The sequence below is a fragment of the Corynebacterium sp. TAE3-ERU2 genome, from assembly GCF_019209955.1.
Lineage (GTDB): Bacteria > Actinomycetota > Actinomycetes > Mycobacteriales > Mycobacteriaceae > Corynebacterium > Corynebacterium megadyptis.
Genome location: NZ_JAHUTL010000004.1, coordinates 1 through 115,343 on the forward strand (window position 1 = coordinate 1; position 115,343 = coordinate 115,343).

Genomic DNA, 115,343 nt, shown 5'->3' on the forward strand with positions numbered 1-115,343 from the left:
CATGCGACCAAACAAACCCCAATCACAAGGGCACCTGATCCACACACAACCAAACACGCACACCACAACAAAAGCAGCACACATCAACAAAACAAAGCTGGCACACTATCGAGTTCTCAAACAACACTCACTGCTGCTCGAACGGAAGCTTTTCGCTCGTCCGTGCCGCAGCGACTCGATAAACACTACACAGCACTCTATAACAACACAAACCCGCAGGTCACTAACTGTTTTTCTGATGTTCATAACCATGCAACGTGGCTCTTATGCGGCCGCGCCCCACCTAGGCCGTCCGTAGCCGCCACCGAGCACGCGCCCGGGCCACACCCAAGCACGCACCCAAGCACCCGCCCGAGCACACACTCAGGGAGAAGTACCTAGCCCGTACTAGCGATACACCCCGCACCGTATGGGGGTCTGTGTTCCACGGAGGAAGATGTTGATCATCGCCACGACTAGGGCCACCATGAGGATCACCAGGCTGAGCACCATGTCGATACCGTAGAACTCGGCGATCTGCATACCGGAGCTGGCGAGGATCGCAGTCCCTGGAATTCCAAAGATCGCCACTTTGTTGTCGAAGGTATAGAGCGCGAGGTAGACGAGCATGAAGGCCAATGCCCGCAGCGCGAGGGTGGGATAGCTCATGACGGAGGTGTCATAGCCAATAAGAGCGGCAAGCAGCTTCGAGCACCCTGCGGCTATAAACGCATAGAGCACCATGGCGCTCAGGCAGGTGCCGAACCACTGTTTTCGCGTGAGCCCGAAGCTCCGCCACGTTCCGAGGGAACCGGGCTCTTGGGCAACAATCAACCCTCCGAGGCTGAGCACGAGCGCGACCATTCCCATCAGCGGCTGCGGTTCCGTCCACTCCCATGCCTGCGAGCCTAGGGCGATAATCTGGGCGATCACGAAGAAGACAAGCAGTGGCGGGAGTATCAGCTGCACCGGCAACGGCAGGCCCTTGCAGGCCCGCATGAGCACCAGGGTGGGGCGAGTGGCCCATACCTTGGGTTCCATCGCCCGCGCCAATTCCGGTCGATCGTGCGCGCGTTGGAACCACAGCGCTTCGAGGACATAGATGGCGGTAGCACAGAGGCCCAGCCCGAGAAAACCATTCCACCACCAGCGCGGATTCTCGGCGAATAATGCCCCGGCCACGATGATGCAGGCTGGTAGCTGCGTCAGGACCGCCAGTATCAAGGCTCCGGCGAGCAGGCGCATTCTTCCCGCGTGATTAACTCCCAAAGCCCACGCTCCGAACACCACTTTGTTGCGGAGACCGGCATAAGCGGCGAGCACGAGGAGCGCACTCATCACCGCTTGCGCTGGTGGAACCATGAAGTAGCTGATCAAACCCACAAGGCCCAAGCCCAGCATGGCGAGAATATCGATCCACTTCGCGTTCATGCGCACGCTGGAACGCAGCGGGCGCGCAAATTCTGTGGCTGTCATGTCTGCCTCCTTATATACGTGGCGGTGGAGTGAAGTTAGTGGGTGGAACTGGGGGTTTCTGTCAGCGCCTGGAACACATCGGCCAAGCTCGGAGTATCGATGCGCACGCTGTGCCCCTGTAGCTCCGCTGCCTCCACAGCTGCGGCGGGGACCATGAAGCGGCTATGGGTGCGGCCATCGCGGCGGCTGAGAATTTCGGAACTCAGCGCCTGCACAAGGCCCTCACTATCGGCCCGCGGGACGGTGACAAAGCGGTAGGCATCGTCGATATCTTCGACGGGAAGTTGCCCCACAAATTCACCCGTGGGGGAGAGCACGAGCACTTCATCGATCACGAGGGCGAGCTCTTCGAGCTGATGCGTGGCCATCACGATGGTGCGCGGGTGGAGTTGCTGCTCCTCACGCAATAGGGAGTAGAAGAGTTCGCGGTTCTGGGCGTCGAGGCCCAAATAGGGTTCATCCAGCAAGGTCAGCTCGGCGCGCGCACAGAGCCCGACGATGGCGCCCACCATGGAGCGCTGGCCCCGGGAGAGATCCGCATAGGATGCGTGTGGCGCGAGCCCGAACTGCGCGGTCATCTCTGTGGCCCGAGCTGAATCGAAACGCGGGTAGCGGCGAGCAGCGAGGTCGAGAATCGTGCTCACGCTCCACGGCCCGGGGTAGGGGTTATCGATTCCGGCATAGACGCAGCGATCCATCACGGCGGAATTATCGAAGGGCGCACTATCGAAGACGCTCAGCTCACCTGCGCTGGCTTTGTTTTGGCCCGCGAGGATGGTGAGCAGCGTGGACTTACCGGTGCCGTTGCGCCCGAGCAGACCATAAAGCGAACCGGCCTGCAGATCGATGCTCACGCCGCGGAGCACGGTGTGCGAGCCATAGGACTTAGACAGGTTGTGTGTATGGACGATGCTCATTGGTAGAGGCCTCTACTTTCTGCAACTCGATCAATCAGGGTGTGCAATTCAGCGCGGGCGATACCCAGCTTGACGGCTTCATCAATAAGTGGCGCGAGAAAACTCGCGGCAAATTCCTCGCGCCGCCTAGCGAGGATCAGCTCTCGGGCGTCGTCCGTCACGAACATCCCGATGCCGCGACGCTTCTCGAGAACGCGGATATCGACAAGCAATGTCAGCCCCTTTCGGGCAGTTGCCGGATTAATGGAATGAAATTCCGCTAACTCATTGGTGGACGGGGCACGCTCCCCGGGAGCGAGGGAGCCCTCCACAATGGAATCCTCAACGAGGGTGGCAATCTGCCGGAAGAGGGGAGCAGTGGCTTCATCCATGCCTCCTCCTTCTCACACACGCGCCCTTCGGGGCGGAGGCTTGTCGACGCCACCCCGCAGGCTCATTGGTTGGTTACTGGTGTAACTAACCATATAACTAACCAACCCAGATGACAAGGGCTACCGACATACGCAACTGGACGCAGCTCATCGCGACCGACCACCCTGCCGCCGCACAAGCCCACCCGAAGTGCTGGTCACAGAAAGATTGGGGGGAGGAGACGATGTGCCTTTTCGACGCGAGGGGTGCACATAGGGCACACTATAAGGCACACGGAGGGTACATCTTTACCCCCGTTTTTATACAGATGATTATTAATGAGAAACGGATGACAACCATTAGCCATGTTGCCTCGTACACAGGTATTTGTAGACACTTCCTACCTTCTAGCCAGCTTTTATAACTCATGGGAAACAGGGGCCCGCGCCCAGTTAGAGATTGATCTTCCCGAGGTGGTAGCGGTCCTGGGTCAGATGATCCAGGACCAGCTGGGCCAGCCGATTCACCGCCAGCTGTGGTACGACGGGCTCCCCGATTCCGGCCCCCACCGCTATCAACGAGCCTTGCGCACCTGCGATGGCGTGCTGCTCCGCGCCGGCCAGCTCATCGAATGGGGCGAGCGCCGCACCCAAAAGGCCGTGGACACCCGCCTCGTCGCGGACATGGTTCTCGCCGGAGTGCGCGGCACCTGTACGGACATGGTGCTGGTCTCCGGCGATGCGGATATGATCCCAGGCGTCCAAGAGGCCTCGATGGCGGGCGTGCGGGTACACCTCTACGGCTTCGGCTGGGACTCCATGTCCTCCGCACTGCGCCACGCCTGCGATACCACCACTATTTTGGATCCCCGCGAGGATTTCGCGGAGTGCATGCAATTGCAGGTCCTAGAAGGCCCGCTGCCCCCGCAGGTTCGCCCCAAGCCCATCGGCGATGCCGAGCCCTTGGACGATACCTCGCCCTGCTCGGTGCCGGGCACCACGCTCAGCCATGGCAACCGCGCACAGCCGCGCCCCTCGTCCCCCTGTGACTCCTCCTCCGCGACGGACAGCTCCGAGCAGCCCCCAGCCGCCGGCGAGAGCACGAGCGAGAGTGCAGCAACGCCGGGGGACACCTCGGCCGAGAAACAGGACACACCCGAAAGCCCAGCACCTCCCGAACAGCCGGCAGCCTCCGAGAACTCTGCGGACTCCGGCGAGCACCAGCGCAACCGCAGCGATTCGCCGCTGCTGACCCGCCCGGGCGAGCCCGCCGAAACCGATGATGACCGCCCCTATTCCGGCACGGAGTCCACCGAATCGGAGCAGGCCGCCACATCCACCACGGAACCGTGCGCCGATGCGCCCGCCACGCTCTCCACCCCGAGTGCCGCAGCGGGGCTCACCCCAGCACACCTCTCGGGGGATACCCCAGAGCCCGTGCCGCAACCTACCCCGGCAGATATCGCCCAGAATCAGCAGCAGCCAGCTGCCGAGAAGCAGGAGCCGGAGAGCAGCCCAGCCCCACAGTCCGAGGCGGCAAGGGAGAGCTCCACCGGCACGGAGAATCGCCGGAGCGCGGCGTCGACAAGCGGCCCCGTGCCGAAGCCCACGCCGAAACCGACGCCCAAGCCCTCCATGATGGCGCGCCGTCGCAAGCTACGCTCGCGCTATGTGCCCCTGCCGAATGAGGTATGGGCCTCTGCGGGATTCCAAACCCCCTTCGATGTGGGCCAGCAATACGCCTCGTGGTGGTTCGATAATGCCGCCTCCTCCGAGCAGCGTGACCAAGCCCATATGCTCTCCGGCGGTGGCCTGCCCCCGGAGATTGATCGGCCGCTGCTGCAATTCGCCTGCGAAACCCTGCATGAATACACGCTCACTGAATCGCAGCGCGTCAGTCTGCGCGATGGTTTCCACTCGGGTATTCGCGGCGTGCTCATCAATTTGAGCGGACGCGACTTCTAGCACCGGCTGTGGGCGCCCACGCGCCGCAGAGACATACACGAGCCGCCACCGGATCCCGCGCAGGGGATCAATGGTGGCGGCTCGTGCTGTGCACCTAGGTGTGGCGCTATCACTGCAGCTAGCGGTCGGAATCCTGCTCAGAATCCGTCGCGGCGTTCTCGGGTGCAACCTCTTCGGCATCCTCGGGCTCGCTACCGCGGGAGAGCTCGGCGGGAGCATCCTGGGCGGCGCTCAGCTCGCCCTGCATCTCGGAACGAATCTTCTCCAGCCGCGACTGGGCGGCCATATCGCGGCCGGCGGCCTGAATCTCCTGCATCTGGGTATTCACGGTGTTCACCGTGAGTTCCTGCGCCCCGAGCGCGGTGGCGTAGCGGCTCTCGATCTTCTCGCGCACGCTATCGAGGGTGGGCACGGAATCGTCCTGGGAGAACTGCCCCATGGAGTCCATGGCCTTGGCATTCGTCTCTTGCATCTCCACATGCTCGGCTTGGCTGCGCAGCTGGGTCAGCTCACTGAGCTGCTCCTGCAGGCGCGCCTCCGACTGCTTCGCGGTGGCCTTGGCCTGGTCTGCCGCCTGCACCGCCTGCTCGTATTGGTTGCGCACATCCTCGATCTGGTTCTCTACCGCCACCAGCTGGCTCACGATCACCTCGGCGGTGGCGTCATATTCCGCCCCAGCCCGCTCATCGCCCTGAGCGCGGGCGTTATCAGCGGCCCGCACCGCGGTGCGCGACTGCTCATCGAGTTTCTTTTGGTCCTCCACGAGGCGGTTGAGCTTCATCTCCAACTGGCGCTGCTGGCCAATGATGGAGGCCGCATGCTCGGCGATCTCGCGATGCTGCTTCTTCGCCGCCTCCTCAGCCTGATTGATCTGCACCTGCGGATCGGCGTTCTCATCGATCGCATTGTCGAAGGAGGCCATGAGGTACTTCCAGCCCTTGCTCAGTGGATTAGCCATCTAGATCAGTGTCCTTACCTTTTTCTGCTTGGTGGCGGTCACGAGAGACGGCAGCGCACGCTGTGCCTGCGCAACCGCAGTTGTAGCTTCAGTGTAGAGAAAATCCCCACGGTCCGAGCGCTCCACGGCGCCCAGAAGGTGGGGAGGGGGCGCGCATCACCCAGAGCACCAGAGTGCGCTGGATGGCTGCGCCGCATAGTCAGGCTTAGCCCTGCTCGTTCTGCGCCTGCTCGACCTGCTTGCGCACCTCGTCCATGTCCAGCCCCTTCACCTGGGTGATGAGGTCCTCCAGCGCGGCGGGCGGCAGGGCGCCGGCCTCGCGATAGACCAGAATGCCATCGCGGAAAATCATCAAGGTCGGGATGGACTGAATCTCTAGTGCAGCGGCAAGGCCCTGATTGTTCTCGGTATCCAGGGTGCCGAACGTGGCGTCCGTGTGTTCCTCGGAGGCCTTCTCAAAGGTGGGTTTGAAGGCGCGGCAGGGGCCACACCATGCGGCCCAGCAATCCACGAGCACAATGCCCTCGCCGGTAACCGTGTCCTGGAAGTTGTTCTCATTCAATTCGATGGTTGCCATGGTGGCCAATCTCCTTCATTATCTTTTGGTGTACGTAGACCGTGGTTTCAAGGCTACATGGGGGTGCAACGCCGCCGGAGCGGGGTTCATTCCGCAGTGTGGTCCTGCACCCTCTCACGAGCCCATAGCGCGCAGCTGACGTGGGCCACACGCGGACACTGGGGTGGCTGCGGCACGCGGGATCGGGGAGGGGTTAGTATCGGTTAATGTACGCCGCGCCAGGCGGGCCCCGAGCGGGGCCGCCCTGCGGCGCCAGAGAGCCGTACCGCACGTATGACCAGCCGCGGCGCATGCAGACGCCGCGCGATGATTTGCTAAGGAATTGAGAGTAAACATGGGCATGAAGAACTACAAGGTTAAGGGCATGACCTGCGAGCACTGCGCCAAGGCAGTGGAGCAGGAGCTGGAGTTTGTTGCCGGCACCCAGGGTGTCGATGTTGATGTTGAGCGGGGCATTGTCCGCGTCACCGGCCATGGCTTCACCGATGAGGGTGTGACCGCCGCGATCGAAGAGGCCGGCTACGAGGTTGTCGTCGAGGACTAGTCTCGGCTCCGCCACTCATCTCGTGCAGGTGAGTGGTCTTTTTCACTCACCTCTATACCCCCTAGGGGTATGGAGGTAGCATGGGGCCCACGAGGGAAGAGAAGGAGAATATATGCAGGACAGCACCGCATTGGAGCATGTCGATCTAGGAGTAACGGGCATGACCTGCACGTCCTGCTCCTCGCGGGTGGAGCGCAAGCTGAACAAGCTCGAGGGCACGCAGGCGACGGTGAATTTCGCCACCGAGACCGCCCGCATCGCCTTCGACCCGGCGCTGCATTCCACCGCGGACTTTCTCGACGTGGTGCGCACCACCGGCTATGACGCCTTCATCATGAGCGACTCCACCGCCGCGCCTGTCGACGCCGCCACACCGCCAACGGAGGCGGCCGCGGACGCCCCCGCGCGGGCGGAACAGGAGCACGCCCGCTATCAAGCAGAGCTGAAGCAGCGGGTGATCGTCTCCGCGTTATTGGCGCTGCCGGTGATGCTGCTGTCCATGGTGCCGGCCCTGCAATTCCAGTACTGGCAGTGGGCCGCGCTCACCCTTGCCGCCCCGGTGTATGTGTGGGGCGGCTGGCCCTTCCATCGCGCCTGCGTGCGGAATGCGCGCCACGGCGCCTTCACCATGGACACGCTCATCTCCATGGGCACGACGGCGGCGTTCCTCTGGTCGCTGTACTCCCTTTTCCTCGGCTCGGCAGGGCAGCCAGGAATGCACATGCATATGAGCCTCTCCGCGCACGCCGCCGCGGGCATGGATCAGATTTATCTGGAAACCGCCTCCATGGTGATCGTGTTTTTGCTGCTCGGGCGCTGGTTCGAGGAGCGGGCGAAGGGACGCAGCTCCCAGGCGCTTACGGAATTGCTCAACCTGGGCGCGCGAGAAGCCGCGGTGCTGCGCGATGGGCGAGAAGTGCGCATTCCCAGCGCCCAAGTGGCGGTGGGCGATCACTGCGTCGTGCGCCCCGGGGAGAAGATCCCCACCGATGGGCGGGTGATCGAGGGGCATTCCGCGGTGGATGAATCCATGCTCACCGGCGAGTCCATGCCCATCGAGGTCGATCCCGGCGCGACGGTCACCGGCGCCACTCTCAATACCACGGGCCGGCTGATCGTGGAGGCCACCCGGGTGGGCGCGGATACCACCTTGGCCCAGATCGGCCGGCTGGTCAGCGACGCCCAGGCCCGCAAGGCGCCTGTGCAGCGGCTGGTGGATCGGATCTCCCAGGTATTTGTGCCCGTGGTGATCGCCATAGCGCTGCTCACCCTCGGCGCCCACCTGCTGCTGCAGGATGGCTCCGTGGCCGATGCCTTCGCGGCTGCGGTAGCGGTGCTCATCATCGCCTGCCCCTGCGCGCTGGGGCTAGCTACTCCGACGGCATTGCTCGTGGGCACGGGCAGAGGCGCCCGGCTGGGCATCCTGATTAAGGGCCCCGAAGTGCTGGAATCCACCCGCCACGCCGATACCATTGTGCTGGATAAAACGGGCACGATCACCACGGGGCAGATGTCCATCAGCGCCCTTTACGCCACGGGGGTCTCGGAGGAGGAGCTTATGGCCCGTGCCGCGGCGGCGGAGTCGGGCAGCGAGCACCCGGTGGGGCGCGCGATCTGCCGTGCCGCCGCCGAACGCGGGATCACCGTGCCTGCCGCCAGCGAGTTTCTCGCCACCGCGGGGCAGGGGGTTAGCGCCGTGGTGGAGGGGCAGCGGGTGAGCGTCGTCAAGCCAGGAGCAGCGGACCTCCCCGAGGTGGTGAGCGAACTGCGCGAGACCGGCGCCACCGTGGTGTTGGTGCGCGTCGACGAGGCACCTGTGGGCGTGATCGCCGTATCCGATGCGCCCCGCGAGGAGGCCGCTGCCGCCATCAGTCAGCTCCAGGACTTAGGGCTGCAGCCGTGGATACTCAGCGGCGATAACCAGCAGGCGGCGCGGCATGTGGCCCGCCAGGTGGGCATCGCGGAGGAGAACGTGATCGCCGAGGTGCTGCCGGAGGATAAGGTGCGCCACGTCGCGGCGCTCGCCGAGCAAGGGCGCACCGTGGCGATGGTCGGCGATGGGATCAATGACGCCGCCGCCCTCACCGAGGCAGATCTCGGCATCGCCATGGGCGGGGGCACGGATGTGGCCATCGAGGCCGCCGATATCACCCTCATGCACTCGGATCTGCGGGCCACCGTTGATGCGTTACAGCTATCGCGAGCGACGCTGCGGGTGATCCAAGGCAACCTGTTCTGGGCGTTTATCTACAACATCGTGCTCATCCCCGTGGCCGCCCTGGGCCTGTTGAATCCGATGCTCGCGGGATTGGCCATGAGCCTGTCGAGTGTATTTGTGGTGACTAACTCGCTGCGGCTGCGGCGATTCCGCTCGAGCTTCCTCACCCCCGCCGCGGCGACCACGAAGTCGCGAGACTAGGCTCACCTACCTCCGAGTCGTTGCTGTGGGTGGCGCACTACTTCTGGGCTGATGTCGATTTTGTAGACTGTTCGACAACCGAGAAACTGCACCGGAGTTCCTCATCAGCCTTGTCACCGGTTTTATATGCGGTCGCGTGCCGCAGGAGCAGACCGCCGAGACAGTGTGTGCTGTGTAACTTCCGGAAACGACAACGAGGACACACAGTGACTACCGACAACGCCTATTTCGGCCGCATGGGCCACCGGCCCACCACCCGCTCGGATCAGCTGGTACAGGAGATCGCGCGCTATATTCTGAAGACTGGGCTGGTCAATGGCGATCCCATTCCGCCCGAGCCGGAGCTCCAGCGCATTCTTGGCTGTTCCCGCAACTCCATTCGCGAGGCCATCAAGGTGATGGAGGCCGTGGGCATGGTGGAGGTGCGCCGCGGCACCGGCACCTTCGTCGCGGGCAATCCTCTGGCCCCGCTGACTCCGGCGCTGATCTTCCAGGGCATGCTCTCGCTCAATTCCGGCGGCAACGAGGCCAAGGACATCATCACGCTGCGCCGCGGCCTCGAGGTGGCCTTCCTGCCCATCGTGATGAATTATGTGGCCGAGGACGACGCCGCGAAGCAGACGCTGATCGCGCAATTGCAGGACACCGTGGAGGAGATGGCCGCGGCCGAGCGCGCCGGCTCTTCCACCGTGGAGTTGGATTATCGCTTCCACAACCAGCTCTTCGCCCCGCTGCGTTCGCGCACGCTGAAGCAGCTGAACGACGCCATCTTGAATGTGTATTTCTCGCTGCTGGAGGCGGTAGCCGAGCGCTTCGGCGAGCACCCCGTGTTCGAGTCGGATCCCAGCAGCCAGCCGCTCGCCACCGCCCACCAAGGCATCGTGGATGCCATCGCCGAGGGCAATGGCGAGGAGGCCGTGGAGCGGCTGCTCAACCACTATCAGCCGCTGTCGGAAGCCATCGATAGTGTGATTGCCGCCCGCGAAGAACGCTAGGCGGCACCGCCCGCGTTTAGGCGCGGGCCAAGTCCTTGAAGCGCGAGTAATGCAGCTGGTGGGCGACCTCGACGGTGCCGATGGGGCCACCACGGTGCTTCGCCAGGATGATATCTGCCTCGCCGGCGCGCACATCCTCGAGGTCCTGGGAGTCGGGGCGATAGAGCAGCATCACCATATCGGCGTCCTGCTCCAAGGAGCCGGACTCACGCAGATCCGCCAGCTGGGGGCGCTTATCCGTGCGCGACTCGGGGCCACGGTTGAGCTGGGCCACCGCCACCAGCGGCACCTCTAGCTCCTTGGCCAACAATTTGAGCTGGCGGGAGAATTCGGACACCTCTTGCTGGCGGGACTCCACCTTCTTGCCGGAGCTCATCAGCTGCAGGTAGTCCACCACGATCAATTGCAGATCATGCTTGTCCTTGAGCTGGCGGGCCTTCGAGCGGATCTCCATCATCGTCAGGTTCGGGGAGTCATCGATAAACAGCGGTGCCTCGCTGAGTTCCCCGGCCCGCTGCGCGATACGCGCCCAGTCATCATCGGACATGGTGCCCGAGCGCATATCGGAGAGCTTCACCTCCGCCTCGGCAGAGAGCAGACGCATGACGATCTCGGACTTGGACATCTCGAGCGAGAAGAGCACCGAGGCCATATTGTGCTTGATCGAACAGGAGCGCATGAAGTCTAGGGCGATGGTGGATTTACCCACACCAGGTCGGGCCGCCACAATGATCATCTGGCCGGCGTGCAAGCCATTGGTGATGCGGTCGAGATCAATAAACCCGGTGGGCACGCCGGTGGACAGCCCGCCGTTTTGGGCGATCTCATCCAGCTCATCCATCACCGGCTGCAGCAGATCATCCAGCACCGCATAATCGGTGACGGTCTTCTTCTGCGCGATCTGGAATACCTCTTGCTGCGCCAGATCGATCATGACCTCGATCTCGGTATCGCCGGCCGCCTCATAGCCCAGCTGGACGATGCGCGTACCCGCCGAGACCAAACGGCGCAGCACGGCCTTCTCAGAGACGATCTCCGCGTAGTAGGGGGCGTTGGCAGGGGTGGGCACCACCTCGGCCAGGGTGACCAGATAGGAGGGGCCTCCGGCCCGCTCCAGATCGCCGTGGCGGTGCAATCGATCGCGGACGATGAAGGTGTCGATCTGCTTATTGTCCGCGTAGAGATCCAAAATGGCGCGATAGATCAGTTGATGCTGCGGCGCATAGAAGTCCTCGGGGTTGAGCTCCTCGACGATATCGGTGACCACCGTCGGCGCAATGAGCATCGCCCCCAACACGCCCTGCTCCGCCTCGCGGTCATGCGGCAGTTGCCGGGCATAGTCCCGCGGGGTGGCGTCGTCGACACGCCCCCGGCCCGCACTGCGCTGCGGGGCGAATCGACCCTGGTTGGGGCCGGCGTGGTTATAGCTGGGGGCGGAGTCATCGAAGCTACTGGGCGCAAACTCGGGCGCCGGGGGAAAATCACTGATGGCCTCGGCGGGAAAACCCTCCGGCCGATCCGGACTGGGGGAGTAGCTGGCATCCTGCCCGCCTCCGCCCTCGGCGGGATCCGGCGGGAAGGCGTTGTCATCAAAGTTCGCGCTACCTGCCACGTCTCTCAGCTCCTTCGCTGTCGCCAATACTCAGCCTGGACACACCCGCGGTGCGGGAGATGCCAGACCTCGATTCTATCCACCCCTGAGCGTGCCGTCGGAGCTAGGGCACAGGAGCCCGCTCCACGCCACGAGGGGAACAGTACGCGCAGCGCTCGGCATGCTCCACACCAAGGGCCGCGCCTGTGCATAACTCCGCGCGTTCTGGCCTGCGGGGGAGAGATTCTTCACACTCTGCGGAGTAGTTATGCACAGGGTGCTGTGGATAACTCTGTGTACGCGAGGTAAATAGCAGCTAAAACTCCTGCTCACCTGCCGCTTAGGTGGTGTTTACCTGCGGTTTTATATATCTGTGCAGCTCAGATGGTATTTCGCTAGTGACACTCAGTTTCGACGTCACCGGATCGTCACCTTCACACCCGCCGAGCACCCCCTCTCGAAGGACCAGTCGCCCCCGCTCCCAGAGCCATATGCATCACTCATACACACGCTATGCACAGCACGATCGCACTTGTCCACAGACGTGGCTGTGGATTGTGCATAACTCTGCCGATGGGCGCACACCACGCACGCATCGGGGTCGATAGATCTCCCCACACCAGCGCGCCCTAGAGAGGCACGCTGGGCGAGAGATGCACCACAGCCCTTTGCCATGCGCGCTTCCGGCTAAGCCAGCCGCACCGGCCCCGCAGCGCCCTTGTGAGCCCCACTCTGCCCCGAGACACACCAAGGGCCCCTAGCGGGGAGTGTGTCCCCACCAGAGGCCCTGGTGCGCTGTTGTCGTTGGGGTCTCCTCTATGCGTGAGACCCGCCGTCTAGTGCGCGTAGATTACGCGGCGACGACCTTGAAGTTCACCTTTGCACTGATGTCATCGTGCAGCTGAGCAATCACCTGGTAGCCGCCGGTGCTCTTGACGAGACCCTTCGGCACGGTGATGGTCTGCTTCTCGATCTTGGGGCCGCCAGCGGCCTCGATCGCCTTAACGATGTCGCCAGCCTGGACAGAGCCGAAGAGCTTGCCCTTGCTGGAGGTACGCATGGTCACAGTGATGTTGTCAAGGGCCTCGATCTGCTCCTTGACCTCGCGTGCATGATCCAGGCTCTGGATCTGGCGCTCGGAGCGCACACGCTTGATGTCTTCGATCTGCTTCTCTGCACCACGGGTTGCCACAATGGCCATACCGCGGGGAAGCAGGTAGTTACGTCCGTAGCCGTCCTTCACCTCGACGATGTCACCGGGGACACCGAGGTTCTCTACGGCAGCCGTAAGGATCAGCTTCATGATCCCTGCCTTTCGCTTATGAAAAGAATGAAAAGTGGTTGTGTATTCGCATTAGGTCCCGATGCCCGCGTGCGGGCGCATCGGACTCGCCGATCAGAATGGCGGGTCGTCATCATCGCCCTGGAACCCACCCGCAGGGGGTGCCGAGTTCCACGGATCATCGTTCTGGACGTCGTTCTGCGACTGTTGCTGATAGCCACCAAAACCACCTTGGCTTTGACCGCGGTTTCCACCGCCTTGGCCGCCACCAAATCCGCCCTGGCCACCGCCAGAGTTAGCGCCACCAAAGCCACCGCCTTGGCCGCCTTGACCACCCTGGCCGCGCTGCACGCGGTTCACAGAGGCCGTAGCGTACTTCAGCGAGGGGCCCACCTCATCGACTTCGACTTCGAAGACGGTGCGGCGCTCTCCCTCGCGGGTGTCGAAGGTGCGCTGGCGGAGCCGACCATTAACGATCACGCGCATACCTTTAGTCAGCGACTCGGCGACGTTCTCCGCCGCCTGGCGCCACACATTGCACTGCAAGAACAGCGCCTCGCCGTCCTCCCACTGTCCGGTCTGCGAGTTATAGCGTCGCGGAGTGGAGGCCACACGGAAGTTAGCCACTGCGGCACCCGAGGGGGTAAAACGCAGTTCGGGGTCGGCAACGAGGTTGCCAACAATCGTGATCGGGGTATCGCCTTGTGCCATGGTCTCAGGACTCCTTAGGAGCTCGTTGGTTGGTGTTACTACCAGTGTTCCTGATTAGCGATCGGTGCGCAGCACCTTGGTGCGCAGAACCGTGTCGCTGAGGTTCAGCTTGCGGTCGAGCTCGACGACAGTCTCCGACTCACAGGTCAGGTTAAGGACCACGTAGATGCCCTCTTCCTTCTTGTTGATCGGATAAGCCAGACGACGCTTCGGGCGAATGTCCACCTTGTCAACGGTGCCGTTTTCCTTGCGAACAGTCTCAAGGAACTTATCTAGGGACGGGGCTACGGTGCGTTCATCCTGCGAGGGATCGAGAATGATCATGAGTTCGTATTGACGCACGGACCTCATCACCTCCTATGGTCTAGTAATTGTGGTTCGGCCGCGCCCATCGTGGACGTGGCAGGAGGGTCGTTGCGTCAAGCAACCTTTTCAAGGTACACCATCTACCTGCTCTCTTTCAATTGCCTACCCCGCGGCGGCGGTCGCTTATCGACGCCCACTCGCCGCCCACTAACCCTGTCGGGCAGCTGCGGCTCAGTTCATGGCGGCATCACCAATGAATCCGGTTGCCATAAACACGGCGAAGATGAGGGGGACGAGGAGCACGAAGAAGAAGGCGCCGATAATCCAGGAGACCACGGCTTTGTTGCTCTTGCCATAGGACTTGGCCGCGTAGCCGCCGCCGAAGCAGCAAGCGCCGATGAACACGCTCGCCATCGTGAGGATCATGATGGTGGTGGAACTCATGGTTCTTAGCTTAGCTGCCAGATGCACGAATCCCCGCTCCCAGGTGCAGTGTGGCTGCGCATGTGGGGGAGCGGGGATTCGATAAGGCGAGCAGGCGTCGCTGAGCGCGGTGCTAGCCCGGCAGCAAATCACCCAAGTTCGGGAGTGCGGGCTGCGCCGGTTGCGCCGGCTCCGCTGGGGGAGCCGGGGCCGGCAGCGGCACATCCGGGATCTCCGGCAGTTCCGGCTCGGCGGGCTCAGCAGGCTCGGAGGTCTCCGTCGGCTCGGTGGTGGTGGGCTCGGGCGGCGCCACCGGGGTGGCGGGCGCCGGCGGTGCGGGCGGCGCCACATAGCCCAGGTTGGAGGTCGGAACCGGGAAGCTCTCGTAGTCGGCATTGGCCAGCGCGGCATCCATGGTGGACTTCCAGATATCGCTGGGCAGGCCCGAGCCCCAGATCTTGCCGCCATAAAGGTTCAGCAGCGGCTGGCCATCATCGGTGCCCACCCACACGGCGGTGGAGAGCTGCGGGGTGGCGCCGATCATCCACGCATCCTTGTTCTGGCCCGTATCGCCCAGCTGGGCGGTACCGGTCTTGGCGGCGGACTCACGGCCATTCAGGGCGTGGCCGCGGGAGTAGGCGGCGATCGGCTTCATCGCATGGATCACCGAGTTCGCCACTTCCTCGTCCACGATGCGCTCGCTTTCACCCTCGTGCTCGTAGAGCACCTCGCCATCATTGGTCACAACCTTCTGCACGAAGTGCGTCTTGTTGTACACGCCCTCATTGGCGAGGGTGGCCAAGGCGACAGCCAAGTCGAAGGGGCGGGACTGGTATTGGCCCAGAACCACACCCAGCTGGGTATGGCCATTCTCTTCCTTCAGGGTGTGCGGCAGCCCCGGCAGGGACTCCGCCACGCCCAAGCGGTGCGCCATGGCGGCGGTGTCATCGGGGCCATTCTTCAGATCATCCTGGAGGCGGATGAAGGAGGTATTCAGCGACTGCTTCAGCGCCTGGGCGATGGTACAGGTACCGCAGCTTTGCCCCTCAGAGTTGGTCACCGTGACATCACCGGTCTGTACTGGGGCGGAGCTGTAGTACTGGGAGAGCGGAATGCCCTGCTCCAAGGCCGCCGCGAGAGCGAAGATCTTGAAGGTCGAACCGGTCTGCAGCGGGGCAATGGCATAGTCCCAGCCGGCCGGGTCCTCGCCGCCATAGTAGGCGGAGACACCACCGGTCTTGGGGTTAATGGAGACCACTGCGGTGCGCAGGTTCTCCGGCTCGCCCTGCATGTTGTTCTCCACCGCCGCCTGGGCTGCATTCTGCGCATCGGTATCGATGGTGGTGGTCACCCGCAGGCCGCGGGTCTGCACATCCTGCTCGCTGATGCCCACGCCTTGGAGCTCGGCGAGCACGCGATCCTTAATCAAACCATTGGTGCCGGTGGCCTCGGTATTGGACTGCACGGTGGCGGGGTCAATCACCTCGGGGAAGCGCGCCTCCGCGCGGGCCCCGGGGCTCATGGCACCGATCTCGACCATGCCATCCATCACATAGTTCCAGCGCTGCTCCGCCTCGGCCCGGTTATTCCAGGGATCGAGGGTGGAGGGGCGCTGAATGGCGGCGGCCAAGAGCGCGGACTCTTCGGGGGTAAGGTCCGTGAAGTCCTTGGCGAAATAGGCCTGGGAGGCCGCGGCCACACCATAGGCATTGCGGCCCAAGTAGATGGTGTTCAGATAAGACTCCAACACCTGCTCCTTGGACCACTCATTGGCCATCTTGGCGGAGTAGACGAGCTCCTTGAGCTTGCGCTCATAGGAGCGCTCATTTCCCACCACGGCGATCTTCACATACTGCTGCGTGATGGTGGAGCCGCCGCCCTTGGAGCCGTCACCGGTGAGCTGGCCGATAATCGCGCGACCGAAGCCGGTAATGGAAAAGCCGGGATTGGTATAAAACTCGCGATCCTCGGCGGCCAGAGTGGCGTCCTTCATGGACTCCGGAATCTCCGAGAGCGGCACCACCACACGGTTACCCTCCGGGGGCACGATGCGCGCTAGCTGCGTCTCATCATCCCCGGCATAAATCTCCGTCACCTGCTTATTCACAAGCTGGTCGGCCTTCGGAACATCCACAAGCAGATAGGCGATCATGAATGCCACGAAGGGAGCGAGGATAATCAACACCACTGCGATGAGGATCGAGCGCCAGACCCACGGGTTACGGGTCTTCTCCTCGCTCTCTTCTACGGTCACGGTGTGTTCAGTCACGACTGTTGCTTCCAATCTCCATGGGTGAAATTGCGGCGTTCGGGCGAGCGACGGCCGGCGACCTGCCCAAACAAACTAACTAATCGGTTAAGCATAGCGGGTACGAGGGGAAACAACCATTGTCGCCAACAGGTGATTCCAATGACAATCAGGACAGACCTCCACGCGGTGGACGTCGAAAAGCTTGCCAGCGGAGACTAACTGCGCGATCTCTTCCTCGCTGCGGGCGGAACCGGCTGCCCGGCCCACCTCATCGCCATAAATCCACAGCACGTCCCGCATGTTCTGCGAGGAACATACCGGGCAGTCCCGCGCTGAGGGCGAGCCATGAAACTCGGCCGCCGTTCGCAGCAAGAAATCGCACTCGCAGATCTCCGCGCGCGTGACCACCCCTTGGCTATACAGGCGCAAGGTGTGGCGGCGATGCCACTCGTGACTCACGATATTGCGATATTCAACCACGCGGCCAGTCTAGCTATCCCCGCGGCAGCGGCGCCCACGGCGATAATACTGTGTCTGTGCTCACAACTTAATCGGTTCACTGCGGTTCTGTATCGATTGAGCGCCTGCACTCGGCCAAAAACGCGGGCTAGATTCTGAGGAATCACGATTGTTGCGCGTCCCAGGAGTGAGCCCCACGACTGCGGACGTGCTCGCCCGCCGCGGTGCGCGCCCCCACCCGTGGGAGGTGTCGCGGCGGTACAAGTTTGTTTGAAGGAGTTTGCCCATGAGCGGAGAAATCCGTGTTGCCATCGTTGGAGTTGGTAACTGCGCCACCTCGCTGATCGAAGGCGTCGAGTTTTATAAGGACGCCCGCGATAGCGATGACGTTCCCGGCCTGATGCACGTGCGCTTCGGCGACTATCACGTCAAGGACGTCACATTCGCCGCAGCCTTCGACGTGGATGCCGCCAAGGTGGGGCTCGATCTCTCCGAGGCCACCCGCGCATCCGAGAACTGCACCATCCAGATTGCGCAGCTGCCGCATCTCGGCGTGACGGTCCAGCGCGGCCCCACCCACGACGGCCTCGGCCGCTACTATCAGCAGACCATCACCGAGTCCGAAGAGGAGCCGGTGGATGTGGTGCAGGCCCTCAAGGACGCCCAGGTGGATGTGGTGGTCAGTTATCTGCCCGTGGGTAGCGAGGAGGCCGATAAGTTCTACGCCCAGGCCGCGATCGACGCCGGCTGCGCCTTCGTCAACGCCCTGCCGGTGTTCATCGCCTCCGATCCCGAGTGGGCCGAGAAGTTCCGCGCCGCCGGGGTGCCGATCGTCGGCGATGACATCAAGTCCCAGGTGGGCGCGACCATCACCCACCGCGTGATGGCCAAGCTCTTCGAGGACCGCGGCGTGCGCCTCGAGCGCACCATGCAGCTCAATGTCGGCGGCAATATGGACTTCAAGAACATGCTCGAGCGCGAGCGCCTGGAGTCCAAGAAGATCTCCAAGACCCAGGCCGTCACCTCCAACCTGAAGACCTCCCCCTTGGCGGGCAAGGTGGATGATCGCAATGTGCACATCGGCCCCTCCGACTATGTGGGCTGGCTGGATGACCGCAAATGGGCCTATGTGCGCCTCGAGGGCAAGGCCTTCGGCGAGGTGCCGCTGAACCTCGAGTACAAGCTCGAGGTGTGGGACTCCCCGAACTCCGCGGGCATTATTATTGACGCCCTGCGCGCGGCGAAGATTGCCCTCGACCGCGGCATTGGCGGCCCGATCGACGCCGCCTCCTCCTATCTGATGAAGTCCCCGCCGCAGCAGCTCGGCGACGACGAGGCCCGCGCCCGTCTCGAACGCTTCATCGCCGGCGACTAAATCCCACCCCAGGGCGCATACGCAGCGCTCGGGTGGCCACGGCCACGGACATTTTCCACGCGGTGATGTCCGTGGCCGCACTGTATTCTCCTGTCTTCCACGGACAGACACCTACCCCCAAAGAGCACACCCACCTGCTGAAATACTTTTCCACCTAAACAATTTTTAGGACAGTACTGTTTCGCGCCATAGAATATGGACTATGAACGCGCAACCTTATTTTGAACTCGCCCGGAATGCACGGCCCGCGCTCACGCAGCTCTACGTCACCTATTTCCGGCTTGCAGAGCGCTCCGATCTCACCGGACCGCAGCTAACCATCCTGTCTCGCCTGAAGTCCGATGGAGCGGCGCGTATCAGCGAACTAGCCAAGCGCGAGGGCATTCGCATGCCCACCGCCTCTAATGCCTTGCACCAGCTCGAATCCCGCGGCCTGGTGGAGCGCGTCCGCGACAATAATGACCGCCGCGGCGTACGCGTGCAGCTGACCGAGCAGGGCGCTGTGGAACTCGAGCGCGTCGGCGAGGAACGTATCGCCCAGCTGGCTGATATGTTTAGCACCCTCGAGGATGAGGAGATCGCCGCCATCGAAGAGATCGTGCCGATTATCAATCGCCTCGCCGAGCGCTATACCGCCCAAACCCGCAACGGCGATAAATAACTAGCCTCGGGGCGTGCCCGCCCCCGTTCCTTTGTCCGCCCAGATGAAAGTTGAGCGCATGAGCAGCGCTCGGCCCCGCCCTCGCCGCTCATGCAGAGACACTTATGTCCGATTCTCGCCTCCGCGTATTGATAGCGTGGCAGCCCGACGCCGCCAATAGCGAAATTCTCGATGCCGTCGCATGGCTGCACCGCTCTGGGCCCATCACCGTCCGCGCCATCCTGGCCTTTACCCGCCCCTGGCCCCAAACCTCCCTATCCAAACTGGGAGGAAAGTATAAGAAGTGGTTGAAGAAGCAGGAGGAGGCCAGTCGCGACGTGGTGACCGCCGCGCTGCTCGACGCCGGTGTGGACGCAGACTGCTTCGATAGCAAGCTCGCCGTCTTCGCCGATGGCTCCTCCGAGCCGCATCTGCTCACCCAGGCCGCCGAGGACTTCCACGCCGATATCATCCTGCTGGGCCCCGCCCAGGCCGCCCCCAAGGGCCGCTATTTGGCCGGCACCACCGCCGATGCGCTGCTGCACGCCTCCCCCTATCCCTTGGGTTTGATCCCGCGCGAGGTGAAGCTGGGCAAGAAGGGCGTGAACCGGGTCTCCTGCGCGCTCACCGAAGAGGCCGGCAGCGCCGCCGTCTTCGACCATGCCGCCGCAGTGGCCGAGACCTACTCCGTGCCGCTGCGGATCGTGGCCTTCGTGCCCGATCGCGTGGGCAATGCGCTGAAGTCCACGAATAGCAAGCTCGAGTCTGTGCTGGCTGATGACGCCCGGGAACATGCGCTGGCCAATCTTGATCGGGCGCGAGATAGCGTCGTCAAGCATCGGCCCGAGCTGCAGGTGGAAACGGAATTAGCTACCGGCAGCGGCTGGTCCGAGGCCATGGACGCGGTGAAGTGGAAGAAATCAGATCTGCTCGTGGTGGGCTCGGAAGATAGCAACCCCATCGCGCGGGTATTCATGGGCTCCCACACCTCGGCCGTGCTCAAACACGCGCGGGTGCCGGTGATGATCTACCCGACCACAACCTCAACCCGCCCCTCAAGGGGCACAGACTACGCATAGGAGACACGCACATATGCGCACAGCACTCATAACCGGCGCCAGTGGGGGAGTGGGGCGCGAGATCGCCGAGCAGCTTATCGACGCCGGCTGGGTGGTCTATGCCAGCTATCGCAGCGAGTCACCCGCCACGGACAAGACCCGGGCTGCCGTCTCTCAGGCCACCTGGTTCCGCCTCGATTTCGCCTCCCCCGAGCCTGATCTCTCGGCGGTGCCCGCTATCCCTAGCCTCGATGCGCTCATCCACTGCGCCGGATACTGCCAGCTCAACCGCATCGAGGAGGCCAGCAGCCAGGAATGGCAGGATTCTTTTAACGTCAATCTGCACGGCCCCGTAGCGCTGACGAATCGGCTGCTTCCTGCGCTGCGCGCCGCCCAGGGCACCATGGTGTATCTCAACTCGGGGGCCGGTTTCCGGGTCAAGCCCGAATGGGGCAGCTATGCCGCCGCCAAGTTCGCGGCCCGCGCCTGGTGCGATGGGCTGCGCGAGGAGGAGCCCGGCATCCGCGTCTCCTCGATCCACCCGGGCCGCATCGATACTCGGATGCAGCGCAACATCGTGGCCTATGAGGGCGGTGACTATGATCCGCACCAGTTCCTGACCGCGGAGACTGTGGCGCGCGCGGTGGTGCAGGTGATTACCACGCCGATGGACGCGCAACCCACTGAGCTGGTGCTACGCCCCCGCCCTCACTAGCACCGCAGCGCCACATGCTGGGGCCTACCCACGATGCGGGGCGGCGAGTAGGGTGGCGAAGAAAGGGCTGGATACATAGCCCGATGAATCGCGACGAGGCAGAGCTATAGGGGTGAGAAGCCATGCAATCCGAGTCTGAGGACGATCCGCGCCCGCCGCGGCCGGAGTCTGCGGCCGGCCCCACGCCCGCCGCCGGCCTGCCCGAGGGACAGTATTTCGATCCCACCGTGGATCGGGTCTCCACCACGCCCCGCGGCCCCTCCCGCGAGGAATTCGAGCGCGACCCGCTGGCGTGGTTCGAGCACAGCCGCCGCTCCTCGCGCAGAGCCATCGCCTATGCGCTGGTGATACCCCTGCTCACCGTCCTCACCGGGCTGGTGATCGCGCTCATCTCCCGCGCCCAAGGCGGGCCGATCTGCGAGGCTGGGCTCTCGACATGGATCTGCAGCCGCGGCTACGAGATTCTGTTCTCGCTGGTGCCCCTCGGCGTGGCCCTAGCCGGCACCTTCGGCGCTTTTTGGATCACCTATCGCACCTGGGCCCGCTATGGGGCGTGGCGGCCGTGGCTCGCCATCATCTGGGTGCTCATCCCCGCCTCCTTGGCGTGGATGACGGGCTTCGGCTGGATGTTCGTTAACGGTCACCACTAGCGGCGGCAGCGATCTCGGCGCAGCCCGCATCGCCGCAATGCCCCACGGAATCCGCGCAGTCCGCACACATGAGCGTCTGCTTGCGGCAGGCCTGGTTGCGGCAGTTGTGGAAGTCATTCGTGGCCGCACCACAGTGGGCGCAATGCCCCAGCTGGGTGAACTCGCCGCCCTCAAACTCCATGTGCATGCGCTTATCAAAGACGTAGAGCGAGCCTTCCCAGAGCCCGGCATTACCGTATTTCTCGCCATAGCGGACGATGCCGCCATCGATCTGATAGACCTCCTCGAAGCCCCGGTTTTTCATCAGGCTGGACAGCACCTCGCAGCGGATACCGCCGGTGCAATAGGACACCACCGGCTTGTCCTTCATCCAGTCATATTTGCCGGACTCGAGCTCCGCAATGAAGTCGTGGGTGGTGGAGACATCCGGCACCACGGCGTTTTTGAACTTGCCGATCTGCGCCTCCATGGCATTGCGCCCGTCGAAGAACACCACCTCCTCGCCGCGCCGCTCCACCAGCTCATTGACTTCCTCGGGCTTGAGGTGCACGCCGCCGCCGATCACGCCCTCGTCATTCACCTTCAGCTCGCCTGGCGCGCCGAAGGACACGATCTCATCGCGGACCTTCACGGAGAGCTTCGGGAAATCCTCGGCCCCGCCCTCGGACCATTTGAACTCCATGGGCTTGAAGTATTCGCGGGTTTTACGGGCATATTTCTTGCAGGCATCCATCGGCCCACCGACGGTGCCGTTGATGCCGTGCTCGGAGATCAGAATGCGGCCGCGCAGCCCGAGGGACTCGCAGAGGTCGCGCTGCCACAGCATCACGGCCTTGGGATCGGCGATGGGCTGGAACTTGTAGTAGAGCAGGATCTTCGAGAGCATATGTTGATCCTATTCCGGCGCGGCGGCCAGTTCCTAACCACCGCGGCGGGCAGCGCAACAGGGCGGGGCAGCGGTGAACGGTGTTCTAGAATGAGGGGCTATGGAACCTTTTGATATCAATGCCGGTCGTTTCTATCTGCGGGCCCTGCACAACCAAACCACCCTCGATGATGGCCCCACGCTGCGCTCGATCACGCCCACCCCAGCGATTCAGTCCAATGATGATGCTGAGGATGGCTGGATGAATAATACCTGCTATAGCTGGGCGGTATGCGAACAAACCTCCTCGGATCTTTTGGCCTTGGTCACCTATGAACCGGCCAGCGATACCGTGACCTCCTACCCGGCTGGAGAGGCAGACACGGTATGGGATCATAACCGCGAGCTCGAGCCCATCACCTTGGGCCAGGCGGCCGCCACAGGCGAAAAGGCGGTGCGGGCGCACATCTAGCGCCACGATCACCGCCTTCTGCGTATTCGGTGTTACTTCCGGAAGAGCAGCTTCTTCTGATACACCGGATCGGAGGTCACCTGGATATCCAGGTTGCGGAAGATCCCCTCATCCACCGAGCCGAGAATGGTGGTGGTGTGCACGTCGAGGCCACGCAGGTTGTGCAGCTCCTCGAGGGCGCGGCGGGCATTGGGGTCATGATCCGCCGAAACGCTCAGGGCGATGAGCACCTCATCGGTGTGCAGCCGTGGGTTGCTGCTGCCCAGCTGCTCGATCTTGAGGGTCTGGATGGGCGTGATGGAGCTGGGCGCCAACAGGTCCACATCCGGCTCGATACCAGCCAGATACTTCAGCGCGTTGAGCAGCATGGCCGCCGAGCAGCCGAGCAAAGCGGAGGTTTTGCCGGTGATGATCTCGCCATCATTGAGCTTGATGGCGCTGCCGGGCTGGCCGGTCTCCTCGGCGATGGCGCGCGCCGGCTCGATCACGGGGCGATCAGTTTCGTGAATGCCCTGCTTGCCCATGAGTAGGCGAATGCGGCCGGATTCCAGCGGTGCCTTCTGGTTCTTCTTCTCCTCCACCAGCGCCTTGTAGTAGCGCCGGATGATCTCCTGCTTAGCGGCCTCGCGGCACACCTCATCATCGCTGATGCAATTACCCACCATGTTCACGCCCATGTCGGTGGGGGACTCATAGGGCGAATGCCCGGAAATCTTCTCCAGCAGGTGCTTGAGCAGTGGGAATACTTCCACATCGCGGTTATAGTTCACCGCTTGGCTGCCATAGGCCGCCAGGTGGAAGGGGTCGATCATGTTCACATCGTCCAGATCGGCGGTGGCGGCCTCATAGGCGGCGTTCACCGGGTGATCCAGCGGGATATTCCAGATGGGGAAGGTCTCGAACTTGGCATAGCCCACATCAATGCCGCGCACGTGCTCGTGATAGATCTGCGAGAGGCAGGTAGCCAGCTTGCCCGAACCGGGGCCGGGCGCGGTGACGATAATGAGATCGCGGCTGGTCTCGGCGTACTCATTGCGGCCGAGGCCATTCTCGGAGACGATGTGTTCGGTATCGGCGGGGTAGCCCTCGATCACGAAGTGGCGGGTGACCTTCAGGCCTAGGCGGGTGAGCTTGTCCTGGAAGGCGGTGGCATGCTTATTGCCCTCCTCGCACTGGGTCATCACCACGTTATCCACGAGGAAGCCGCGCGCGCGGAAGACATCCACTAGGCGCAGCACATCATCCTCATAAGAAATGCCAAGGTCGGCGCGCATTTTACCGCGTTCCAGATCCTTGGCGTTGATGCAGACCATGATCTCGACATCGTCCTTGATGTTCTCGAGCATCGCGATCTTATTGTCGGGGGTAAAGCCCGGCAGCACACGGGAGGCGTGCATATCGTCGAAGAGTTTGCCTCCCATCTCCAGGTAGAGGCGTCCGCCGAGACTCTCCCGGCGCTCCTTAATGTGCTCAGATTGCATCTGGATATACGCGGATCGGTCGAAGCCAATGGCGGGTGAAAGCATAGAGCAACCTCACTTGAGATAAGAGCGTAAAGGGGGCGACAACTGACGTAGTGGCAGCGGTCGGAGTGAGGCCCTGTGGCGGCCTGCATTCTCTCTCACGGCCGCCGCTACGGTTACCCTGAGATACTACCGCCGTTGCGGAACAATTGCATAAAACAGCAGTAAACCCGCTGGTAAAGGCATAGTTTAATTTCTGTTTGTCGATAGTTTTTAGTCTCGAATATAGGCCTCTAGGCGATCACAGGCGGCCACCACATCGGCGGTATCGCAGGCATAGCTCAGCCGAATCCAGCGGTGCCCGTGCACGGCGTCGAAGTCCACCCCGGGCGCCACCGCCACTCCCGTGGCGTCGAGTAGCTCATGGGCGAAGCGGAAGGAGTCCTCGGTGATCGAGGAGACATCCACATAACAGTAGAAGGCGCCATCCGCGGGCACGATATTCTTCAAGCCCAGCGCGGGCAGTCGCTCCATGAGGATCTCCCGATTGCGGGCATAGCGCTGCACATGCGCGTCGAGTTCCTCCAGGGCGGCGTCGTCAAACGCGCGCAGGGCGGCCTGCTGCGAGATCGCCGGCGGGCAGACCGTGAAATTGGCGTGAAGGCGATCGAGCACCCCCACCAGCTCCGGCGGCACGATGAGCCATCCGACCCGCCAGCCGGTCATGGAGAAATACTTACTCACACTGCCCACAATGACCGCCCGTTCAGAAAACTCGGCGGCGCTGCGGCACTCGGCACCATAGCTGATGCCGTGGTAGATCTCGTCGGAGATCAGTACCACGCCGTGCGTATCGCACCACTGCGCTAGACGACGCAACTCTGCCGGATCGATCACCGTGCCACTGGGGTTGGAGGGCGAGGTCACAATCACCGCCCGCGGCAGCCGCGGCAGGGCCTGCAGATCCTCAACGCGCAGCTGAAAGGCGTGCTCGGCATCGCTAACGTCGATCTCCACCATGCACACCCCGAGCGCGGAGAGCACATTGCGATAGGCGGGATAGCCCGGGCGGGCCAGCACCACCTCATCGCCGGGGTCGCAGACGGCGAGAAAGAGCGAGGTGAACCCGCCCGAGGAGCCGGTGGTGATGAGAATACGTTCCGGATCCACCTGCACCGCATAGCGGCGCTGATAGTAGGCGGCGATCGCCTCCTTGAGCTCCGGCGTGCCGCTGGCGGCCGTGTAGCCGAGGATGTCCTGACGCACCGCCGACTCGGCCTGCTCCAGCACGGGGCTGGGCGCAGGGGTGGAGGGCTGACCCACGCATAAAAGCAGCGCATCGCCATGTGTCTGGCGGCGCTGCAGGGCGCGGGCGAGAATATCCATCACGATAAACGGTGCCACCTCGCCGCGCTGGGAAAGATGCATCGGCGCTGCGGTGGGGGAGGAGTCGGTAGAACGCGAAGCTGCTGACATGCCCTTTAGTATGGCCCATGCGCTCCATCCGGCGCCTCCTGCCGCGCGGAGGCCACTGTGCGGCAGGGAGCGGCCTAGACTAGAACACCATGCCCGAAGGTCATGTGATTCACCGTCTCGCCCGTCAGCTCAACCAGCATTTTGCCGAGCGGAGAGTGCAGGTCAGCTCGCCCCAGGGGCGCTTTGCCGCCGCCGCGGCGCAGCTCGACGGCCACCGCTTCGAGCGCGCGGATGCCTGGGGAAAACACCTCTTCATCCACATCGACGCCCCGCAGCCGGACTCGATCGTGCATATTCACCTCGGGCTCATCGGTAAGTTCCACTTCGAATCCCCCGAGGCTGATTGGGGACAGATTCGGCTGCGCATCGCGCACGAGGAGATCGCCGCCACGCTCCGCGGCCCCCAGTGGTGCCGGCTCATCACCGCCGAGGAGCAGGCCGCGGCGATTGCCCGGCTGGGGGCCGATCCCTTGCGCGCGGACTCCGATTGGGAGGAACTTGCGGGCCGCGTCGCCCGCTCGCGCCGCAGTATCGCCTCGCTGCTAATGGACCAGAAATACTATGCCGGGGTGGGCAATATCTACCGCGCCGAGGTGCTCTTCCGGCAGGGAATCGACCCCTTTACCCCGGGCCGCGAGCTCACGGCGGCGCAGCGGGAGGCCATTGCGCAGGATCTCTGCCAGCTGATGCGCGATGGGGAAGAGAAGGGCTGGATCGACACCGTGCTGCCCGCCCACACCCCCGAGGCCATGCGGCGGCCGGCACGGGAGGATGCGCACGGCGGCGAGGTCTATGTCTACCGTCGCGCCGATCAGGATTGTCTGGTGTGCGGCGGGCCCGTGGCGAGCCGACCCGTAGAGGGGCGCAATCTATTTTGGTGCCCCTCCTGCCAGAGCTGAACAGCGGCGCGGCTGAGTAATTCTACGCTCCCGTAGGGTAGGGGAGCAATGCAGGTCACCCCATAAAGAGGGGCGAAAAACGGCGGCGGTGTCGGTACGGCAGATTCCGCTACGCTGGGGGATGACAGGGCTACCTACTCGCGTCACTCCATTCACCGTCGAGCCCCAGAGGGAGGGTGTCAGATGAAGAAATTGATGAATGATCCCCATGATTATGTCGCCGAGTCCATCGCCGGATTCGCCGCAGCACACTCCGAGCACGTGCAGATGCACACCGAGCCGTTATTTGTGTCCCGCTCCGCTGCCACGCGCAAGGAGGAGGGCAAGGTCGGGCTGATCTCCGGTGGCGGCTCGGGGCATGAGCCGCTCCACGCCGGATTCGTGGGCACCGGCATGCTGGATGCCGCCGTGCCCGGCGCGGTATTTACCTCGCCCACACCGGATCCCATCCAGGCCGCCACCGTGGAAGCCAACCGCGGGGCAGGTGTGGTGTATTTGGTGAAGAACTACACCGGCGATGTGCTCAATTTCGATACCGCCGCCGAGCTCGCAGAGCTGGACGATATCGAGGTGCGGCAGGTGCTGATTAATGATGACGTCGCGGTGGAGGATTCGCTCTACACCGCTGGTCGACGCGGTGTGGCCGGCACCCTGCTAGTAGAAAAGATCACCGGCGCCGCCGCCGAGCGCGGCGATAGCTTGGACGAGGTGGTCGCCGTGGCCGAAACCTGCGTGGACCAGGTGCGCTCCATGGGCGTGGCCCTGAGCCCCTGCCACGTCCCGCATGCCGATCAGCCCTCCTTCGAGCTGGCCGAGGGCGATGTGGAACTCGGCGTGGGCATTCACGGCGAGCCCGGCCGCCGCACCACCACCTTCGGCAGCGCCGATGAACTCACCGACGCGGTGCTGGATCCGATCCTCGCCGATCTCTCCCTCGCCGCCGGCGAGAAGGTGATTGCACTGGTCAACGGCATGGGTGGCACGCCCCTCTCGGAGCTGTATATTGTCTACCGCCGTCTCGCAGAACGACTTACTGAACAGGACGTCACTATTTCGCGCTCGCTCGTAGGCAACTACGTCACCAGCCTCGATATGCAGGGCTTTTCCATCTCGCTCATGCGTGTTGATGACGAGCTATTGGCGCTCTACGACGCCCCCGCCCACACCCCCGCTTTTACTCACTAAGGAGGCTTGAGAATAATGGCTGAACTCTCTCTCGATTGGGCTCTCGCGTGGATCGACCGCTGCGTGGCCGAGGCCGCCGCTCACCGCGTGGAACTGACCGATCTCGACCGCGCCATCGGTGACGCCGATCATGGCGAAAACCTCGACCGTGGCTTCGGCGCGGTATCCGCCACGCTGAAGCAATCCACCCCGGACACCCCTGCCGCGGTATTCAAGACGGTGGCCGCCACGCTGATCTCGACCGTGGGTGGTGCCTCGGGCCCGCTGCTCGGCACCGCCTTCATGCGCTTGGCCAAGGTGGCACCGGAGCAGATTGACGCCACCGCCGTGGCCGAGATGTATGAGGCCGCCGTCGCCGGTATCCAGGCCCGCGGCAAGGCCGAGGAAGGGGAGAAGACCATGGTGGATGCGTGGGCCCCGGCTGCGGCCGCCGCGCGGGCCGCCGCCACTGAGGGCGCCGATGCCGCCGCCGCACTGCAGGCTGCCGCCGATGCGGCCGCGCAGGGCGCAGAGGCCACGATCCCCATGAAGGCCACCAAGGGCCGCGCCTCCTATCTGGGGGAGCGCTCCGAGGGGCACAAGGATCCCGGCGCCACCTCCTCGGCCTACTTCCTCGCTGCGGCCGCCGCAGCCGCACAGGAAGGCAAATAACTCATGGCCGTCGGTCTTGTTTTTGTCTCACATTCGGCCCAGCTGGCCGAGGGGCTGCGCGATCTCGCGCGGCAGATGGCCTCCGAGGTGGATATCCGCGCCGCGGGCGGCACCGCCGATGGGGGCATTGGCACCTCCTATGACCGCATCGAGTCGGCCGTCACCCAGCTGCGCGACGCCGACCGCGAGGTGCTGATCCTCACGGATCTCGGCTCGGCCACTATGACCGTAGAGATGCTGCTCGAATTCCATGAGGACGAGCCCATCTGCTTCGTGGATGCACCCTTGGTGGAGGGCGGTATCGCGGCTGCCGTGGCCGCTCAACAAGGCGTGGATCTACGCGGGGTGATGGCGGCGGCCCGCAACGCCATCTATGGCTTCCGCACCCCCGCCCAGCAGGACACGGCGGCACCCGGGCCGGAGGCGACTACCGATAGCACCGCCGGCTATAGCCGCACGGCTGTTGTGGCCGACGAGGTCGGGCTGCACGCCCGCCCCGCGGCACTCATCGCCGAGATGGCCGCCACGGCCGAGGGCGAGGTAGCGATCAACGACGCCGATGCCGCCTCAGCGCTCATGGTGATGGGACTGGGGATCGCCCAGGGAGAGACAGTCACCATCAGTGGCGAGGACAGGGATTCCGCGGTGATTGATCGCATCGCCGAGGCCATCGCGGCGGGCCTCGATTAGGCGCGTAAACCCTGGAATACGTAGCTCAACGCCATATCGGCGGCGTCCTCGGGCTCGCCCTCATAGCAGGCCGCGGTGGTCACGCAGCTGGTGATAATGAGCTCCGCGATCACGCCCGGCTCCAGCGCGGCGCTGAGGCGCTGGGCGGCGCGGACGGCGTCGATATGCGTGATGAATTCCTGACGTAGCTGCTGCCGCACCTGCCGCAGGGGAGCACCCAGCTCCTCGGAGCCGCTGGCCGCGACGGCGAGCCGGAGACTGCCGTGATCCTCGGCGAGGGCCACGGTGAGTTCCCACACCATGTTCTTGAGAATGTCCAAGCCATCATCCTCGCCCTCCTTGGCGAGGGTGATAATGCTGGCGCAAGTATGCTGGGCGCGCTCGGCCACAGCGGCGATGAGCTCGCCCTTGGATGCCACGTGGTGATACACCGCGGACTTGGTGATGTTCAGTGCATGCGAGATCTGACTGATGGATGTCTCCGCAATACCGCGTTGGTGAAACTGCTCCTCAGCGGCGCTAATGATATCCGCGCGGCTATTGCCGGGTCGTCCCCTCCGGCGTGGCTTCTCGCTCACCTGCTCCCTCTCTTTTCCTCGGCTCGCGCTCGGACGCGACCTAAAGCTGAGTGCCTAATAGTACAACACTGCGCCTGAGAGCAGCACCGCCCCAGCTAGCACGGTTAGTGGACCCAGCAGCCGAGGCTCGCCACCACCGCATCGGGGCTGCCGAGGCGCGATCCGAGGGCGTAGAGCAGCATGAGGCTGAGCATAAAGAGCAGGCACAACGCCAGAGCGAGGCGCTGCACTATCGGCGGCGACACCGTGGCCAACCAGGCCCCGAGGGCAGCGCCCAGGGTGTTATAGAGCAGATCATCGATATCGCTATAGCCTAAGCGGAAGACATACTGGGCGAGCTCAATGCCCAGGCTCAGCGCGAGGCTAAGGAGCGTGGCCGTGCGCACCGGATGGGCGCGGCCGCGCAGCAATAGCACCAGCACGAAGCCGAGCGGGGCGAAAAGCGCCACATTGCCCGCCACGTTGAGGAGCGAGGCCACGACGGACTGGGCATTCCAGAAATCATCCAGCGGCATGAGCTCCACGCCGCGATGGCGGTGCGCCTCGCGCCGCCACAGGTGACCGATAACAAAGACGCTTTTCAATAAGGTTGCAGCGGCAATCGTGACCAGCTGGCAGATGAGCGCAGCCCACACGAGCCCAGGGCGGGGGCCACTGGGACGTGCGGGCTGGACGGCCTGGGCCCCCTGAGCGCTCGATTCAGAGGCTGTCATAGGGGGCCTTCCTGGGTGTCCGCGTCAGAGATACACCCAGCGTAGTTCACAGGCGGGGTTATTTGACCACGAGGTTGATCATCTTGCCCGGGATGACGATCTGCTTCACCACAGTCTTTCCCTCAATATGGGCGGCCACCTTCTCATCGGCTACGGCCAACTCCACGAGGGCCTCGCGATCGGCGTCCACCGGGGCCTGGATGCGGCCGCGAACCTTGCCGTTGACCTGCACCGGCAGCTCCACGGTATCGTCCTTCAGCCAGGCCTCATCCCAGGTGGGGAAGGGCTCATAGGTGATGCTCTCCTCGTGGCCCAGGATGCTCCACAGCTCCTCTGCGATATGCGGGGCGATCGGGGCGAGCATAGACACCGCCGGCTCCACGGCTGCCCGCGGGGTGGCAGTAGAGGAGTAGTGCTTGGTCAGGAAGTTCACGTACTCGATGAGCTTCGCCACCACGGTGTTCATGCGCAGGTTCTCATAGTCCTCACGCACGCCCGCCACCGTGCGGTGCAGGGCCTTGAGGGTGGCGTCGTCAAGCTCCTGCTCGGAGACGCTGCACTCACCCGTGGATTCCTCCACCACCAGCCGCCACAGGCGCTGCAGGAAGCGGTGGGCGCCGACAACATCCTTCGTGGCCCAGGGGCGAGACGTATCCAGCGGGCCCATGGACATCTCGTAGACGCGCAAGGTATCGGCGCCGTACTCATCGCACATATCGTCTGGGGAGACGGAGTTCTTCAGGGACTTGCCCATCTTGCCGTACTCCTGGGTCACCTTCTCGCCCTGGTAGAAGAACTCGCCATCCTTCTCCTCCACCTCATCGGCGGGCACGTACACGCCACGGGAATCGGTGTAGGCATAGGCCTGAATATAGCCCTGGTTATAGAGGCGGTGATAGGGCTCGCAGGAACTCACATAACCGAGATCGAAGAGCACCTTATGCCAGAAGCGGGAATAGAGCAGGTGCAGCACGGCGTGCTCGACGCCGCCCACATAGAGATCCACGCCGCCGCCCGGGGCGCCCTCGCGGGGGCCAGTCCAGTAGCGCTCGTTCTCAATATTGCAGAACTGCTCCTCGTTCTTCGGATCGATATAGCGCAGCTGGTACCAGGAGGAACCGGCCCACTGGGGCATCACATTGGTATCGCGGGTGTAGGTCTGCAGGCCATCGCCCAGATCCAACTCCACATTCACCCAGTCGGTGGCCTTCGCCAGCGGCGGGTGCGGGGAGGAATCGGCATCGTCCGGGTCAAAGGACACCGGCTTATAGTCCTCCACCTCCGGCAGCTCGATGGGCAGCATCTCCTCCGGCAGGGCGTGGGCCACACCCTGATCGTCATAGACGATGGGGAAAGGCTCGCCCCAGTAACGCTGGCGGGCAAAGAGCCAGTCGCGCAGCTTGTACTGGATCTTCTCGCGGCCATAGCCATTCTGCTCCAGCCAGACGATCGTGGTGGCCACGGCCTCTTCCTTGCCCAGGCCGTTGATGTCCAAGCCTTCCTCATTGGCGGAATTCACCGCAATGCCCGGCTCAGTGAAGGCGGCAGTGGAGATATCGCCACCGGCGACCACCTCCCGAATGGGCAGCCCGAAGGCCTGGGCGAATTCATAGTCGCGGTCATCGTGCGCCGGAACGGACATGATGGCCCCGGTGCCATAGCCGGTGAGCACATAATCACCAATAAACACCGGAATCTCTTCACCGGAGACCGGGTTCACGGCCTGCACGCCCAAGTACACACCGGTCTTATCCTTGTTCTCCTGGCGCTCCAGATCCGACTTGGCGGCAATCGAGGAGCGATAGGCGGCCACGGCCTCGGCCGGGCTGGCGGCACCAAAGGTCCAGCGCTCGTCCACGCCCTCATAGCTGGCGGGCGCATGGGTGAGCAGTTCATCCACCAGCTCGTGCTCGGGGGCGAGCACCATATAGCTGGCGCCGAAGAGGGTATCCGGGCGGGTAGTAAAGACAGTGATAGTGTGGCCGGCGGCTCGGAAGTCCACCTCGGCACCGCGGGAGCGGCCGATCCAGTTGCGCTGCATGGACTTCACCTTCTCCGGCCAGTCCAGCAGATCCAGATCATCGATCAAGCGATCCGAATAGGCAGTAATACGCATCATCCACTGCTGCAGATTCTTGCGGAACACGGGGAAGTTGCCGCGCTCCGAGCGGCCCTCGGCGGTGACCTCCTCATTGGCCAGCACCGTACCCAAACCAGGGCACCAATTGACCGTGGAGTTCGAGCGATAGACCAAACGGAACTCGTCGATCACCTCGGCGCGCTCGACATCATTCAACTCCGCAAAGGGGCGCCCATAGCGCTCGGGGGTAGCGATCTCGCCGGACTCGAGCAAAGGAATCAGCTCGTCGATACGGCGCGCCTTATTGCTGCGCTCATCAAACCAGGAATCGTAGATCGTGAGGAAGATCCACTGGGTCCAGCGGTAGAAGTCCGTATCCGTGGTAGCGAAGCTGCGGCGCGTATCGTGCCCCAGGCCGAGCCGGCCGATCTGACGGGACATGTTCTTAATATTGGCCTCGGTGGTCGTACGCGGGTGCGTCCCGGTTTGCACCGCATACTGCTCGGCCGGCAGGCCGAAGGCATCATAACCAAAGGCGTGCAGCACATTCTTGCCCAGCTTGCGATGAAAACGAGCAAAAGCATCGGTGGCGATATAGCCCAGCGGGTGGCCCACATGCACGCCCACGCCCGAGGGGTAGGGGAACATGTCCTGCACAAAGAGCTTGTCCTCCGGAAGGCTCTGGCCACCCTCCTCGGCCAACTCGCCTACGGGGTTCGGCGCATTGAAGGTGCCGTGATCGGCCCAGTACTTCTGCCACTTGCTTTCAATGTCGGCCGCCAGGCCGGCACGGTATCTATATGCGGGTACGTCGCTCGGGTTAGTCATGCGTCATAGTGTAGCCGGTGCGACTCGCCGCTTTCGCACGAGCATCCACGCGGAGTGTGCCTGCGGGTCGGGGGCGGCGCGCGGCGAATGTTTCACGTGAAACATTGCCTGCGGAATGCCGTCTGCTTATTTACTGACCGCAGATACACTAAACCGCCCAGAACCTGTCCGAATGGACGGTCTGGGCGGCGTGCGAGTGTGCTATTAAGCGTCCTCTAGTTCAGTTTTCTTCTCTGCGCCACGACCGCCGGAGAGCTTATTCACGATCATGGCGATGGCACCATCGCCGGTGACATTACATGCAGTACCGAAGGAGTCGATGGCGATATAGGCCGCGATCATCAGCGCCACCTGATCATCGGTGAAGCCGAGCATGGAGCTCAGCAGGGTGGAGGCGGCCATGATGGCGCCACCAGGCACGCCGGGTGCGGCAATCATGGTGATACCCAGCATGAGGACGAAGCCGAAGGCGAGTGCGGGGCTGACCGGAGTGCCCGCCATAAACATGATGGCGAAGGCGAAGAGCGAGATCTTCATCATCGAGCCCGAGAGGTGAATGGTGGCGCAGAGCGGCACCACGAAGCCAGCCACATTGGCGGAGACACCATTCTTCTGCGCACAGGAGTAGGTGACAGGGATGGTGGCGGCCGAGGAGGAGGTGCCCAACGCGGTGAAATATGCAGGCAGCATGGTCTTCCACGCACGCAGCGGGTTACGGCCAGCGATAGCGCCCGCGATAAGGAATTGCACCAGCAACAACACCAAAGTGGCCACGATCGCCAGGATGAGCACCACGGCAAACATCGTCATGGTCTTTTGCATATTCCCGTTCTTACCCATGGAGAGGAACATGCCGAAGATGAAGATGGGTAGCAGCGGAATCACGAACTTACGAATGGTGAGCTGCACAATCTCCTCCACCTCCTTGGCCAGCGTATAGGCGGTATCCGCCTTGACCACCGTCATGCCGATGCCGAAGATGAAGGCCAGCAATAGCGCCGTCATGATATTCATCAAGGGCGGCATTTCTACCTCGAAATAGGGGGTGAGGGCGCCGGCATCAATGTCCACGGCATCGCCGAGCGCCTCGGAGGAGAGGAGCGAGGGATAGAGCCCGCGGCTCAGCCCATAGGCGGCAAAGCCGGAGAGCACCGTCGATGCATAGGCGATGGCGGTGGTGACGAGAAGCCATTTGCCCGCGCCGCGTCCGATGCCCGCAATGGCGGGGGCGATGAGCGCGAAGATGAGGATGGGGATGAAGAAGCCGAGGAAGTTTCCGAAGAGCCCATTGAAGGTGACGAAGATGCGTGCCAGCCAATCGGGGAGCACGAGGCTCAGAGCGCTACCGAGGACGATCGCGACGATGATCCACATCAGCAGCGAGCCGAGGAAGCCTCCTTTCTTTTTCTCCGGGGCGGCCATCGTGGCCTGTCCAGTGTTCATGAGAATCCACTTTCGTTTTCGTAACGTGACGTTATTTCACTAACCTGATAGCCGGCGGAACTCCGTTGTGGGGGTTTCTCTACATCTGAGCTATTCCCGCTGGTCAGAGCGGTGCGATAGGGCGCTGTGAGGCCAGCACACCACGCCAGGACGGGAGCTAGTCCAGATACCAAGAAACCACGGGTCCACACAAAGAAGACGCCTGTGCGTAGGCCTCAATCTACCGCACACGAGGCGTCCCACCACCCTTACTCCCCGATCTGCGGTTAGGAGCTAGCCGACGCGCGCCCAGGAGGGGAGGGGAGTGCTCCACCGTGGCGGCGAAGGCGTGCCGTCGAGCTTTTCGCGCCCTCGCCACCCATGGCTTAGAGTGTCATTCATGGCTGTCCTCGGCATCATTTTGCTCATTCTCACCCTTGCCCTTCTCATCCTCGGCGCCCTGGCATGGACACAGCACCTGCCCGGCAATGGCATCATCGGCATCCGCGTCCCCGAGGTCCGCACCTCGCGCGAGATGTGGAACGCCGCACACAAGGTGGCCGGCCCCGTATGGCTGGTCGCGGGCCTCGCCATGGGCATTGGCGCCCTGCTCGCCTTTTCCGCCGCCGGCTGGATGTGGCTTCTCGTTCTCGCCGCCGTCGTGGCCAGTGTCACCCTCCTAGGCATCGGTGCCGCCCTCGGCGCCAAAGCAGTGGCCATTATCGACGCCAACCGCAAGATTTCCGACGCCGCTGCCGCCCAGGCGGGCGACTCGGAATCCCAGGCTCCGCAGCCCGAGGTGGACGTCGATAAGCTGCGCTCGGCGCTGCGCCGCTCGCAGAATCAGGATGAGACCTAAAGGTCAGCGTCTATAGTTCATTCAATCGTGTACTATCGGGGGCATGAGCTTCCAAGAAACACATAATGACGCGCTGAAGCGCGTGGGCACAGCGCTCGCCAGTGATACTCGGCGAGCGCTTCTTCTTGCCATGATGGATGGCGTCCACTATCCCGCCGAGCTTGCCGAGCGGCTGGGAACGGGACGCTCCAATGTCTCTAATCACCTCACCTGCCTGAGCGATTGTGGGGTCATTCGCGCCCAGCACGAAGGCCGCAAGGTGCGTTATGAGATCAGCAGCCCGCAATTGCAGCACGCTCTACTCGAACTCTCGCAGGTGGTACTCACCGTGCAGGAGAGCGAGAGCTGCTTGGTAGACATGGGGGCTAGCCATGAGTAGCGCATGTTGTTCCTGCGAATCCGGCGAAGTACGGGAGACGACCGAAGGCCCCTGGTACCGCGATCGTCAGATTCAATTAGCCCTTGGCTCGGGAATCGCCATGATCCTTGGCTTCCTGGTGCACCCCTGGTTCTACTATCTCGGCATCGCCTTGGGCGGAGCCACCTTCGTGCCCGGGGCGCTCAGGACCTTCGTTAAGAACCGCGGCCGCGCCCGGCTAGGCGTCGCGCTATTGATGACGATCTCCGCCATCGGCGCCATTCTCCTCGGCTTCCCCGGCGAAGCGGCCACCCTCGCCTTCCTCTATTCCCTCGTTGAGTCCATCGAGGATCGCTCCCTGGATAAAGCGCGGGATGATCTGGAGTCGATCGATAAACTCCTGCCCGAGACCGTGGAGACCCTCGAGCGCGGGCGCGTGCCCGTCCGCGAACTCGGCGTGGGCGAAATGTTTCACGTGAAACCTGGGCAGCGCGTGCCCACCGATGGCATGGTCCGCACCGGCCGCTCGCACATGGATGTCTCCGCCATTACCGGCGAGCCCATGCCCGTGATGGCTGGGGTAGGGGAGGAGGTCATTGCCGGCTCGATCGCCCTCGATGGCTCCCTCGAAGTGGAGGCCACCTCCCCTGGCGCGAAGAATACGCTGTCCAGCATCGTGGAACTGACCACTACCGCTCAGGACCGCAAGGGTGCCGCGGGCCGACTTGCCGACCGTATCGCCGGCGTGCTCGTGCCTGGCGTGCTGCTTCTTGCGCTCGCCACGGGCGTTATTGGCAGCATCCTCGGCGACCCGGGGCTCTGGATCCCCCGCGCCCTCACGGTGCTCGTCGCAGCCTCGCCCTGCGCCCTCGCGATCTGCGTGCCCATCACCATTTTGGCCGCACTCGGCCGCGCCAGCCGCATGGGCTGCGCGGTGCGCGATGCCGCCACCGTCGAAAGATTCCACGGCATTACCACCGTCGCCTTCGATAAAACCGGAACTCTCACCCAGGGCCGCCCCCAGGTGGTGCATATCGACGCCGCCCCCGGTACGGAATCCCAGCAGGTACTCGCTATCGCCGCCGCGATTGAGCACCACAGCGAGCACCCCTTGGCCCGGGCCATCGTGCAGGCGGCCGCGCAGCAGGGGATCAGCCCCGCCACGGCCACCGATGTGCGCGAGACCCCGGGAGAGGGCCTGCGTGGCATCGTCGAAGGCGCGGAGATCTCCGTGGGCCGTGCCCGCGATGTCACCGCCACCATCGGCGGCGCCAGCGTGGTGGAGGTACGCCGCGAGGGAGAGCGCCTCGGCATTATCGAGCTCGCTGATTCCCTGCGGGAGGAGGCACCGGAGGCCATCCGGGCCCTCGAGGCGCAGGGCCTGCGCACGGTGATGCTCAGTGGCGACCGCCAGGAGGCGGCCGAAGCCATTGCCCACTCGGCGGGTATCGCCGATGTGCGCGGCGATCTCAGCCCCTCCGATAAGCATGCTGCGGTGGATTCGCGGCGCTGGATGATGGTGGGCGATGGCATCAATGATGCACCGGCCCTTGCGGCCGCGCGCATTGGCATCGCCATGGGTGCCACGGGCACCGATATTGCCCGCCGGAGCGCCGATATCACCTTCGTCGGCCATAGCCTGACGCTGCTTCCCCCGGCGCTGCGGCACCTCGCCCGCGCTCACCGCATCATGATCACCAACCTGGCCCTGGCGCTGGCTATTGTGGTGGCCTTGCCGCCGCTGGCAATCACCGGCGTTCTGGGCCTGGCGGAGGTAGTGACCATCCACGAGGCGGCCGAGGTACTCATTATTCTCAATGGTGTACGCGCCGGACTCCTGCCGCGATCGGAACGCTCTTAGCGGCTCTACCCCCATCTAGCACCCATCTTCCTAGCGGCAGAGAGACTACTGCTAAAGTAGCTGCCATGTTGTTGCACGAATTCACTTCCAGCACCCACTCGTGGTGGTGGCGCGCCAGCTAGGGCGAGCCACGAATTCGGCATTCCAACGTCTTTTCACTAGGCTCGCTCGCTCCCCGGCGCGGCGAGCCTTTTTTGTTGCCTGAGAGGGCGCGGGCTCGACGCACTGGGGGAGGTGGCCCCACCGATCAACCCAGGCTTCAGAAGAAAAGAGCACGATGACACTCACCACCCCGCCGCACTATGAGCCCGCAGTGCTGCGCCGCCCAGTGCGCTATCACCGCGATGCCTCCGAGGTATATCGCGCCCTCTGTCTCGATGGCACGAACACCCCAGCGGACTCGGTTCTGCTGGAATCGGTCGATATTGAGTCCAAGCGCGGCGTGAAGTCCCTTGCCATCCTCAGCGCCTCGCTGCGGCTGACCTGTACCGGCCATGATGTCCAGGTGGACATCCTCAGCGCCTCTGGTGAGCCCTTGGCGGAGCTGCTGGCGACCCGCCTGGCCGAGTATCGTCTCCCGGGCGATCGCCTCCGCTTCCATTTCCCGCCCTCGACGGCGATGGACGAGAAGGAGCGCCTCCTCGCCCCGAGCACGGTGCTGCCCCTGCGGCTGCTGCAGCAGGAGTCCGGCTTCCACGATGGCCTCTTGCCCTTCCTCGCGGGCGGCTTCGCCTTCGACTACCTTGCCACCTTCGAGGAGCTTCCCGAGGTGGAGGAGGGGCCCAATACCTACCCGGACTATCAGTTCATCCTCGCCGAGACGCTGCTGGACATCGACCACCGCTCCGGCGAGGCCTCGCTCGCACGGGTGAGTACCCTCGCCTCCTCCCGCGAGGCAGACACCGCGGAGCTCGAGCGCATTTCGGCGCTTATCGACGCCCACTCCGCGCCCGCCAGCCCCGCCGCCGCGGAGGACGCAGCCGATGTTTCACGTGAAACATTGCACGCGGAGATCAACTTCAGCGATGAGCAATTCCGCGATGTCGTGCGCACGCTCAAGGGCAATATCTACGACGGCGATATCTACCAGGTGGTGCCCGCCCGTACCTTCAGTGTGGAGTGCCCCGATGCCTTCGCCGCCTATCGCCAGCTCCGCGTGTCCAATCCCAGCCCCTATATGTTCTATATCCACGGCGCCGCGGCCGCGGGCGCGGAGGATGGGGCAGGGGAGAGCACCTATGAACTCTTCGGCGCATCGCCGGAGTCCAACCTCAAGTACACCGCCGAGAGTCGGACGCTGCAGATCTATCCCGCGGCGGGCACGCAGCCACGCGGGCTCAATCCCGATGGCAGCCTGAATCGGGAGCTCGATACCCGCAATGAGCTTCTGCTCCGCACCGATAACAAGGAAACGGCCGAACATGCGATGCTCGTGGATCTTGCGCGCAATGATCTCGCCCGCGTGGCAGTGCCGGGGACCCGGGCGGTGGATCGGCTCATGCAGGTGGATCGCTACTCCCGGGTGATGCACTTGGTCAGTATCGTCAGCGCCACTCTGGCCGAGGACTTCGATCCGCTGGACGCCTACCGCGCCTGCATGAATATGGGCACGCTCACCGGCGCCCCAAAGATTAAGGCGGTGGAGCTCTTGCGGAAGGCAGAGAGGATCCGCCGCGGCAGCTATGGCGGCGCCGTGGGCTATTTGGCGGGCAATGGCGATATGGATAATTGCATTGTTATCCGTTCCGCCTTCGTCCGCCACGGCCGCGCCCATGTGCAGGCCGGTGCCGGCGTCGTCCGCGACTCGGTGCCGCAATCCGAAGCCGATGAAACCGTACACAAGGCCTATGCGGTGCTGGACGCCATCGCGGCTGCCGCAGCACAGGAATTGAAGGTGGAACGAGCATGAGCCACATTGTTGTCATCGATAATTTCGACTCTTTCGTCTACAACCTGGTGGACGCCATTGCCGCCACCGAGCACCGCATCACGGTGGTGCGCAATACCACCCCCGTCGCCGAGGTTCAGGCTCTGCAGCCGGATCTGCTCGTGCTCTCGCCCGGCCCCAGCTATCCTGCCGAGGCGGGCACCATGATGCAGCTCATCGCCGCCGAACTCGGCTCCACGCCCATGCTCGGCATCTGCCTCGGCTTCCAGGCGCTCATCGAGCACTGTGGGGGAGTGGTGGCCCCCTGCGGGCCCGTGCATGGCCGCATGAGCGACATGGTGCTGAGCGAGGCGGGAGCGCGCTCCCCACTCTTCGCCGGCTTGAGCGTAGACCCGCATCCGGACCGCAGCACCGGCGCCGGCGACCACGTACCGGTCGCGCGTTATCACTCACTCGGCTGCGTCGATGCCCCCGAACGCATCGAGAGTCTCGGCACCTGCCCCTCAGACAGCGGGGACGTCATCATGGCCGGCATTATCCGCGACACGGCGGGGCAGACCGACGCCATCGGCCTGCAATTCCACCCCGAGTCCATCCTCAGCCCCTCCGGGCCGCACATCATTCAGCGCGCCATCGACATCTTGCTCCCATAATGGAGGGCAGCACCCCCTGTCCTCCCCGCACTGTTTCACGTGAAACGAAAGGCACCCATCATGGCTAACCCGGCCGCAGTCGAACTTCTCAAAACCTATCTGGATAATCCTCACCCCACCGTGGAGGAGGCCCGCGCGGTCTTCGAGCCGCTCACCGTGGGCGACTACGATGACGTCCATATGGCCGCGCTCTTGGTGGCCATCCGCACCCGTGGCGAGACCTTTGAGGATATTGCCGGCGCAGCCCAGGCGTTCCTCGCCGCCGCCCGCCCCTTCCCGCTCACCGGCGCGGGCCTTCTGGACACCGCCGGCACCGGTGGTGATGGCAAGAACACCATTAATATCTCCACCGCCGCCTCTGTGGTGTGTGCAGCGGGCGGCTGCGGCGTCGTCAAGTGCGGCAACCGCTCGGTGAGCTCGAAGTCCGGCTCCGCCGATGTGCTGGAAGCGCTCAATATTCCGGTACAACAAGACGTCGATAGCGCCGTGCGCTGCTATGAGAAGTCGAAGTTCACCTTCCTCTTCGCACCGGCCTATCACCCCGCTGTCGCGCACGTGCAGCCCGTGCGGAAGGCACTGGGCATTCCCACCCTCTTCAATATTCTCGGCCCCCTGCTCTCCCCGGCACGCCCCGAGCTGCAGATCATGGGTATCGCACAACCACGCCTGGGCGAGACCATCGCCCGCGTCATGCGCGAACTGGGCCGTAATCGCGCCCTGGTGGTGCATGGCAGCGGCACCGATGAGCTCGCGGTGCACGGGCCCACGGATTTCTGGGAGCTCAAGGACGGCGAGATCTCCCACTATCGCCTCACCCCAGAAGAGATGGGTATTGCCACCCACGAGCTCTCCGAGATTACGGGCGGCGACGCTGCGGAGAATGCTGAGATGCTGCGCGCCGTGTTCGCCGGTACCGCACCGGCGGCCCATGTGGATGCCGTCGCAGTCAATGCCGGCGCCATGTTCTATCTCCACGGCGAAGCCGAGAGCATCGCGGCGGGAACCGCCCGCGCCAAGGAGGTCATCTCGAGCGGCGCCGTCCAGGACTGGCTCGCCACCTATGAAGGGAGTGATCATGACGACCAGTAATTCCTCCTCGCTGCCCACGATCTTGGAAGAGATCGTCAGCGCCCGCCGGGGCCACCTCGCGGATATCCGCGCCCGCATCGGCGGGGTAGAGGCGGCGTCTCTTCCCACCTCGCAGCGTTCGCTCTATGAGGCATTGCAGGGTTCGCACCGCTTTATTCTCGAGTGCAAGTCCTCATCGCCCTCCTTGGGCCTGATTCGCGAGTCCTATCATCCCGCCGATATCGCACGGATCTACTCGCGCTATGCCGCGGCGATCTCCGTGCTCTGCGAGCCCGATCGCTTCGGCGGCGACTATGACCACCTCGCCACCGTGGCCTCCAGCACCCACCTTCCCGTGCTGTGCAAGGATTTCATCATCGATGAAGTGCAGGTGCTGGCCGCCCGCTATTTCGGAGCCGACGCCATCCTGCTCATGCTCTCTGTGCTTGACGACGCCGAGTACCGGCAGCTCTCCTCGCTGGCCGAGCAGCTCGGCCTCGATGTGCTCACCGAGGTGCTCGACGAGGAAGAGATGGCCCGCGCCACCGCCTTGGGCGCCCGCATCATTGGGGTGAACCACCGCAACCTTCATGATCTCAGCATCGATCTCTCTCGCTCGACGGAATTGGCGCCTCTGGCCCCCGCAGATGCGGTGCTGCTCGCCGAGTCGGGCATTAAGGACCATGTCACCGTGGAGAAACTCGGTGGGGTGGTCAATGGCTTCCTGGTGGGCTCGCAACTCACCTCCCAGCCCGATATCGACGCGGCCGCCCGCGCCCTCATCTACGGCGAGAACAAGGTCTGCGGGCTGAGCTCGCCGGCGGCCGCCCAAGCGGCCTGCGCAGCCGGCGCCGTCTACGGCGGGCTGATCTTCGAGCACGCCTCGCCCCGCTATGTTTCACGTGAAACATCCGCAGCCATTATGGCCGCGGAGCCCGGCCTGCGCTATGTGGCGGTCTCGCGGCAACGCTCCGGCTATCGCGACTATGCCGATAGTGGCGTCTACGCCGTGCAGATTCATGCACCGCTCTCCGATACCTGGGAGGGGGAGAAGCAGTTGATCTCCGCCGTGCGCGCTGAAGTCGGCCCCGAGGTCCAGGTGTGGCGGGCTATCTCTATGAGCTCCGAGCATGGGGCACGCATGGCCGAGGCGCACGCCAGTGGGGGACTGGTGGACAAGCTCGTGCTGGACAATGGCGAAGGAGGCACCGGCGAGAGCTTCGACTGGGCGAATATCCCCGATAGCGTCAAAGACCGCGCCCTCATCGCCGGAGGCGTATCTCCGGAGAATATTGACCAGGCGTTGCGCACCGGCTGCGTCGGCGTCGATCTCAATAGCGGCGTGGAGTATGGCTCCGCGGCCGGGGAAACGTGGCAGTATCAAAAGAATAGTGCCGCCATCCGCAGCGCCTTCGCCGCCATCAAGGCCTTCCACTTTGCCCCTCCCGCCCCGCAAGGCGAGGCCGCAGAGAACCCCGATATCAAGTAACAAGGACACGATCAACGATGACAGAGACCACCCAGCACACAGAGCGGGAAACCATCCTTCCCGCCTATTTCGGAGAGTTCGGCGGGCAATATGTCCCGGAACTGCTTATTCCCGCCCTCGATCAGCTCGAGAAGGCCTTCGTGGACGCCATGGAGGATCCGGCATTCATGGAGGAGCTCGCGACCTATTTCCGCGATTATCTCGGCCGGCCGACGCCGATTACCGAATGCTCCAACCTGCCCCTCGAGGGACAGGGCAAGGGCCATGCGCGTATCTTCCTCAAGCGCGAGGATTTGGTGCACGGCGGCGCCCATAAAACCAACCAGGTGATCGGGCAGGCTCTGCTGGCCAAGCGCATGGGCAAGCACCGCGTGATCGCCGAGACCGGTGCCGGCCAGCACGGCACCGCCACCGCTCTCGCCTGCGCCCTGCTAGACCTCGAGTGCGTGATCTATATGGGCGCTAAGGACGTGGAGCGCCAGCAGCCGAATGTCTACCGGATGGAAATGATGGGCGCCAAGGTGGTGAGTGTGAACGCTGGTTCCGGCACCTTGAAGGACGCCGTGAACGAGGCGCTGCGCGATTGGACGGAATCCTTCGAGGACACCCACTATCTGCTCGGCACCGCTGCCGGCCCGCACCCCTTCCCGACGATCGTCCGCGAGTTCCACCGCGTGATCTCCACCGAGGCTAAGAAGCAGATGCAGGAACGCATCGGCGGGCTGCCGGATGTGGTGACGGCCTGCGTGGGCGGCGGCTCCAATGCCATTGGCATCTTCGCCGACTTCATCGAGGAGGACTCGGTGGAGCTGGTGGGCACCGAGCCCGCCGGCTTCGGTCTGGATTCCGGCAAGAGCGGCGCGCCTATCAACGCTGGTCGCATCGGTATCCTCCACGGCGCTAAGTCCTATCTCATGCGCACCGCTGAGGGACAGGTGGAGGAGTCCTACTCCATCTCTGCCGGCTTGGACTATCCAGGCGTCGGCCCCCAGCACGCCCACCTATCCCATTCCGGTCGCGCCACCTATGTGGGCATCACCGATGCCGAGGCACTGGAAGCCTTCCAGCTGCTGACCCGCTATGAGGGCATTCTGCCGGCGCTGGAATCCTCCCATGCTCTGGCCTATGCCCTGAAACGCGCTCAGCTCGCCCAGGAGCAGGATGAAGAGATCACCATTCTGGTATCGCTCTCCGGCCGCGGCGATAAGGATATTGACTATGTGCGCCGCACCTTGGCCGAGCACCCCGAGTACACCCTGAAGGAGAACTAAGCATGTCCCGCTATGACGATCTCTTCGCCAGCTTGGATGAACGGCGCGAGGGTGCCTTCGTCCCCTTCATCATGCTTGGCGATCCCGACCCCGATACCAATGTGGAGCTCATTACCACCCTCATCGAGAATGGCGCCGACGCTCTTGAGCTGGGCGTACCCTTCTCCGATCCGGTAGCAGATGGCCCCACCATCCAGGCCGCGGATATTCGCGCTTTCGACGCCGGCATGGACTTCGCCGCCTCCCTCGATATCATCCGCCGCATCCGCGCCCGCTATCCCGAGATCCCCATGGGCCTGCTCTGCTATGGCAACGTGGCCTTTTCACTGGGGCTGGATAATTTCTACTCCCAGATTCACGAGGCAGGCGCCGATTCCGTGCTCATTCCGGATATCCCGGTGCGCGAATCCGCCCCCTTCCTCGCCGCCGCCGAGCAGCACCACGTGGATCCCGTCTTCATCGCACCGCCGAATGTGAATGAGGAGACCCTGGAACGGGTCGCGGCCGTGTCCAAGGGCTATATCTACACCGTCTCCCGCCTCGGCGTAACGGGTGCTGAGTCCGAATCTCAAACCGGGGGCCTGCCGGAGATCGTAAAGAATATTCAGCGCTTCGGCGGCGCCCCCTCGCTCCTGGGATTTGGTATCTCCACCCCAGAGCACGTCTCCGACGCCATAACTGCCGGTGCCGCCGGGGCGATCACCGGCTCCGCCATCGCGGCCATCATCGAGAAGTACTGCGAGGGCGAGCACCCCGAGCCGCGCCGCGTCACCGATCTCGAGGCGCTGCAGAAGGAACTCGCCGAGTTTGTCTCCCGCATGAAGGCGGCGACCGTCAAGAAATCCTAAGCCGCTCACGCTAGGGGAGAGGGGAGTGCGACGGCGCTCCCCTCTAGCTCTTTTCGGCCCCGAGGGGCTATAATTGGGGCATACTACGCACAGGGGCACTATTCATAACGTGACAAAACTCCTAGGCTGCGAAATAGTCTACGGATACCCCCTAGGGCAGCTACTCCCCACGGTTGCATCCCTCATCTATCTGTGCACCCAATAGTAGGCACACCCAAAGACTGATTGGTCCAATCCGCTGTGTGCAGGGGTTTTATTTTCTTGGCTCTCCCCACTACCATCGAGCAGCCCACTCACCACACAGCAACCCCCATGCTTAAGGTGCCAGCACTAAGCTGAGGGCTATGCGCTCGAGATTCACTCTGCGACCACCAGACCCCTTGATCGTCCTCATTCTGTGCGCGGTCATTGTGGCGATTATCCTACCCGCACGCGGCTGGTTTGCCGATGCCTTTTCCGTGGCCACTCAGCTCGCCATCGCTCTGCTGTTCTACCTCTACGGTGCGCGGCTCTCACCGCGCGAAGCCCTGGCTGGGTTGAAGCACTGGCGGCTGCACCTGACGATCCTCGCCTTTACCTTCGTGGCCTTTCCCCTCATCGGAATCGCCCTCACTCCGCTCAAGGCGATACTCTCCACCGGGCTCTATCTGGGCATCGTCTATCTCACGCTCACGCCCTCTACGGTGCAGTCCTCGGTGGCCTTTACCTCTATTGCCCGCGGCAATGTCGCAGGCGCGATCGTCAGCGCCTCGCTATCTAATCTGCTGGGCGTAGTCCTCACCCCGCTTTTGGTCATGCTCATCATGGCCCAGGGGACAGGTATCACCGTGGGGCCAGAGGTATTCATCAAGATCGCCGTGCAATTGCTTCTGCCCTTTGTGGCGGGGCAGCTCACTCGGCGCTGGACCGGCCGCTGGGCGGCCGCCACAGGCACCAAAATCGTCGACCGCGGCTCCATCACCATGGTGGTGTACTCGGCCTTCTCCGCGGGCATGGTCGCGGGTATCTGGGACACCGTGAAGGTGGGGGAGATCCTCTTCCTCATTGGCTTCTCCATCGTGCTGGTGGCCTTCATGCTGTGGCTCACCCGCTGGGTCGCCGCGCGCCTCGGCTTTGATCGCCAGGATCAGATTGCCATTCAGTTCTGCGGCACCAAGAAGTCCCTTGCCACGGGCCTGCCCATGGGCGCTGTGATCTTTGGCCCCGTAGAAGTAAGCTTGCTCATCGTTCCGCTCATGATCTTCCATCAGGTGCAGCTCATGATGTGCTCGTGGCTTGCCGCCCGCTATGCCCGCTCGCAGCAGGGTAAGAGCGCCGAGAGCACTCAGCGGCACAGCAGCTAAGAACTCCGTCCGCACACCCGTACCGAGGAGGTTTCCACCCCATGTCCCATCCGCAGAGCCCGCAGCCGAGCGGCAGCGACGCCCAGATGCTCTACGTGCGCATCAGCATGGCCATCGAGGCCCATGCGATCACCCATGTCGCGGAACTGGAGGAGATCGACGCCCAGCAGTGCCGTATGCTGCGTGTCCTCGAGCTCAAGGGCCCGGCGGATAGCTCGCACCGCACCCACGAGATCACCGGCTTCGCCGTACTCACCGCCGCGGGCAGCTTCGCTCTCGAGGGCATGGACGCCCCGCCGAACCCGGTGGTGCCGCACCCGAATCTCTATGGCAGCTTCGACGACATCGTCGCCAGCCCGCTCACTGCCGCCGAGTTCGAGGAGTATTGGTCCCAGCGCTCATCCTCGTAGCCATGTAACGACCACGCGGCCACGAGAAAAGCCCGGATGTTTCACGTGAAACATCCGGGCCTTCTTTTAGTTCTCTTCGTACTCCGTGGTGAAGGTACTAAATACCGACATCGGGAAATTCTGGCGTTTGAGAATATCGCCCCAGACATCCACCAAGCGCCCCGCAGTGATATCGGAGGGGAGTGCGGGTGCCACAAACCAGTGGCCGAGCTGAATCTCCTTGTCGAGCTCCCCGGGTTCCCATACCTTGTGTCCGGCGAAAAAGCGCACGCTCTCTACATAGGGCTCGAAGGCCTCCGGCGGATGCTGCAGATTGAGCACCACGATGCGATTGCTGAGCACATCCCAGAAATCGCCCTTCTCGGCCTCCATACCCGGCCGCAGTACGGCCACGGCCAGGGCCCCTTCCGGGCTGGTCGCCCCGCCCACATAGAACACTGGGGGAGTGCTCAGTAGATCGGACCACTCCGGCAGCACATTAGCCACCGCCATCTCGGAGGGCATCGTCACGCTAAGCGCCATGGTGCGTTGCTCGGAGTGTTCGATCACGAGCAGGGCATCGCGCTTATGCGGCCCGAACTCCGATTCGTGATCTTGCACCAGCACGGTGCCCACCTCAATGGGATTGCGTTCCATAGCGCTGAAGAGATTATCTCCGAAATACTGTTCCATGGCGGTGTGTCCTTTAGTTCTGTTCCTGCCACCACGAGCGTAGTGCCGCGATGGCATCCTCGCGCTCCATGGGGCCCTGATCCAAGCGAAGCTCCTTCAAGTATGACCACGCACGGCCCACCTCGGGTCCGGGCGGTAGCTCGAGAATCTCCATGATGTCATTGCCGTTGAGATCCGGGCGGACGGCCGCGAGGTTTTCCTTCTCGGCGAGATCGGCGATGCGCTGTTCAAGCTCATCATAGGCCCGCTTGAGCCGCTGGGATTTGCGCTTATTGCGGGTGGTGCAATCCGAGCGCACCAGCTTATTCAGCCGCGGCAGCAGCTCGCCAGCGTCATTGGCATAGCGGCGCACCCCGGAGTCCGACCACGGCGCATCGCTGTAGCCATAGAAGCGCATATGCAAAAACACCAGCTGCGACACGTCCTTGACCACCTGCTTGGGGTACTTCAGGGCGCGCAGGCGCTGGCGCACCATCTTCGCTCCCACGACCTCGTGCTGGTGGAAGCTCACGGCGCCGCCCTCGTGGAACTCGCGGGTCGCAGGCTTACCGATATCGTGCATGAGCGCCGCCCAGCGCAGCACCAGATCGGGGCCGTCCTCGCCCTCGTGCTCGGTGGCATTGCGCAGCACCCGCTTCGAATGGACGTAGACGTCCTTGTGCTGTTTGTGCTCGTCCTGGGTGAGCCGCAGCGCGGGAACCTCGGGAAGTACATGATCGGCCAGTCCGGTCTCGACCATCACGTCGATACCGGTCCACGGGGCGCGGCCGAGCATGAGTTTGCTCATCTCCATCTGCACCCGCTCGGCGGTGATGCGGGTAATTTCGCCGCTCATCTCCTCCATGGCCTGGCGAACTCGCGGTGCCACGGCGCACTCCAGCTGGGAGACGAAACGGGCGGCGCGCAGCATGCGCAGCGGATCATCGTGGAAGGACTGTTCCGGGGTGGCTGGGGTATCGAGCAGCCCCGCCTGGAGGTCGCTCAACCCTTCCATCGGGTCATGCAGCTCGACATCGCCTTCGGGGGTGATGCGCACCGCCATGGCATTGACCTTAAAGTCGCGGCGCACCAAATCGCCCTCGAGGCTATCGCCGAAGCGCACCTCGGGGTTGCGGGAACTGCCATCGTAGGTATCACTACGGAAGGTGGTGATCTCGATCTGCGCCTCGTCTTTTTCCGCAGACACGGTGCCGAATTCGATACCGGTGTCCCACACGGCTGGGGCATAGGACTGCAGTATCTGCATGATCAGCTCCGGGCGCGCCGAGGTGGTGAAGTCATAGTCCTTGCCACCGCGGTCGAGAAAAGCGTCACGAACACTGCCGCCCACGAGGTAGAGCGGGTGCTGGTGAGCGTCGAAAAGCGCTGCAAGATCTGCGAATCTGTGGCCAATCTCGCGCAGCCGAGTAAATCCCGGCAGTGCATCGGACATGAGTCTCCTCCGATTCCTTGCACAGTGCGGTGACCCCCTCCTGGCGTCACCGTATATGTGTGATGAGTCTACTCGTGATGTCGAAGTACCAACCGGCGGCTGGTCACGATACGATCAAGGGAATGAGTACCACGAGCAGCAACGCCGAAAATTCGGCGCAGCGAACAAGCGAGTCTAGCAGCACTGCAGGCTCCGGTTCCAGCGGAAACACGAGCCCCAGCACGACGAGGGGCCGGTCTCGTGGTGCCTCCACCCGCCGATCGCGGCGCCGCACCCACACCCCAGCGCACACCCCGCCCCCTGCCGATGCAGGTAGCGAGGGACACTCCGAGGCCTCCAACTCCTCGCGTTCCGGCTCCTCGCGCTCGGGTTCTTCGCGCTCCACGTCGGAGGGCGGTCGGCGGCGCCGGCGGCGACGCGGCGGCCGTGGGGGACGGCAGAATGCCCCCCGCACCACCCGCCCCGACAGCTCGGAGAAGGAGAATGAGACCTCCACCCGGTCCGGCGAGGGCTCCTCGCGGCGGCGGCGCGGCAACGCCACCAAGCGCGGGGGACGCGGCGGCGGGGCACAACGCTCCGGCGCGCAGGGGCAGAAGAAGCAGAAGCGGGGCAAAAACCAGCGCTCCCAGAATGCGCAACGCCCCCGCCGCGGCGATAAGGGCCGGGGCGGACAGCGGTCCATGCCTACCTCTATTGAAACCTCGGCGGGAGGCTTGGTGGCCTCCGGCCTGGCGGAGGCAGTGGATGAGAACGGCGGCGTGGATCTGTCCCGTATCTATGTGGCGTTGATTGGCCGCGTGGATCGCCGCGGCCGCCTATTGTGGTCGATGCCGAAGGGCCATGTGGAAAATGGCGAGGCCCATACGGCCACCGCGGAACGCGAGGTGTGGGAGGAAACCGGCATCAAGGGCGAGGTCCTGGGCGAGCTCGGCGTGATTGATTATTGGTTTGTCTCCGATGGCACGCGCATCCATAAGACGGTGCATCATCATCTTTTGGCCTATGTGGATGGGGATTTAAACGATGATGACCCCGAGGTCACCGAGGTATCGTGGGTACCAGCGAATTCTCTGATCGAGCGCCTGGCCTATGCCGATGAGCGCAAGTTGGCGCGCACGGCTCATTCTCTGATGCGGGAATGCGCGGTGCGTGTGCACGCCGAGGGAAGGACAACACCACGGTGAGTCGTACGCGTCGTCTAGCCGCGTCTGTGGTGGTAGCAGCGGTGGCCGCCACGACGTCGCCCGTCCTTGCCCCGCAGGCTGCGGCATTTCCGGTGGTGCTCGACCCGAGCGATCCCCAGGTAGCGCAACAATGGGTCAATCCCTATATTCGCGCCGAGGATAAGGCCTCGCCGTTGCGGGTGGAGATCTCCCCGCTGGAGCAGTCGCATTGGGATCCCACGCGCCCTTTTCGGGTGCGGGTGGGCATCACTAATACTGCGGATACCCCGATTTCGGATGTCTCGCTCACGCTCTATCGAGGGGACGCCACGACTGACCCCGAGCATGCCGCCACCATGATGACGGTAGGGCTCGAGGCCTATCCTTATTCCCTCACTGGGGAGGAGGATCTGCGCATCGAGGCCGGCGAGAAGCGCGAGCTCACACTCACCGTCACCCCGGGCGCCACCGCGGATCGGATCCGCCCCGGCGTCTATCCCTTCCTGATCTGGGTGGGGGCCACGGGGCCAGCGGGGGCGAGTTCCACCACGGAACGCTTCCTTGTGCCCACCGATCCGCTCACTCCTGCCTCGGCGCTTGTCGACGCCACCCCGCAGGACCAGTCTCCTCCCGATGCAGAGGAGCCGGCCCCGCCGAGTGGCCTGACCATGCTGCTGCCGATTACCGCCCCGACAGATATCACCCCGGGCGAAACTGGGGAGGCACCCACCCAGCCCACCTTGTATCTGCGCGATGATGAGCTGGCCTCCACGATCGTTTCGGGTGGGCGCCTCGATCAGCTCCTCGATACCTATATCGAGCGCACCTCGACTAATGCGGCACTGCAGGATTCCACCTGTCTGGCGGTGGACCCGCAGCTGCTGGCTGCGGTGGATCGCATGAGCGATGGGTATCGCGTCTCCGAGAGCCGTCCCTCCCCGGTGGCGCCGGCGGCGCGGCTGCGGGACCGCTGGGATACCCCCTCGGAGGAGAGCCTGTCTGCGGCGGGCTCGAGCCCCGTGGTGGCGGGGGAGTGGATCGCGAAGCTCCATCGCGCCGCCGAGAATCACTGCGTCGTAGCGCTGCCTTGGGCGAATGCCGACCTCAATGCGGTGGCGTCCACCGGCAATCAGTGGCTGGCCCGCGAGGCCGTTACCCGCGGCCGCCTGACCGTGGAGGAGATTTTGGAGCGGCCGGTGACTAGCTCGGTGGTGATCCCGACTGCCGGCTATATGACCGATCGCGCCGAGAGCGTGATTCACACCGCCTCCTCGGGGCTGAGTCCCGATGAAGCGTGGGGGCGGCAGCGGCGACAGGGCGGCCAGCAGAATGTCTATGACGAAGCCCCAGACGTGCTCACCCAGGACGAGACTCCGCAGGAAGAGCAGATTCCCGATCCCACTCTGGGCCGCGCGGAGGTGCTGCTCGCAGATTCCACCGCGGCGCCCGCTGGGGAGCGAATCCATCCGGTGGGCTATAACTCTGGCTTGGCCACGCTCGTGGCGCGGATGGGCGGCGCCCCCGTCACCACGGCCTACTCGGATCCGCGCTACCGCTTCGATTACACCCTAGATTCCACCGTGGCCCGTCGCCAGAGCGCCGCGGCCGCCCTCGAGCTCGCCGCGATGAACGCCTCGCAGGCGGGCGAGCCGCTGCTGGTCTTCCCGCCGGCGCAGCTGAGCAGCAAGGATGCTACTAGCCTCTTGGATAGCGCCGAGTATGTGCTCAACGCCCGAATCAGCGCGCCCATGGCTATTACAGACTATCTGGCTACCGCCGCGGCTCCTGCCGGGACGCGGGAGGTGGTGGATCCGGCGGCGATGAGCGACCGCGAGATCATCACCACCAGCCAGCAGCTGCGCTATACCGACGAGGTCACTCGTCTCATGGTGCGCGATCCCAATATCGTGCTCACCCCCTATGGTTTTTCCGCGCCGCTGCGCCAGGGCATTCTGCGCGCCCTGAGCCGCACCGAACGCGATAGCCTGCGCCGGCATACGGCCGCCACCGAGCGCGCCAATCGCGGCATCACGGGCAACCGGGCGATGCTCATGGAATTGCGCGATGGCGTGGCCCTGCTGCCGCCGGGCAACGTCTATACCCGCACCAGTAGCTCCTCGCCGCTATTGATCGTGGCCCGCAATGGCCTGCCGCTGCCGGTGGATTCCCATATCGGCTATTCCGCTCCAGAGAATGTGAAATTAGAGCTGCCCGCGCAGCTGCGTATTCCCGCTAAGGGCTCGATCACCACGGAGCTGACGGCCATGATCCCCGATGAGGATCAGCGCACCGATCTCGAACTCTTCCTGCTCACCCCCACTGACACCTTGATCAGTAATCCCGTGGATATCTCGGTGCAGACCCGCGGCACCACCATCAACCGCTGGCTCGCCGGGGTGCTCCTCGTGATGCTCGTGGGCCTGATAGCGCTGCGCGCGAAGAAGCGTCGCCGCGCCCGATCGGCGCGCCGGCCACGCACCGCCGCGGACCGGGCCATGGCCCGCGCTGAGGCCGCCAGCACCGAGAACCAGCAGCGGCACCACCGCAGGAGCGGGGATAGGCGGGGCCGCCAGGAGGCGTCGCGACGCGCCCAGCACCTGCCGCGCCGCGATACTCACCACCATCCAGGGCCGAGTCCCGGGGATGACCCGCCGCGGCCACCCCGCAGCAGACAACGCAGACCGAGACGAACCCCGCCGCCGGGAGCACCGGAGGATGGGACGCGCTCCTCGCGACGATCGAGGGACAGCTAGAAGACGAAACGTGGTTGAGAAGTGACAGACAAGCACACGCCAGCAGCGGGCCAACGGCCCGGCTTACGCGGCCGCATCGTGCCGCCGGCACCACCCGCGCCGCTCCCCGAATCCCGACCTAGCGTTCAGGAAAAGCGGAAGCAGCAGCGGGAGAGCCAGCACAGCGATCACTCGCAGCTGGCCGCCGAACCGGCCCAAGCCCTCTACGAGGCGCAGCAGGAGGCCGCCACCGAGCCGGTCACCGCGGCCGGAACCTCCTCCTCGGTGGCCACCAAGGAGGAGGAGCAGGGCACCACCAGCGACTCCGATGTGGTACGCGCCGGCGGCTCCATGGCCATTGCCACCCTGATTAGCCGTATCACCGGCTTTCTCCGCAACCTCGCCATTGGCGCCACCCTTGGCTCGGCGGTGGGATCGGCCTTCACCGTGGCCAATACGCTGCCCAATCTCGTTACCGAGATTGTGCTCGGAGCGGTGCTCACCTCCCTGGTGGTGCCGGTGCTCGTGCGCGCCGAGAAGGAAGACCCCGATAGGGGAGCGGCCTTCATCCGGCGACTATTCACCCTGGCGCTGACGCTACTCATCGTCGTCACCACGCTCGCGGTACTCACCGCCCCCTTGCTGACGCGACTGACCATTGACGATGAGGGCAAGGTCAATATCATTCAGGCGACCTCCTTCGCCTATCTGGTGCTGCCGCAGATTCTCTTCTACGGCATCTTCTCGCTGTTTATGGCGGTGCTCAATACCAAGGGCGTATTTCGGCCTGGGGCATGGGCGCCGGTGTGGAACAACGTGGTGTGCCTGGCCACCTTCGCCCTCTACTGGATGGTGCCGGGGGCGCTGGACCCGGCCGAACAGGCCTCGGTGACCGACCCACACGTGCTGCTGCTGGGTGTGGGCACCACCATGGGCGTGGTGGTGCAGGCGCTGCTGCTGGTGCCGCCGCTGCGCAAAAAGGGCATCGATCTGCGCCCGCTCTGGGGCATCGATGATCGCCTCAAAGAGTTCGCCGGGATGGCCATCGCCATCGTCATCTATGTGGCCATTTCGCAGCTGGGCTATATCGTGACCACCCGCATCGCCTCCAATGCCGATGCCCGCGCCCCGCTGATCTATCAGCAGGCCTGGCTGCTGCTGCAGGTGCCCTATGGCGTCATCGGCGTCACCCTTTTGACCGCCATCATGCCGCGGCTGTCGCGCAACGCCGCCGAGGGCGATGATAAGGCCGTGGTGCGGGATCTCACCTGGGCCTCCAAGCTCACCTTCGCCGCCTTGATCCCGGTGATCGTGTTCTTCATGGCCTTCGGCACCAATATCGCCAATGCGCTCTTCGCCTATGGCCAATTCACTCCCGCCGAGGCCGATATCTTGGGCTGGACCCTGAGCTTCTCGGCCTTCACCCTCATTCCCTATGCCTTGGTGCTGCTGCACCTGCGCGTGTTCTATGCCCGCGAGGAGGCGTGGACTCCCACCTTCATCATCGCCGGTATCACCACGGTGAAGATCCTGCTTTCGGCGGCCGCCCCCTTTGTGGCTACCTCCGCCTCCCGCGTGGTGATTCTGCTCGGCGCCGCCAATGGCTTTGGTTTTGTCAGCGGCGCGGTGATCGGTGTATTCCTCCTGCGCCGCAAACTGGGATCGCTGCGCGGCAAGGAAATCATGACCTCCACCCTGTGGGTGATTGGCGCCTCGCTGGTCGGTGCCGGCGTCGGCCTGGTCCTGGACTGGCTGCTGCAGCTGACCTTCTTCGGCGCGGCCTCCTCGGTGGTCATCATGCTGCGCACCGCGATCACCGGCACCGTATTCCTCATCGTCACCGCCATCGTGCTCTCCCGCTCGGGACTGCCCGAGGTCAGTGCCTTCTCCCGCCAGCTCAGCCGAGTGCCGGTGCTCAACCGCGTGCTCCGCACCCCGCAAGCCGACGAGGAGGACTCGGCGAACGAGGGGCTGCCCGCCGCCACTACTGCCGAGCTATCCACCCAGCTGGTCACCGTGGAGCCCTTTACCGCCTCCCCGGTGCCGCCGCCGATGTCGGCCGGCGAGGTGCGCATCCCGCGCCTGGTCCCGGGTGCCGCTGTGGCCAATGGCCGCTACCGCCTCCTGCAGGATTATGGTCGGGTCCCGGGCGCCCGCTTCTGGCACGCCCGCGATCAACGCACCGGCCAGCAGGTGGCGCTCGTGTTCGTGGACACCCAGGGCATGCAGATCCCCGCGGCCCCTGTCAGCCCCGCCACGGCCGCCCAGCGCGCCGCCGAGGTCACCCGCACCACCCGTGCCCTCGCGGAGCTCAACCATCCGGCGATCGCCGATAATATCCACGTGCTGCCCTATCGCGCGGGCTGCCTCGTGGTGGCGGACTGGGTGGAGGGCACCGCCTTGAACTCGCTTACCGTCGGCGCCCAGTCCGGCGCGCAGCGCCAGCGCTTCACCGGCGCCAATCCGCGCGCGGTGGCCTATGCCATGAGTTCGCTTCTCGACGCCGCCGCCACGGCCGAGGAGACCGGCATCTCGCTCGGCTTCGACCACTTTGATCGCATCCGCGTGAACACCGATGGCCGGGCCGTGCTCGCCTTCCCAGCAGTGCTGGAGAGCAATGACTATGGCCAAGATCTGCGCTATATTGCCAAGGCCGTGGAGCAGCTGGTGGAGGATGAGGGCGCCGGCCGGGAGCTGCAGCATCTCACCTCTCAGCTCTATGATTCCGATACGGTGAACCCGCGGGTGATGGCCGATGATCTCTACGAGTTCGGTATGGGCTCGGATCATCCCGAGCACTATCTCGAGGTGGCCGCGGATGCCGCGCCCGATCCCACCTCCTCGCCGGGCTTCGGCTCCAAGGGATATACCCGCGCCGGCCTCACCCTGGTCTCTATCGCCACGGTGGGCCTAGTGGTGCTGGTGGCCGCCTCCAGTGTCTATCTGCTCGGCATTGTCGGCGGCAACCGCGCCGATAGCCCGGTGAACTCGGACTCCATTTCTGGCGCGCCGGAGAAGGTGCTCAAAGCCACCAAGGTGAAGCTCACCCGCGCCGAGGAATGGGAGCCGGGTGATCCCGCGACCCGCCCCGGCGAGTGGCCGGATAATCCGCAGCTGGCGGAGCTGGTAATCGACGGCGATGTGTCCACCAGCTGGCGCACCGATGATTATCGCGCCCAGTTTGGCGAGCGCGAGGAGATCAAAAATGGGGTGGGCTTAAAGATCGACTTCGCCCAGCCGGCTTCCCCAGCGGAGGTGGAGTTCCTCGCCGATACCGGTGGCACCACCGTGAGCATCCTGGGATTCACCACGGACTCCGATGACGTGGACTCCCGAGATCAGCTCAGCGAACTCGGCCGCGCGGTGCTGCGCTCGGGCTCTACCGTGGTGACTCTGCCGAAGCTACAAACAGGCGAGGATCCCACCTATTATCGCGGCATGGTGGTCTGGATCGAGCGTCTACCGATGCCCTCGGGCAGCGCCAAGTCTCCGAAGCCCGCAGATATCCAGGAAATCCGTGTCAAGGGGATCGTGGATACTGGGAAGGAGGAGAGTGCAGAGTAGCGTCGTCACGCAGCGGCGCAGGCTAGCCTTAGCCCAAAATATGACCGTCTAGCTCAGCTCTATCCCCCCATATAGGTCCGGTGCACATCATGGTGTGCACCGGTCCTTTTGCTTAGCTATGGATTTTTCGCACACTACTTCTGCGCGCCACACCGCGTGCAGAAGAATCTAACCGCCTCTACTGTTCATCGTTCATCTGGGGGAGAAGATCATGAACACACCGATGCCGACCGATATTCAGTCCACGCCTCGCACACAGGGGGAGAGAGGCCGCGCCGATGTGGAGCTGGTGAGCCAGCATCTGGCCGGGGACGAGAAGGCTTTTCGCCATATCGTGCGACAGCACCACACGACGCTTTTTCTCACCGCCCGCCGCTATAGCCGCACCGAGCACGACGCCTGGGATATCGTGCAAGAAGCCTTACTCAAGGCCTCGCAGCGGATGCACACCTTTCGCGCCGAGGCCACCCTATCCACCTGGTTACACAAGCTGGTATCGAATACCGGCTATGACTTCACCCACCGGCGCCCGCATCAGCGCCACGAGCTGACCGTGATGGATGATGACACCCATTCCCGCGCCCTTGCCTACCGGCACAGCCACGATCCCTTCAGTAGCGAGCTCTCGCGGCTGGCGCTGCTGACGATCATGCGGACGCTCTCCGCGGAGCAGCGGGAGGCGCTCTATCTCATCGATATCGCCGGCTACACCGTGGAGTGGGTGGCCGAGTACCAGGGCGTGGCCGTGGGCACGGTGAAGTCGCGGCGGGCCCGCGCCCGCAGCAAGCTGCAGCAGCTCTACACCGACCCCGCAGAGATCGCGGATCTGCTCGCTGGGGCTAATTAGTCGCCCCGCGCTTATCGACGCCACCCCGCCGCCACAGCGGTGCGCGGGAATGAGGGATAGCGCCGCGGCGTTATACCACGGCGTAGGCGGAGCGCACCGCGTGCTGAAGCCTTTCCCTCCGCTTGGGTAGGGTGGCAGAGGTACACACTGACGCGCAGCTAGGGCCGCTCGATAGGCGGCTTCCCGCCGCAGACTTTAGCCGCAGATTCAACAGTAAAGGACGCATCTCACAGTGAGCGACACGATCCACGACGTCATCATCATCGGCTCCGGCCCGGCAGGCTATACCGCCGCCATCTACGCCGCCCGCGCCGAGCTCAAGCCGCTGGTCTTTGAGGGCTATGAGTACGGCGGCTCCTTGATGACCACCACCGAGGTGGAGAATTTCCCCGGTTTCGCCGAGGGCATCATGGGCCCCGAGCTGATGGAGCAGATGCGCTCCCAGGCCGAGCGCTTCGGCGCTGATCTGCGCATGGAGATGGTGGACTCGGCGGATCTTAGCGGCGAGGTGAAGATCGTGCGCGTGGGCGAGGAGGAGTTCCGGGCCCGCAGCGTGATCCTGGCGATGGGCTCCGCGCCGCGCTATGTGGGCGTGCCCGGGGAAAAGGAGCTACTGGGGCGCGGTGTCTCCGCCTGCGCCACCTGCGATGGGTTCTTCTTCAAGGACGCCGAGATCGCCGTTGTCGGCGGCGGCGACTCCGCCATGGAGGAGGCCAACTTCCTCACCACCTTCGCCTCCAAGGTCACCATCATCCACCGCCGCGAGGAGTTCCGCGCCTCCAAGATCATGCTGGAGCGCGCCAAGAACAACGAGAAGATCGAGTTCATGGTGAACAAGGTGGTCGAGGAGGTGCGCGGCGAGTCCAAGGTGTCCTCGCTATTGCTGCGCGATACCGTCACCGGCGATACCTCCGAGCTGCCGGTGGCCGCGATGTTCGTGGCCATTGGCGCCGATCCGCGTTCGGATATCGCCGCCGGGCAAGTGGAGCTCACCGACACCAAGCATGTGCGCGTCCAGGAGCCCTCCACCCGCACCAGCGTTCCCGGCGTCTTCGCCGTGGGCGACCTCGTGGATAATCACTATCAGCAGGCCATCACCGCCGCCGGCACCGGCTGCCGCGCCGCCATCGACGCCCAGCACTATCTGGGCGAGCTGGAAGACACGCTGCACTAACCCCCGCCCGTTATTCACTCTCCAAGGAGACCCCCATGTCTAAGATCATCAACCTCACCAGCGATACGTTTAAGTCCACCGTGATCGAGTCCGAGAAGCCGGTCTTGGTGGATTTCTGGGCCGAATGGTGCGGCCCCTGCAAGAAGCTCGCGCCGGTAATCGAGCAGGTTGCCGAGGAGGTCGGCGATACTGCGGTCGTGGCCAAGGTGGATGTAGATGCAGAGCGCAACTTGGGCGCAATGTTTCAGATCATGTCCATTCCCACCGTCGTGATCTTCCAGGGCGGCGAGAAGGTTGCGGAATACGTAGGCGTGCGGCCGAAGCGCGAATACGTGGAAAAACTTGCGTCACTTGCGTAACTGGTAGGGTTAAAACGACAGCGTGAAAGTGCCTTTCTCAGCAACTTTCGTTTAGCGGGCTGCCCGCGCCTAGAATAGTGACACGCTGAGATATCAGTTGTCGTGCTGCGCACAAAAAAGCCGCGCAGCGCGGCTGCAATCTATGTAGAAGGGACCTCGGTGGTGGACGTGTTGCGGGTTGGTGACCGTAGCCCGCGCGTAGCGGAAGTACGGAAGAGCCTTGCTCGTCTCGGACTGCTTTCCGTCGACGAATCCGCGGACGGATCTTCTGATGACTTCGATAGCTATGCAGCAACCGACACGCTGTTTGATACCGCCCTTGCCGAGGTCGTTCGTGCCTTCCAGCAATCCCGCGGCATCATCGCCGATGGCTGTATTGGTGAGATCACGCTCCGTGCCCTTCGCGAGGCCTCCTATACCTTGGGCGCCCGCGTACTGCAGTACCAGCCGAATAACACCCTGGTGGGAGATGACGTGGTGCAGCTGCAAACCCAGCTGCAAGAACTCGGCTTCTACACCGACCGCATCGACGGCCGCTATGGGCCCAACTCCTTTGATGCGGTGAAAAACTACCAGCTCAACTACGGTCTTGAGACCGATGGTATTTGCGGGCCTAAGACCATCAAGGCCCTCAGCCGGCTGGGACTACGCATCACGGGTGGCTGCCCGCAGGCGATCCGCGAGGATGAGCAGATTCGCCGCGCTGGGCCACGCCTCGCCGGTAAGCGAGTTGTGATCGACCCAGGCCTCGGCGGCAAAGACCAGGGCATGACGGTCGTGGGCACCTATGGCGCCATTACGGAAGAAGAAATCCTCTGGGATATCGCCACCCGCCTCGAAGGCCGCATGATCGCAGCCGGTATGGAGACCATCCTCTCTCGCCCGCGCGGCGATAATTCCTCCGCGGAGTCCCGCGCCGATGTGGCGAATGCCTTTGGTGCGGATCTCATGATCTGCCTCCAGGCCGATCGCTACAAGAATGACAAAGCCTCCGGCGTGGCCACGTTCTACTTCGGCTCTGCCCTCGGCTCCTCCTCGCTGACAGGGGAGAAGCTCTCCGGCTTCATTCAGCGCGAGATCGTTGCCCGCACCCAAATGATCAACTGCGGCAATCACGGCCGCACCTGGGAGCTGCTGCGCCTGACCCAGATGCCCACCGTGGAGGTCGTCACCGGCTATCTCACCAACGATGCCGATGTGGCGAAGCTGACCGACCCGATGGTGCGCGATGATATCGCCGAGGCCATCGTGGTGGCCGTGAAGCGCCTCTATCTCATGGATGCCGATGATCAGCCCACCGGCACCTACAATTTCGCCGAACTGCTCGAGCAGGAAAACTGCTAAGTAGCGACCCCGCTAGCAGCGCAGCTCCGCGCTGAGGGTGTCCATGGCCGCCGCCGCCAACACTGAGGTGTCTGGCGGCAAGCGTATTTCTAGCCGGGGCACCACGGGGTGCTCGCGCACCACCTCAAAGCCCGCGGCCCGCAGCTCTTCTTCGCTCATCAGGCCGATACGCTCGGGCACCCAGTCCAGCTCCTCCCGGCCGCTGGCGCGCCAGCCGAAGGCCTGCACGGTCTCTATGCCGCGGCGGCTGAGGTGCATGAGGGCGGCGTCGATAAGCACCGGAGCAGTACCCAGATGCGGGGTGCGAAATAAGGAGCTGAGCAGCATAGCGCGGCGGGGAACCGGGCCGCTGGGCAGGCGGCTGACGCCGCCGGCGAGCGCGGGCGGGCAGAAGAGAATGGTGCCGAGAGTCTCGGCGGGGGTGATGAGGTTGAAGCCGCACACCCCGAGGGTGGTGGCGGCATGGACGATCCACGCCTCTTTTTCTAGGGCGCTATCGCGGATGAGGGCCTCATCGGCGGCCGCAACCTCCCAGAAGATGCTGCGGCGCGCCTGCGGGTGCACATGCTTTAGACCGCGCGGATCGAGCCGCAGCAGCTGGATGTGATCGGTGCCCATTGTGATCCCCGGCCCGTAGCGTGCACCTACATTAGCGCTCGAGGAGCTCGACGATACGCTCGAAGTCCTCGCGGCCCGCGAACTCCACGATGATCTTGCCCTTCTTCTTACCGGCCTGCACGGTCACCTTGGTGTCCAAGCTATCGGCCAGGGATTCGGCGGCGTGAGTGAGGTATTCCGGCTGCGGGGCCTTCTCGCGGGGCGGGGTTTTCTCCGCGTTGCCACCACGATTGAGCAGGGTGACGGCCTCCTCGGTGGCGCGCACGCTCAAGCCCTCGGCCACGATCCGCTTGGCGAGCTTCTCTTGGGCCTCTTCGCCCACCTTCACGCCTAGCAGGGCGCGGGCATGGCCGGCGCTCAGCACCCCGGCAGCCACCGTGCGCTGTACCGACACCGGCAGGGCGAGCAGCCGGATCATATTGGTAATCACCGGCCGGGAGCGGCCCAGTTTATCGGCCAGTTCCGCCTGGGTGACGCCGAACTCCTCCAGCAGCTGCTGATAGGCGGCGGCCTCTTCCAGCGGGTTGAGCTGCACGCGGTGGATATTCTCCAACAGCGCATCGCGCAGCATCGTGGAATCCTCGGTCTCGCGCACGATCGCGGGGATTTCCTGCATGCCGGCCTTGGTGGCCGCGCGCCAGCGGCGCTCGCCCATGATCAGCTCATAGCCATCGGCTACCTCGCGCACCACGATGGGCTGCATGAGGCCAAACTCCTTGATGGAGTGGGTGAGTTCGGCCATGGCCTGCTCATCGAAGACCTCGCGGGGCTGCTTCTCATTGGGCTCGATCAGCCCAATGGGGATCTCCCGGTACGTCGCACCCATCGGGGTGGAGTAGTCCTCGTGGATATTCTCGGGGCGGCTGCGCTGCACGCCCTTCTGACTGCGCTGCCGGCCCTGGCCTTTGCCACTTTGGCCGTTGCTGCCGTGGCCGCGGGCGCCCTGAGAACCACCCTGGGAGGCGCGTCCTCCCTGCTTAGCGGCGGCGTCGCGCTCGCGAGAGGATTCGCCCAAAACGATGCTCGCGGCATTATTGCCCAGCCGAGGCTTGGCGGAGCCATCGGGGATCAGCGCCGCGAGACCGCGGCCGAGACCGCCTTTACGAGTTTCATTCGCCATGGTTGCTCAACATCCTTCGTTTGCGTTCCGCGTGGGCACTGCAGTGGCGCTTAAGCGCCTGCGATCGAGACGATTGCCCCGCTCGCCCCCAGTATCTTTCCCGAGCATGTATTCCGTCAATCCTCATCGCCGGAGGGGACCTGGCCGATAGGGGAGGACTCCTCGGTGGCGGGGTAGTCGCCGCGATTATTCAGCTCCCGTGCCGCATCCAGATAGGCCATGGCGCCACGCGAACCGGGATCATATTCCAGCACTGTCTGGCCATAGCCTGGCGCCTCGGAGACCTTCACACTGCGCGGGATCACGGTGTTGAGCACCACCTCGCCGAAGTGATTGCGCACCTCGCTGCTGACCTGCTCGGCCAGCTTGGTGCGGCCGTCATACATGGTGAGCAGGATCGCGGAGATGTGCAGATCAGGGTTGAGGTGGGTGCTGATCATGGAGATGTTATTGAGCAGCTGGCCCACGCCCTCCAGTGCGTAGTACTCGCACTGAATCGGAATGATCACCTCATTGACGGCGGTCATGGCGTTAATCGTGAGCAAGCCCAGCGAGGGCGGGCAGTCGATGAGCACATAGTCCAGGTCGTGCTCGGTGAGGAAATCCTCATTAATGGCATCTGCCAGGCGATATTCGCGGCGCACCATGGACACCAGCTCGATCTCCGAGCCCGCCAGATCGATCGTGGCGGGAATGCAGAAGAGATTCTCCGAGAACTCACAGCTCTGCATCGCCTCCTCGGCGGTGGTTTCGCCAAGGAGCAGCTCATAGCTAGAGATGGTGCCGGCGCGATGCTCCACGCCGAGCGCGGTGGAGGCATTGCCCTGCGGGTCGAGGTCAATCACCAGCACCCGCAGCCCACAAATCGCCAGACCCGCGGCAAGATTGACGGAACTGGTGGTTTTACCTACCCCGCCCTTTTGATTCGCAATGGTCATGATGCGCGGCCGCTCGGGTCGAGGCAGCTTCAGCGCATTCGGGGTGCGCACCTGCGCCGCCCGCTGTGCCGCAGCGGCAATGGGTGTGTCGTCCCACGTAGTTTCATGCATGCTCGCTGATCTATCCCCTCTATGGCTGGCCTATGAGACTACCGCGTGCGCTGCCCAGATTATGGCCATCATGCTTATCGACGCCATCCTCCTGGCGCGCACACCTAGGCCTCTAGCCTAGTGCCTCACTGTGTCACCAACCAATGGGGTATGAGGCCGGCGCACCCGCAGCAATCTCTAGCGGCGGCGCGGGATACTGATCACCGTGGTGGGCTGCTCCAGCACACCCTCGCCGACGGTCATGATCGTGCCCAGTCCACCGCCGGCCTTGGCGATGATGGCGTGATCGCGTTCCCATTCCTCGTGCACACTCGAGCCTTTGAGGGCAATCATTTTCCCATTCGGGCGCACCAGCGGCATACACCAGCGGGCGAGCTTGCCCAAGGGGGCCACCGCCCGCGAGGTCACCACATCGAAGCGGCCAACCTCGGCGCGCACGGTTTTTTCTTCGGCGCGGCCACGCACCACCGTGACGTTGTCCAATTCCAGCTCTTCTACCACTTCCCGCAGATAGGTGGAGCGCTTGAGCAGCGGCTCGATGAGGGTGATGGAAAGATCGGGACGGGCAATAGCCACCGGAATGCCGGGCAGACCCGCACCGGAGCCAATATCGGCCACGCGGCGGGCATCGGCCGGTATCGCCTCGGTGACCACTGCGCAGTTGAGGATATGCCGCTCCCAGAGCCGGGGGATCTCGCGGGGGCCGATGAAGCCGCGCTGAGTGCCGGTGGTCGCGAGCGAGGCGTGATAGCGCACAGCGAGGTCAAGGCGCTCGCCGAAGACGGCAGCCGCGCTCGCAGGCGGTGGAGTCAGCTCGGTGCTCTGCTCGCCCTCCGACTCTGGTTTCACGTGAAACATCCCTTTCCTCATCCTCGGCGCTGGCCGTATCTCATGCTCGGCCAGACTGCACTGTCTTCCTCACTATACGTTGCCCTATGCGGGCCATCCCAAGGGGGAATATGAGTCGCGGCCCAGCATCACTGCGAAGAGGATGCTGGGCCGCGGGGGCTCATTCGGCCGCGAGGCCGCTAGGGCGCGTTTAAGAGTTGCTGCCCTTCTTCGGGTTCTTCGGCTTCTGGCCGGGGCGAGGAGCAGTGGTGCGCTTCGCTTCGCGCTTGCGGGCGAGCTCTTCCTCCTCCTCGGCGTCGACCTTGGCAAAGATCCAGCGCTGCTGGAAGAAGGTCCACACGTTATTCGATGCCATGTAGAAGAGCAGTCCGATGTGCCAGAAGACACCGGTGAAGAGGATGATGCCGGGCATGAACCAGAGCATCATCTTGTTCATCATCTGCATCTGGGTGGCCATCATGTCATTCTGCGGGGCCTTGGTCTTGCCGGAGCGGCGGCGCTCCTCCTGGCGGGACACCGACAAGCGGGCGTTCATGTGGGTAGCGAAGACCACGATGAGGATCAGCGGGGTGGCGACGGCAATGATCTTGGCGCGGGTGAAGTCCACGGTGCCGAAGGCGCCGAACATCTCATTGGGCATGGAGATATAGGACGATAGCGGCACCCCGAAGATACGAGCATCGAGGAAGGACTGCACCTCATCGACACCGAAGATGTAGTTCGGGGTATTGCGATTGACCTCAATGGACAGGCCCAGCTGAGTGCCGCCGCTACCGGTGCGGTTGAAGGACCGCAGCACGTGGAACAGGCCGATGAACACCGGCATCTGGACGAGCAGCGGGATACAGCCGGCGATGGGATTGACGCCCATCTCCTTCTGCAGCTTGCGCGACTCCTCCATCATCTTGGCTTGGTCGTTCTTGTACTTCTCGCGGATGGCCTGCATCTTCGGCTGCATCTCTTGCATCTTCAGCGTCGAACGCATCTGCTTGAGCATGGGCCTGACGAGGAAGGCACGGATGGTCACCGTCAGAAGAACGATGGCGAGCACCCAGGACACACCCGAGTCGGGGTCGAGGACATAACTGACCACCTTGTGCCAAAACCACAAGATGGCAGAAATTGCGTAATAAATAGGATCCAGCACGGCGTTCTGAATGCTCCTTTAGCTGCTACGTGGTGTGATGATCGTTCAGGGGTTCAGCAGCGCGCCGCTCAGCGCCTGCGTCGTGCCGCAGAAAAACACAGCCACACGGGGTGTTCGCTCGCGCCGCCACCGGCGACACATATGCGAGTATATTTCATCATTTTCTCTGCACCGGAGGCACGGGGTCATAGCCGCCCGGATGCCAGGGACCACACTTACTCAGACGAATAACGGTGAGCAGCACTCCACGCAACGCCCCAAAGCGCTGCAAGCTCGCAAGCGCATAGGCACTGCAGCTTGGCTCGAAACGGCAGCTCGGGCCGCTTTTGAGCCCAGAAAAATACTTCTGGTACAGCCGCACCCCGGCTACTAACACCGCGGTCAGTGGGCCGCGCCGAGCGGGCCTAGTCGGACTGTGCGGCGCGCTCGGCGAAGCGTCGTCGACTGCGTGCGAGTGCTCGTCTAACATCGTCCTCTAATTTCTCTGAGGGGGCATCGGCGCTGGCAGGCAGCGCCCGAATGACCACTCGGTCGGTACGATCGAGCTCCTCGGCGAGCTCGGCACAGATATGCCGCAGCCGCCGGGCGACGCGGTGACGAATCACAGCATTCCCGACGGCTTTAGACACGATGAGCCCAAAATGCGGCCCACCAAAGCTCACCTGGGGCTCCCGCTCCTCGCAGGCGCGCGAGTAATAGGCAACCACGCGCTTGGTTCCGGCCCGGCTTGCACCGGATACAGCCTGCGAAAACTCCGCAGAGGAACCAATTTTGAGGTTCTTCGGAAGCATCAGTGCGCCCCTCGAGTAATTTTTCGGTGGCGAAGCCGCGGGTCACACACTGCGTGACACCGCCGCCTCACGGGAAAAGAAAACTACGCGGTGAGGCGAGCACGGCCCTTGCGGCGACGTGCAGCGACGATAGCGCGACCGGAACGGGTGCGCATACGAGTACGGAAACCGTGGACGCGGGCACGACGACGGTTATTGGGCTGGAAAGTCCGCTTGCCCTTAGCCATAGGTCAAACACTCCTTGAAAGTTTGCTGTCACAAGCTCCGCGCTGCTCAGCACGAGAGGCTCAGACCGCGAGGGCGGCCTGAGACGCTGGCGCTGCGCGACGCCTAAGGAACTCATGAGATGAATTCTCTTCTTCCCCTCTTCCGCCGAAGCGAAACAGGATGCAGATCGATACTTCAGCTTCCGCAATGAGGTGGTCACCCACCTCCGAGCCGGCGCTCGGATCAGCGCACTGTACCGCCAAAGCATCGTCCACACGCGGCCCTGCCCACTCCACCTGCAAGGCTCAACCTCAGGTTGAACCCATGATGCAGCTGCGTGACCGCAATAGACCTAGACAGAATACGGTACGACCGTCGTGAATAACAAGTTGCCACGCGGATAAGATTCGTGGCGCTAGCTGGGCTAACTTACATCACTGTGCTTTTCCTGCTGTAGCTGTGCTGCAACAGCGGTGCCCTCGCGGGCCGGTGTGTACCGCCCCATATGCCGCACAAATAGTACGGGTGTACTGGTATTTAGCTGATCCCGCCAGCACCCGCCTCGAGGAGTGTAAGGCGCACTCGCTACTGCCATCTACACCCTTAACTCGCGCGGCCAGAGGCGACGAGCCGGCGGAGCGCCACGGCCCTGCGGCGGGGGGAAGATCGACGTTTTTTACCCCTGAAATACCGCGGTTGTAATTTTCGGCCCGACACCCTGCATCCCTCTTCTTTCGCTCCTGCGGCAATGCCGCTGCGCTAAGGAAAAGAGCATGTCATCGCAATCTGGGATTATCGGCTTTCCGGGCGACGGCCCGGCGATAAAGATAATTACAGCATTGATATTCCCTGCAATTGTTGGACTGTATCCACCACCGGCGGGTAACAATGGAAACCGTGAATTAAACACAGCTGTGAACACCCCGTGGCTGTGGATAACTCTAAAGCTGAAGTTGAGACTCCTCCGAGGCCAGTGCTTTGGTGCAGCTCAGAACCCATTTTTTCGGCGATTTAGTTATGCACAGGCTCTCGACTAGGCTGTGGATAGCGCTTGTGCAGTCCAGTTATTCACAGCTGTGGATAACGTTGTGGAAAACTCCGCATCACCATGGAGTTCGGCTTTGCCGGCTCTGTGCACACGGCGGTGTAATCACACAACCGTGTATCCACAGCGAGGCGTTCTTTTCGGCTTAGATAATCCGCTTTTTCTGCGGTTATGAACAAGCTCGACAAGGCCGTTGGGGAGAGGGGAGACCGGCTTCAGGCGCGCCTGCGCCCCTGGGCTTGGGTGTTTCCTCGCGTCGCCGCGATAGCGGTGAGCTCGGGGTGTCCATGGCTGGTGGCTGCAGCTCCCTGCGAGGACACCGTTATTCGGAAACGACATCCTCGCTGGGAAAACGTATCGTGCCTGGGAGCAGGGATGGTGCGGATATGTCGTTTCCGCGTGCCATCACCCGGTGGTGGTGCTGTGCCCATGATTGTCCGTCCACCCGTGTAGTAAGGGGCTTTCCCTGTGACAGAGCATTCTGGTTCTCTCGCCCAGACGTGGCAGAGCGTGATTAACGATCTGCTGGCGCTGTCTGAGCAACCCTCCTCCGGGATCGGACCAATTAGCGCCCGCCAGCGCGGGTTTCTCAGCCTCGTCACCCCCGTGGCTCTCGTGCCGGGCTATGCGGTGCTCGCCGCGCCTCATGCCATGGCAAAAACCGTGATTGAACAGGACTTGGGACCTGCGCTGACCTCGGTTCTCACCACCCACATGGGCCGGCCGACGGGACTTGCCGTCAGCGTCAATCCGGAAGCAATCATGCCGGAGACCACCGCCGCGGACCCCGAGCAGGCCACGGAGTATTCCGAGCACACCCAGCACCACCCAGACCCCAGCGAGGCGGCGAACACCGCGGCCACGGAGATGCTCAATAACGACAACGCGGCGGTCGTTCCGCCGCCGAGCAGCGCGCAGCCGCTGTCGCAGCCGACCGCGCACTCCGAGGGCGAGAGCCCGCAGCAGCAGTGGGCGGATCAGGGCTGGCAGGAGCGGAATTGGCAGGAAAGCCACGCCAACTATTCCGAACAACCGCAGTACTCCGAGCACACCCAGCAGGGCCAACGCCCCCACCCCGGCCAACCCCCTCAGCCCGGCCAGCATGGGGCGCAGCACCATGACTCGTTGCCGCAGCGCGGCCACGATGCCTCGGTGGGCTTCGGCCACCCAGCACCCAACCCGCAGGCGGCACCGCAGCGCTATACCCGCGAACAGCCGGCCCCCAAGGCCTCCGCGGAAGGATCACTGAATCCGAAGTACACCTTCGATTCCTTCGTCATCGGATCGTCTAATCGTTTCGCCCACGCCGCGGCAGTCGCGGTGGCGGAAACCCCGGCGAAAGCCTTCAACCCGCTGTTTATCTGGGGCGGCTCGGGGCTGGGGAAAACCCACCTCTTGCATGCTGCGGGGCTCTACTCGCAGGTGCTGCAGCCGGGCCTGCGTGTGAAGTATGTCTCCAGTGAGGAATTCACTAATGACTACATCAATTCGGTGCGCGATGACCGCCAGGAAGCCTTCAAGCGGCGCTACCGCAACCTCGACATCCTCATGGTGGATGACATCCAATTCCTCGAGGGCAAAGAGGGAACGCAGGAAGAGTTCTTCCACACCTTCAACGCCCTCCACCAGGCGGATAAGCAGATCATTTTGTCCTCGGACCGGCCCCCGAAGGAGCTGACCACCCTCGAGGATCGTCTGCGCACCCGTTTTGCCGCGGGGCTAATCACCGATATTCAGCCCCCGGACTTGGAAACCCGTATCGCCATTTTGATGAAGAAGGCCCAGGACGATGGCACGCAGGTGCCGCGCGATGTGCTGGAGCTGATCGCCAGCCGCTTCGAGTCCTCTATTCGTGAACTCGAGGGCGCGCTGATTCGAGTGGCGGCGTTTTCTTCGCTGACCAATCAGCCAATCACCATCGAGCACGCCGAGGTGGCGCTGCGCGACATCATGCCGGAGAACAAGCACGTCGAGATCACCGGGCAGACCATCATCACGGCCTCGGCTAACTACTTCGATATCTCGGTGGACACCATCACCGGCACGAGCAAAACCCACGCGGTGGTGCATGCCCGCCAGCTGGCGATGTACCTCTGCCGTGAGCTCACCGCTCTCTCCTTGCCCCAGATCGCCGAGAAATTCGGCGGCAAGAACCACACCACCGTGATGTATGCGGTGCGCAAGATCAAAAACGAGATGCAAGAAAACCGCGAAACCTACGATCAGATCCAGGAGCTCACCCAGCTCATTAAGAATGGCTCCGCCTAGCGAAGCCTCCGAGCCAGGCTTGTAGCCAGACCGTCACCCCCGCGGGGTAGGGCAGGAGCACCTCCCGCCGACCGCAGCCTGAGAGCGCCCGTGTGCACACTACGTGCCACGGGCGCTGTGTCGTATCTGTACTGGGCGAAGGGGGCAGCGGCGGGGTGTCGAGACGCGCACGGAGGGCGTTATCCACAGAGTTATTCACAGCTGTGTAATTACAGAATTGTCATTTACTGGACGCTCAAAGAAACCGCAGGTCGCCGCCTGTGCATAAGTAGCGATTTTCTGTTGTTCGCAGCCGCCTCGACGGTGCATGCACTGTGCACAACAAGCAGGGGTGGAAAGTTGTGCACAACCCCCTCTAGTTATGCACCTGCTATGCACAGCTTGGAACACATGCCGCAACGCTAGGGTGAGCTGCGCGGATCGTGGAATTACACAGATTGCACAGCACCTACTGCTACTACCAAAGAAAGTTATGGATTGATCTAAGAAGAAATAGGGGGTGTGGACGCGGCGCCGATTCCTGTCATTCACCGCACCCGCCACGACGGCACGCCGCAACGCGTTGGGAGCCGGAATCACATATCCCCTCCGCGTGGATCCCGGTTTATAGCGGAGTGTGATTCTTGTAGGCTGGGAGGGAAGAACAATTGTTTTGCCGCCGATGAGCCGATACTGGGCCATATTCGCCGTATCGCCGAGGACCTGATAACACAGTTTCTTGGCTGCTCAGCGGCTGCTTGTGCTTGAAGGAGCCTCAGCTAAGCATGGAATCGCAGCCTGTGTCTTTCCGAGTATCGAAAGATGACTTTTCCGCAGCCGTGGGCTGGGTCGCTCGTAGTTTGCCCACCAAGCCCACCCAGCCGGTACTTCGCGGCATGGTGATTAGCGCCGACGATGATGGCCTCACCCTGGCCGGATTCGACTATGAAGTATCCACCAAGGTCAGCATCTCCGCGGAGATCGATGAGCCGGGTCGCATCGCCGTTCCCGGCAAGCTGGTCTCGGATATTGTGAGCTCGCTGCCGAATAAGCCCATCGAGGTGCGCACCGACGAGTCCAAGGCATTTTTCCGCTGCGGTTCCTCCAGCTTTGAGCTTCCGCTGATCCCGCTGGATGATTATCCCGCACTGCCCACACTGCCCGAGGTGACCGGCCGAGTGAACCCGAGCCTCTTCAACGAGGCCGTGTCTCAGGTGGCCATCGCCGCTGGTAAAGACGACACCTTGCCGATGCTCACCGGCGTGCACATGAAGGTGCAGGGAAAGAACGTGGTCATGGCCGCCACCGACCGTTTCCGCCTCGCGGTGCGGCGCTTTGAGTGGGAGCCGGTGGCCGATGATGTCGAGGCCGCCCTGCTCATCCCGGCGAAAACCCTGCAGGAAAACGCCCGCTCCATCGATCCCTCGCTCAACGAGAACGTGGAGATTGCCGCCGGTACCGGCGAGAAGGTGGGCGCCGATGGTCTCTTCGGCGTGCATACCCGCAACCGCCAGACCACCACGCGCATGCTGGATGCGGAGTTCCCGAACTACGATCCGCTCCTGCCGAAGGTGCACACCTCTTTGGCAACCGTTGCTATCGGCCCGCTTCTCGACGCCATCAAGCGCGTCTCCCTCGTGGCCGAGCGCAATGCGCAGATCCGCATGCACTTCTCCGAGGGCCAGGTAGTGCTCGCCGCCGGTGCCACCGATTCCGGCCACGCCGAGGAGTCGCTGCCCTGTGACTATCAGGTGGGCGAGGGCGCCGAGGGCCAGGATTCCCTGCTCATCGCCTTTAACCCCTCGTATCTCAAGGAGGGGCTCAATGCCATGCCGGGACAGCGCGTGGTCTTTGGTTTCACCGCTCCTTCCCGCCCAGCGATCATCATCCCCGAGCCGGAGGAAGCCATCGAGGCTAATTCCGCTGGTGAGTTCCCCACCCCGGGGTCGGAATTCACCTATCTGCTGATGCCGGTTCGCCTGCCGGGCTAGTTCCTCCGCGGTGTACATTCGGCATCTCAGCCTGCGCGATTTCCGCTCGTGGCCGAGCCTCGAGATCGATCTGACCCCCGGGATCACGGTGTTTACCGGCCGCAATGGGCACGGCAAAACAAACATTGTGGAGGCGGCCGGCTATGTGGCGCATCTCGGCTCCCACCGGGTCTCCACCGATGCGCCGCTGGTGCGCGAGGGCGCCCAGGCGGCACGGGCATCGGCCACGGTGGTCAACGATGGCCGTGAACTCGCTGGTCATGTGTTAATCAAGGCCCGCGGCGGCAATCAGGCCGGTATTAATCGCACCAAGCTCAAAAGCACCCGCGAACTGCTTGGCGTGCTCAAAACCGTGATGTTCGGCCCGGAGGATCTCAGCTTGGTGCGCGGGGAACCGGCTGAGCGCCGCCACTATCTGGATGCGATCATCGCCTCGCGCAAACCGCGGATCGCCGGGGTCAAGGCGGATTATGACAAGATCGTGCGCCAGCGCAATGCGCTGTTGAAGTCGAACTATGCGGCGCTGCGCCGCGGCTATTCCGCCGATGATGGCGCAGCCACCTTGGCCACCCTCGATTCCTGGGATATGCAGTTGGCCAGCTGCGGCGCGATCGTCCTCGAGGAGCGTCTGCGCACCATTGAGCAGCTGCAGCCGTTGGTTACCGGCGCCTATAGTGGGTTGGCCCCAGAATCCCGGCCGGCGTCGATCGCCTATGATTCCTCGCTCAATGACACCTTGGCAGAAATCGAGGGCCGGCCCGATCGGGGAGTGCTGGAGGCGGCGTTGATGGCGCGTCTGGCCGCGGTGCGCACGAATGAGATCGAACGCGGTATCACCCTGGCCGGGCCGCATCGTGATGATATTCAGCTCATGTTGGGCGGCCAGCCGGCCAAGGGCTTCGCCTCCCATGGCGAGACGTGGTCCATGGCCTTGGCGCTGCGGCTTGCGGAGTTTCATCTGCACCGCGGCGATGGCACCGATCCGGTGCTCATCCTGGACGATGTTTTTGCCGAGCTGGATGCGCGCCGCCGCGCCCAGCTCGTAGGCCTGGCCCAGGACGCCGAGCAGGTGCTCATCACCGCAGCCGTGGGCGATGACCTGCCCGATAATCTGGATGAGCACATTGCTGCTCGCTACTTCGTGGAGGCCGTCGCCGATCCAGAGGGCAAGGAGCATGCTCGCTTATCGACGCTTACCCCCATGCCCATCGATCCTCCTGCCGCGGCTGAGCCCGAGGAGGGTGCGTCGTCGTGAGCGACAAGCAGCAGCCACCGGCCCGCGCGGCAGATCTGATTACCCGTTCTTTTCAGGCGGTGCGCGCCGAGGCGAAAAAGCGGCGGGGATATGTGCCGGATTTATCGCGGCAGCGCCGCGATACCACCCGCCGCCTGGATTCTGATCGCGCCGATTCCTCGGCGATGTTGCAGCGTATGGGCTTAGACAAGTCCTCCTCGACGCCGCGATCCTGGCGTTTGCGGCGCGGCTCGAATACCGTGCTGCGCGCCACCGGCCCAGATGGTCGGGCGCTGCGCCGAGCCCGCACCTTCTCCTCGGTGGGGGAGGTACTTTCGGAGGAAATCACGGCCCGGGGCTGGGGCAAGGACTTAGCCAATGGCTGGGTGCAGACCCACTGGCCGGAGCTGGTGGGGCCGACGATCGCCGGCTATGCCGTGGTGGAAAGGGTGAAGGGAACCACCGTCTACGTACGCTGTTCCACCACCCCGCAGGCGACGAATCTGCGCGCCATGCAGCGCATGATCCTGGCCAAAATCGCAGAAAAGGTAGGCCCCAATGTGGTCACTACCTTGAAGATTCACGGCCCCGAGGCACCCAGCTGGCGCCATGGCCCGCTGCACGTGAAAGGGCGCGGGCCCCGCGATACCTACGGATAGGCTCTGGGCCGGTGCGTCTAGCCCGCCCTGTTTCTGCCTGAGAGCGAATGAGGCGCTAGGCAAGTAGGGGGATAGCTCATCGGGGAGTGAAGGCGGTAATTGGGCCTGTAGGGGTGTAATATGGAGGGGTCTAATTAATCTGTTTCAAGGAGTTTGAGTAATTACAGTGGCTAGCACCGAACACATTTATGATGCCTCCTCAATTACCATCCTCGAAGGTCTTGAGGCAGTGCGTAAGCGCCCCGGCATGTACATCGGTTCTACCGGTGAGCGCGGCCTCCACCACCTGGTGTGGGAGGTCGTGGATAACTCCGTCGATGAGGCCATGGCCGGCTATGCCACCAAGGTGAAAGTTACTCTCTTGGAGGATGGCGGCGTGGAAGTCGTCGACGATGGCCGTGGTATTCCCGTGGAAATGCACCCCTCGGGCGCGCCGACCGTGCAGGTGGTTATGACGCAGCTGCACGCCGGCGGCAAGTTCGACTCGGAGTCCTATGCGGTCTCCGGTGGTCTCCACGGTGTGGGTATCTCGGTGGTCAATGCGCTCTCGACGCGTGTTGAGGCGGATATCAAGCGCGATGGCAAGCACTGGTTGCAGAACTTCAGGAATGCGATTCCGGAGGAGCTGGTGGAGGGCGGCAACGCCCGCGGCAGCGGCACCACGGTGCGTTTCTGGCCGGATCCGGAGATCTTCGAAACCACAGAGTTTAAGTTCGACACCATCGCCCGCCGCTTGCAGGAAATGGCCTTCCTGAACAAGGGTTTGAAGATCGAGCTGATCGATAAGCGCGTCTCCGATGCCGAGGCCGAGCTCGATGCGCTCGCCGAGGCCGGCGAGGACGCCGCCTCCATTGATACTCCTTCCCTGGATGATATCGATGAGCAGGAAGAAAGCCGCGAGGCGCTCGGCGAGGACGCTAAGGATAAGCCCGGGAAGAAGAAGGACAAGGTCCGTGAGTTCTTCTATCCTGAGGGCCTGATCAACTACGTCGAGTATCTCAACGATACGAAGACCCCGATCCACCCCACCATCATCGGCTTCGATGCCAAGACCGATGAGCACGAGGTGGAGATCGCGATGCAGTGGAATAAGGGCTTTAAGCAGTCCGTGCACACCTTCGCGAACACCATCAACACCATCGAGGGCGGCACCCACGAAGAGGGATTCCGCGCGGCTCTGACCAGTTTGATGAACCGCTATGCGCAATCCCACAAGCTGCTCAAGGAAAAGGACGGCAAGCTCACCGGCGAGGACTGCCGCGAGGGCTTGGCCGCGGTGATTTCCGTGCGCGTGGCTGATCCTCAGTTCGAGGGCCAGACCAAGACCAAGCTCGGGAATACCGAGGTGCGCTCCTTCGTGCAGAAGATGGTGAATGAGCACATCGCGGACTGGTTGGAGGCCAACCCCGCCGAGGCGAAGGTGATCATCAGCAAGGCGCTGGCGTCTGCGCATGCCCGCCAGGCTGCCCGCCGTGCCCGTGATCTGGTGCGGCGCAAGTCCGCGACCGATCTCGGTGGCCTGCCCGGTAAGTTGGCCGATTGCCGTTCGAAGGATCCGGTGCGTTCCGAGCTCTACATCGTGGAGGGTGACTCCGCAGGCGGTTCCGCGAAGTCCGGCCGCGATTCGATGTTCCAGGCCATTTTGCCGCTGCGCGGCAAGATCCTGAACGTGGAGAAGGCCCGTTTGGATCGCGTGCTGAAGTCCAATGAGGTGCAGGCCATCATCACTGCTCTCGGCACGGGTATTCATGATGAGTTCGACATCAATAAGCTGCGCTATCACAAGATCGTGCTGATGGCCGATGCCGATGTGGACGGCCAGCATATCGCGACCTTGCTGCTGACGCTGCTCTACCGCTTCATGCCGCAGCTGATTGAGGAAGGCCATGTGTTCTTGGCCCAGCCGCCGCTGTACAAGCTGAAGTGGGGCAAGGGCCGGCCCGGTTTCGCCTTCTCTGATGGCGAGCGCGATGAGCAGCTGGCCGCCGGTCTGGCCGAGGGCCGCAAGATCAACAAGGATGATGGCATCCAGCGCTATAAGGGTCTGGGCGAGATGAGCGCCAAGGAGCTATGGGAGACCACCATGGATCCGGAGACCCGTATTCTGCGCCGCGTGGATGTCGGCGATGCCCAGGCCGCCGATGAGCTCTTCTCCGTGCTCATGGGCGATGATGTGCGCGCTCGCCGCAGCTTCATCACCCGCAATGCGAAGGATGTGCGCTTCCTCGATATCTAAAAGCGCCGCTGCGTAGTCACGCAGCCCGCATACAGCACACCACCCGCCCCTGCAGTGCAGGAGGCGGGTGGTGGTGTATCGCGGTGCAGATAGGGCCGTTTAGCTGGCGTGCTTGTGGATGATCTCTCCGGTTTCGAAGAGGGAGTCGGTGATGAGCTTCTCGCTCTTGCCACGGACCGAGGAGTAGACCTTCTTCAGCGGTGCGGCCGAGATCTTATCGGCGTTGCGGTCCGCCACGGTCATGATGGAGTTGACCACCTCGGTGGAGTTCTCCTCGAGGTAGGTGCCGAAGCTATGACCAGCCCCCGGCTCCTGGAACTTCTGCCAGTAGGGATCCAACTCATCGGCCATTTCGGGGAGCAAGCGGCGGGAAGCCTTATTCACGATGTCCGCATCCACCTTCTTGGCGGCGGCGAGAGCACCGGTGAGCAGCTTGCCGGAGATACCGCTTTGCTCCTGCACCTTCTTCTCCACCAGGGCGCTGAAGTCGGAAACGACGGCGCTGGTGGTGTCATCGTCCTTGGTGAGCAGTTCGCGTAAATGTTGCATGACCCTCATGGTACGGGCTCTGAGCTGCAGATAACGCAATATCCTTGTAGTTCCACATTTTTCGGCGCACCTGAGAAATGTGGAACTACAAGGATCGTATTCGCGTGTTGTGACTCTTCCGCCACAGCTCAGCCGACCACCTCAGTAGTCACATGCTTTCACTGCAATCACAACTGCAACACAGCTTACATGAGCAGAGGGTCGGCGCCAAGAGAACGGGGAATCATTTTCTTTCTCTGTGCGCGCCTGAGAGCCGCTATGCGGGCCGGAAGGGTGGTGTGAATTCGATCATAGTAGCGTCGATAAGCGAAAAAATGCGCCTAAATCGCGCTCAGTGCCACTCTGCGGCGAAAAGGGGAGTAGAATGGCGGGGATTGGATTCTGAGAAACCCAAACCATAAGAGGTGACGCGCGTGAGCGATGACAATCAGGGCGGCGAGAGCTTATTCGACCGCATCGAACCCATCGATATCAATGAGGAGATGCAGTCGAGTTATATCGACTACGCCATGTCTGTCATTGTTGGTCGAGCGCTGCCGGAGGTGCGCGACGGTCTCAAGCCGGTGCACCGCCGTATTTTGTACTCGATGTTTGACTCCGGCTATCGCCCGGAGCGCGGCTATGTGAAGTCGGCGCGCCCGGTCGCCGACACCATGGGTCACTATCACCCGCACGGTGACTCCGCGATTTATGACACCCTGGTCCGCATGGCCCAGCCGTGGTCCATGCGCTACCCGCTGGTGGATGGCCAGGGTAACTTCGGTTCCCGCGGTAATGACGGCCCGGCCGCCATGCGTTATACCGAGTGCCGTCTCACGCCGCTGGCCATGGAGATGGTGCGCGATATCCGCGAGAACACCGTGGATTTCTCCCCGAACTACGACGGCAAGACTCTCGAGCCGGATATTCTTCCCTCGCGTGTGCCGAACCTGTTGATGAATGGCTCCGGCGGTATCGCCGTGGGTATGGCCACCAACATTCCGCCGCATAACCTCAACGAGCTGGCCGAGGCCATTTATTGGATTCTCGCCCACCCCGAGGCCGATGAGAAGTCGGCGCTCGAGGCGTGCATGGAGCGCGTGAAGGGCCCCGATTTCCCGACCTCAGGGTTGATTGTGGGCGATGAGGGCATCAAGGATGCCTACACCACGGGCCGCGGCTCGATTCGCATGCGCGGTGTCACCAGCATCGAGGAACTGGGTAACCGGCAGATCATCGTGATCACCGAGCTGCCCTATATGGTGAATCCCGATAACCTGGTCTCCTCGATCGCGGAGCAGGTCAAGCACGGCAAGCTGGCGGGTATCTCCAGCGTCGACGATGAGTCCTCCGATCGCGTCGGCCTGCGCATCGTGGTGACCCTCAAGCGCGATGCGGTGCCGCGCGTGGTGCTGAATAACCTTTTCAAGCACTCCCAGCTGCAAACCAGCTTCGGTGCGAACATGCTCTCCATTGTGGATGGTGTGCCGCGTACCCTGCGCTTGGATCAGATTCTCAAGCAGTACGTGAAGCACCAGATCGATGTGATCGTGCGTCGTACCCAGTACCGCCTCGACGAGGCCGAGAAGCGCGCCCATATCTTGCGCGGTTTGGTCAAGGCACTGGACATGCTGGATGAGGTGATCGCCCTTATCCGTCGTTCGCCCACCGTGGATGATGCCCGCACCGGTTTGATGACGCTGCTGGATGTCGACGAGATCCAGGCCGACGCTATTTTGGCCATGCAGCTGCGTCGCCTTGCCGCCCTGGAGCGGCAGAAGATCGTGGACGAGCTGGCCGAACTGCAGGCCCTCATCGAGGATCTGCAGAGCATTCTCGCCTCCCCGGAGCGCCAGCGCACCATCGTGCGCGAAGAGCTCGAGGAGATCGTGCGCAAGTACGGCGATGAGCGTCGTACCCAGATCGTGGCGGCCTCCGGCGATGTCACCGAAGAAGACCTCATCGCCCGCGAGAACGTGGTGGTCACCATCACCTCCACCGGCTATGCCAAGCGCACCAAGGTGGATGCCTATAAGTCGCAGCGACGCGGCGGCAAGGGTGTGCGCGGTGCTGAGTTGAAACAAGAAGATATTGTGCGCCACTTCTTCGTCTGCTCCACGCACGACTGGATTCTCTTCTTCACCAACTTTGGCCGGGTCTATCGCTTGAAGGCCTATGAGCTGCCCGAGGCCTCGCGGACCGCGCGCGGCCAGCACGTGGCCAATCTGCTGGAGTTCCAGCCGGAAGAAACCATCGCGCAGATCATTCAGATCCAGACCTATGACGATGCCGAGTACCTTGTCTTGGCCACTCAGCAGGGTCGGGTGAAGAAGTCCAAGCTGCACGATTATGAGTCCAACCGTTCCGGCGGGTTGATCGCCATCAACCTCAACGACAACGACAAGCTCATCGGCGCCACGCTCTCCAATGGCGATGATGACATCCTGTTGGTCTCCGAAAAGGGCCAGTCCATTCGCTTCACCGCCGATGATGATGCGCTGCGCCCGATGGGTCGTGCCACCGCCGGTGTGAAGGGCATGCGTTTCCGCGATGATGACCAGTTGCTCTCCATGACCCGCGTGGACAATGGCGAGTTCCTCTTGGTGGCCACCTCCGGCGGCTATGGCAAGCGCACCCCGATGGAGGAATACCCCACCCAAAACCGTGGCGGTATTGGCGTGGTCACGCTCAAGCACACCCCGAAGCGCGGCAAGCTGATCAGTGCTCTGGCTGTGGATGAGGACGATCAAATCTTTGCTATTACCTCCGCCGGCGGGGTGATCCGCACCGAGGTGAACCAGATCCGCCCGAGCTCCCGCTCGACCATGGGCGTGCGTCTGGTGGACCTAGCGAAGGATGTGGAGGTCTTGGCTATCGACCGCAACGTCGAGGACGAGGGCGAGGAAAACGCCACCGCCGTGGCCACCGGCCAGGCCGAGTCTCCGACCGCTGCTCGGGCCCGCAAGACCGGAGAAGATGACGCCACCGCGGACCCCATTCCCGGAGTGGAAGGTCTCAGCGACAACGATGAGTCCGAGGAGGACTAATGAGTAGCCAGAGAGTCGCCGTGCGGCATATTTCTCCGCTGTCTGTGTTCAAGACAGCGCTGGCCCTATCGCTCACGGCACTGGCTGCCTGGATCATCTGCGTGATCGTGCTCTATATGGGTCTCGATGCCGCAGGGGTGTGGGATAAGGCCAATGAAGTGATTGCAGGCGTCGGTGGCGAGCAGGTGCTGACCTTCGGCATCACGGTCTCGCTCGCGACGCTGGTGGGCGCGATCTTCGCCCTGATTGCCACCTTCCTCGCGCCCCTCGTGGCGATCATCTACAACTCCGTGGTTGATCTCTTCGGAGGCGTCGTGATCACTATCGGCGAGACCGAGGACTAAACACCGCTTTTGTCGGTGCTAGCGCCAGCGGCCCCAGCACGGAACCACCGGTGCTCGGGGCCGCTGGCATATACCGACAAAGACGCCTAAAAACGCAGTGTGACCAGCTGATTTGGTGTTGTTCACCTTTCTGGGTAAAGTTCTTACACGTTCCAAGGGCCTATAGCTCAGTCGGTTAGAGCGCATCGCTGATAACGATGAGGTCGCAAGTTCGATTCTTGCTAGGCCCACTGCGAAGCCCTCGGGTTTCGTTGCTTGGGGCATTAGCTCAATTGGTAGAGCACCTGCTTTGCAAGCAGGAGGTCAGGAGTTCGATTCTCCTATGCTCCACAACTCACATTTCCCCTAGTGGTTATCCACTAGGGGTTTTGTTGTGTCTAGGCTGCGTGTAGGGCAATCAGTGGTCGTCACTGCGCTGCGCTGGGTATTCTGGATCCATCGCGGTGAGAGGAATGAGACTTACGGCGATAGAACAGCCCCATCCACCGTGGTTGCGCCGCAGCCGCCGTGGAACACTCACCCAAGAAAAGAGGTTCTCCCGTGTCTCAGCATGAGATCTCCGCGCTGAATGATGCCACCGCATACGATAGCGACGGCGAGAAACTGGGCGCCGTGGAGGAGGTATTCATCAACGATGCCACCGGCCAGCCCAAGTTTGTGGAGGTCTCTCATGGCCTCTTCGGTATGAAATCGAGCGTGGTGCCGCTGCTCGGCCACTGCCTCGAGGAGGAGCGGCTGCAGCTGGCTTTTCCCTTAGAGCGCATCAATGGCGCCCCCAGTTTCGATGGCGCCCACATCAGCCCTGAGCAGGAGGAACGCCTCTACCGCCACTATGGCATTGCGGACGCCGAGGATAGCGAGAGCTACTCCTAGCCTTCGGCCGGCGGGATTATCCTTGGTGGGTATGAGCCTTTGCGTACCCGATCTTCTTGGTAGCCCCACCCGCACGCTGAGCCGCCCGGCCACCGTCGCCGAGATTCGCGCCGCCGAACAGCCTCTCCTCGATGCTCAAGGCAGCGTCGATGAGCTGATGCGTAGTGCCGCCAGTGCGGTGGCGCGGGTCGCCAGCGCCATGCTGGGCGATGCCCAGAGGCTTATCGACGCCCCCTCCCAGCCCCATATCTTGGTGCTCGCAGGAGCCGGCGGTAATGGCGGGGATGGCCTCTATGCGGCCGCCATGCTGCGCGAGCAGGGCTGGACACAGGTGAGCGCCTATCGGCTCAGCAGCTCGGTGCACGGCCCGGCATGGCAGCGTTTCCTTGACGCTGGGGGAACGGAGGTACACGATCCCGCCACCCTGGCACCGGTGGATCTGCTCATTGATGCCATCACGGGCATTGGGGCGCGGCCTGGGCTACGCCCAGAAGCCGCCGCGGTGCTGCAGGGGCTGGATGTGGCCCAGGTGCTGGCCGTGGATATCCCCTCGGGGGTGGCCGCCGATAGTGGCGCGGCAGGGGAGCAGCACGTGAACGCGGATGTGACGGTGAGTTTCGGGGCGCCGCGCCTGGCCCATCTGCTCTCTGCGGCGTGCGGCACGGTGCTCATAGCCGATATCGGCCTCGATAGCGCTCAGCTGCCGCCGCTATCCGAGCTGATTGCCCAGCAGACTGCGCGGCGTCGCACCCGCACTGGCCTGCGCGCGGTCTCTGGCAGAAGCCAGCTGCAGCTCGAGGGCTATGAATGCATGGGTGGCCACCAGGGTATTGCGGATCTGTCTCCGGGGCCAGAGGATGATAAGTACAGCGGCGGAGTGGTGGGGATTCTCGCCGGATCTGAAGACTATATCGGCGCCGGGGTGTTGTGTGCGATGGCCGCGGTGCGGGCCAGCAGCTCCATGGTGCGCTATGTGGGGGCGTTGCGGGCGACAGTTGTGGAACGCCTCCCAGAGGTGGTCTCTCATCCCAGTCTTGGCGCATGCGGCCAGGTGCAGTGCGTGGTGGTGGGGCCAGGTCGCGGCACAGATGAGAGGGCGCGCGAGGAATTACTGACCGCGCTGTCCATGGATGTTCCGGTGGTGGTGGACGCCGATGCGATCACCCTGCTGGCTGAACTACCGCAGGTGCGCGCCGCAGTAGCCGCACGCCAAGCGCCCACCGTGCTCACCCCCCATGCTGGAGAGTTCGAGCGCCTGGCCGCCGCCCTCGACGATGAGCTGCCGGGGCTGGATGAGAACCGCGTGAAGGCCTGCGAGACGCTGGCCACTCTTCTAGGCGTCACGGTCTTGCTCAAGGGGCATGCGACGATCATCGCTGATCCGCAGCACACCACCATCGTTCATACGGGTGTGTCCTGGGCGGCGACGGCCGGCTCGGGTGATGTATTGGCGGGTATTCTCGGCGCCCATCTCGCCTGGGCGGAGGCCACCGGCCACATCGACTGCATGGAGGCGGTGGTCTCGGCGGTGCTGGTGCACTCTGTGGCCGCGGAACTCGCGGCGCAGACCCCCTATGGGCCGGCGCCGACGAGCTCCAGCGCCATCGCCGAGAGTATCCCCGCCGCGACGGCCGCGCTCATCGCGCACCGGACTAACGCCTAGGCGCTAGAAGCCGTCGAGAACACCGCGCTCATAGTGCAGGGGCGTAGTCCCGTGATTCGTCGTGCAGTCCTCGACGCGGATGGTGAGGATGCGGTGATCGCCGCCATCGAGCCAGTCCTCCACGGTGCCCACGAGAGCGGAGGCGGCGCCGGCCACAAGGGGGATGTCATCGACGCGCCGGTGGGGGACGGTCTCGAAGCGATCGGCACCATAGTGGGCGAAGTGCAAGGCCAGAGCGCTCTGCTTCCGTGCCAGCACAGACACACCAACCCGCGCGCCTGGGGTCATATGCGCGAGCGTCCTGGAGCGGGTGTCGATGCACACCAGCACCATGGGCGGATCCACCGAGAGCGAACAGAAGGCGGAAATCGTTATGGCATAGTCCGCGCCATCGTCATGGGTACTTAATACTGTCACCCCGGACGGGAAACTGCCCACGGAGTCTTTGAAGGCTGCGATAGACACCCCAGTGGCCACGCTCATGCTGCTCGTTCTTTCTCGTGGGCCCGGGCGAGTTCCCAGCGCAGCTGCGCCTCGGAGGGGCTTTGAACGGGGATAAACGCGGCCTCGCGGAAACGGCGGGAGGCCGGCGAGTTCTTGGCATAGCCGGCTCCACCTGCAACGCGGACTTCGATGCCGGCGGCTTGGGTGGCCACCTCGGCGGCGTCGAGTCGCAGCTGCAGCAGCTCGCTGGGGGTGATCGGGCTCCGGCCCACCCGCGCGGCGAGCTCGTCCTGAGTGGCGATGAGCTGCTCGATACGGCGGGCGGTATCCTCCTGCTCGGATTCAAAGGTGGCGTGCACCCCGTGCAGCCGCGAGGTAGCCGCGGTGATGGCAGCCTGGGCGAGGCCGAGGCATTCCGAGATTTGCAAGAGCGCGAAGGTGGGCCGGACCCGGCGAGCAAAGCCAGCGAGATCCGTCGAAATCACCGCATCGGAGGGGATGAACACCTCGTTGAGGGTCAGTCCCGCAGAGGCCGTGGAATTGAGCCCGAGGAGCTCGAAGGGTGCGGCCAATTCCACGCCTTCATCACTGGCGCGCACCGCGAAGATGAGGGCGGCGTCGGCAAGCGCAGCGCCGGTGACGATGATGGAATCTTCAGCCAAATTCGAGGCCCAGGGGATACGGCCGGAGACGCGATAGCCGCCCTCGACAGCGGTGGCGCTCAGGTCTAGATTGCCGCAGCCTGCGGCGGTTTTCATCACACTCGCCATGCCCGTCACCCCGGGGGCGCTGCCGCTGCGCAGGGTGGCGGCCAGCTCCTCGAGAGAGGGCGTGGGCGTCTCTGCGACCGAGATGTACTCGGCGGCCATGCGGTGCGCCCAGCTGGCGAAGGCCACGGAGAGATCGCGTTCGGCGAGCGCCCGAATCACGCGAACCTGCTCGCCGAACTGCCCATCGGCGTTGGTGGCCAGGCCCAAATTGAGCGCTCCCTCGGCGGCCAGCAGCGGCAGCGCATAGCGGGCCTGGGTGGCGCCGGTGTCCACGGCGTGGGCGGTGCTGCTGATCCGCTCCAGCAGTTGCTCAGACACGGCGGTGGTGGCGGTGGGGGCGAGAGTGATGCTCATGGTGCTAGATCAACTCCGAGGTGAGTGTGGCGGGACGGGTGTAGGTATTGACCACGGGCGACCAGGTGATGGCGTCTTTTTGGATCTGATCGAGGGTGTCGCGGTCGGCATCGCCCTCGAGATGCACCTTCACCCGCACCTCGGAGACCCCGGGGCGCTTGTCCTGGGAGAGATCGCCGACGCCCCAGGTGGGGGAGATGTCGATATCGCTCTCAATATCGATAGCAATCGTGCTCAGGGTGACGCCGCGGTGGGTGGCGATCGCCTGGATTCCCACGGAGATGCAGGCGGCGAGCGCGGCCTGGGCGACCTCGGTGGGGTTAGGCGCGGAATTATCGCCGAGCAGCTGCGGCGGTTCTGCCACCAGCACCGGCTCGAGATCGCGGACCTGGGTGTAATTGCGGAAGTGACCATCGGCCTCGGTATGGGTGCGGATGACCTTGCGGCCGCCCTCGGGGTTCTCGATGTTTTTCTGGGCTAAAGCCGCGAGCTTCTCCTTATCGATCGGCTCAAGCGGCTCGCCGGCGTTGTGCTTCGGGGTGAGATCGGACATCAGGGCCTCATTTCTTTCTTAGTTAGGGGGCAACGACGGCCACAGGGCGCGGCTATCGCTGCGGTGCGCTCCCCACCCTAGCAAAGAATAGACAAAATAGTCTATAAAGACATACCGAGTAGTCTAGACCGCAGCATAGTCGCAGTACACAACACCATGTCCTCCATTGCTCGGCGCTTATCGACGCCACCAGCACGGTTCCTGGCGCCACCACAGAGCGGCTGGGGCGCCCGTGATAGGGCGCTATATAGACCGACTGGTCTATCACAGTGCGGGCCGGATACTGGGGGCAGAAGAAAACCGCCTGCCCCGAAGGACAGGCGGTGTGTGCTCGCCGCGGCTCGAGGCCGCGGGAAGGAGTATTTAGTTCTTCTCGTCCTCGCCGTACTTGGCGTCTACCTCGGCGGAGAGAATCTCATGCGCCTGGGCGGAGCTGGAGCGCTCATCGGTCCAGCTCTCTACCTCGGCCTCATTATCGAGCTCACCCACACCGGTGTTGGGCACGGCAGGATCCAAGGAATCGGCAACCTCTTCATCGAAGGGCTTGTCCTCCGGGGTGGCCACCTCGGCATCGGCGGGGGTCTCGGTGGAGTAGACCAGCTTCGGCTCCTCATCCGCTACGGCGGTATCGAAGTCCTCCACCCGCGGCGGGACGGTCTGGACCTTCTCCTCCTCGCGGAAGAAGAAGTAGTACACGGCGGCGGCCACAGCGCTCAGCAGCGCCAGCACCGCGGCGATCGTGCCGAAGGTCTTTCCCTTCGAGCAGCCCTTGTCCTTCTTCAGCTTCTTCTTGGCCTGCGCGGCTGCCTTCTTGGCATCCTTTTCCCGCTGCTTGGCCAGCTTGCGCAGTTGCTTGCCGGACTTCTTGGCGTTCTTCTCGGCCTCCTTGCGGAAGGAACCGGTCTGCGACTTCGCCTTCTCTAAGCGCTTGGCAGCCTGGGCGCTAATGGCGGAGCCGCGCTTGTTCAGCTCGGCGACGCGCTTATCGACGTCCGCATTATCTACGGCCTCAGCTGCCGAATCATAGAGCTCCTGGCCCTTATCCATGGCCGCATTGGCGGCCTCTTGCAGGGCGTCATAGGCCTCATCAGCCTTCTTCGCGCGATACTCATTCAATGCAATAAGGCCCTTTTTTGCGGTTTGTGCGCCCTGGACGAGCAACATGGGATTCATTGTGGTGATCTACCTTCCAATCTTTAGTTTCTTTTATAGATAGTCCCATCCTAGGTGCAGTGACGGTGCACATGCCACGTTTTTTCTCTACGATGAGGGCTATGACTCAGAAGACCGCAACTGCCACGATGCACACCAATTACGGTGATATCGTCATTGAACTCTTTGGCAACCACGCGCCCGTCACCGTCGAGAACTTCGTCGGCTTGGCCCAGGGCACCAAGGACTACCGTGCCAACAATGCCAATGGCACCACCGAAGGCCCCTTCTACGATGGCGCCATCTTCCACCGTGTGATCAATGGCTTCATGATCCAGGGCGGCGACCCCACCGGCACCGGCCGCGGTGGCCCCGGCTACACCTTCGAGGACGAGTTCCACCCCGAGCTGCAGTTCGATCGCCCCTACCTCTTGGCCATGGCCAATGCCGGCCCCGGCACCAATGGCTCCCAGTTCTTCATCACGGTGGCGCCCACCCCGCACCTGAACAACCACCACACCATCTTCGGTGAGGTTGTGGACGAGGACTCCAAGGCAGTCGTGGATTCCATCGCCACGGTGCAGACCTCCATCCAGGATCGCCCGAATGACCCGGTGGTTATCGAGTCCATCGACATCCAGTAGGAGGGCAATCATCGCGGCGGTGCGCGGGCAGTGAACGTCGATAAGCGCGCTGCACGCCCCACCCCCGCGACGCCCCCTCTCACCCTGTGACCCATCGCCGGCCTGTGGCCGTACGCGGCGATGGGTCTTTGCGTGTCTAGAGAAAGAGTGCCATGAATTCCTCCACTATTGCCCGCTGGTATCGCGAAGCGCCCGTGACCGTGGTGCTGGTTGCGCTCAACTGCGCGTTCTATCTGATCACCGCGGTCGAGTCGCTTTCGTTGCAGCACAACCTCGCACGCTCCGCGCTGGCCGAATACCTCGTGTTCTTTCCGCCGCGGGCGGCGTATCTCGGCTTCGCCGGCCTGCTGCCCTCTGTGGGCTACGCCTTTATGCACGTGGGCCTCGCGCATCTATTGATGAACATGTTTTTGCTCTTTCTCATCGGCCGCGAGATCGAGCACTATGTGGGCGGCCGCATGATGGTTGCCGCCTATTTCTGCTCCGTGGTGGGCACGGCCGCGTGCATCACCTGGGCCAGCCCGCTGGCCTCTACCGCGGGAGCCTCGGGCGCGGTCTATGCGCTGATGGTGGTCTTTATGGTGCTCTGCCACCGCACCGGCCGCGATGTACGCGGGCCGGCTGTGCTGCTGGCGGTGAATATCGTCTACACATTCATCGCAGTCAATGTGTCGGTGTGGGGCCATATCGGCGGCATCCTCATGGGCGCCTTGCTCGCCTGGCCGCTGGTATATGGCACCCGGCAGCAACGCACCCCCATTGTTGGTCTTTTATGTGGGGCAAGCGTCTGTGCTCTGCTGGCCGGCTTCGCGAAGATATCCACAAGCATCTTGTGACAAACGAGATGTGAGACATCAAGCGTTATCCCCATCGACAGGCAGGTTATGCCCAGTCGGTGGGGATAAGTGTTTTGTGGGCAAAGGTAGAAGGGCTGTGCACACCCACTGTGGAGGCTGTGCATAATCTTCTGCGTGTAATTTAGCCGGACTCGAACGCACGCGCTTTCGAAACGACCCTGACTGACCTGCGTTTGGCCAGATAGTTAGAACATTATTCAGCTCTGTGCACAGCGTGTTGAGTTAGTGCACAAAGTTATGCACAGGCTGTGCAGAGGCGTTGAATTACAAGAATGTAAGCAGAATCCACAGAGTTATCCACAGTCTGTGCATAACTTCACCGTTTTCTACACACATGCGCTATGCACAGCTTGGGTTGTGCATAACCCTGTGCAATTGTGCATAACTGCTCTCTCACACGGGGGTGGTGGGCACCCCGTGTGGTGTCTTTTTGGCTCCGGTGGCGCACGCGCCGGCACCCCAGCCGTGGGCTATCGCTGCTACTACGCAGTGGTGGAGGCGGGGCGTGCGGGCATGAAAAAAACCCGACTCCGCTGGGAAGTCGGGTTCTTTCTCAGTCTGCGTGGCTAGCGCCAGCCCATCGTCATCAGCAGCCCAATGATGAGCAGACCGAAACCGATTGCGAAGTTGATCGGGCCGAGCTCACGCATGAGCGCGATCTGCGGGCCGGCCAGATAGTTCACGACCAGCCAGGCCAGGCCGAGCAAGATCAGCCCAAACATCAAGACCTTGTACCACAGCGGGGTACCGGAGGAATTGATCTTCACAGGGGTGCGGCTAGCCGTCGACGTCGACACCGTGGTCGAGCTCTGAGTAACCTTTGCCTTCGGCATATCTAGCCTTTCTTTTCTTTTCACAGTTCTCGGGCAGGTGCGCCCGTGGACGTCTCCTGCACACACTACCAGCGTCGATAGAGTTTCTGAACACCGCACACGGGGGCCGTGTTCGCGCGGCTGGGAACAGTACACAGCACACACCCGCCCTCACGCGCTGTGGCGGGGGCGGGTGTGTGGCTGATACAGGGGCACCAGCTGCGGTGCGCGCTGCGGTTGTCCTTGCGGCTAGGGCGCGAGTTCCAGCAGGGAGAAGCGATAGATCCGCAGGACCACATCATCTTCATCCCCGATGCTTTCTCCAGCGGCGGGAACCTGGGAGGCCACGGTGTTCTGCTTCGTCAGATCATCGGTGGGTTCCTCTTCCTGGCGCACCTGGGCTTGGGTGCCCTTCCAGCCGGCGGCCCGCAGGGCGGCGACGGCCTGATTGACGTTCTTGCCGCGGAGATCCGGGACAGTGATCTGCTTCTTGCCATTGGACACGCGCACAATCACCGTCGAGCCCTTGGGTACCTTGGTGCCCTCGCCATTGACGCCGAGCACCGTGCCCTCCGGCTTATCGGATTCCACATACTCGGGCTGCGGGATAAAGCCGGCGGACTCGAGGTTGCCCACGGCCTGCTCGTACTTCATGCCGGTGAGCGAGGGGATGCGCACATTTTCCACACCGGTGGAGATGGTGATGCTCACCTCGGAGCCCTTGGACACGGCCGTACCGGCGGGCGGCGACTGCTCGATGATCTCGCCGGCGGGGGCGGTATCCGAGGGTTGCTCACGCGGGGTGGAGTTGAGCTTCAGCCCCACCCTTTCGAGTTCCCTATTGGCGGCCTCGGTGGTGCGGCCGGTGATCTGCGGCACCTCCACGATCTCCTTACCCGAGGAGACGATCAGTGTCACCGTCGAACCCTTGGGCAGGGTGGAGTCGGCGGAAGGATTCGTGCCCAATGCGAGACCACGCGCCACATCTGGGCTGGGTTCCTCGGAGCGAATCACCTCAAACCCGGCCGAGCGCAGCCGCTGGGTGGCGACCTGCTCCTCGAGCCCGGCGATCGTCGGCACCGAGATGGAGCTTTCGGCCACCCGCTCCTCGCGGTTGCCAAAATAATCCACGGCGAAAGCGGCACCAATACCCACCACCACGACGGCGAGGATAGAGGTCAGCCACACGCCCCAGCGGGAGGACTTCTGCTTGCGATGCCCGCCCTGGGGGCTCTGCTGTGCCGGGGCCTGCTGGGCGGCGGCGTACTGGGTAGGGGCCGAGTACTCGTTCTGCGAGCCATAGTGCTGGGCGCCGGCGCTCGCGGCGCCTGCCGCACCTGCCGCACCGGCAGCGCTGGCAGCCGCGGCGGAGATCTCGCCGGAATCACCGATAATCGCGGTATGTGCTGGGCCCTCGCCCTGGCGATGGGTATTTTCCAGCTTGGCCCCCACCGGGCCGGAGAGGTGCATCTTCGCGGCATGGGTGACGGCGTTGCGCATCACCAGCTCGAGATCGGAGGAAAACTCTGCCGCCGACTGGTAGCGATCACCCGGGTGCTTGGCCATGGCGGTGAGAATCACCGCATCAATATTGGTGGCCATGGTGGGGGTGAGATCGCTGGCGTACTCCGAGGGCGACGTGGGGGTCTCGTGCACGTGCTGATAGGCGACATCAAAAGGCGACTCGCCCTCAAAAGGCGGCCGGCCCGTGATGGCCTCATAGAGCACACAGCCCAAGGCATACACATCCGAGCGGGCGTCAGCATTGCGGCCGCGCGCCTGCTCCGGGGAGAGATACTGGGCGGTGCCGATCACGGCAGAGGTTTGGGTCATCGCCGAGGTGGCGTCATCAAGCGCCCGCGCAATACCGAAATCCATCACCTTCACCTGGCCGGTATTCGTGACCATGATGTTGGCGGGTTTGATATCGCGGTGAATAATGCCGGCGTCGTGTGAGGCCTGCAGCGCCGAACACACTGGGATCATCACCTGGGCGGCCTCGGATGGCGAATAGGGGCCGCGGTCGTGGACGATGCCGCGCAGGGTTGTGCCGTGCACCAGCTCCATCACGATATAGGGCACCGATACGCCATCGATGAGCTGCTCGCCGGTGTCATACACCGCCACGATATTGGGGTGGTTCAACCGGGAAGAATTTTGGGCTTCGCGGCGGAAACGCTCGCGGAAATTCTCATCCCGCGCCAGTTCCATGCGCAGCACCTTCAGCGCTACCTGGCGACCCAAGAGCGTATCAGTGGCGGAATACACATCGGACATGCCGCCGTGCCCAATATTTTCTTGGGGATCATAGCGGCCACCGAAACTGGTGTGCATCATTATTGTTCGCCTCCTTCGTCGTTCTCGGGGGTGTCAGCCGGCGATGCCGGTTGGGTGGGCTGCGCCGGTTGCGCGGGTTGGGTGGGCTGCGTGGACTGCGTGGGCCGTGGAGATGCGGGCTCCTCCGGCGGCTGCTGCGATGTTGTCACGCTCGGCTGGGATGGTTCTTCCTCAAAGCTTAGCGTTGGGCTTTCGGGGCGCTCGGGGGTGATCGTTTCGATCACGGTCTCCGTCACCGGGGGCAATTCGCTTGTCGACGTCTCCTCGCTGGTGCTGCTCGTCTCCGTCGGCGCGGGCTGCCCCGTCGGTTGGCTAGTGAGATAGTACAGCAGCACGCCCATGCCTCCTACTAGAAGAAGCAGCACAAACAGCCACGGCCCGATGCTTTTCTTTTTCGCGGGACGCTGCCCGGTCGGCTGCTGAGCCGCGCGGGGTGCCGCGGGCAGCATCTGCGGCCGTGGCGGGGTGACCGCCGGATTCACCGTGGTCGGCACCGTGGCATTGCCAAGCGCGGTGGTGGAGGATCCGGGGTGGTGCTGCGGTGCCTGACCAGCCACCGCCGCCGAGCGCGGCTGCGGCGGGCGCTTGTGAAAACGCACCGCGGAAATAGCGTGGGAGAGCTCATTGCCATCGGCATAGCGACGCTGCGGATCCTTACGCAAACAGATCCCCAAAAGCTCCCGGATCTGCGGGGCGATCTCCCGCGGCAGCACCGGCGGGGCCTCATTAATATGCGCAATGGCCACCGAGACCGTCGAATCCCCACTGAAGGGGCGGTGGCCAGCGAGAATCTCATAGCCCACCACGCCCAGAGAATAGACATCCGAGCAGGCGGTCACTGGGTGGCCTTGGGCCTGCTCCGGGGAGACATACTGGGCGGTACCCACCACCATGCCGGTGCGGGTCAGCGGCACGGCCTCCGCCGCCTTGGCGATACCAAAATCGGTGATCTTGACCTGCCCGGACTCGGTGATGAGGATATTGCCGGGTTTAATATCGCGGTGCACCAAACCCATGCGGTGAATCACGGCCAGCCCGTGGGCGGCCTGCTCCAATACATCGAGGGCCTGCTCCTGCTCCAGCTTGCCGCGGCGGCGCAGCATATCCGCCAAGGATTCGCCGCGGACATACTCCATGACGATGAAGCAGAACACATTGCCCGCGGGATCATCCGCCTCGCGGTAGTCGTAGGTGCCCACGACGTTCTCGGAATTGATATTCTCCGCAGCCTCCGCCTCATTGCGGAAGCGGGTGAGGAATTCCTCATTGTCCGAAAACTCCGGACGCAGCACCTTAATGGCCACCTCGCGGCCGCTCTGGCTTTCCTTCGCCAGCCACACCGTGGACATACCGCCGTGTCCAATGATGAACTGCAGCTGATAGTCATTGCCGATGAGGGCCTGCACGCGGTCTAATCCGGTGGAGTCATTACTCATAGTTGCTTTCTCACTTCCGATCCGCGGCTAGGCCTGCGTCCTCAAAACGGCATCGATCACGGCGCGACCAATAGGGGCAGACACCGAACCGCCGGTAGCGCCAGCACCCTGGTTACCGCCGTTTTTCACCACCACAGCCACCGCCACATCGGCGTCTTTATCCGGGGCGAAGGCCACATACCAGGTGTGCGGGAAGCTGGAGCGCGAATCCTCGCCATGCTCAGCCGTACCGGTCTTGGAGGCGATATCCCCGCGCCCGCCGGAGGTATTGCGCTCCGACTGCCGCATCAGCTCCTGCAACTTGGCCGCCACATCCTCATCTAGGCCATCCTTGGCCTGCTGAGGCTTATGGGAGGACAGCGTAGACAGATCCGAGCGCAGCACCTCATCCACCACATAGGGTTTCATGCGCTTGCCGTTATTGGCCACGGTGGCGGCCATGACGGCGGCATCGAGCACCGTCATGGACACATCCGCCTGACCGATAGAGGACACGCCGCGCCGGGCGGGATCGCTGAGATCGCCGACCGAGCTCGGGGTTTCCGGCAGCCCAAGATCATAGGTCTCGCCAATGCCAAAGGATTTCGCGGCATCGTAGAGGGCATCCTCGCCCACATCCACGCCCATCTGCACGAAGGCAGTATTGCAGGAGAGGGAGAATGCCGTGGTCAGCGATACCTCGCCGCCACCAGCGCAGGGCCGGCCACCGTAGTTTTCCAGTGTCGAGGTGGAGTTCGGCAGCGTGATCTTGGCCTCGCCGGTGAGCTGGGAGCCCGGCTCGTAGCCATTGCGCAGGCCCGCGGTAGAGGTGATGATCTTAAAGATCGAGCCAGGCGGCAGCGTCTCCTGGGTGGCATGGTTGAGTAGCGGTGAGGCCGGATCCGAGGTGAGCCGCTCCCACGCCTGCTCGGCGGAATCATTATCCACCACGGTATTGGGATCAAAGCTCGGGGTCTGGGCCATGGCCAGCACCTCGCCGGTGGAGGGTTTGAGGGCCACCACGGCGCCCTCATAGTTATTGTTCACCAGCTGCTGATAGGCCACCTCTTGGGCCTCGGGGAGCAGGGTCAGCTTCAGCGACGCCCCATCGTGCTCCTTGCCGGTGAGCGTGTCCCAAGTGTTGGACACCAGCATGGAGGGATCGGTGCCATTGAGCACCTCGTTGAAGCCCTGCTCCAGCCCGGCGGCGCCATAGATATCGGAGAGATAGCCGCTGACGGGGGCATAGGCCTGCGGATTGGTGGAAGGGTAGGAGCGGTAGTAGAAGTCGTCCGCGGCCTTGCTGGACTTGGCCAGCACCACGCCGCCGGCCGAAATCTGGCCGCGGGGGGTGCTTTTCATCTCATAAAACTGGCGCTTATTCAGCGGGTTCTGCGCATAGGTTTCTTCGCGGAAGCCCTGCACCACGGTGAGGTTAATCAGCAGCACCAGAACCATCAGCAGAGCGATCATGGTGGACGAGCGAATAGCCTTATTCATGGTCTCTCACCTACCTCCGATTCTTCTGTGCTGAGTGGTTGGACGGGGACATTCCAGGTGAGTGATCGCTGCCGACGGCGGAAAAGTGCGAGGTGTTCTCCAAGCTGGAGGGCTCCGCATGGCCGCCGCCGCGCTGCGGCGGTGTGGCACTGCTGTGATCCTCCGGTACGCGCGCCTGGTGAGAGATGCGCAGCAGGATGGCCAGCAGGATGTAGTTCGCCATCAGCGAAGAGCCACCCTGGGACATGAAGGGAGTGGTCAAACCAGTCATGGGCAGCATGGCGGAGATACCACCGACCACCACGAAAAGCTGGATCATGATGGTCATGGACAAGCCCGAGGCCACCAACTTCCCATAGGAGGACTTCGCCAGCATGGCGGTGTGCATGCCGCGCACCACGAAGAGGGTGAAGAGCACGAGCACGGCCGCCAGGCCGATGAAGCCGAGCTCCTCGCCGATGCCGGCCAAGATGAAGTCCGATTCCGCCACCGGCACGGCCTGGGGGTAGCCCTCGCCCAGCCCGGTGCCGGTGATACCGCCCCAGGACATGCCGAATAGCGCCTGGGAGAGCTGGAAACCGGTGGTGTCATAGTTCGCCAGCGGGTCCATGAAATTAGCCACGCGGGACTGGATCTTGTCCGAGATCTGATAGATGCCCACACCGCCGATAGCCACCAGGATCACGCCGATGAGCAGCCAGGAGATACGGCCGCTGGCGAGATACATCATGAGCAGCACGGTGGAGAAGAGCAGCAGCGCCGGGCCGAAATCATTTTCTCCGGCCATGATCACCAGCGCCAGCGCCCACACGAAGAAGATGGGGCCGAGATCGCGCAGGCGGGGCAGCTCGAGCCCCAGCACGCGATAGCCGGCGACATTAAAGAGGGCCCGCTTATCCGCCAAGAGTTTGGCGAAGAAGAGTAGCAGCAAAATCTTGGAAAATTCCCCGGGCTGCAGCGTGAAGGGGCCAACGGAGATCCAGATGCGGGCATCGGATTGGATGCCGGAGCCCTGCGGCCACACCATGGGCAGGGCCAGCAGGATGATGCCGACCACGCCCAAAATATAGGAGTAGCGGGTGAGCACCATGTAGTCCTCCATGATCACCAGCACGATGGTCATGAGCACCACAGCCACCAGCGACCACATCACCTGGCGGGTCGCCATGGAGGTGTCCTTGGCTGCGTCGAGACGCGAGATCATCACCAGGCCGAGGCCGTTGAGGGTCGCCGCCACGGGCAGCAAAATCTGGTCCGCGTGCGGGGCCTTCCACACGAGGGCGAAATGGGCGATCATGAATACGCCGATGAAGCCGCCGCCCACCCAGAGCAGCTGGCTGCCGAGCTCATTGCCCAGCGAAATCTCGAGGCTCACCACCGCGGCCATGACGATGGCCGCCGACAAGATGAGCAGCCACATCTCATTTCTTCGGATGGTGATTCTTTGCCATACGCTCATGGGCTATTTCACCTCCCGGCAGTTGGTTCCGGGCTTGGTGAGATCCCCGGCCTCGCCCTTGAGACACACCGGCAGGGCGTCATTGGCGAGACGCTGCAGCTGCTGCACCACCTCGTCATAGCTGCCCGAGGGCAGGCCTTCCACAGAGTTGCGGGTGGCCTCGGGGAGGGCGTCCAAGGTGAACAAGGAGCAGTTCTTGGACGGCTTCACCGGATCGGTGAGCAATAGATTGCCGGACTTATCCAAGCAGGCCGCCTGGTGCGGCTCGTGGAAGGAGGCGCCAAAGACATCGAGGTTCACGCCGTGTTGGATCTCGAGGCGATCATTCTCCCCAGTGGTGAGGTAGTACTGCGAGTCCACGCTGCGCATAAACGCCCAGCCGCCCAGAATCGCCGCGAGGATCAGAACAAGGGCGATGCTGATGGGAATCCAGCGAAACCGCGAAGAAGAACCTTCCTCGCGCTCCTCCGGCTCCGGCTCGACATCGTCTGCAGGTGCCTCCGGGCGGGGCTGTGGTTCGCCCGTGGGGGAGGGCGCCTCATCCTTATCGAGCAGAGAGGCACGGGCCGCAGAGGTATTGCCGCGCGGCTCCTCGGCAGTGGCGCTATTGAGCGCGCCCGCCACCATGGGAGTCACGGCCAGCTGCGAGGCCTCGGATCCTTCATCCTCCACCACATCGGCCACCACCACGGTGACGTTATCGGGGCCGCCGCCGCGCAGCGCGAGATCGACGAGCTTGCGGGCCGCCTCGGCGGGGGAGCCGTGGCGGAGGGTCTCCTCGATGGTGTCAAAGGACACCGGATCAGAGAGGCCATCTGAACACAGCAGGAGGCGGTCCTGGGGCTTGGCGTCGATAAGCCGAAAAGAGGGCTCCACCGGATGGCCGGTATATGCCTTGAGGATCAACGAGCGCTGCGGGTGCGTGGAGACATCCTCGGGGGCTAGTTTGCCCTCGTCCACCAGCGATTGGACGAAGGTATCGTCCACGGTGATCTGCTCGAGGCGGTCATCGCGAAGCCGATAGCCGCGGGAATCGCCCACATGCAGCATGGCGAACTCGGTGCCATCGAACATCAGCGCCGTCAGCGTGGTGCCCATGCCCTCAGTTTGAGGATTGGCGCGCTCTTCCGCGGCGATGGAGCGGTTGCCATCATCAGCGACCCCGCCGAGCAGCGCGAACATGTCATTATCGCCGGGATTGGCGTCGAGCTTCTGCAGATGAGTGATCATCAGCTGCGAGGCGATCTCGCCCGCAGCGTGACCACCCATGCCATCGGCCAAGGCCAGCAGATTGGGGCCGGCGTAGGCGGAATCCTCGTTGTTTTTTCGCACGTGGCCGCGATCCGAGGCGGCCGCAAAATGTAGTCTCAGCATCAGGGCATCAGCCTCACGGTCGTGCGCCCGATTGTCACTTCACTCTCGGTGGTGATCTTTTCGGGCTGGTCGATACGGTAGCCGCCTACGTGGGTGCCATTGCGGGAATCGAGATCCTCCACAAACCAGTCATCGCCGCGGCGGAACAGGCGCGCATGGCGGGAGGAGGCGAAGTCGTCCTGGATCACAAAGGTGCAGTCCTGGGAGCGGCCGATCGTGATCTCTTGGACACCAAGCAGATCCATGCGGGAGCCACGCATCGCGCCATCGACCACCACCAGCTGCGCCGGTGGCTGGGGGCGCTTACGCGGCGCCCCCGCGGGGGCGGCCGCCGGGGAACGCTTGGACCAGAAACGGCCCGAGGACTGCGTGCCCGCGAGCCGGTTGGTATCGCGCCGCATGGCGCGCAGCGCAAAGAAAATACACAGCCAGAGCAGCACAAGCAGGCCGATACGGAACACAAGTAAGATGACGGCGCTCATTGTTGTTCTTCAGGCCTCCTTTAAAGGCAATGTCGGTGTGCTCTGGGCGGGCACTCATATCCGCCCCGCACGTTCATGCGCCGGGTGCGCATGTCCGGCTGATTGGGCCACGGGACACAACCAGCAGCTGCCGGTGCTGCGGGGGGCGCGAGCCCTGCGGTGCCGCCTTCCAGTCGCTTCCTCATATATACAAGGACAAGCGATCCAGTCTCCGGCCGCACCGCACAGATGCACCCCTACCAGCACCAACCATGCTGCTGGTAGGGGTTATTCCCGCCCGAGGGCGGAAAACACCCCCGCCCAGCGTGGGAGCCAAGCAGGTTACCCACACATTTTAGTACGCGTAGGCCTAGTTATTAGTGATCCGCACTTCAATGTAGGAGTGCCCCACAGTGATCACGTCACCGTCTGCGAGCAGCCAATTATCCACCGGAACATCGTTGACAGTGGTTCCGTTCGTGGACTGCAAGTCTGTAATGACAGCATCATGGCCATTCCATGTGACTTCGGCGTGCTGGCGGGAAACCCCGGTATCGGGCAGGCGGAAGTCTGCGTCATTCGAGCGGCCGATGATATTCGAGCCATCGTGGACCAAGTAGGTGCGCGAGGAGCCATCCTGCAGCAGCAAGGACACGGTCGGTTGCGATGTCGCGGGGGTGTGGGTCTCCTCCGGCGCATGCGCCACCGGTGTCTCGGAGGGGGAGTCGAAGGTAGTGGTCTCCGCGGAGTAATCGGCGGAATCCTCCGGCGGAAGCGCGGCGGCCTTGGGCATGTCCACGTGATGAGCAGCGCTCGTCGGGGTTGCCGCGGCATAACCGGCCGCTGCGCCCGCGGCCGCGCCGGGGGAGTTGTGGTGATCGCTGTTCATATATCCATTCGTCTCTGCTGGCTGGTGATCCGCCGGCTCATTGCGGTGCGGAGTGGAACTGTAGTGAGGATCCTGCTGGTCGTGATCCTCCGGCTGCTGCTCGAAGGAGTGCTCCTCGACAGAGCCTGAATCCTCAGACTCTACGGCATCCGCGTCCTCCGGCATACCGTAGAAACCACTCTCATCCTCCGGGTGCTGGGCGCGGATGCAGTGGGACTTCAACTGTCCGGTGCGCAGCCCCTTAGCCTGCACAAGCTTGACGACGACTGGCCCCGCAGGCGACCAATTCTGATTGCGGAAATAGCGAGTCAGACGGTCTGCGAAATCCCAGGGCAGCTCGGGTGAGGTTTCCTGCAGATTGGAGAAATCCTTCTTGCCCACCATCACCTCGAACTGGTTGGGAACCTCCACATAGCCCTCGTAAGTGGTGACAGCCTCGTCCTCGGCGCACTGTTTAAGCGCCTCCTCGACTTCGGCGGCCACAATCTTGCCGCCAAAGACGAAGGCGAAGCTGTTATCTAGGCCGCGCTGCAAGGCGCTGTCCATCTTTGCGAATCTCGACCACACAGACATAGCGGATGCAGTGTCACCTTCCTTCTTTTCTTCGGCGAGAGTACTCAGCGGCTCATCAGTAGTGGCCGACATATCTGGCACGGCCATTACGGCCCTATCAAGGCTCAGAATGTGCACGTCATAGCCGTGGTGGCCACAACGCTCACCGCCTTCGCCCGTCACCGCTCTCACCGCGCGAGCCTGCAGGCAGTTCTCATGCCCCATGAAAATATAAGAGGCATGGCCACACCTGAGCCGAAGTGTGGCCCCAGTATAGAGGCCACGCCAGCCACAATGAACTTCTACCAGCGCAAAAACGCCGCGCCCGCCATGCGACGCCACCATGAAACAGGCACCCACCTGCGGATTTGGGATAGTGTAACAATCTGTGTAACCTAGGTTAAGTCTTGCACAGCACTGCTGGTTAGACGCCAACTCGGGCGAGTGGCGGAATGGCAGACGCGCTGGCTTCAGGTGCCAGTGTCCTTTACGGACGTGGGGGTTCAAGTCCCCCTTCGCCCACAATAATTAGTGCCCCGCATCATGGTTTCTCACTATGGTGCGGGGTATTTTTCTGTCTTCTCCTGCGGTCTCGGCAGGTGCACAGTGCCGCTATGGCCAAGACCGCAGCGCAAACTGGAGATTAAGGGTGGACTGACTGAGTAGTGTGGGGACAGCAGTATTTCTTTTCCCGCCGCAAGGAGCTACGGCAGTGTCTCGTTCCACCGAATCAATGCGCCACGCACTCGCTTTTGCAGAGACCATTGATGGCTGGGTGGACGCACGGAGTGCAGCCGCCCGTGCACTGTGGGCGAAATCGGGAGACGGCACTTGCTACCTCAACCTTCCTCAACACCTAGTAGATGCTGCATGTGCTGCAGCGGCTGTGTGGGAGCTGTGGTTATCTCCCGCAACGAAGAACACCGTGGCGACAGAACTCGACCTCGACTGCGAGGATGTTCGCCGTCTGGTGATCTGGTGGGCGGGGATTCACGACATCGGCAAGGCGTGCAAAACATTCCAAACCCAATTGGAAAAGAGTCCTGGCTTCGACTACCTCATGGCCGCACTCCACTCATCTGGTCTGCCCCTCGACCTCGACCGGCACGAGCTGGGGCGGAAAATGCCCCATGGAGTGGTCTCCGGTGTAGTACTGCAGCGGTGGCTGGTGCGCCAGGGCTTTCGCTCGCGTATGGCCCGGCGGCTCTCTGATGTTGTGGATGCGCACCACGGAATCTCCTCCGGTCGGGAGGAAAGAACAACCGTGGGGATAGTTCTCGACGGATATGAAGCATCATGGCAGGCGATTCACTCCGAGCTGCTCGACGCCATGGCCGATACAACAGGAGTCTCCGATGCTCTCGACGTACTCCGGCGGCGACGCGTTGCACCTTCGGCCCCTGTGCTGCAGTTACTCACCGGCATCGTCGTGATGGCGGACTGGATCGCCTCCAACACCGACGCCTTTCCGCTCAACGTACATTCATCCCAGGTTGAGCGACTGATCGCAGGCATGGAAGCCACCGACCTCACGCTGCCCTGGCGACCACAACAGGTTGAAGGGGATATCGACCGTTATTTTCAGTCAGCATTCGACTGGCCAGACAATGCCCATGCCCGCCCAGTGCAGCGGGCAATGGCGGAGGCTGCTGCGACTATCACCCACCCCAGCCTTGTGATCCTTGAGGCTGAGACCGGGGTGGGTAAGACCGAGGCCGCGCTGATCGCCGCCCAGATCATAGGAAAAAACACCGGTGCGCAGGGTGTGTACTTTGCGACGCCGACTATGGCCACCGCTAATGGGCTCCTCGAACGCACGATCTCGTGGGCACGTCGAACAGCTGACAGCGATACGGTGCAATCGATGTATCTTGCCCATTCGAAGAGCGACTTGTCCGAGCCTTTTCGCCGGCTCAAGATGCAGGGTATCGCTGAGGACGAGCGCGCCAAGCGTGCGTCCGTTGTTGCTAGCTCGTGGATGCGTGGTCGGCGCCGCGGGCTACTCTCCAACATCGTGGTGGGGACGATGGACCAAGTGATCATGATGGCGCTGCAACAGCGCTACTCTATGCTGCGTCATCTGGCACTGGCCGGAAAAGTAGTGATCTTCGATGAGGTGCACGCTTTTGATGCTTATTCCTCTATGTATCTCGAGAGGACACTGGAATGGCTGTCCAAGTACGGCGTGAGCGTGATAATGCTGAGTGCCACGTTGCCGGAGCAGCGAAGAGCCGCCCTGGTTAAGGCCTATTCCGATTGTGATCTCGTTGAATCGACCACCGCATATCCGCTCATTACTGTGGCCGGTGCTCGCATTGAGGTTCGAACCCCAGAGCAATCACCGACCAATCTCCATGCGGAGATCAGAGTAATCGATAATGGTGCGAGAGAACTCCGCAGCCACGTGGAGACTCTTCTGCGCGAAGGCGGCTGTGCGCTGATCATCTGCAATACCATCGCTCGCGCCCAAGAAGCGTATCGGGCGCTCAGCGAGAATGCGCCATGGGAGATTGAGCTTCACCATTCTGGATTCATTGCACGTGACAGGGTGAGGCGGGAAGAGACACTACGCACCAAGCTCGGCCCCCAGGCTCGACGAGGTGAGGGCCGCCCTGAGAACCTCGTGGTGGTGGCTACCCAAGTGGCTGAACAAAGCCTCGATATCGATGCCGACGTGGTGATCACCGATATTGCCCCAGTTGATCTCCTTATCCAACGCATTGGCCGCCTGCATCGGCATCCCCGCCCCAAGGAGGATCGCCCAGAGCCTGTACAACAGCCCATTGTGTGTATCAGAGGAATAACGCAGCAGGAGCCTATTCCAGTGTTCGACAGTGGAGCAGTAGCAGTGTACGGACAGCGGCTCCTCCTCTCGACTTTGTTGCACCTGCCCGAAGTATTTCGCCGCCCCGATGATGTGGCCCCACTCGTGCAGGCGGTCTATGCGCCGCAGCAGAATGTGCCGGAGCACTGGGCATCCCTCTGGCACGAAGCGGTGGGTGAAGATGAAGCCAAAGCCGACGCTGCTCGGAGTCGAGCAACGCACTTCCGCGTGCCATCGCCATACATGAACCGGGATCTCGAAAGTCTTTTTGGTCGCTTCATCGAAGCGGTCGTGCACTTGGGCGATGAAGAGAGGGGCGCGGCCCAGGTGAGGGACAGTGAACCTACCGTGGAAGTCATCCCCATCGTGGAGGCCGACTATGGCTATCGCGCCTTCGGCGATACAGAGGAGATCATTCCCAACGGCGATCTCGGTTATGCCCAAGCCTTTCGCTTAGCTTCGAGTACAGTGCGCCTGCCAGCACGAATAACACGCTTTGATAAGGATTTCGAGGCAGTGGTGACGGAACTGGAAGAACGTACTCCTGCCCATTGGGCGTTACATTATCTGCTGCGCGGACAACTGGCGATGCCGCTGGATGACGATGGTGCCATAAAACTTGGACGGTTTCAGATTCGCTATTCCACCGATATGGGAATCGAATGTAGTAACTAGAACAATCCAAAACAGGTCCGAACTGACAGCTAGATTTATGGATGTGCACTGCAATGGTGGGCAACCACACCCACGGCAGATGCCTCGATGAAAACAACAGACAACGATAACGGCAATTCAAGAAAGGAGCAGGAGGTGCCACAGACCGTTGAACCGGAACCGCGGTTTAATCTGATTGATGAACCGTGGATGTGCTGCCGCACTGCGGAGGGTACTCAAACGCTGAGTATTCGCGACGTTTTTGACGGCAGCGCCAGCCCAATCAGTGTCCTCGGAGATTCGCCCACGCAGGATTATGCAGTGCTGCGCGTACTTCTCTCCATCTACTGGCGAGCACACCACCATGCACTAGAGAAGCACATGAGCACTCGACGGGAACGCGAAGCTTTTTCGTGGCCCGACTGGGTCGAAGATCAGCTGATCGATGCCACCTCCGGATCTCGTGATGAGGTTGTGCTCGACTATCTAGAATCGGTGAAAAATCGTTTCTATCTTTTCCACCCTACTCAGCCTTTTATGCAGGTCAGCGACCTGCATAAGAAGAACAATGAAACAAATTCATTCAATAGGCTGATTCCTGAGGCTGAGCACTCGTATTTCTCCATGCGTGCGGGGAGCGGACAAGAAAAACTCGATTTCGCAGAGGCAGCTCGGTGGCTGATCCATACACACGCGTGGGATTACTCAGGAATCAAATCCGGTGCGGTGGGCGATCCCAGGGTCAAGGGAGGAAGAGGGTATCCGATTGGCACCGGTTGGACGGGAATGACAGGTGGAACCGTAGTGTGCGGAGCAACGCTGCGGGAAACCCTAGTTCTTAACACGACACCGGAAGCAGTTCTTGAAGTTGGCACGCCGGATCTTCCCGTATGGGAGCGCAAGCCCGATACAGCAGCCCAGCGCGCCTCGGGCGATCTTGTGCCCACCGGCCCCGTAGATCTTGCGACTTGGCAATCACGGCGTGTTCGACTTTTCCGCGAGGGTACTGCCGTCACAGCTGTGCTGGTGAGTAATGGCGATCGAATTCCCGATGCTGGCAAAAATATCATGTTGGATCCCATGACTCCCTATCGCTACAGCCCTAATCAGTCCAAAAAGGGGCACGTGGCGTACTACGCAAAACCGTATGACACATCGCGGACGATGTGGCGAGCCATCGATCCTCTGCTGGTGCTGGACGGTGACCCTGGTTTTAGTGAGAAAAAGAAAGCTCCCAAACGTCCGGCAACACTGAGTCACCTCGCGATGTTGGCTGATGACGGCGTGGTGGAGGGGATCCTTGATGTCTCTGTGGTTTCCATGGAATACGGAGACCAGAATTCATCTGTCAGCACGATTGTGAGTGCTTCGGTCGGTATTCCTCTTGATGTTCTTCGCTCCAACCAGATGAGTGATGCGCTGAGGCAGGATATTCGTGATGCCGCTGCGCGTACTGAGCAGATTGCCACGGCCCTTGGAGCTTTCGCTGGAAACCTACTCGTGGCCAGTGGCGGGGACTATGAATTCGGTGCCGATGCTGCAGATCGCTTCTATGCAGACATGGAGCCCCGCTTCATTGAGTGGATTCGCCGAGTAGGCACAGCCGACTCCGACACTCATGTGGTGGCCTGGCAGAAAATATTGAAAGAGCAGGTCTTTGCGATTGCGGAGGAGCTGGTCCGAAGCGCAGGGCCGCGCGCACTGATCGGTAGAACGATAGGAGCAGACGATTCTGGCTCAGGAGGTCGCATCATATCAGCGGCCACAGCCTATGACGGGCTGAGGAGGAAGGTTACAAACATCCTGAACCTCCTCAGCAACGAACAAAAGACAAGGAGAGATCAGTGACACAGGATAGTCCCAAGACATCCTCGCTCAGTCTCGCACAAGGAGTGGGAGCTACAGCACAGAGGCTGCAGCGCAATCTACTCAAGCACTCCCATACCGCTTTAGGAGCAGAAGCGCGTGCGCAGATAGCTGAATTGAGAAAATATTCCTCGTACAGCGTGGAAAATTCGCCTCTGGCGCTGGAGAGTGTGCTGCTCATGATGGATCCGCCCTTGAGCGAGCAGGAGTTGGGAAAAGGCGACCACGCGAGCCCTTCTGAACAGGCCGCGTTCCACGCTCTCACACTCTTTGCCGTTCATATGCAGAGTGCGCGAGAGGCTATGCATTGCCCAGGCATCTCCTTTGCCTCTGCCTGCGGGACTCTGTATGCACGCAGCTCGTCGAAATCCATTAAGCCGCGCTTCGACGCGATGCAATCGGCCACGGATGAACAGGCCCGTATCGTGCATCTGCGTTCTCTTATCACGCTGCTTCGAGGTCAGTCGCTTGGCTTCGACTATGGACGCTTCGCCCAAGATCTTCGATCTTTACAGCACCCGCAGCGCCGTAGTGGCGTTCTGCTGCGATGGGGACGAGATTTTGCCCGCGGCGCGTTCCGCACTCCCTCCCCTCACGACCATAATGAATCCGCTATCGGATAGGAAAGGAATAATTCCATGAGTCTCTTTATCGATATCCACTCCCTGCACACTGTTCCTCCGTCTCTCATCAACCGTGATGACACGGGTGCCCCAAAATCGGCGATCTTCGGCGGAGTTTCGCGGCAGCGAGTGTCCTCGCAGTCGTGGAAGCGGGCGATGCGCAAGTATTTCGACCAGCATGTCGATTCCGCAGCCGTGGGCGCTCGTTCGCGGCGACTGCCAGAGAGCATTGCCAAGCGCCTAGAAGCGCATGGTGTGGAGCAGGACGAGGCTATTCGTCGGACAGAGATGCTGTTCAAGCAGGCTGGGATCAAGACTGCCGTCGACAAGCCCAAGAAGAAGGCTGAGGGTGAAGGTGAGCAGGAGCATAGCCCGTACCCGCGAACGGGATACCTTCTTTTCCTCAGTAAGCATCAAATCGATAATGCCGTAGAGGCGCTCCTCGCGAGCGAGGGGGAGAAGCTCCCTAAGAGTGATGCGAAAAAGATTCTGGATACCGAGCATTCCGTGGACATCGCATTGTTCGGTCGCATGGTCGCCGATGATGCTGCGTTCAATGTGGATGCTGCTGTTCAGGTCGCCCACGCATTAGGAGTTCACTCCTCTGCCCCTGAGTTCGACTATTTCACTGCGGTCGATGATATGGCTGAAGAAGGTGAGGAAACTGGTGCCGGGATGATTGGAACGGTGCAGATGATGTCCTCCACGCTGTATCGTTATGCATCCGTTAATGTTGATGGCCTTGTCGCGAACCTTGATTCCGAGGACGTTGCTATCGAGGCAATCCAACACTTTATTGAAGCGTTCATCCAGTCGCTGCCCACAGGAAAAGTCACGACCTTTGCGCACAACACCCTGCCCGAGCTCGTGCTGGTGGAGGTAAGGCGTGGCCGTCCAGTGTCTCTTGTCTCCAGCTTCGAAACCCCGGTTGAGGCTCAGGACGGGAAGGATCGCCGCAGGGTGGCTGCCGAGCGCCTTGCACAGGAGGCCACTGACGTTCGGACTGTCTATGGACTCGTGCCCGAGGCATCCTATGTACTGGGGCTATCAGGTTTGGACGAGTCTTTCAGCGACCTTGCTGAAACTGTCACCTGTCCCGAGATGGGTGAGAAGGTGGCCAACGATGTTCGTCGTATCCTGGGTGATCAGTGATGGCGCACTCGCTAATGGTGCTCCTCAAAGGTCCACTACAGGCATGGGGCGATGAATCGCGCTATAGGGTTCGGGCTACTGCAGCTACTCCCACTAAGTCTGGTGTCGTGGGGCTTATTGCAGCAGCCCAGGGGCGGAGTCGGGATGAATCTGTTGAAGACCTTGCCCATTTGACGATGGCGACGCGTGTTGATCAGCAGGGAAGCTTGCTGCGGGATTATCAAACTGCACAGCCGTGGTTAGAGAAGCCCAGCGCACCTGCCATGCTCTCGACTCGGTACTTTCTTTCCGACGCGGCGTTTGTCTTGGCTCTTGAATCGGAGGATCGCGTGGTGCTTGAAGAATATGAGCGGGCGCTGCGCAATCCCGTTTATCCGCTCTACATGGGGCGGCGGTCGTGCCCCGTCCATCCAGGCCTTGTAATCGGCATTGTTGATCGTGGAGCAGAAAGTGCGGTTCGTGAGCACCCAACGTGGTATGCGACCGAGACCTACAAAAAGGAATGTCCGCAGACAGCTGGATTAGCTGTGTACAGGGATGCGCTTCCAAGTGAAGCAGGTGCCGTTGCACGACAGGATGTGCCTGTCTCCTTCTCCCCTCAGCGTCGATCCTATGCCTGGAGATACGAAGTGAGAGTCGATGATGTGGAGATGACTAATCCGTTAGGCCGTGCGAATAGAGGCCATGATCCCTTCTTTGAATCGGTGGTGCAGGCATGACCACGTTTACCCGTTTGTTGCTTAACCCCCGCACACGGGAGGGAAGGAAGCTTCTTACTGATCCGCAGTCCATGCATGCCGCGGTACGGGCTTGTTTTCCCCCTGATCTCGACGATCAGCATGAACGTATTTTGTGGCGAGTAGATAGCCAAGGGCATGAGCACCGGCTCTATATCGTTGGCCCCGAGACTCCTACTTGCACGCCGCTGGTGGAACAGGCTGGATGGTCTACACGACCTGCCGAGACAGCTGATTATGAGCCGATGCTCAGTAGTCTCCGTCAAAACCAGTTCTGGAGATTCGAGCTGGTGGCGAATCCGACGTATTCGGAGCCCACTAAGGGACAGAGAGGCAAGGTGAAAGCACACGTATCCGCTACTCACCAACTTGAATGGCTGTACAAGAGGTCTGCCAATGCCGGATTTGTTTTGCCTGATCGAAACACTGATTCGTCCGAGCAAGCGTTGAAGGCTGTGACAGAACCCCGCGTGATGGAGCGAGGAATGGTCTCCTTCTCTAAAGGGCGGCGTAGCTCGGGACATCGCGTTCGTATTGCGCAGGCGCGCTTCTCCGGTGTACTTCAGGTGGCGGATGCGGACATACTGCGGCAGACACTTACGCAGGGAATTGGTCGCGCCCGTGCTTATGGGTGCGGGCTCATGACCCTAGCGAAAGTTTCAGCCGATAATGCCTAATCCAAGCGCCGCGCCCATCGAACGCCAAGCATTAGCTCGGTTCAGCGATCGATTGTCCTTTCTCTATATCGAGCGTGCTGTAGTCAGTCGCGATGGAAATGCCTTGACGGTGCATGATCAGCGAGGCATTGCGCACGTGCCAGCGACCATGCTGACAGTGTTGATGTTGGGACCTGGGACCAAGGTCACCTATGCCGGGATGGCCCTGCTGGGTGATGCCGGCGTCAGCGTGGTGTGGGTTGGTGAGCGAGGTGTGCGCTTTTATGCGAGTGGTCGCCCTCCGGCGAAGTCTGCGCGTATGGCGGAGGTCCAAGCCTCTGTTGTGAGCAATCAGCGCAAGAGACTGGAGTGTGCGAGGAAGATGTATGGGTTGCGTTTTCCTGATGAAGAGGTATCGGCCTTGTCCATGTCACAACTCAGAGGCCGAGAGGGCGCACGTATGAAAAAGGTGTACGCCCGTGAGGCTCGGCGGACGGGAGTGCCGTGGTCACGGAGATCCTATGATCCGAATGACTTCGACTCAGGTGATCCGATCAATCAAGGATTGACGTCTGCTAGCGCAGCTCTGTACGGGATAGCGCACGGCGTGGTCGCGGGATTAGGATTTGTGCCCTCCTTAGGGGTCGTTCATACTGGCACGGATCGGGCCTTCGTGTACGACATCGCAGACCTATACAAAGCTGAAGTTGCTATCCCTGCCGCCTTCGACGCGGTGGCTGCGGGGGCTAATGATCCAGGTTCAGCTGCTCGTCGCAAGTTACGGGATCTCGTTACTGAGAAGCGGCTGCTGCCTAGGATGGTCAGGGATCTTAAGTTTCTCTTCGATCTCAGTGATGATGTCCTGACCGCGGATGCGGAGTTATTGCTATGGAGTGAATTGGAGCTTGTGTCCTCGGGTGTTTCCTGGGCTGAACCGGCGAGTTCATCATGATCGTTCTCGTAGTAACAGCGTGTCCTGCAGGCTTACGGGGAGATCTGACTAAGTGGCTCATGGAGATTGCGCCGGGCACGTTTGTGGGAACTCCTTCAGCCCGGATCCGTGACCTGCTGTGGGATAGGACCGTAGGCCTCTGTAAAGATGGACAAGCCCTTCTCGTGTATTCCGCTGACTGCGAGCAGGGCTTCGAATTCAGGACTCATCGCCACAAATGGATGCCTCGTGACTTCGAAGGCCTGACCTTGATGGTTCGCCCTGGAGCGACGGACACTCCACGGCGACGTACTGGATGGAGTAATGCCCGACGCCAACGCCGCACTTACAGATCGAGGTGAAAACTTCCCACTACAAGTTGTAGCTATTCTGAGCTAGGAGCTAATATTTCACCAGCTCACTAAGTGTTTTCCCCGCACACGCGGGGATGAGCCCCGGCGGAATGCTTCTACTGGCGTCATTGCTGGGTTTTCCCCGCACACGCGGGGATGAGCCCCCGCGATCGACTGCGAGGCCACACCAGCCTTCGTTTTCCCCGCACACGCGGGGATGAGCCGAGTCTGACGAAGACTTCATGATTCACATTAAGGTTTTCCCCGCACACGCGGGGATGAGCCCAGTTTGAGCGCATCGGAGCCTTTAGCCTGGTGGTTTTCCCCGCACACGCGGGGATGAGCCCGGGGAATGTGGTGCTCGGCCTCAAGGACCACCGTTTTCCCCGCACACGCGGGGATGAGCCCCGGTGGTGACGCGGGTGAAGGTGGATTGACGGGTTTTCCCCGCACACGCGGGGATGAGCCGAAGGAGAAGGAGGCTGAAGATGGGGGCAGCAAGTTTTCCCCGCACACGCGGGGATGAGCCTGAAATCAGAGATAGCGGGGGCCACCGTGCCGAGTTTTCCCCGCACACGCGGGGATGAGCCCCTCGCACCGCTGAACCCCGCGGGGCCGGATGAGTTTTCCCCGCACACGCGGGGATGAGCCCGACGAATCGGCAACGTCACAGCGCGCATAATCGTTTTCCCCGCACACGCGGGGATGAGCCGGTGGCCTCTAGGGTGGCGTTGTACTGGGCGTCGTTTTCCCCGCACACGCGGGGATGAGCCTCAGGCGGTGCACTGGCAGCCGGGCCAAGGCTCGTTTTCCCCGCACACGCGGGGATGAGCCTGTGCCGATCACGTAGCCGTGATTGGTGAGGGTGGTTTTCCCCGCACACGCGGGGATGAGCCGGGCACACCCCTGCAGGACCTAGAGAAAGCACTGTTTTCCCCGCACACGCGGGGATGAGCCCAGACCCCCGCTCCTGCCCCAAAACCGGCAGGCGTTTTCCCCGCACACGCGGGGATGAGCCCCTGCTGCGCGCGTTCGAGGGCACTGTGACTGGGTTTTCCCCGCACACGCGGGGATGAGCCCTGGAAAAGGCGTGTAAGGGGCCGCATCCCGATGTTTTCCCCGCACACGCGGGGATGAGCCGGACCACACCAATGAACAGCCTGTTCAACAATGGTTTTCCCCGCACACGCGGGGATGAGCCGAGGATGGACCGCCGATCGGGGGCGTGAGTGAGGTTTTCCCCGCACACGCGGGGATGAGCCCCCCTCGCTGGGCTATTTCCTCGACTGGGAGTGGTTTTCCCCGCACACGCGGGGATGAGCCCGAGCAGGGCATTCAAAACAGCTCGTGGACTATGTTTTCCCCGCACACGCGGGGATGAGCCGGGGACAGACACGATACCGGACGGCATCGGGGAGTTTTCCCCGCACACGCGGGGATGAGCCCCCTTAAACACCGGCGGGTTATCCACCTGTCCGTGTTTTCCCCGCACACGCGGGGATGAGCCGTTGCTCAAGCGGTACGTTGATAGGGCACTGAAGTTTTCCCCGCACACGCGGGGATGAGCCGCGCCAAGCGAGCCCGGACGCCCTCTCCCGAATGTTTTCCCCGCACACGCGGGGATGAGCCTTCCGGGCAGCCTCCAGATCATAGAAACCAGCGGTTTTCCCCGCACACGCGGGGATGAGCCGCGCCAAGCGAGCCCGGACGCCCTCTCCCGAATGTTTTCCCCGCACACGCGGGGATGAGCCGGACGTCGCCGCGGTGCTCTCCGATGTGGATGGGTTTTCCCCGCACACGCGGGGATGAGCCCCCACCCCGCAGCCCCGACACACACCACCGTGCGTTTTCCCGCACACGCGGGGATGAGCCTTGGGGATGTGTGGCCAGTGGCGGGCTAGGACTGTTTTCCCCGCACACGCGGGGATGAGCCCGCGTGCTTCCCAGTCACAGTACTCGGCGATGTGTTTTCCCCGCACACGCGGGGATGAGCCCAATGACTGCACATAGCCTCGAACGGAAACACCGTTTTCCCCGCACACGCGGGGATGAGCCGTATCGGGGGCGTGCTGATGCCCCCGCACCTGTGTTTTCCCCGCACACGCGGGGATGAGCCTCGGGGTAGTGCTCATCAATCTCGGCTACGATCGTTTTCCCCGCACACGCGGGGATGAGCCGATCTTCCAGCGGATTACTGGCCCGAGGTGTACGTTTTCCCCGCACACGCGGGGATGAGCCTTCGACCCCGACCGCGACATTCTCACCCGTATCGTTTTCCCCGCACACGCGGGGATGAGCCAATGCGGCGATGCTGGCGAGCCATGCGATGTTGGTTTTCCCCGCACACGCGGGGATGAGCCCCCCACGCCCCGACCTGCCGCGCGCCTGGAATGGTTTTCCCCGCACACGCGGGGATGAGCCGGCGCGATCGACGCACTACTGAAAGGAACCCAAGTTTTCCCCGCACACGCGGGGATGAGCCGGCGCCGACGTAGGTGAGGCCGGTCGTGAAGCTGTTTTCCCCGCACACGCGGGGATGAGCCCGGCGGGTATGGCGACGTATATGGCGAGGGGTAGTTTTCCCCGCACACGCGGGGATGAGCCCTCACCCCCTCTCTATCGTTTGGCAGATGGCGGGTTTTCCCCGCACACGCGGGGATGAGCCCCTCTACGCGGTGCTTAGCGACCGCGAAAGGATGTTTTCCCCGCACACGCGGGGATGAGCCTCCCGTCTAGGCGGTATGAGGCGTCGCCGATGCGTTTTCCCCGCACACGCGGGGATGAGCCCAGTCCGACGCCACCTGGAATACATCGCAGACTGTTTTCCCCGCACACGCGGGGATGAGCCGTTCCTCGGCCATCGTGGGGAACTGCGAGCGCAGTTTTCCCGGACACGCGGGGATGAGCCTTACCATCTCGTGTGGCCTAGCCCCGCTACCCAGTTATCTCTAAGGGCTGCCACCGGCTGTGTATGCAGAGATAAAAGCGTGCGCTACGGGCTGCGGAGCGTGGGTGGTGTCTATTGCGCGTCGGTGCGCGGCGTGGAGGCCGCTCTCAGCCCGCACTGCCGTGTCGCTGTTGGGTGAACTGGTTCCGGTGGCACAGCCACCATTCAGTCAGTGGGCCCGAGCTCTTGTGTTTGAGTACTGCAGGTGAACATCGTGTGGTGTGTGAATACGGGCCAGGATGAGAGTGCTCAAGCCAGGATACCTAGACTCCCCACGATCACCTTCTATGTCCTCGGTCATACTCATCGTGTGTATCGATCGCACAGGCGCCCAAAGAACACCACCTCAGAGCACGTCCCAAGAACAGCTGTCACCTCAGCCTGCAGTAGTCCCAGCCACAGATGGGATGCGGCGGTGGTGTCGCGGTATAGGCAGCCGTCGTGGGCGGCGCGCGAGGAGAGCAGTCACCGCACACTGCTTCTTTGACCTAGTGCGCGGGGTTCTCACCGAAAGCAGTCCCGCGAGCGAGACAAAAAGCGAAGAATAAATAGCGATCGTCTTCCATATCGCATCGCCCCTGCGAATCCCCATGCTGTCCCCGTCGCCGATACGGTGGGGTTATGACACGAGACGAAATCCTGATCGAGTTCATCACCCGCGCCCACGACAGCCTTGAGTCCCTCGGCGAGGTCGATGCCGCTACCGCCTCCCGCGCGCCGGGCGGGCACCCCAACTCGCTGGCGTGGCTGCTGTGGCACACCGGCCGGATGCTGGATATTCAGCTATCCGAGCTGAGCGGCCAGCCCCAGCTGTGGCACACCCTGGAGCTGCGGCGGCAGCTGGGTCTCGGTGAGCTGGGCGATGGTATGGGCTATGCGCATAGCGATGTTGAAGCCCGCGCCATCCAGGTGCATCGGGCAGAGGATGTGCGCGGGCTGATGAGTTATGTGCACGCCTGTCTCGATGACGTGCAGTGTTATGTGCTGTCGGGGCCGGATTTCGACGAGGTGATTGATACCAGTTTCACTCCGCCGGTCACCCGCGGGGTGCGGATCGTATCGCTTATCGACGATGCCATCCAGCACCTCGCGCAGGCGCACTATGCAGCGCGCATTCTGGGGAGCCGGTCCTAGCGGGGCGGCTTAGCGGAAGTACGCGGAGACCGCCGGAGCCACGTGGGCGGGGTGGTTGATGAGCACGCCGTGGCTATAGCCGCTGAGGGTGATCAGCTCACCGCCCATGGCTTCCTTCATGCTGGGTGCGCCGTGCGGGCCTACCGCGGAGTCCTTGGAGTAGCCCAGATTCAGTGGCGCGGTTGTCAGCTTCTCGCCGCTCAGCGGGCGAGCGGGGGCCACTGGCTCGGGCCAGCCGAGGCAGTGCTGGCCGCTGCCCAAAAGATCACCATTGAGGTCGATGAAGTCACCGCCGGTGAAGCTGGTCTCCCAGAAGGGCGCAATCAGGCTCGGGTCGGGGGCGGTGGTGTTCTCATTACATACGATGGCGCGGTCCACGTTTTGCATGGTGATCGCCTGTAACTGCATCGCCTCCTGCTCCTCCGGGGTGGGCTGTGCGGTGGCCTCGCCGAGGTCGAGCTCTAGCGGTGCGGCGGGGGTGTGCGCCGCGGAGTGGGAGAGTGCCTCGGCAAGCTCCGGCCATGCTTGCTCGGAGTACATGGCGACGTTGATCGGGCCCACCGATTGGGCGATCCGCATTGCGGCGGTGAAGTCCCCGCTGTTGGAGATGGCATCGGCGAAGGTCTCGCCGCGCCATTGGGTCCAGTCATAGAGGTTGAGCAGCAGCAGGGCTACGTCTTCGATCTGCTCGTTGCCGGCGGCGGCGGAGGCGAGGGCGTCGAGAACCACTGAGCCGCTGGCCCCGAGATCCGCTGCCTCGGCCTCGCGGGGCTTCAGGGCGGGGGTCACGCCGAGGTTATCGCGGATCACGCGGCTGAAGTTCTGATATACCTCGCGGGAGGTCGTGCCCAGGTGATAGGTGTCATCATTGTCTGCGGTCCAGCTGAAGAAGGCGGAGATGGCTTCTTGGCGGATGGCCTTGCGGTTGGCACCGAGGGCGAACCAGCGGTCCTGCGGGGCGACGCTGGAGTCCAGCAGGAACTTATGAACCCGCTTGGGGTACATGGTGGCGTAGGTGCTCATCAACGAGCCGCCATAGGACACGCCGTAGAGGTTGAGCTGCTCTTCGCCGAGGGCGAGGCGGGCGCGCTCGAGATCCCGGGCGGTGTTATCGGTAGTGATGGTGCGGGTATAGCCGGGTTGGGTCTGCTCGCACTTCTGGAAGGTGGTGCCGGGCAGTGTGATCGGCGGGATATTCTCGCTGTTGCAGGTCAGCGGGGTGCCGTAGCTGAGTCCGCGCGGCTCCACAGCGATGAGGTCATAGGCGGCGCGCACATCGTCGGGCAGCTGCACCTTCTGGCTCACGCCGTCCTTGGGGGTGGTATCGGCAAACATGCCGAGGGCATCGCCGCCGGGGCCGCCCGGGTTGCCGGCGATCACGCCCTTGCGCTCGCCCGTGGCGGGCAGCTTGCTCATGGTCAATTCGATACTGCCGGCGCTCGGGTCGGAATAGTCCTTCGGCACGGAGAAGGTGGCGCACACCGCTCGCTCTGCGGTACCGCTGCCGGTGGGGCAGGGGCCCCATTCCAGCCCCTCATCAGCCTGCGCTGCGGGGATGGTCATCCCGCCGAGCAGGAGGGAGGCGCCGAGGCATGCGCTCAGTGCGGTTGGAAGCTTTTTCATGAAAACCGTCTATCCCTTTCTTACTGGTCATCACGCGATTCGTGGGGAATCGCAGCTCTAATCCGCAAGTCCTGCAGAAATATGTGTACACGGTAGTGTGGGCCCTAGCTTATAGAAATCTGAAGTTAAGGAGCGCGCATTATGGCCAACACCGATGGCGAGACCATCACCCCTTCAGAGTCAGAGGCAGAGGGAATTGGCGGCTATCGGGTGTGTGCCTCCGCCGAGGAGGCAGTGGAGCGCTTGTGCGAGCTTTACGACGCCTCCACGCGGCTCGCTGCGCGGGTGATCGATTCAGCCCAGTGGGCGGAGTATGAGAATGTGCGCTATCCGCGATTGGTGATCGACGTCCACAGCTGGCGCCCCATCGATCGCGCCCAGCCCTTTGGCTATGTGGATGCGGCCGGGCGCTATTGCGCCAGCGTGTCGCGGCCGCGGGTAATGGGCCGCTACTTCACCGAGATGATTGAACGCTTGGTCAGTAATTATCCCTGCACGATTCATGTGGGCTATTCTCGCGAGCAGATTCCGCCGGAGTATATCGATGGGCTGGATCGTTCCGAGAAACTGCAGGAGGCGCTCCAGCTCGGGGTGCGGCTGCCGCGCCCCAGCTTGGACTTTGTCGATGATGGCATTATCGACGCCAAGTGGGATGTGTTCCACCAGCAGGGCAATGATGAGCGCCCCCTGTTTCACTTCTCCCCGCAGCGCTTCGATATCGCCATTAAGCGCATCGAGCACTACACCGGCATCCCTATCGAAGGGGTGCAGAACTTCATCCTCTTCAGCAACTACGCCATGCACACCCGCGAGTTCGTGGCCTATGCCCTGCATGAGCTGGTGCGGGAGGGCTCACGCTATACCGAGCTGTGGCTTCCCGATGGCACGCGGGTATCGCGTGAGGAGGCGGCGTCGATAAGCATCGAGGATCTCTCCCTAGAGAGCCACTATCAGATGCCGCGCTATGACCTCATTGCGCCCAATGACGATGGATTGACGATGGTCAATATCGGGGTGGGGCCGTCGAATGCAAAAACGGCCACGGATTGTTTGGCGGTGCTGCGCCCGGAGATGTGGGTGATGATCGGCCATTGCGCGGGGCTCGATGGGCGCATGCGCATCGGCGATCTTATTTTGGGCAATGCCTATGAGCGGCGCGACCATATTCTGGATGATCGTATTCCGCTGTCCACGCCGATTCCCGCCGTGCCGGAGGTGCAGCGGGCGCTGGAACGCGCGGTGCGCGATATCTATGGCGAGGACAAAAACTTGATGCGCACCGGCACGGTGCTCTCCACTGATGATCGCAACTGGGAGTGGCATACCCCCACCACCTTGTGGGAGATGTTCCGCGGCTCCACTGCGGTGGCGGTGGATATGGAATCCTCGGCGCTGGCCACCAATGGCTACCGCTATCGCATTCCCTATGGCACGTTGCTCTCGGTCTCTGATCTGCCGCTGCATGCGGTGCCCAAGCTGCCCAGCGGGGCGCAGGCCTTCTACTCCTCCTCGAAGGAGGCGCATGTGATGTGCGCGGTGCGGGCTGTGGAATCCCTCGCGCAGGATAAGAGCCGGCTCCGCACCCGAAAGCTGCGCCGCACCATCGGCGAGGTGCCCTTCCGCTAGCGGCGGCCGCCGCAGCAAAGAGCTACGGGGTAGAAAGCTGCTGGCTAAGGGCGCGCAGCGCGGCGGCGGTGGCCGCCGGTTGCTCATTCATCACCATGTGCCCACAACCGGGCAGCACCGTCACCTGCGGATCGGCGTGCAGCGCCCGCAGGTTATCCAGCTGCCCGATTCCGAGCACCGCATCCTCGCTGCCCCAGACGGCGCCCACGGGGATAGCGTGCGCGCGGCAGGTGCGGGCACACTGCCGGGCCGCCGCCATGCGCTGCGGTGCTGGAGTACCCACCAACGCCTGGGAAATGCTGGCGAAGGTCTTCGCTCGGTCCTCATGCTGCGCCCAGCGCAGAGACAGCGCCCGCTGCTCCTCGGTGATGCTTGCTGGATCGTGCACGGCCACATTGTCCGCGGCAGCCACCACCCGCGGATGCGCGATCGACATCAGGCGCTGGCCCAGCACCGGCACGGCCGCGGCCTTGACCACCGGGGTGATCTCCGTGGAAAAGCCCGAGGGCGCGAGCAGCAGCAGCCCAGCACAGCGCGCCGGGCGGTCGGCAAGCATGCGCTGCACCAGCGCCCCACCCAAGGAATGGCCCACGAGCACCACCGGCCGCTCGCTGCCGAGCAGCTCATCTACTGCCTCCCAGAGCGTCTCCACCATGAGCGGCAGGGTGTTCTCCGGGCGCAGGGCCGGGGTGGCGCCG

At 62.7% G+C, this 115,343-nt stretch carries 97 protein-coding genes, 3 tRNA genes and 1 CRISPR repeat array (1 of these 101 running past the window's edge); of the genes, 56 read left to right on the forward strand and 44 right to left on the reverse strand.

The genetic code is table 11. The features are described 5' to 3' along the window. Window positions 1-387 precede the first annotated feature (387 nt). Genes KRX12_RS06370 through KRX12_RS06380 form a run of 3 tightly spaced genes read right to left on the reverse strand, consistent with a single transcriptional unit; the run spans window position 388 to window position 2,743 of the window. Window positions 388-1,455 carry a hypothetical protein gene (locus KRX12_RS06370; protein ID WP_218364871.1) on the reverse strand — a complete coding sequence of 356 codons (1,068 nt, stop codon included), beginning with the start codon at window positions 1,453-1,455 and terminating at the stop codon, window positions 388-390. 35 nt (window positions 1,456-1,490) lie between these two features. Continuing rightward, window positions 1,491-2,372 carry an ATP-binding cassette domain-containing protein gene (locus tag KRX12_RS06375; RefSeq protein WP_218366106.1) on the reverse strand — a complete coding sequence of 294 codons (882 nt, stop codon included), beginning with the start codon at window positions 2,370-2,372 and terminating at the stop codon, window positions 1,491-1,493. Next, on the reverse strand, window positions 2,369-2,743 hold the full coding sequence (locus KRX12_RS06380) for a GntR family transcriptional regulator (protein ID WP_151529728.1): 375 nt from the start codon (window positions 2,741-2,743) through the stop codon (window positions 2,369-2,371). Before KRX12_RS06380 ends, KRX12_RS06375 begins: the two co-directional genes overlap by 4 nt. 345 nt (window positions 2,744-3,088) lie before the next feature. On the opposite strand from KRX12_RS06380, the gene KRX12_RS06385 reads away from it, so the two are divergent. Next, window positions 3,089-4,687: an NYN domain-containing protein gene (locus KRX12_RS06385; protein WP_218366107.1), complete on the forward strand. Its 1,599-nt coding sequence runs from the start codon at window positions 3,089-3,091 to the stop codon at window positions 4,685-4,687. Window positions 4,688-4,805: 118 nt separating this feature from the next. Here KRX12_RS06385 and KRX12_RS06390 read toward each other — a convergent pair whose 3' ends face one another. Both KRX12_RS06390 and KRX12_RS06395 read right to left on the reverse strand, forming a co-directional pair. Continuing rightward, complete coding sequence (locus KRX12_RS06390) at window positions 4,806-5,645, reverse strand: PspA/IM30 family protein (protein WP_218366108.1); 840 nt, start codon at window positions 5,643-5,645, stop codon at window positions 4,806-4,808. Window positions 5,646-5,850: 205 nt separating this feature from the next. Then, window positions 5,851-6,222: a co-chaperone YbbN gene (locus tag KRX12_RS06395; protein ID WP_151529725.1), complete on the reverse strand. Its 372-nt coding sequence runs from the start codon at window positions 6,220-6,222 to the stop codon at window positions 5,851-5,853. A gap of 334 nt (window positions 6,223-6,556) precedes the next feature. On the opposite strand from KRX12_RS06395, the gene KRX12_RS06400 reads away from it, so the two are divergent. The 3 genes from KRX12_RS06400 (at window position 6,557) to KRX12_RS06410 (ending at window position 10,180) form a co-directional block, all read left to right on the forward strand. Further along, window positions 6,557-6,766, forward strand: coding sequence for a heavy-metal-associated domain-containing protein (locus KRX12_RS06400; RefSeq protein WP_151529724.1), 210 nt, complete (start codon window positions 6,557-6,559; stop codon window positions 6,764-6,766). Window positions 6,767-6,878: 112 nt separating this feature from the next. Further along, the gene (locus tag KRX12_RS06405; protein WP_218366109.1) at window positions 6,879-9,185 is read left to right on the forward strand and encodes a cation-translocating P-type ATPase; all 2,307 of its coding nucleotides are present in this window, start codon (window positions 6,879-6,881) and stop codon (window positions 9,183-9,185) included. 206 nt (window positions 9,186-9,391) lie between these two features. Further along, window positions 9,392-10,180, forward strand: coding sequence for an FCD domain-containing protein (locus tag KRX12_RS06410; RefSeq protein ID WP_218364866.1), 789 nt, complete (start codon window positions 9,392-9,394; stop codon window positions 10,178-10,180). A gap of 16 nt (window positions 10,181-10,196) precedes the next feature. On the opposite strand, the gene dnaB is transcribed toward KRX12_RS06410, so the two are convergent. The 7 genes from dnaB to KRX12_RS06445 form a co-directional block, all read right to left on the reverse strand. Next, window positions 10,197-11,669, reverse strand: coding sequence for a replicative DNA helicase (gene dnaB, locus KRX12_RS06415; RefSeq protein WP_370625563.1), 1,473 nt, complete (start codon window positions 11,667-11,669; stop codon window positions 10,197-10,199). A 952-nt stretch (window positions 11,670-12,621) separates the two neighbouring features. Next, the gene (gene rplI / locus KRX12_RS06420; RefSeq protein WP_151529720.1) at window positions 12,622-13,074 is read right to left on the reverse strand and encodes a 50S ribosomal protein L9; all 453 of its coding nucleotides are present in this window, start codon (window positions 13,072-13,074) and stop codon (window positions 12,622-12,624) included. 93 nt (window positions 13,075-13,167) lie between these two features. Beyond that, a complete protein-coding gene (locus KRX12_RS06425) occupies window positions 13,168-13,764 on the reverse strand; it encodes a single-stranded DNA-binding protein (protein WP_218364864.1) in 597 nt (198 codons plus the stop codon). A 54-nt stretch (window positions 13,765-13,818) separates the two neighbouring features. After that, complete coding sequence (rpsF, locus tag KRX12_RS06430; RefSeq protein WP_192795935.1) at window positions 13,819-14,106, reverse strand: 30S ribosomal protein S6; 288 nt, start codon at window positions 14,104-14,106, stop codon at window positions 13,819-13,821. A gap of 195 nt (window positions 14,107-14,301) precedes the next feature. Then, complete coding sequence (locus tag KRX12_RS06435; protein WP_255549200.1) at window positions 14,302-14,514, reverse strand: hypothetical protein; 213 nt, start codon at window positions 14,512-14,514, stop codon at window positions 14,302-14,304. 112 nt (window positions 14,515-14,626) lie between these two features. Next, on the reverse strand, window positions 14,627-16,762 hold the full coding sequence (locus tag KRX12_RS06440; protein WP_218366111.1) for a transglycosylase domain-containing protein: 2,136 nt from the start codon (window positions 16,760-16,762) through the stop codon (window positions 14,627-14,629). A gap of 87 nt (window positions 16,763-16,849) precedes the next feature. Further along, complete coding sequence (locus tag KRX12_RS06445) at window positions 16,850-17,224, reverse strand: DUF5318 family protein (RefSeq protein ID WP_151640983.1); 375 nt, start codon at window positions 17,222-17,224, stop codon at window positions 16,850-16,852. A gap of 265 nt (window positions 17,225-17,489) precedes the next feature. Between KRX12_RS06445 and KRX12_RS06450 the strand changes: the two genes are divergently transcribed. The 5 genes from KRX12_RS06450 to KRX12_RS06470 all read left to right on the forward strand — a co-directional run bounded on the left by KRX12_RS06450 (window position 17,490) and on the right by KRX12_RS06470 (window position 21,641). Further along, the gene (locus tag KRX12_RS06450; protein ID WP_218364861.1) at window positions 17,490-18,578 is read left to right on the forward strand and encodes an inositol-3-phosphate synthase; all 1,089 of its coding nucleotides are present in this window, start codon (window positions 17,490-17,492) and stop codon (window positions 18,576-18,578) included. A 202-nt stretch (window positions 18,579-18,780) separates the two neighbouring features. Then, window positions 18,781-19,239 (forward strand): MarR family transcriptional regulator, encoded by a 459-nt coding sequence (locus KRX12_RS06455; RefSeq protein WP_151529714.1) that lies wholly within the window; start codon window positions 18,781-18,783, stop codon window positions 19,237-19,239. Window positions 19,240-19,343: 104 nt separating this feature from the next. After that, window positions 19,344-20,297, forward strand: coding sequence for a universal stress protein (locus KRX12_RS06460; protein ID WP_218364860.1), 954 nt, complete (start codon window positions 19,344-19,346; stop codon window positions 20,295-20,297). A gap of 13 nt (window positions 20,298-20,310) precedes the next feature. Next, complete coding sequence (locus KRX12_RS06465; RefSeq protein ID WP_218366112.1) at window positions 20,311-20,991, forward strand: SDR family oxidoreductase; 681 nt, start codon at window positions 20,311-20,313, stop codon at window positions 20,989-20,991. A gap of 122 nt (window positions 20,992-21,113) precedes the next feature. Then, entirely contained in the window at window positions 21,114-21,641 is a 528-nt protein-coding gene (locus KRX12_RS06470; protein ID WP_255550135.1) for a DUF4133 domain-containing protein, read from the forward strand. Here KRX12_RS06470 and KRX12_RS06475 read toward each other — a convergent pair. Continuing rightward, a complete protein-coding gene (locus tag KRX12_RS06475) occupies window positions 21,625-22,527 on the reverse strand; it encodes a rhodanese-related sulfurtransferase (RefSeq protein ID WP_218366113.1) in 903 nt (300 codons plus the stop codon). The genes KRX12_RS06470 and KRX12_RS06475 overlap by 17 nt on opposite strands. 100 nt (window positions 22,528-22,627) lie before the next feature. Between KRX12_RS06475 and KRX12_RS06480 the strand changes: the two genes are divergently transcribed. Continuing rightward, entirely contained in the window at window positions 22,628-22,978 is a 351-nt protein-coding gene (locus tag KRX12_RS06480; protein WP_218364857.1) for a hypothetical protein, read from the forward strand. A gap of 32 nt (window positions 22,979-23,010) precedes the next feature. Here KRX12_RS06480 and KRX12_RS06485 read toward each other — a convergent pair whose 3' ends face one another. Continuing rightward, window positions 23,011-24,504 carry a DUF1846 domain-containing protein gene (locus KRX12_RS06485; RefSeq protein ID WP_218364856.1) on the reverse strand — a complete coding sequence of 498 codons (1,494 nt, stop codon included), beginning with the start codon at window positions 24,502-24,504 and terminating at the stop codon, window positions 23,011-23,013. Between the two features lie 210 nt (window positions 24,505-24,714). Then, a complete protein-coding gene (locus KRX12_RS06490) occupies window positions 24,715-25,917 on the reverse strand; it encodes a pyridoxal phosphate-dependent aminotransferase (protein ID WP_370625554.1) in 1,203 nt (400 codons plus the stop codon). 89 nt (window positions 25,918-26,006) lie between these two features. Between KRX12_RS06490 and KRX12_RS06495 the strand changes: the two genes are divergently transcribed. From KRX12_RS06495 to dhaM, 4 genes are all read left to right on the forward strand, one after another. Next, window positions 26,007-26,816, forward strand: coding sequence for an Fpg/Nei family DNA glycosylase (locus KRX12_RS06495; protein WP_218366114.1), 810 nt, complete (start codon window positions 26,007-26,009; stop codon window positions 26,814-26,816). A 183-nt stretch (window positions 26,817-26,999) separates the two neighbouring features. Continuing rightward, window positions 27,000-28,001 carry a dihydroxyacetone kinase subunit DhaK gene (dhaK, locus tag KRX12_RS06500; RefSeq protein WP_218366115.1) on the forward strand — a complete coding sequence of 334 codons (1,002 nt, stop codon included), beginning with the start codon at window positions 27,000-27,002 and terminating at the stop codon, window positions 27,999-28,001. A 15-nt stretch (window positions 28,002-28,016) separates the two neighbouring features. Further along, window positions 28,017-28,652: a dihydroxyacetone kinase subunit DhaL gene (gene dhaL, locus KRX12_RS06505; protein WP_218364853.1), complete on the forward strand. Its 636-nt coding sequence runs from the start codon at window positions 28,017-28,019 to the stop codon at window positions 28,650-28,652. Window positions 28,653-28,655: 3 nt separating this feature from the next. Then, window positions 28,656-29,342, forward strand: a complete 687-nt coding sequence (gene dhaM / locus KRX12_RS06510; protein WP_218366116.1) for a dihydroxyacetone kinase phosphoryl donor subunit DhaM — start codon at window positions 28,656-28,658, stop codon at window positions 29,340-29,342. On the opposite strand, the gene KRX12_RS06515 is transcribed toward dhaM, so the two are convergent. The 4 genes from KRX12_RS06515 to KRX12_RS06530 form a co-directional block, all read right to left on the reverse strand. Beyond that, window positions 29,339-29,920 (reverse strand): helix-turn-helix domain-containing protein, encoded by a 582-nt coding sequence (locus KRX12_RS06515; RefSeq protein WP_218366117.1) that lies wholly within the window; start codon window positions 29,918-29,920, stop codon window positions 29,339-29,341. The genes dhaM and KRX12_RS06515 overlap by 4 nt on opposite strands. Before the next feature lie 104 nt (window positions 29,921-30,024). Then, on the reverse strand, window positions 30,025-30,633 hold the full coding sequence (locus tag KRX12_RS06520; RefSeq protein WP_218366118.1) for a VanZ family protein: 609 nt from the start codon (window positions 30,631-30,633) through the stop codon (window positions 30,025-30,027). Window positions 30,634-30,691: 58 nt separating this feature from the next. Beyond that, on the reverse strand, window positions 30,692-33,541 hold the full coding sequence (leuS, locus tag KRX12_RS06525; protein ID WP_218364849.1) for a leucine--tRNA ligase: 2,850 nt from the start codon (window positions 33,539-33,541) through the stop codon (window positions 30,692-30,694). Between the two features lie 204 nt (window positions 33,542-33,745). After that, a complete protein-coding gene (locus KRX12_RS06530) occupies window positions 33,746-34,984 on the reverse strand; it encodes a dicarboxylate/amino acid:cation symporter (protein ID WP_218364848.1) in 1,239 nt (412 codons plus the stop codon). Between the two features lie 379 nt (window positions 34,985-35,363). Between KRX12_RS06530 and KRX12_RS06535 the strand changes: the two genes are divergently transcribed. The 11 genes from KRX12_RS06535 to KRX12_RS06585 all read left to right on the forward strand — a co-directional run bounded on the left by KRX12_RS06535 (window position 35,364) and on the right by KRX12_RS06585 (window position 47,011). Beyond that, window positions 35,364-35,822 (forward strand): SdpI family protein, encoded by a 459-nt coding sequence (locus KRX12_RS06535; protein WP_218366119.1) that lies wholly within the window; start codon window positions 35,364-35,366, stop codon window positions 35,820-35,822. Between the two features lie 43 nt (window positions 35,823-35,865). Then, window positions 35,866-36,201: a helix-turn-helix transcriptional regulator gene (locus KRX12_RS06540; protein ID WP_218364846.1), complete on the forward strand. Its 336-nt coding sequence runs from the start codon at window positions 35,866-35,868 to the stop codon at window positions 36,199-36,201. Further along, window positions 36,194-38,041: a cation-translocating P-type ATPase gene (locus KRX12_RS06545; protein WP_218366120.1), complete on the forward strand. Its 1,848-nt coding sequence runs from the start codon at window positions 36,194-36,196 to the stop codon at window positions 38,039-38,041. Before KRX12_RS06540 ends, KRX12_RS06545 begins: the two co-directional genes overlap by 8 nt. A 277-nt stretch (window positions 38,042-38,318) precedes the next feature. Beyond that, window positions 38,319-39,950: an anthranilate synthase component 1 gene (locus KRX12_RS06550; RefSeq protein WP_218366121.1), complete on the forward strand. Its 1,632-nt coding sequence runs from the start codon at window positions 38,319-38,321 to the stop codon at window positions 39,948-39,950. Then, complete coding sequence (locus tag KRX12_RS06555; protein ID WP_218366122.1) at window positions 39,947-40,582, forward strand: gamma-glutamyl-gamma-aminobutyrate hydrolase family protein; 636 nt, start codon at window positions 39,947-39,949, stop codon at window positions 40,580-40,582. The genes KRX12_RS06550 and KRX12_RS06555 overlap by 4 nt, the downstream gene beginning before the upstream one ends. Window positions 40,583-40,642: 60 nt before the next feature. Next, the gene (gene trpD / locus KRX12_RS06560) at window positions 40,643-41,671 is read left to right on the forward strand and encodes an anthranilate phosphoribosyltransferase (RefSeq protein ID WP_218366123.1); all 1,029 of its coding nucleotides are present in this window, start codon (window positions 40,643-40,645) and stop codon (window positions 41,669-41,671) included. Beyond that, complete coding sequence (trpCF, locus tag KRX12_RS06565) at window positions 41,658-43,139, forward strand: bifunctional indole-3-glycerol-phosphate synthase TrpC/phosphoribosylanthranilate isomerase TrpF (RefSeq protein ID WP_218366124.1); 1,482 nt, start codon at window positions 41,658-41,660, stop codon at window positions 43,137-43,139. Before trpD ends, trpCF begins: the two co-directional genes overlap by 14 nt. Before the next feature lie 17 nt (window positions 43,140-43,156). Further along, entirely contained in the window at window positions 43,157-44,410 is a 1,254-nt protein-coding gene (gene trpB, locus KRX12_RS06570; protein ID WP_218366125.1) for a tryptophan synthase subunit beta, read from the forward strand. A 2-nt stretch (window positions 44,411-44,412) separates the two neighbouring features. After that, a complete protein-coding gene (gene trpA, locus KRX12_RS06575; RefSeq protein ID WP_218366126.1) occupies window positions 44,413-45,258 on the forward strand; it encodes a tryptophan synthase subunit alpha in 846 nt (281 codons plus the stop codon). A 344-nt stretch (window positions 45,259-45,602) separates the two neighbouring features. Continuing rightward, window positions 45,603-46,601 (forward strand): bile acid:sodium symporter family protein, encoded by a 999-nt coding sequence (locus tag KRX12_RS06580; protein ID WP_218366127.1) that lies wholly within the window; start codon window positions 45,603-45,605, stop codon window positions 46,599-46,601. A gap of 41 nt (window positions 46,602-46,642) precedes the next feature. Continuing rightward, the gene (locus KRX12_RS06585) at window positions 46,643-47,011 is read left to right on the forward strand and encodes a hypothetical protein (protein WP_218364838.1); all 369 of its coding nucleotides are present in this window, start codon (window positions 46,643-46,645) and stop codon (window positions 47,009-47,011) included. A 66-nt stretch (window positions 47,012-47,077) separates the two neighbouring features. On the opposite strand, the gene KRX12_RS06590 is transcribed toward KRX12_RS06585, so the two are convergent. Further along, window positions 47,078-47,683 carry a YqgE/AlgH family protein gene (locus tag KRX12_RS06590; RefSeq protein ID WP_218364837.1) on the reverse strand — a complete coding sequence of 202 codons (606 nt, stop codon included), beginning with the start codon at window positions 47,681-47,683 and terminating at the stop codon, window positions 47,078-47,080. Between the two features lie 13 nt (window positions 47,684-47,696). Continuing rightward, window positions 47,697-49,115 (reverse strand): CCA tRNA nucleotidyltransferase, encoded by a 1,419-nt coding sequence (locus KRX12_RS06595; RefSeq protein WP_218366128.1) that lies wholly within the window; start codon window positions 49,113-49,115, stop codon window positions 47,697-47,699. Window positions 49,116-49,237: 122 nt separating this feature from the next. Between KRX12_RS06595 and KRX12_RS06600 the strand changes: the two genes are divergently transcribed. From KRX12_RS06600 to KRX12_RS06630, 7 genes are all read left to right on the forward strand, one after another. Next, window positions 49,238-50,299 (forward strand): NUDIX hydrolase, encoded by a 1,062-nt coding sequence (locus KRX12_RS06600; protein WP_218366129.1) that lies wholly within the window; start codon window positions 49,238-49,240, stop codon window positions 50,297-50,299. After that, window positions 50,296-53,031 carry a hypothetical protein gene (locus tag KRX12_RS06605; protein WP_218366130.1) on the forward strand — a complete coding sequence of 912 codons (2,736 nt, stop codon included), beginning with the start codon at window positions 50,296-50,298 and terminating at the stop codon, window positions 53,029-53,031. The genes KRX12_RS06600 and KRX12_RS06605 overlap by 4 nt, the downstream gene beginning before the upstream one ends. 78 nt (window positions 53,032-53,109) lie before the next feature. Then, window positions 53,110-56,574, forward strand: a complete 3,465-nt coding sequence (gene murJ / locus KRX12_RS06610; protein WP_370625555.1) for a murein biosynthesis integral membrane protein MurJ — start codon at window positions 53,110-53,112, stop codon at window positions 56,572-56,574. Between the two features lie 211 nt (window positions 56,575-56,785). Continuing rightward, a complete protein-coding gene (locus tag KRX12_RS06615; protein ID WP_255549197.1) occupies window positions 56,786-57,421 on the forward strand; it encodes a sigma-70 family RNA polymerase sigma factor in 636 nt (211 codons plus the stop codon). Window positions 57,422-57,653: 232 nt separating this feature from the next. Then, complete coding sequence (gene trxB, locus KRX12_RS06620; RefSeq protein ID WP_218366132.1) at window positions 57,654-58,595, forward strand: thioredoxin-disulfide reductase; 942 nt, start codon at window positions 57,654-57,656, stop codon at window positions 58,593-58,595. A 35-nt stretch (window positions 58,596-58,630) separates the two neighbouring features. Next, entirely contained in the window at window positions 58,631-58,954 is a 324-nt protein-coding gene (trxA, locus tag KRX12_RS06625; RefSeq protein ID WP_218364831.1) for a thioredoxin, read from the forward strand. 159 nt (window positions 58,955-59,113) lie between these two features. Then, window positions 59,114-60,298 carry an N-acetylmuramoyl-L-alanine amidase gene (locus KRX12_RS06630; RefSeq protein WP_218364830.1) on the forward strand — a complete coding sequence of 395 codons (1,185 nt, stop codon included), beginning with the start codon at window positions 59,114-59,116 and terminating at the stop codon, window positions 60,296-60,298. Window positions 60,299-60,310: 12 nt separating this feature from the next. Here KRX12_RS06630 and KRX12_RS06635 read toward each other — a convergent pair whose 3' ends face one another. The 8 genes from KRX12_RS06635 to rpmH all read right to left on the reverse strand — a co-directional run bounded on the left by KRX12_RS06635 (window position 60,311) and on the right by rpmH (window position 66,099). Continuing rightward, window positions 60,311-60,916 carry a hypothetical protein gene (locus KRX12_RS06635; RefSeq protein WP_218364829.1) on the reverse strand — a complete coding sequence of 202 codons (606 nt, stop codon included), beginning with the start codon at window positions 60,914-60,916 and terminating at the stop codon, window positions 60,311-60,313. A 31-nt stretch (window positions 60,917-60,947) separates the two neighbouring features. After that, on the reverse strand, window positions 60,948-62,036 hold the full coding sequence (locus KRX12_RS06640; RefSeq protein WP_218366133.1) for a ParB/RepB/Spo0J family partition protein: 1,089 nt from the start codon (window positions 62,034-62,036) through the stop codon (window positions 60,948-60,950). A 116-nt stretch (window positions 62,037-62,152) separates the two neighbouring features. After that, complete coding sequence (locus tag KRX12_RS06645) at window positions 62,153-63,085, reverse strand: ParA family protein (RefSeq protein WP_218364827.1); 933 nt, start codon at window positions 63,083-63,085, stop codon at window positions 62,153-62,155. Between the two features lie 177 nt (window positions 63,086-63,262). Beyond that, on the reverse strand, window positions 63,263-63,943 hold the full coding sequence (gene rsmG / locus KRX12_RS06650; RefSeq protein ID WP_218364826.1) for a 16S rRNA (guanine(527)-N(7))-methyltransferase RsmG: 681 nt from the start codon (window positions 63,941-63,943) through the stop codon (window positions 63,263-63,265). 181 nt (window positions 63,944-64,124) lie between these two features. Beyond that, window positions 64,125-65,081 carry a membrane protein insertase YidC gene (yidC, locus tag KRX12_RS06655; RefSeq protein ID WP_218366134.1) on the reverse strand — a complete coding sequence of 319 codons (957 nt, stop codon included), beginning with the start codon at window positions 65,079-65,081 and terminating at the stop codon, window positions 64,125-64,127. Between the two features lie 157 nt (window positions 65,082-65,238). After that, entirely contained in the window at window positions 65,239-65,550 is a 312-nt protein-coding gene (gene yidD, locus KRX12_RS06660; protein WP_218366135.1) for a membrane protein insertion efficiency factor YidD, read from the reverse strand. Then, window positions 65,486-65,872, reverse strand: a complete 387-nt coding sequence (gene rnpA / locus KRX12_RS06665) for a ribonuclease P protein component (RefSeq protein ID WP_218366136.1) — start codon at window positions 65,870-65,872, stop codon at window positions 65,486-65,488. Before rnpA ends, yidD begins: the two co-directional genes overlap by 65 nt. 83 nt (window positions 65,873-65,955) lie before the next feature. Further along, window positions 65,956-66,099 (reverse strand): 50S ribosomal protein L34, encoded by a 144-nt coding sequence (gene rpmH / locus KRX12_RS06670; RefSeq protein WP_083878205.1) that lies wholly within the window; start codon window positions 66,097-66,099, stop codon window positions 65,956-65,958. Between the two features lie 1,493 nt (window positions 66,100-67,592). On the opposite strand from rpmH, the gene dnaA reads away from it, so the two are divergent. The 5 genes from dnaA (at window position 67,593) to gyrB (ending at window position 75,491) form a co-directional block, all read left to right on the forward strand. Further along, window positions 67,593-69,392, forward strand: coding sequence for a chromosomal replication initiator protein DnaA (gene dnaA / locus KRX12_RS06675; RefSeq protein ID WP_218366137.1), 1,800 nt, complete (start codon window positions 67,593-67,595; stop codon window positions 69,390-69,392). A 764-nt stretch (window positions 69,393-70,156) separates the two neighbouring features. Next, complete coding sequence (dnaN, locus tag KRX12_RS06680; protein ID WP_151549762.1) at window positions 70,157-71,362, forward strand: DNA polymerase III subunit beta; 1,206 nt, start codon at window positions 70,157-70,159, stop codon at window positions 71,360-71,362. A 10-nt stretch (window positions 71,363-71,372) separates the two neighbouring features. Next, on the forward strand, window positions 71,373-72,617 hold the full coding sequence (recF, locus tag KRX12_RS06685) for a DNA replication/repair protein RecF (protein ID WP_218366138.1): 1,245 nt from the start codon (window positions 71,373-71,375) through the stop codon (window positions 72,615-72,617). Next, window positions 72,614-73,255, forward strand: a complete 642-nt coding sequence (locus KRX12_RS06690) for a DciA family protein (RefSeq protein ID WP_370625556.1) — start codon at window positions 72,614-72,616, stop codon at window positions 73,253-73,255. Before recF ends, KRX12_RS06690 begins: the two co-directional genes overlap by 4 nt. Before the next feature lie 166 nt (window positions 73,256-73,421). Next, window positions 73,422-75,491, forward strand: a complete 2,070-nt coding sequence (gyrB, locus tag KRX12_RS06695; protein WP_218366139.1) for a DNA topoisomerase (ATP-hydrolyzing) subunit B — start codon at window positions 73,422-73,424, stop codon at window positions 75,489-75,491. 99 nt (window positions 75,492-75,590) lie between these two features. Here gyrB and KRX12_RS06700 read toward each other — a convergent pair whose 3' ends face one another. Next, window positions 75,591-76,040, reverse strand: coding sequence for a hypothetical protein (locus tag KRX12_RS06700; protein WP_218364819.1), 450 nt, complete (start codon window positions 76,038-76,040; stop codon window positions 75,591-75,593). Between the two features lie 413 nt (window positions 76,041-76,453). Here KRX12_RS06700 and gyrA point away from each other — a divergent pair, with 413 nt between their 5' ends. The 6 genes from gyrA (at window position 76,454) to KRX12_RS06730 (ending at window position 81,946) form a co-directional block, all read left to right on the forward strand. Next, window positions 76,454-79,066 (forward strand): DNA gyrase subunit A, encoded by a 2,613-nt coding sequence (gene gyrA, locus KRX12_RS06705; RefSeq protein WP_218364818.1) that lies wholly within the window; start codon window positions 76,454-76,456, stop codon window positions 79,064-79,066. Beyond that, complete coding sequence (locus KRX12_RS06710) at window positions 79,066-79,410, forward strand: DUF3566 domain-containing protein (protein ID WP_218364817.1); 345 nt, start codon at window positions 79,066-79,068, stop codon at window positions 79,408-79,410. The genes gyrA and KRX12_RS06710 overlap by 1 nt, the downstream gene beginning before the upstream one ends. A gap of 156 nt (window positions 79,411-79,566) precedes the next feature. Continuing rightward, a tRNA-Ile gene (locus KRX12_RS06715) sits at window positions 79,567-79,640 on the forward strand. A 27-nt stretch (window positions 79,641-79,667) separates the two neighbouring features. After that, window positions 79,668-79,740, forward strand: a tRNA-Ala gene (locus tag KRX12_RS06720). Window positions 79,741-79,950: 210 nt separating this feature from the next. After that, a complete protein-coding gene (locus KRX12_RS06725; RefSeq protein WP_218366140.1) occupies window positions 79,951-80,283 on the forward strand; it encodes a PRC-barrel domain-containing protein in 333 nt (110 codons plus the stop codon). 31 nt (window positions 80,284-80,314) lie between these two features. After that, window positions 80,315-81,946, forward strand: coding sequence for a bifunctional ADP-dependent NAD(P)H-hydrate dehydratase/NAD(P)H-hydrate epimerase (locus KRX12_RS06730; RefSeq protein ID WP_218366141.1), 1,632 nt, complete (start codon window positions 80,315-80,317; stop codon window positions 81,944-81,946). Between the two features lie 3 nt (window positions 81,947-81,949). Here the strand turns inward: KRX12_RS06730 and KRX12_RS06735 are convergent, their stop codons facing one another. From KRX12_RS06735 to KRX12_RS06750, 4 genes are all read right to left on the reverse strand, one after another. Then, window positions 81,950-82,429, reverse strand: a complete 480-nt coding sequence (locus KRX12_RS06735; protein ID WP_218366142.1) for a flavin reductase family protein — start codon at window positions 82,427-82,429, stop codon at window positions 81,950-81,952. Beyond that, window positions 82,426-83,514, reverse strand: a complete 1,089-nt coding sequence (locus KRX12_RS06740) for an acyl-CoA dehydrogenase family protein (protein WP_218366143.1) — start codon at window positions 83,512-83,514, stop codon at window positions 82,426-82,428. The genes KRX12_RS06735 and KRX12_RS06740 overlap by 4 nt, the downstream gene beginning before the upstream one ends. 4 nt (window positions 83,515-83,518) lie before the next feature. After that, window positions 83,519-84,067, reverse strand: coding sequence for an OsmC family protein (locus KRX12_RS06745; RefSeq protein WP_218364812.1), 549 nt, complete (start codon window positions 84,065-84,067; stop codon window positions 83,519-83,521). Window positions 84,068-84,430: 363 nt separating this feature from the next. Continuing rightward, entirely contained in the window at window positions 84,431-85,231 is an 801-nt protein-coding gene (locus KRX12_RS06750; RefSeq protein ID WP_218366144.1) for a hypothetical protein, read from the reverse strand. 101 nt (window positions 85,232-85,332) lie between these two features. Here KRX12_RS06750 and KRX12_RS06755 point away from each other — a divergent pair, with 101 nt between their 5' ends. Further along, window positions 85,333-85,863, forward strand: a complete 531-nt coding sequence (locus KRX12_RS06755) for a peptidylprolyl isomerase (RefSeq protein WP_151529738.1) — start codon at window positions 85,333-85,335, stop codon at window positions 85,861-85,863. A gap of 152 nt (window positions 85,864-86,015) precedes the next feature. After that, entirely contained in the window at window positions 86,016-86,699 is a 684-nt protein-coding gene (locus tag KRX12_RS06760) for a rhomboid family intramembrane serine protease (protein ID WP_218364810.1), read from the forward strand. A gap of 587 nt (window positions 86,700-87,286) precedes the next feature. On the opposite strand, the gene crgA is transcribed toward KRX12_RS06760, so the two are convergent. The 8 genes from crgA to KRX12_RS06800 form a co-directional block, all read right to left on the reverse strand. Then, the gene (gene crgA, locus KRX12_RS06765) at window positions 87,287-87,553 is read right to left on the reverse strand and encodes a cell division protein CrgA (RefSeq protein WP_151529660.1); all 267 of its coding nucleotides are present in this window, start codon (window positions 87,551-87,553) and stop codon (window positions 87,287-87,289) included. A gap of 228 nt (window positions 87,554-87,781) precedes the next feature. Then, complete coding sequence (pknB, locus tag KRX12_RS06770) at window positions 87,782-89,866, reverse strand: Stk1 family PASTA domain-containing Ser/Thr kinase (protein ID WP_218366243.1); 2,085 nt, start codon at window positions 89,864-89,866, stop codon at window positions 87,782-87,784. A 2-nt stretch (window positions 89,867-89,868) separates the two neighbouring features. Beyond that, window positions 89,869-91,305 (reverse strand): serine/threonine-protein kinase, encoded by a 1,437-nt coding sequence (locus KRX12_RS06775; RefSeq protein WP_218366145.1) that lies wholly within the window; start codon window positions 91,303-91,305, stop codon window positions 89,869-89,871. Window positions 91,306-91,332: 27 nt separating this feature from the next. Then, window positions 91,333-92,784 carry a penicillin-binding transpeptidase domain-containing protein gene (locus KRX12_RS06780; protein ID WP_218364808.1) on the reverse strand — a complete coding sequence of 484 codons (1,452 nt, stop codon included), beginning with the start codon at window positions 92,782-92,784 and terminating at the stop codon, window positions 91,333-91,335. Window positions 92,785-92,794: 10 nt separating this feature from the next. Continuing rightward, window positions 92,795-94,243 carry an FtsW/RodA/SpoVE family cell cycle protein gene (locus KRX12_RS06785; RefSeq protein ID WP_255550136.1) on the reverse strand — a complete coding sequence of 483 codons (1,449 nt, stop codon included), beginning with the start codon at window positions 94,241-94,243 and terminating at the stop codon, window positions 92,795-92,797. A gap of 3 nt (window positions 94,244-94,246) precedes the next feature. Next, window positions 94,247-95,617: a PP2C family serine/threonine-protein phosphatase gene (locus KRX12_RS06790; RefSeq protein WP_218366146.1), complete on the reverse strand. Its 1,371-nt coding sequence runs from the start codon at window positions 95,615-95,617 to the stop codon at window positions 94,247-94,249. Beyond that, the gene (locus KRX12_RS06795; protein ID WP_218364806.1) at window positions 95,617-96,099 is read right to left on the reverse strand and encodes an FHA domain-containing protein; all 483 of its coding nucleotides are present in this window, start codon (window positions 96,097-96,099) and stop codon (window positions 95,617-95,619) included. Before KRX12_RS06795 ends, KRX12_RS06790 begins: the two co-directional genes overlap by 1 nt. Before the next feature lie 349 nt (window positions 96,100-96,448). Next, window positions 96,449-97,627: a DUF3662 and FHA domain-containing protein gene (locus KRX12_RS06800; protein WP_255550137.1), complete on the reverse strand. Its 1,179-nt coding sequence runs from the start codon at window positions 97,625-97,627 to the stop codon at window positions 96,449-96,451. 330 nt (window positions 97,628-97,957) lie between these two features. On the opposite strand from KRX12_RS06800, the gene KRX12_RS06805 reads away from it, so the two are divergent. From KRX12_RS06805 to KRX12_RS06850, 10 genes are all read left to right on the forward strand, one after another. Continuing rightward, window positions 97,958-98,041 (forward strand) — tRNA-Leu (locus tag KRX12_RS06805). Window positions 98,042-98,231: 190 nt separating this feature from the next. Continuing rightward, the gene (gene cas3 / locus KRX12_RS06810; RefSeq protein WP_370625557.1) at window positions 98,232-101,018 is read left to right on the forward strand and encodes a CRISPR-associated helicase Cas3'; all 2,787 of its coding nucleotides are present in this window, start codon (window positions 98,232-98,234) and stop codon (window positions 101,016-101,018) included. A 135-nt stretch (window positions 101,019-101,153) separates the two neighbouring features. Further along, window positions 101,154-102,845 (forward strand): type I-E CRISPR-associated protein Cse1/CasA, encoded by a 1,692-nt coding sequence (casA, locus tag KRX12_RS06815; RefSeq protein ID WP_370625558.1) that lies wholly within the window; start codon window positions 101,154-101,156, stop codon window positions 102,843-102,845. Then, window positions 102,842-103,486, forward strand: a complete 645-nt coding sequence (casB, locus tag KRX12_RS06820) for a type I-E CRISPR-associated protein Cse2/CasB (RefSeq protein ID WP_218366148.1) — start codon at window positions 102,842-102,844, stop codon at window positions 103,484-103,486. The genes casA and casB overlap by 4 nt, the downstream gene beginning before the upstream one ends. A 15-nt stretch (window positions 103,487-103,501) precedes the next feature. Continuing rightward, the gene (gene cas7e, locus KRX12_RS06825) at window positions 103,502-104,638 is read left to right on the forward strand and encodes a type I-E CRISPR-associated protein Cas7/Cse4/CasC (protein WP_218366149.1); all 1,137 of its coding nucleotides are present in this window, start codon (window positions 103,502-103,504) and stop codon (window positions 104,636-104,638) included. Then, window positions 104,638-105,357: a type I-E CRISPR-associated protein Cas5/CasD gene (cas5e, locus tag KRX12_RS06830; RefSeq protein WP_218366247.1), complete on the forward strand. Its 720-nt coding sequence runs from the start codon at window positions 104,638-104,640 to the stop codon at window positions 105,355-105,357. The genes cas7e and cas5e overlap by 1 nt, the downstream gene beginning before the upstream one ends. Further along, complete coding sequence (gene cas6e / locus KRX12_RS06835) at window positions 105,354-106,052, forward strand: type I-E CRISPR-associated protein Cas6/Cse3/CasE (protein WP_218364802.1); 699 nt, start codon at window positions 105,354-105,356, stop codon at window positions 106,050-106,052. The genes cas5e and cas6e overlap by 4 nt, the downstream gene beginning before the upstream one ends. Then, window positions 106,045-106,983, forward strand: a complete 939-nt coding sequence (gene cas1e, locus KRX12_RS06840) for a type I-E CRISPR-associated endonuclease Cas1e (protein ID WP_218364801.1) — start codon at window positions 106,045-106,047, stop codon at window positions 106,981-106,983. Before cas6e ends, cas1e begins: the two co-directional genes overlap by 8 nt. Then, on the forward strand, window positions 106,980-107,324 hold the full coding sequence (gene cas2e, locus KRX12_RS06845) for a type I-E CRISPR-associated endoribonuclease Cas2e (RefSeq protein ID WP_218364800.1): 345 nt from the start codon (window positions 106,980-106,982) through the stop codon (window positions 107,322-107,324). Before cas1e ends, cas2e begins: the two co-directional genes overlap by 4 nt. Before the next feature lie 65 nt (window positions 107,325-107,389). After that, window positions 107,390-110,223: a CRISPR direct-repeat array (repeat unit 28 nt; unit sequence GTTTTCCCCGCACACGCGGGGATGAGCC). 660 nt (window positions 110,224-110,883) lie between these two features. Next, window positions 110,884-111,396: a DinB family protein gene (locus KRX12_RS06850; protein WP_218366150.1), complete on the forward strand. Its 513-nt coding sequence runs from the start codon at window positions 110,884-110,886 to the stop codon at window positions 111,394-111,396. A 9-nt stretch (window positions 111,397-111,405) separates the two neighbouring features. Here KRX12_RS06850 and KRX12_RS06855 read toward each other — a convergent pair whose 3' ends face one another. Next, complete coding sequence (locus tag KRX12_RS06855; RefSeq protein WP_218366151.1) at window positions 111,406-113,019, reverse strand: alpha/beta fold hydrolase; 1,614 nt, start codon at window positions 113,017-113,019, stop codon at window positions 111,406-111,408. A 141-nt stretch (window positions 113,020-113,160) separates the two neighbouring features. Between KRX12_RS06855 and amn the strand changes: the two genes are divergently transcribed. Further along, entirely contained in the window at window positions 113,161-114,645 is a 1,485-nt protein-coding gene (amn, locus tag KRX12_RS06860) for an AMP nucleosidase (protein ID WP_255550138.1), read from the forward strand. Between the two features lie 22 nt (window positions 114,646-114,667). Here the strand turns inward: amn and KRX12_RS06865 are convergent, their stop codons facing one another. Then, window positions 114,668-115,343: the final stretch of an alpha/beta fold hydrolase gene (locus KRX12_RS06865; protein WP_218366152.1), read on the reverse strand. The gene runs 1,742 nt beyond the window's last position; 676 of the gene's 2,418 nt are visible here — the last part of the coding sequence; its start codon lies off the right edge, out of view; its stop codon occupies window positions 114,668-114,670.

Bases quoted from the DNA above. Each gene is read 5' to 3' on its own strand.
- KRX12_RS06370 (WP_218364871.1), bottom strand. From the start codon at position 1,455: ATGACAGCCACAGAATTTGCGCGCCCGCTGCGTTCCAGCGTGCGCATG.
- KRX12_RS06375 (WP_218366106.1), bottom strand. From the start codon at position 2,372: ATGAGCATCGTCCATACACACAACCTGTCTAAGTCCTATGGCTCGCAC.
- KRX12_RS06380 (WP_151529728.1), bottom strand. From the start codon at position 2,743: ATGGATGAAGCCACTGCTCCCCTCTTCCGGCAGATTGCCACCCTCGTT.
- KRX12_RS06385 (WP_218366107.1), top strand. From the start codon at position 3,089: ATGTTGCCTCGTACACAGGTATTTGTAGACACTTCCTACCTTCTAGCC.
- KRX12_RS06390 (WP_218366108.1), bottom strand. From the start codon at position 5,645: ATGGCTAATCCACTGAGCAAGGGCTGGAAGTACCTCATGGCCTCCTTC.
- KRX12_RS06395 (WP_151529725.1), bottom strand. From the start codon at position 6,222: ATGGCAACCATCGAATTGAATGAGAACAACTTCCAGGACACGGTTACC.
- KRX12_RS06400 (WP_151529724.1), top strand. From the start codon at position 6,557: ATGGGCATGAAGAACTACAAGGTTAAGGGCATGACCTGCGAGCACTGC.
- KRX12_RS06405 (WP_218366109.1), top strand. From the start codon at position 6,879: ATGCAGGACAGCACCGCATTGGAGCATGTCGATCTAGGAGTAACGGGC.
- rplI (WP_151529720.1), bottom strand. From the start codon at position 13,074: ATGAAGCTGATCCTTACGGCTGCCGTAGAGAACCTCGGTGTCCCCGGT.
- KRX12_RS06425 (WP_218364864.1), bottom strand. From the start codon at position 13,764: ATGGCACAAGGCGATACCCCGATCACGATTGTTGGCAACCTCGTTGCC.
- KRX12_RS06435 (WP_255549200.1), bottom strand. From the start codon at position 14,514: ATGAGTTCCACCACCATCATGATCCTCACGATGGCGAGCGTGTTCATC.
- KRX12_RS06450 (WP_218364861.1), top strand. From the start codon at position 17,490: ATGAGCGGAGAAATCCGTGTTGCCATCGTTGGAGTTGGTAACTGCGCC.
- KRX12_RS06455 (WP_151529714.1), top strand. From the start codon at position 18,781: ATGAACGCGCAACCTTATTTTGAACTCGCCCGGAATGCACGGCCCGCG.
- KRX12_RS06460 (WP_218364860.1), top strand. From the start codon at position 19,344: ATGTCCGATTCTCGCCTCCGCGTATTGATAGCGTGGCAGCCCGACGCC.
- KRX12_RS06465 (WP_218366112.1), top strand. From the start codon at position 20,311: ATGCGCACAGCACTCATAACCGGCGCCAGTGGGGGAGTGGGGCGCGAG.
- KRX12_RS06470 (WP_255550135.1), top strand. From the start codon at position 21,114: ATGCAATCCGAGTCTGAGGACGATCCGCGCCCGCCGCGGCCGGAGTCT.
- KRX12_RS06475 (WP_218366113.1), bottom strand. From the start codon at position 22,527: ATGCTCTCGAAGATCCTGCTCTACTACAAGTTCCAGCCCATCGCCGAT.
- KRX12_RS06480 (WP_218364857.1), top strand. From the start codon at position 22,628: ATGGAACCTTTTGATATCAATGCCGGTCGTTTCTATCTGCGGGCCCTG.
- KRX12_RS06485 (WP_218364856.1), bottom strand. From the start codon at position 24,504: ATGCTTTCACCCGCCATTGGCTTCGACCGATCCGCGTATATCCAGATG.
- KRX12_RS06490 (WP_370625554.1), bottom strand. From the start codon at position 25,917: ATGTCAGCAGCTTCGCGTTCTACCGACTCCTCCCCCACCGCAGCGCCG.
- KRX12_RS06495 (WP_218366114.1), top strand. From the start codon at position 26,007: ATGCCCGAAGGTCATGTGATTCACCGTCTCGCCCGTCAGCTCAACCAG.
- dhaK (WP_218366115.1), top strand. From the start codon at position 27,000: ATGAAGAAATTGATGAATGATCCCCATGATTATGTCGCCGAGTCCATC.
- dhaL (WP_218364853.1), top strand. From the start codon at position 28,017: ATGGCTGAACTCTCTCTCGATTGGGCTCTCGCGTGGATCGACCGCTGC.
- dhaM (WP_218366116.1), top strand. From the start codon at position 28,656: ATGGCCGTCGGTCTTGTTTTTGTCTCACATTCGGCCCAGCTGGCCGAG.
- KRX12_RS06520 (WP_218366118.1), bottom strand. From the start codon at position 30,633: ATGACAGCCTCTGAATCGAGCGCTCAGGGGGCCCAGGCCGTCCAGCCC.
- leuS (WP_218364849.1), bottom strand. From the start codon at position 33,541: ATGACTAACCCGAGCGACGTACCCGCATATAGATACCGTGCCGGCCTG.
- KRX12_RS06530 (WP_218364848.1), bottom strand. From the start codon at position 34,984: ATGAACACTGGACAGGCCACGATGGCCGCCCCGGAGAAAAAGAAAGGA.
- KRX12_RS06535 (WP_218366119.1), top strand. From the start codon at position 35,364: ATGGCTGTCCTCGGCATCATTTTGCTCATTCTCACCCTTGCCCTTCTC.
- KRX12_RS06540 (WP_218364846.1), top strand. From the start codon at position 35,866: ATGAGCTTCCAAGAAACACATAATGACGCGCTGAAGCGCGTGGGCACA.
- KRX12_RS06545 (WP_218366120.1), top strand. From the start codon at position 36,194: ATGAGTAGCGCATGTTGTTCCTGCGAATCCGGCGAAGTACGGGAGACG.
- KRX12_RS06550 (WP_218366121.1), top strand. From the start codon at position 38,319: ATGACACTCACCACCCCGCCGCACTATGAGCCCGCAGTGCTGCGCCGC.
- KRX12_RS06555 (WP_218366122.1), top strand. From the start codon at position 39,947: ATGAGCCACATTGTTGTCATCGATAATTTCGACTCTTTCGTCTACAAC.
- trpD (WP_218366123.1), top strand. From the start codon at position 40,643: ATGGCTAACCCGGCCGCAGTCGAACTTCTCAAAACCTATCTGGATAAT.
- trpCF (WP_218366124.1), top strand. From the start codon at position 41,658: ATGACGACCAGTAATTCCTCCTCGCTGCCCACGATCTTGGAAGAGATC.
- trpB (WP_218366125.1), top strand. From the start codon at position 43,157: ATGACAGAGACCACCCAGCACACAGAGCGGGAAACCATCCTTCCCGCC.
- trpA (WP_218366126.1), top strand. From the start codon at position 44,413: ATGTCCCGCTATGACGATCTCTTCGCCAGCTTGGATGAACGGCGCGAG.
- KRX12_RS06580 (WP_218366127.1), top strand. From the start codon at position 45,603: ATGCGCTCGAGATTCACTCTGCGACCACCAGACCCCTTGATCGTCCTC.
- KRX12_RS06585 (WP_218364838.1), top strand. From the start codon at position 46,643: ATGTCCCATCCGCAGAGCCCGCAGCCGAGCGGCAGCGACGCCCAGATG.
- KRX12_RS06590 (WP_218364837.1), bottom strand. From the start codon at position 47,683: ATGGAACAGTATTTCGGAGATAATCTCTTCAGCGCTATGGAACGCAAT.
- KRX12_RS06595 (WP_218366128.1), bottom strand. From the start codon at position 49,115: ATGTCCGATGCACTGCCGGGATTTACTCGGCTGCGCGAGATTGGCCAC.
- KRX12_RS06600 (WP_218366129.1), top strand. From the start codon at position 49,238: ATGAGTACCACGAGCAGCAACGCCGAAAATTCGGCGCAGCGAACAAGC.
- KRX12_RS06615 (WP_255549197.1), top strand. From the start codon at position 56,786: ATGAACACACCGATGCCGACCGATATTCAGTCCACGCCTCGCACACAG.
- trxA (WP_218364831.1), top strand. From the start codon at position 58,631: ATGTCTAAGATCATCAACCTCACCAGCGATACGTTTAAGTCCACCGTG.
- KRX12_RS06635 (WP_218364829.1), bottom strand. From the start codon at position 60,916: ATGGGCACCGATCACATCCAGCTGCTGCGGCTCGATCCGCGCGGTCTA.
- KRX12_RS06640 (WP_218366133.1), bottom strand. From the start codon at position 62,036: ATGGCGAATGAAACTCGTAAAGGCGGTCTCGGCCGCGGTCTCGCGGCG.
- KRX12_RS06645 (WP_218364827.1), bottom strand. From the start codon at position 63,085: ATGCATGAAACTACGTGGGACGACACACCCATTGCCGCTGCGGCACAG.
- rsmG (WP_218364826.1), bottom strand. From the start codon at position 63,943: ATGTTTCACGTGAAACCAGAGTCGGAGGGCGAGCAGAGCACCGAGCTG.
- yidD (WP_218366135.1), bottom strand. From the start codon at position 65,550: ATGTTAGACGAGCACTCGCACGCAGTCGACGACGCTTCGCCGAGCGCG.
- rnpA (WP_218366136.1), bottom strand. From the start codon at position 65,872: ATGCTTCCGAAGAACCTCAAAATTGGTTCCTCTGCGGAGTTTTCGCAG.
- rpmH (WP_083878205.1), bottom strand. From the start codon at position 66,099: ATGGCTAAGGGCAAGCGGACTTTCCAGCCCAATAACCGTCGTCGTGCC.
- dnaN (WP_151549762.1), top strand. From the start codon at position 70,157: ATGGAATCGCAGCCTGTGTCTTTCCGAGTATCGAAAGATGACTTTTCC.
- KRX12_RS06700 (WP_218364819.1), bottom strand. From the start codon at position 76,040: ATGCAACATTTACGCGAACTGCTCACCAAGGACGATGACACCACCAGC.
- KRX12_RS06710 (WP_218364817.1), top strand. From the start codon at position 79,066: ATGAGTAGCCAGAGAGTCGCCGTGCGGCATATTTCTCCGCTGTCTGTG.
- KRX12_RS06730 (WP_218366141.1), top strand. From the start codon at position 80,315: ATGAGCCTTTGCGTACCCGATCTTCTTGGTAGCCCCACCCGCACGCTG.
- KRX12_RS06735 (WP_218366142.1), bottom strand. From the start codon at position 82,429: ATGAGCGTGGCCACTGGGGTGTCTATCGCAGCCTTCAAAGACTCCGTG.
- KRX12_RS06740 (WP_218366143.1), bottom strand. From the start codon at position 83,514: ATGAGCATCACTCTCGCCCCCACCGCCACCACCGCCGTGTCTGAGCAA.
- KRX12_RS06745 (WP_218364812.1), bottom strand. From the start codon at position 84,067: ATGTCCGATCTCACCCCGAAGCACAACGCCGGCGAGCCGCTTGAGCCG.
- KRX12_RS06750 (WP_218366144.1), bottom strand. From the start codon at position 85,231: ATGTTGCTCGTCCAGGGCGCACAAACCGCAAAAAAGGGCCTTATTGCA.
- KRX12_RS06755 (WP_151529738.1), top strand. From the start codon at position 85,333: ATGAGGGCTATGACTCAGAAGACCGCAACTGCCACGATGCACACCAAT.
- KRX12_RS06760 (WP_218364810.1), top strand. From the start codon at position 86,016: ATGAATTCCTCCACTATTGCCCGCTGGTATCGCGAAGCGCCCGTGACC.
- crgA (WP_151529660.1), bottom strand. From the start codon at position 87,553: ATGCCGAAGGCAAAGGTTACTCAGAGCTCGACCACGGTGTCGACGTCG.
- pknB (WP_218366243.1), bottom strand. From the start codon at position 89,866: ATGCACACCAGTTTCGGTGGCCGCTATGATCCCCAAGAAAATATTGGG.
- KRX12_RS06775 (WP_218366145.1), bottom strand. From the start codon at position 91,305: ATGAGTAATGACTCCACCGGATTAGACCGCGTGCAGGCCCTCATCGGC.
- KRX12_RS06780 (WP_218364808.1), bottom strand. From the start codon at position 92,784: ATGAATAAGGCTATTCGCTCGTCCACCATGATCGCTCTGCTGATGGTT.
- KRX12_RS06785 (WP_255550136.1), bottom strand. From the start codon at position 94,243: ATGAGCGTATGGCAAAGAATCACCATCCGAAGAAATGAGATGTGGCTG.
- KRX12_RS06790 (WP_218366146.1), bottom strand. From the start codon at position 95,617: ATGCTGAGACTACATTTTGCGGCCGCCTCGGATCGCGGCCACGTGCGA.
- KRX12_RS06795 (WP_218364806.1), bottom strand. From the start codon at position 96,099: ATGAGCGCCGTCATCTTACTTGTGTTCCGTATCGGCCTGCTTGTGCTG.
- KRX12_RS06800 (WP_255550137.1), bottom strand. From the start codon at position 97,627: ATGGCCGTGCCAGATATGTCGGCCACTACTGATGAGCCGCTGAGTACT.
- cas7e (WP_218366149.1), top strand. From the start codon at position 103,502: ATGAGTCTCTTTATCGATATCCACTCCCTGCACACTGTTCCTCCGTCT.
- cas5e (WP_218366247.1), top strand. From the start codon at position 104,638: ATGGCGCACTCGCTAATGGTGCTCCTCAAAGGTCCACTACAGGCATGG.
- cas6e (WP_218364802.1), top strand. From the start codon at position 105,354: ATGACCACGTTTACCCGTTTGTTGCTTAACCCCCGCACACGGGAGGGA.
- cas1e (WP_218364801.1), top strand. From the start codon at position 106,045: ATGCCTAATCCAAGCGCCGCGCCCATCGAACGCCAAGCATTAGCTCGG.
- cas2e (WP_218364800.1), top strand. From the start codon at position 106,980: ATGATCGTTCTCGTAGTAACAGCGTGTCCTGCAGGCTTACGGGGAGAT.
- KRX12_RS06850 (WP_218366150.1), top strand. From the start codon at position 110,884: ATGACACGAGACGAAATCCTGATCGAGTTCATCACCCGCGCCCACGAC.
- KRX12_RS06855 (WP_218366151.1), bottom strand. From the start codon at position 113,019: ATGAAAAAGCTTCCAACCGCACTGAGCGCATGCCTCGGCGCCTCCCTC.
- amn (WP_255550138.1), top strand. From the start codon at position 113,161: ATGGCCAACACCGATGGCGAGACCATCACCCCTTCAGAGTCAGAGGCA.